Consider the following 114,567-nt stretch of genomic DNA (forward strand, 5'->3'; position numbering starts at 1 on the left):
ATGTTGTGTTTTGTGTCGGTGGGACATTCCCTCAAATCCAGTCCTCAGACGCGCAATTTGCCGCATTTGCCAACGCGTCTAGGATGCTTCGACGAGGAGGAAAGTTTGTCATCGAATGCCACAATCCGACAGCTGTGCAACAAATGGTCTCTGTGACTGCGGGTACCATGACGGTTCGATATCCGGCGTCGCAGACGGCTCTAGTTTGGTTTTCTACCATCGATGATAAAACGGGCATTTGGGATATTGAGGAGGTATGGATTGAGGGAACTGTTTCGACATGGCTTCGCGAAACGACTCTCCTGACAGCTGTCGAGACGTTGGACTCTTATGCCTCTCAATCGGAGATGAAGCGCGTGGACCTAACAGGTGCATTCGGTGAGTCCACGCCGTACTCTGAACAGTCAATGATGTATACCGCCACGTATGAGAAATGTTAGGGGTGCACGGCGTCGGTAAGATCACCGGTGTTGTCAGGTTATAGATATGAGTTTCTGGCAGAAGCAGTGGGAATTGACCTCCCGATCTGCGCTAACTCGTCGAGATGCATTTGGTCTCGTGTTGCTGGCGTCGATTATTGAAGCAAATTTTGGATCCAGGGTGATCTGGATATTTCTGATTTTCCTGCTAGTCCCTGAGTTCGCGTGGGCCCTCTCCGCCCTGACCGGCAAGGTTGGGCAGAGAGTGCTACTTGAGAGTCAGGTCGTCCTCTATCCGGTTTTACTTCTCGGCCTTGGTTTTACAGGAATCTTTGATTCGGCGGATGGTCTTTTGATATCTGCAGGAAGCGGCTGGCTCTTGAGAATCGCTATCCAAAGACTGGTGGCTAAAGATGTACTCGCGTTAGTTGTGAAAAGTGGCCAGAACTCGCCCTTGTAAAGGTGGTCGGAATCTAGGTTCATGTAGCACCAGAACTTATTTCAAAGTGCAGGGACAGCTTGCCGGTTTTGTGGCGAGTCCCGTTTTGCGAGCCTTGCAGGGTAGTGCTTGACCGAGTAGATCAAGCCTCGTAAAACAGTTAATCCCCAAACGCCTCAGTGATCGGCCGGAACTTTGACACCGTTTCGCCGAGTTCGTGTTCGGGATCCGATCCCGCAACGATTCCCCCGCCTGCGCTGGCGATGATCCTGCGCTGGCCGCCCTCGGCCTTTTCGACCTGCGCGCAGCGCAGCGCGATGACCCACTCGCCGTCGCCGTCAGCGTCGATCCAACCGACAGCGCCTGAGTAGCGGCCGCGGTCGAAGGGCTCGAGCTTATTGATTGCTGCGACCGCTGTGGCGGTCGGGGTGCCCGCGATGGCGGCGCTGGGATGGATCGCGTCGACGAGTTCGAGCGACGAGCTCTGCTCCTTGAGCGTCGCGCCGAGGTCGGTCGCGAGGTGCCACACGTTGGGCAGCTGGAGCGGGAAGGGCGCTTCGCTCGTGCGCAGTTCGTTGACGTGCGGAGAGAGCGCGGTCACCACACTCTGCACGGCGAAGGCGTGCTCGTGCTGCTCTTTGGCGCTCGTGAGCAGTTCGTCGCGGGCTTGCGCGTCGCGCTTGTCGGACTCCGGGTGTCGACCTCGTGTACCCGCGAGCACCCTTGCTGAGACCGCACCGTCGGTGGTGCGTATGAGGGTTTCGGGACTCGCGCCGATGAGGCCGTCGACGGCAAAGGTCCAGCAGTCGAGGTAGCGGTCGGCGAGGCGCTTGAGCGGTGTGCGCAGGTCCGCGTCGTCTGCAAGTGTGCCCGCGATCTGGCGGGCTAGCACGATCTTTTCGGCTTTGCCCTTGTCGATTGTTTCGGCGGCCTTGCGGACGCCTTCCAAGTATTTGGTGACCGTGTCTGGGGCCGCCTCGAAGGTTGTGGCGTGCCAGGGGTTTTGTGGCTTGGGGGTGGGGATCGCGGGCGCTTCATGGCTTGATGCTTCTGCGGCATGGGTCGAGTTTGTGATCTCGGTGATCTCCGTGATCCAGGCGGCCTCGCGGTGCTGTGCAACGAGGATCCGCGGCACGATCAGCACGCTTTCGACTTTGCTATGGTCGGCGAACGCGAAGGTACCGAGCGCGACCAGCCCGGTGCCGGGCATCTGCACGGGATCGTCGATCTGCGCGTTCTTGGCGATCGCGCGCCAGGTGTTGGCGGCTTCGGTGAAGCGGTCGGGGCTTGTGAAGGTGAGTCTCAGTGTTTCCCCGATGCCGACGCAACCGCGATCCCCGCGGAGCCACAGCAGCGGGTCGCTCGGATCGGCGAGTGCGACGAGATCCGGAGTGCCAGCGAGGGGTCTCGTGACCGCGCGAAGCAGGGGTACGACGGGATCGATTGGCACCCTCATAATCTAGCGGGTGGGGCTGGGCAGGGTTTGTGGGGGCTTGAGACCAGGATCGTAACTTTGGGAAATCGATTTAACCCTTGATCTAGTTGCTTCTGGGCCAAGGGGCTCCATTTGCAATTGTGGCTAAGAAAAGTTCAGCCCAGGATTCGATCTGGGAGTCTGATAATTGCCTTAGGCGGCATACCTTTTCACGCGGTCATGCCACGCTTTCAGCCACTGGACTTCTCGTTCGACTTCGTCGATTGTTGGTGGCACGTAGTTCTCGTCCGGTGCATTGTCATGCCGGGTCGCCCAACCCGAGATCTGCGTATAGGCCGCCTGATACTCGTCATGGTCAACTTGGCTAAATTTTGGCAAAATTTTTAATTTTGTTGGACGAACTTCATTTGAACCGCGATCGACCAGTTCGTTCACAATGTGAAGATTCACTGCTCGTTCCAGCGTTTGCGAGAGACGACCAGCCAGCGATCCAATCTGGTCGGCATACTGTTCTGAGGTCAACTCAGCTCGTTGCTTCCTCATTCGGGCTAGTTCAGACTCCAACCCATTAATGCGTTGCGGAATGTCACGGGCTGACCAAGGGAAATCATTGGTTATCAGTCCTGGCTGATCCTCGCCCACCCGTTGAATAGAACAGCTCTTAACTGCGACAGATTGCCGCTTCGCCGCCTTCCTCAATGCATGCACGAACGTGATTTCGTGAGTGAACACGACGACCTGACGTTGCTTAGCGAGTTCAATAAGACGCTCCGCAACTTTTGTCCGCCGCTCGGAATCCAACGAAGTGACCGGGTCATCAAAGATGACCCCAGAACGTGAGGCATCCAACTCGACCTCCGTGAGGAAGCCGGCCAAACCTAGTGCCGTTTGCTCCCCTCGCTAAGGACTACTTCAACAACCGCATCTTGTTTTGAGTCTAGCAAGCTCGGTTTATGCTCAAGGGCCGATTCTTTACCGCGACCCGTGTGGTTAAGCGTGACGCGACGGAGTCCTAGCTGCTCAGTTTCACTCCTGAAGAGATTCTGAACTTCTTGGGTTACGTATTTCTCAGTGAGTTCAACGCGTTTTTTTGTTATCGAGTTCGTTACAATTTGTCGGCGGGCGCTTTCAATCGCCCGGCGTTGGCGGAGTCGCTTAATCTCAATATCGATTGCTGCTCGTGCCTCGCTTAGTGCTTTCGAGTCTTGCAATTCAGCTACTGTTTTGCTGGTTCTTAGGAGGATCTCGGTGAATTCCTCAGCATCGATTTTCCCGGCGAGCTCTTTCAACTTCTGAGACTTCAGGGCGACTTCTTTGGTAATTGTTCCCAATATCGGGTCCGGTTCTGCCGTGTCCTCGTCATCGATCCATTTGATAGCAACTGTTGCGGTCTGCATTGAAGAATCTAGCCAGGCTAGCGTTTCTTGTATGTTTTCCCCTCCCTCCTTTAGTCGATTTATTGCGGAAGAAACCGAGGGAGGAAGGGTTTGGAGCCGATTGAGATGGTCCTTGACTGTCGAGAATGAGGCAGCAGCAGCGTCGGCTTCGCGAGAAATATGATCTGCTACGAATGCTTCGAACCGCTTGAGCCGGTCCGCCGCCTGTACAGACAACGGCTGCTGACACAACACACAAACCGCATCTTCTCCGGTGAAAGGAAAGGAGTGGTCCTGGTAAGCATCAGCAAGCGAGAATTCACGTGCGGCCTCCCAAAGCGCGCGCCATGCTTCTGAACCGACACACACAATGGATTCAGAGTCAAAAGATTGTGCCGAAGCGATTCGTGCTGCTTCGCGTAGCTGGTCGACTCGCTTTTTTTGGCCGATGAGAGCTTCCAGTGATTCTTGGTTCAGACTAGATTCGAGTTCTTTCGTATGTGTTTCGATAACTGACCAGTCACGTGAAAGCTCTGTGAGCCTGGACTTCTCTTTGTTTGGATCGCTACCTTTGAGTCGCGCTTCCTCTGTTAGAGATCTTGCCAATCTCGCGTCGTGCTCATCTCCAAGGGTTATGGCGGCAGACAGGGCTTCCGGGGTCGTATCTGCTGAAAGCGATTTCATAAACCGCGACGCGCTAGTGTCGGCATTGAGCAGCGGGAGTTGCGGTCGATCAGAATCATTGGCCAAGAGCCGGTCTTTGAATTCCGAAGCAAGTATTTCGCAAGCGGACGAGAGCTGGTCGAGGATTGTGAGAGCGGACGGCTGATAATTGATTTCGGACGCTTTAGTTACGTAGGCTTCGCCACAGTCTTCATCGTAAAAACGGAGGCGCGATAGATGGATACTTTTTTGATCCCCCAGACTCCAACTCATTGCCTTCGAGCCGACCGAATAACTGATGGTGGCGGTCTGAGGGATCATGCTTTCCGAGAAGACATTCCCTAAAAGTTGACCTGACTTGACCCGAGAAGTTACCGCCTCACGGATAAGGCGCGCGTAGCCGGATTTCCCACTAGCGTTGTTTCCGAAGATGATGGTGAGGCCGTTCGTGCCTATGGGTAGTATTTGGTCAGGCATTAAGGCGTTGATGCCAGCAACTTCGCTGACCTCAGAGAGTATGACGGAATCTCCCGAGGCTGTCGATCCAGGTATATCTGCTGCCAAAATATCGGGCATTGCTGTGTAGGTTCCGCCGACTAGCTGATCAGCTATTTCAATCACGTCGTCAGGAGAAAGTATCTCGTTCTTACAAAAGCGAGCGATAACATCTTTCTGCCAGTTTGGTCGAGTGGCTGCCCAAATTGCCAACTCATCGTTAAGTGCCATGCCCGGCTCTCCTCTGCTTGTCGATACCTAAATTTTTGAAATCTTCATTTTTGATGTAGATGATTTAACTAATCTCAAGGTTGGATTCTTCATTTTCTCTACAAGCTTGCAGCGCAACTATTATTGCCATGAATGACATCACTCATAAAAGTGCACAGTCTCCCGAATCTGATCCGCGAACTTATAGATCTCGTCGAGCGAATCAATAGGGTGCCGAGTCTCGACCTTCTCCGAGTCGAAGAGGCCGATGTAGCGCTGTGAAGTGTTGAACCAAAGCCGGGCGATAGGCCGACGATTGTTGTCGTCTAACAGCACACCGAAGTAACTCTTCGTATCGCGACTCGCGATGCGAGCCGGGGGAACTTCACTGCACGCGATCGCGCGGATGATCTGGAACCCTTCAATTTCCTCCAGGGTCGTATCGATGCCGTCACCGCGTTCGATGTTCTCGACAGAAGCCTCAGCCACGTGCTCACTTGCTTCAGATGAAGAGACAGAGGTGTTATCCGAGACCGGAGCCTGCCCTCCGAGCGCCGCCTTGAGTCGATCGTTAACCCGATCGCTAAGAAACTGCATAGTTGCCTTCGCGACGAGGCCAGAGAATTGATCCCGGACCTTCTGCGTGAATTGGCCCTCATAAACACGGGTCGTGAGGAACTTCACCCATTCAATGTCGGGCGATGCAAACTGCGCCGCGAGCACTCGCTTGAGTTCGCCCACGTATTTGAGTTCTTCGGCGGCGCTAATAATCGACTCGAGATCGAAGGCGTCTTTGCTGAGCTTCTTGAGTTCAGGCACAAGGGCCGAGTCCATGTCGGAAACCTGTACAACAAGGAATGGCTTCTCGTCCATCTTGTTTGGGGCGTCGAGGTCGGTGAAGAATTGATACTCGTCGCCATTGGTCAACACCGCAATGCGGGCATTCGCGACCGCGAAGTAGCGGAACAGTTGGGAAGCATGCTTGATGTTGAGAGGTGCTCCGATATGTTTGCACTCAATCAGGATCTGAACGTCTCCATCTTTCACGATGGCGTAGTCGACTTTTTCGCCCTTCTTGGTGCCTACATCGGCAGTAAATTCCGGCACGACCTCGCTGGGGTTGAACACGTCGTACCCCAGGATGAGGGAAATGAAGGGCATAACAAACGCGTTTTTGGTTGCCTCTTCAGTCTCGATCGAAGAGCGCTGCTGAGTGATCTTCGTTGCAAGACTGGCAATACGTTCAGCTGTTTCGGTTGGCATAGTGCTCCTTTGCGACGGTACGTACCTAAAACTGATCATAGCTTTTTAAGTGTGATGCGCTAATTCAAGATTTAACTTTTCGTTTTTCGACACCAAAAACGGAATGAGAAGTATAAGGTGGCGCGCTAGAACTCAAGGCCCGGCTTGACGCTTTGGGGCTTGCCTCGTTCCTTACGTGTTGCGCCCACCGTCCTTCATGCTTTTTAAGCGAAGTCGGGGTCTAAGGAAGGTCTTCATTGAGGCGGTTTGTTTGTGTATTGTCGCTTTTCTAAATGAGTGGCTCTTAACTCTTCTCGGCATGCGCAATTTTTGTTTCGCATAGGATGTGAAATGGATGTCTTTGTTTAGTGCTCAGCGAGGGAAACTATGATCGACCCGAGAAGCGAGATGGTGCTTACCAGGAGGCCGGGAGGTGGCCCACTTGAGGATAAGACTGGAGAAGTCGAAGAGTACGTTTACATGCATGCTGAGGGTAAGGTCCAAGTCAAATACCTTGGGAGGGCGAAACGGTACAGCTACAAGATGGAGAATTTTGCATCGTTGCAAGACCCAACTTGTTTGGCGCACGGCGTAGATATTTGGGTTGAGATCAGAGGAGAGATTTGGGGGAAGGGGTTACTGAAGTCTGGTACTTCCCTGGTCCGGAAGGCGACTATGTTCAGGTCTTTACTCGTCGTAACGACGTAGAGGCTCGTTATTCATACCCTGCTGAAGATGTTCGAGTCATTCAAGATGCGGCCAGTTCTGATTTTGGCCAGCCCTTACTTGCATATCTGCGAAGCATTGTAGCTGCGTTGCCGACAAAAGGCGGAAAGCCCGACCCACTGCAGTTTCCGTACGAAGGCCTCGACAAAGTGCATCCGGATAGCGTGCTTGGCAGACTGATCACTGGCGAACCGATCCTTGAAGAATCTGATGCAGCGGCCGTAACGCCAATTTATCCTTTTGGGTCCAACCTCAGCCAGCGAAGTGCTGTTAAGAATGCCCTTCGATACTCGGTCTCGGTCATCGACGGGCCACCCGGAACCGGCAAAACTCACACCATCGCAAATCTGGTGGGATCACTCATCGCCGAACCGGGGTTGAGCATCGGTGTTGTGTCCTTCAACAACGCTGCCGTTGATAACGTTCGTGACAAGCTGGCGGGTGGTGGATTCGGATTCGCACTTGCCAATTTAGGTCGCCGCGAAAAGCGGGACGAGTTCTTTGCGAATCAAGCTGCACGCAACGCAGAATTGCAGGCCTATCTCGGGGCTGCAACTGTAGACCGGCCGCAAATTGAGCAAATGCAACAGATCGAGCAAACGCTTAACGCGCATCAAAAGCAGGAGCGCGAACTTCAACGTCTACGTAGAGAACTCGAAGCCCTTCTGCTCGAACAGCGTCATTTTGAGCGAGTGATCGATGGCGAAGATCTCCCTGAGCTCGACGGTGTTGCCCTGCTGGAGCGCACTTCTGACCGCATTCTCGAGTTTCTTGCAGAGACCCAGTTTCCTCAGGAGGGAAATCGCCTGCGCAAATGGGTGAGACATTTGCGGTGGCTGATCAAGTTTGGCTCGCTTCGAGGGGTAGATATCGACAGCACAGACAGTGTCCTTCGCCTCTATCGCGCATACTATGAGCGTCGAAGCACAGAGCTGACTAATCAGATCGAGCACCTGGAAAAAGCATGTCGCGACGCAGATCTCAAGCAATTGATCAAGACGCAGGGTGAACTCTCAAAGGCCTACTTAAACGAGGGCCTACGTCGCCGTTACTTCGCGCGGGATACTCCAGAATACGACTCCCGTAACTACCGGCGAAAGATGCGTGAGTTCCTCACCGACTACCCCGTCGTCTTGAGCACCTGCCACTCGCTCCGTAACAGCCTCGATGAGGGGCGATTGCTCGACTATCTCGTTATTGACGAAGCTTCACAGCTCGACTTACCAACTGCGGCACTTGCTCTAGCGTCGTGTCGTCGTGTCGTAATTGTTGGTGATCTGCGGCAGATTCCTCACATTCCCAACGAGGACGCGGCTGCACAAGCGGGGGATGCCCCGCATCCAGCCTTCGACTATCTCGAGCACAACGTGCTGTCTTCGCTTATCGAATTTTACGGAGAGGCACTGCCCCGAACCGTGTTGCGCGAGCACTATCGTTGTGATCCCGCGATTATCGGTTTTTGCAATCAAAAGTTTTACGGGGGTGAGCTTATCTCCTACTCTAAAATTGGCACCTCGCAGGATGCGCTGGCTTTGAACCCGACCGCGCCAGGAAACCATATGCGCCAGTTTCGTTCGGGAGGTCGTATTAACCGCAGAGAGATTGAGCTAATTCAAGACGAGGTGATCCCCTATTTGCCCGCAAAATACTCGCGCGAAGACATCGGAGTGACGACTCCTTATCGGCGTCAGGCAAACGAACTTTCGGATTCCCTCAATGAAGATTCTGGCCCTATCGAAGCGGATACGGTGCACCGCTATCAGGGAAGAGAAAAGCCGGTCATCATCATGAGTACCGTTCTTGATGAGACAAGGCAGGGAAGGATCGGCACTAGATTCGTTGACGATCCGCACCTTGTTAACGTGGCGGTATCGAGAGCTGTAGAACGCTTCGTTTTAGTTACCAACAATGACCTATTGCCCAAGAGTCGGCACTTGCGAGATCTTGTTGGATACATCAGATATCAGAATCCCGAGCGGGAGTTGCCCGACAGCAAGGTGGTATCGGTATTCGACCTGCTCTACAGCAAACAATCTGAGAAGCTATCTGAACTTGCCAGACGAATTGGAGGGCCGAGCAAATTCAAATCGGAGAACATCATTTGGACTGTGCTGAAGGACATTCTGGAAGATGAAGCGTACCTAGGTCTCTCAGTTTCACCTCAAATTTTGCTTCAGACTGTCGTTCCACCCAGTGCAACACTGACGGCGGATCAGGCCGCCTACTTGAAGAATCGGGCTTCACTCGACTTTGTGGTCTACAACGGGGTGACTAAGACTCCATTGCTCGCAATCGAGGTGAACGGCTTTGCTTTCCACGACAACAAGCCAGAGCAACTTCGGCGAGATCAACTCAAAGCCGAGATATTGCAACAGTCGGGGATCCCGTTCCTCACTCTGCCAACTACAGGCAGCTCCGAGTATGAGCGCATTCGTGATGCGTTAGACGCGGCATTGGATACTGCGGTGCTGATACCAATGAGTGAAGAGTCCTAACCGCAATGACCCCCACAATCGCCTGGACAGAACTGCCAACCGGCAAGCGTGCCCTGGTGATGCTTGCATTCGTTGCCGGGGTGATCCTTCAAACATCGTTCTCTACCTGGGTTGTGCCAGGACCGGGCGGCGTCCCAGAACACCTCTTGCCAGCCATAGCCGCCTCAATACTCCTGTTCTCCTGCTTGGCACTACTTTTACTCCGGAGCCACCTCACCCTCCGATCAATCGTCCTCTCATCGATCATCGCAACACTCGTGTTCGCCGCCGCATACGCGCTGTTCTCTCAGCTCGCGAGCAGCGGACCCCAGGACCTCATCGGCTCGGCGCTAACTCGAATCCTTTACTACTCCATCGCGACCGGTGACATTGTTGTCGCCTTCTTCCTCTGCATGATCGTCGGCGTGGTCGTGCGGTTCCTCCACCTCAACCCCGAGCGCAAGTCACTCCGCTATCGATAGGCCACACCATCCCTCACCAAACAGAACGCCTCACCCTCAGCCCTATCAGTGCCGAAGAAGCGGCCCGCATCGTTGCGTGCTCGCCGATCCCCGAAGATAACTGGGCAAGCGACTATCCGTTGGAAGACGAAATCGATCCGCTCAGGGGCCTCATCAAGAGGACCAAAACGGGCTACGAACCACACCCCTTCACGATGTACCGGATCAGCGAGCGAGCAACTGGACAAGCCATTGGAGGTCTCGGGTTCTTTCGGCCGCCAGACGAACAAGGCCACGTCACAGTAGGCTTCGGCCTCGTCGAATCCGCCCGCCACAAGGGATACGCCACGGAAGCACTGCAAGCGGCCGTCGAAATTGCCAGAGCCGAAGGAGCATCCGCGATCCTCGCAGACACAACAACATCAAACACAGCCTCCCAAGGCGTCCTCAGAAAATCAGGACTCGAAGAAACCCACCGAGAGGGCGAATCGATCTATTACAGGCTGAATCTCAAGGGAACCAACCCGCTGAAGTGACCATCACTTCTAGTGAGCCAAGAAGTCAGCGAAAGAACACTGTCCGCTCCCGCTTCACGCAATCACACCGTCAACCCACCCCAAAACAGTCGCCCAGTGGCCGGCCGCTGGGTCAATCATGCCGAAGTGCTCTGCTCCTGCAATCTCGAGGTAGTCAGCCGAACGCCCGGCGGAAGTGGCCGATGCGACATACGCGCGGGAGTGTTCAACGGGAACTCGTTGATCCTGATCGCCGTGCACCACGAGTATTGGCGTCAGAAGCGGTAACTGGAGCGCGGGTGAGGCCTCGCGAACGACCTCCGGGATCTCAGCAGGTGAGGCACCGAAGAACTCTTGCACGGCACCCTCGCCCAGGTTCTCACGGTGAGTTCGTGCGATATCGGTCACCGGTGCGAGCGCCACAGTGGCATCGCTGATGCTCGAGGCGAGCAACACCAGCTGACCTCCCGCAGAGTGTCCGATAGCTACTATTCGGGTACCCGGTTGTTGCGCCCACTGGCTGCCGCGAACCTGCTGCAGTGCCGTGTGGATATCGTCAAGTATGTTGGGCCAGTCACCGCCGTTGCCGCTGCGACGATACTCAACGTTGGCAACGATCCAACCGTGCTGCACGAGATAGGTAGCTAACGGGATCATCTGTGAGCTGTCGTGTTGTTCTCGCCAGAAACCACCGTGCACCAAGACCGCAACGCTGCCATGAGACGTCGGGTCGACGGGGAAGAAGTAGTCGATTCGCTGTTGGTCACTGGGGCCGTAGGTTTCGGTGGTGGTGCTCATGTTCGACTCCTGCGTCTTCACTGGGCGGAATGTTCAGAGTTGCATAGTTCGCCTGGGCGGTCAAGAGACTGGTCAACCCCAGTCCCATGAAATAATCCACTTGTGCGCCTCATCACCCAGTCCCGAAAGCTGAGCGGGGTGCGCTACGACGTGCGCGGCCCCATCTTGCAAGAAGCCGAGCGGCTTGAGCGCGAGGGGCACGAGATCCTCAAGCTCAACATCGGCAACCCGGCGCCGTTCGGGTTCGAGGCACCCGCAGAAATCAGGGAAGCCGTAGCACGCGCGCTCAGCACAGCCCAGGGCTACAGCGACTCGCGAGGCATCCTGCAGGCTCGCGAAGCGGTCGCGCAATACTACGCGGCAAAAGGCATCACAGGCGTAACGCCAAACGACATAATGCTAGGCAACGGCGTCAGCGAACTCATCTCCCTCGTGCTGCAGGCCCTGGTCGACGACGGCGACGAGATCCTCGTCCCCTCACCCGACTACCCCCTCTGGACCGCGCAGGTCACCCTCTCCGGTGGCCGCGCCGTGCACTACCCCTGCGACGAATCGAACGGCTGGATGCCCGATCTCGACGCCATCGAAGCGCTCGTCACCCCACGAACCAAGGGCATCGTGCTGATCAACCCCAACAATCCGACGGGCGCGGTCTACTCGACAGACCTCGTCAGAGGCTTCGCGAGACTCGCCGAAAAGCACGGCCTCGTGCTGATGTCAGACGAGATCTACGAGAAGATCCTCTACGACGGCGCGACGCACGAGCACGCGGCAGCCCACACGAGGGACACGCTCTGCCTCACCTTCAGCGGGCTCTCGAAGGCGCAGCGGGTCGCGGGCTACCGCGCCGGCTGGCTCGCGATCTCGGGCAATCGCGACCGCGCGACCGACTTTCTCGAGGGTCTCACGCTGCTCGCCAACATGCGCATGTGCTCGAATGTGCCCGCGCAGCACGCGATCCCGGTCGCCCTCGCCGCGGTCACAAACGACGGTACAAATGACACCGGGATCGGCGAACTCTGTGCCCGGGCGGCAGGCTTCGCGAGCAGAGAGACGCTGCCCACCGGCTGCTCTCGGCGATCCCGGGCGTGAGTTGCGAGCTGCCAGGCGGTGCCATGTACCTGTTCCCGCGGCTGGATCCTGAGCAATATCCCATCGATGACGATCAAGCCTTCGTCATCGACCTGCTGCGCGCGACCCGGGTGCTGGTTACCAACGGCCGCGGCTTCAACCTCGCGACGCCGGATCACCTGCGCTTCGTCACGCTGCCGACCGTGCCAGTGCTCACCGAGGCGATTGGGCGGATCGCCGAATACCTCGACGGGGTGCGCGTCTCGTGAGCGTCAAGATTCTCGCCGTCGGCAAAAAACACGAGTCGTGGGTGACCGAGGGCATCGCGCGCTACGAAAAGCGCCTGCGCAAACCCTTCGACGTGAGCTGGCAGCTGCTGCCGCACTCCGCGCGCGAGGGTGATGCGGCCCGATCCGAAGAATCAGAGCGCATTCTCGCCAAGCTGGATCGCGGGGCCTTCGTTGTGCTGCTCGATGAGCGCGGGCGCAACGTCGATTCCCCCGCCCTTGCCGCGACGCTGCAGGGTGCGTTCGACGCTGGGCGCGCGGTTGTCGTCATTATTGGTGGGGCATACGGGGTTGAGGATCGCGTGCGCGATCGCGCCGATTTCGTGTGGAGCCTGTCGAAGCTCGTCTTTCCGCATCAGCTGGTGCGACTGATCCTCGCGGAGCAGTTGTACCGTGCACAGGAGATTTCTGGGGGCGCCCCTACCACCATGTGTGATCGCTGATCTGCCCAGCACCACACCCCCGTCAATGTCCGAGGGTCCCTATAACCTCACCTCATGAACCCGTTTCGACTCACTTCACGAGTGCAGGCGGCGCCCCGAGTGTCGCCGCAGGCGCAGATTCCCGCGAGCGAAGCGGTGGCCGTTCCCTGGCAGGTAGTGACCCGCTCGCGCTCGGGTGTCATTGAGGTGCAGCACTGTGGTTCGACGCCGCTGCACTCGGTGCGCTTCGCGCTCGCGGGAAGGGCATGCTCGGGCTGTCGCTACCGCGCACGGTGTACCCGGGGCAGCGTGTGCGGGTGGTGCTGCGGGGGTCACACGCGGAGGGCACGATGGCGGCCGCAGACGCGATGTTAATGATGCGCTGGTTCGAAGCAGACGGGACGGAGCTGTTATGGCCAATTGCGCTGTAATCGGGTCTCCGCGCGACACGCCGAGACATGCCTGGGGAGGAAAAATCTTCTGGGGTGATCCGCCTGTGGATAACCCCTCAGAGGGGCAGAACCGTGCCGAAAGTTGTCCCCAGGTCGGGGTCAAAAGTGGGGGATATCGAGTGGAAAACTACATCCATGTAACTACTGCATGTTGTGGTCGCCCCGGGTGTGGTTCACTATATGTAGTGCCTCAAGCGAGGTACGTGGGATTTTAGAGGAGGGCGTGAGATGGCCATCACGGTGTACACCAAGCCGTCATGTGTGCAGTGCACCGCGACGTACCGGGCGCTCGATAGCAAAGGCATCGAGTACAACGTACTCGACCTTTCAGAAGACGAGACGGCGTTGCAGAAGGTTAAGGAGCTCGGTTACCTCCAGGCTCCCGTCGTGGTTACCGAAGACGAGCACTGGTCGGGCTTCCGCCCCGACAAGATCTCGGAGCTCGCTAGCCGCCTCGCCGACTAACTCTCACTCAAAGCACTACGGGTGCTTGCCGCCACGAGGCGCGAGAGTCGGTGCGGCAGCAATAAGGCAGTACACGGAGCGAAGCCCGGCCCGCAGCCGATGCTCAGGCCTCGCGCCTTTGATCGGTTGCGGGCGTTCGGCGCACCCAGCGGGTGTGCGGAGAGGGGCAAACGTGATGCCAGACCTGGTCTACTTTTCTAGCGTGTCGGGGAACACCCGCCGCTTCGTAGAAAAGTTGGGGAGACCGGCACTCAGAATCCCGCTCTACGCGAGCGACGAGCCGCTCGTTGTGACTGAGCCCTTTGTGCTCCTGGTACCAACCTACGGGGTGGCCCGGCACTTCGAGCAGTGCCCAAACAAGTCATTCGCTTCTTGAACGACGAACGCAACCGCAAGCTCATCCGCGGGGTGATCGCAACCGGCAACACAAACTTCGGTGCTGCGTACGGCATCGCGGGCGACATCATCGCCCAAAAGTGCAAGGTACCGCACCTGTACCGCCTCGAACTCTTTGGAACACCGGACGACGTCACCGCCGTCCAAGAAGGATTGGAACAGTTTTGGAAACAACAGTGATGGAACCGGGGCTCGACTCCTCAAAGATCAGCGAGATGGACTTCCACTCGCTGAACGCGATGCTCAACCTGTACGACGCGAACGGCAAGATCCAGTTCGATAAGGATCGCGAGGCCGCGCGGCAGTACTTCTTGCAGCACGTCAACCAAAACATGGTGTTCTTCCACAACTTCGAAGAGCGCATGCGCTACCTCATCGACAACGAGTACTACGAGAAAGAACTACTCGACCAGTACCCAGAGAAGTTCGTTGAAGACCTCACCGACGAGGCCTACAAGATGAAGTTCCGCTTCCCGACCTTCCTCGGTGCGTTCAAGTTCTTCACCTCCTACGCCCTCAAGACGTTTGACGGCAAGCGCTACCTCGAGCGTTTCGAAGACCGTGTGGTGATGGTTGCCCTCGGTCTTGCGCAGGGCGATCAGGATCTCGCACGCGGGTTGACCCGCGAGATCATCTCGGGCCGGTTCCAGCCCGCAACGCCTACCTTCCTGAACCTCGGCAAGGCACAGCGCGGCGAGCTCGTCTCCTGCTTCCTGCTGCGCATCGAAGACAACATGGAGTCGATCTCACGCGGCATCAACTCCTCGCTGCAGCTCTCGAAGCGCGGCGGCGGTGTTGCCCTTTCGCTCTCGAACATTCGTGAGTCGGGCGCCCCGATCAAGAAGATCGAGAACCAGTCCTCGGGCATCATCCCCGTCATGAAGCTGCTCGAAGACAGCTTCAGCTACGCAAACCAGCTCGGTGCACGCCAGGGCGCGGGCGCGGTGTACCTCTCGGCGCACCACCCCGACATCATGCGCTTCCTCGATACCAAGCGCGAGAATGCAGACGAGAAGATCCGCATCAAGACCCTCTCGCTCGGCGTTGTCATCCCCGACATCACGTTTGATCTCGCTCGTAAGGGCGAAGACATGTACCTCTTCTCGCCGTACGACGTCGAAAAGGTCTACGGCGTTCCCTTCGGTGACATCTCCGTGACCGAGAAGTACCACGAGATGGTTGACGATGCGCGCATCAGCAAGACTAAGATCAACGCGCGTCACTTCTTCCAGACCATCGCCGAGCTGCAGTTTGAGTCGGGCTACCCCTACATCGTGTTCGAAGACACGGTGAACAAGGCGAACCCGATCAAGGGCCGCATCAACATGTCGAACCTCTGCTCCGAGATTCTCCAGGTCAACACCCCGACCACCTATAACGAAGATCTCAGCTACAAAGAGATCGGCAAAGACATCTCTTGCAACCTCGGCTCGATGAACATCGCGATGATGATGGACGGCGGCGACTTCGGCGGCAGCGTCGACCTCGCGATCCGCGCCCTCACCGCGGTCAGCGATATGAGCCACATCAGCTCGGTGCGCTCGATCGAAGACGGCAACGACAAGTCGCACGCCATCGGCCTCGGCCAGATGAACCTGCACGGTTACCTGGCTCGCGAGCGCGTGCACTACGGCAGCGAAGAGGGCATCGACTTCACGAACATCTACTTCTACACGGTGCTCTTCCACGCGATCCAGGCGTCAAACAAGATCGCCATCGAGCGCAAGGTCACCTTCGGGGCTTTGAAGATTCGCAGTATGCCTCCGGTGAATTCTTCAACAAGTACACCGACCAGGTGTGGGAGCCCGCCACCGCCCGCGTGCGCGAAATCTTTGCCGAAGCGGGCGTCGCGATCCCGACCCAGGAAGACTGGACTGCGCTGAAGGCAAGCGTCATGCAGCACGGCATCTACAACCAGAACCTGCAGGCCGTGCCGCCCACCGGTTCCATCTCGTACATCAACAACTCGACCTCGTCGATCCACCCGATCGCCTCCAAGATCGAGATTCGTAAAGAAGGCAAGCTCGGTCGTGTCTACTACCCGGCCCCCTTCCTCACGAACGACAACCTCGAGTACTACGAGGATGCGTACGAGATCGGCCCCGAGAAGATCATCGACACCTACGCGGCTGCAACCCAGCACGTTGATCAAGGCCTGTCGCTGACGCTGTTCTTCAAAGACACGGCAACCACTCGTGACATCAACAAGGCGCAGATCTACGCGTGGCGCAAGGGCATCAAGACGATCTACTACATCCGTCTGCGCCAGCTCGCGCTCGAGGGCACCGACATGGAAGAGTGCGTCAGCTGCATGCTGTAGTGCTCGCGCTCGCGGATCCTGAGTTCGCCGAGTGCGGCTCAGGATCCTCCCCCGTTTTAACTGACAAAGACTGAAGAAGGAAGCGATGAACTTCAAACTGGGTCACGCTGTGCAGGCGATCAACTGGAACCGCATCCAAGACGAAAAAGACCTTGAGGTGTGGAACCGCCTGGTCAACAACTTCTGGGTGCCCGAGAAGGTGCCGCTGTCGAACGACGTGCAGTCGTGGGCAACACTCACACCCGACGAGCAGCTGCTTACCATGCGCGTGTTCACCGGGCTGACCCTGCTCGACACGATCCAGGGCACTGTCGGTGCAGTCTCGCTGATTCCCGACGCGATCACACCCCACGAGGAGGCCGTGTACACCAACATCGCCTTCATGGAGTCGGTGCACGCAAAGAGCTACTCGTCGATCTTCTCGACGCTGTGCTCGACGACCGAGATCGACGACGCCTTCCGCTGGTCGATGGAGAACCCGAATCTGCAGAAGAAGGCGCAGATTATTGTCAACTACTACGAGGGCGACGATCCACTGAAGCGCAAGATCGCCTCGACTTTGCTCGAGTCGTTCCTCTTCTACTCGGGCTTCTACCTGCCGATGTACTGGTCGGCACACGCGAAGCTCACCAACACGGCCGACCTGATCCGCCTCATCATTCGTGACGAGGCCGTGCACGGCTACTACATCGGCTACAAGTTTCAGAAGGGCCTCGAAAACGAGACCGAGGAGCGCCGCCAAGAGCTCAAGGACTACACCTTTTCGCTGCTCTACGAGCTCTACGAGAACGAGGTGCTCTATACGCAGGATCTCTACGACAACGTTGGCTTGACCGAGGATGTCAAGAAGTTCCTGCACTACAACGCGAACAAGGCGCTGATGAACCTCGGCTACGAGCCGATGTTCCCGAAGGAGATGACCGACGTCAACCCGGCGATCCTCTCCTCGCTCTCGCCGAACGCTGACGAGAACCACGACTTCTTCTCGGGTTCGGGTTCGTCGTACGTCATCGGCAAGGCCGTCGCCACCGAGGACGAGGACTGGGACTTCTAGGCTTTCACCGGAAGGTCGACTCAAGCCCCGGGCCCGCGACTATTCGCGGTTCCGGGGCTTTTCTGGTTACTGGAGGGTGCCTGAGTGCTCACGCACCCTGTCTTGCCGAGTCCACCCGATAATTACGGTGAATATCGGGTGGACTCGGCAGTACGGGGTGCAGAGCAACCGAAGGCGGAACAAACCCCTTGCCGAACGGCATTGCCCCTAAGCTTGACTGGTGCAAAAATCCGCCGCGTCCACTCCGCTCATTGGGGTGGCGCTTGTCATCGCCTCGTGCCTGTCGCTTCCGTTCGGGGCGGCCGTGGCCGCTCAACTCTTTCCGGTACTCGGACCCTGGGGTGCGACCTCGATCCGTGTTGCGATAGCCGCGATCTTGCTCCTCCTCATTGTGCGACCGGCTCCGCTGCGGTGGACCCGCGATCAGTGGTTCGCCGCGGTGCTCTACGGCGTCACCTTGGCAGCCATGAACGGCTTCTTCTATGCCGCGATCGACCGAATCCCGCTCGGCCCCGCGGTCGCCATTGAGTTTCTCGGCCCACTGGCTCTCGCCGCGGCACTCACTCGAAAATTTGGTGATGCCGTCTGGGTTACCGTCGCCGTTCTTGGGGTCGCGGTGCTTGGAATTGATGGCCTGATCGGGGCCGAGCCGCTTGACCCGATAGGTGTACTGTTTGCGCTCATTGCTGCGGGTTGCTGGGCTGCCTACATTCGGATGAGTGCGCGAGTCGGGTCACTCATTCCGGGCAGCGGCGGGCTCGCAATGGGGTTGGTCGTTGCGGCGGTGCTGTTGATCCCGGTCGGAATCCCGGCCGTTGTTACGGTTGCGGTGGATCCCCAACTGCTCCTACTCGCCGTGATAACCGCAGTGCTCTCGTCAGTTATTCCCTACAGCTTCGAGCTCGCGGCGCTGCGACGTCTGCCGCAGCGTGTATTCGGTGTGCTGCTGAGTCTCGAGCCCGCGTTCGCGACGCTGGCCGGGTGGCTGATCTTGGGGCAGGTGGCCACACCTTTGCGGATGCTTGCCGTGGCACTGGTGATCGCGGCGAGCGTCGGGATCACACTCGGTGTGCGAGCGAAGCGCAACGAAAGCGGTGGCGAGGGCCATTCACCGCGCCAATACCGCTGCCGGACTGATCCGCAAATCAGTCGTTAGCCAGTCTGGCAGGCCCTGAGGGTCTCCTAACCCATTCCCAGCGCGGCCTTGATTCCATCCTCAATCAAGGACATTGCGGGGCGCGACAGACCAAGCAGGGCCCTCGTTGGTTCGTCAGCGTAAAGGGTCGTCAAACTGTCGCAACGCACCCATCCGCTCACGCACTCTCCGTCAGGGAGCGCGACAACTGAGGGCAGTTCAGCGAACTTGTTTGTGGTGGTGACTCTGACCGCGAGTGCCGAACCAAGCGCGCGGTTGCGGTTGTTGTTAGAGACCACAACCCAGGGTTTGGGTTCACCGCTCTCAAGATCTGCCACATAGACGCGGCCGCGTATGAGCTCTATCTCAATCAACAACCCGGTCTCGGCCTCGGCGCGTCAGGCGCTGGCGATTGGCCAGATTGCGCGCGGCTTCGGCTTCGGCTTCGTCTTCGCCCATCTGCTGATAAGCACGCTCGGCAAGCCGCTCCATCACGGCGCGGACGCCCTCTTCGAACACTGCACGCGCGATGGCCCCTTCGCTATCCGAATTGGTGTTGAGTTCTCGTTTGAACTCGGGAGAACTGCGGATGAGCGCAAGATCTTGGCTGTTGCGCTCGGTGAGTGGCATGGAAATGCGCCGTACGGTTCTCGAATCGGTTGTGATCATGCAGCAATTATTGCCGCAAGTTATGCAGCAATCAAGATCTCCGGAACTCCCACCAAACGCATAAAATCAGGTCATCGGAGATTCACGAGTGCACCCTTTGCCGACGAGCGGCCCCTTACCAACGCGCGAGTATGGGGGCCGCTCGTCGGCAAAGGGTGCACTCGTGGGGAGCCACACGGCCACACGGCCCAGGAATAAAGGAGTCGCGCATTCAGTCAGCCCCGCAGTCAAGCCCTCAACAGCCACGCCGCCACCCAACCTCGCTGACGGACACAGGAACCTACAGTTCAACCCCCGACCGCGCCACAATCACCGCAATCTGCACGCGGTTCTCAGTGCCCCACTTCACGTTGATGGCTCGCAGGCTCGACTTCACCGTTGATTCCGCAACAAAAAGCTGAGCGCCTATATCGCGGTCTGAAGCACCCGTCGCAATTGCGACCGCCACATCGCGCTCTCGCTCAGTCAGTAGGGCGAGCTGCGCCTCCGCATGTCGCTGGGCCGCGAGCGATGGGGAGCGCGACACCCAGTCACGCAGTTGACGGGCGCTGCGCGGAGAGAAGCTTGCCTCGCCGCGCGCAACGTGCCGGATCGCCCGTACAATCTCGTCGGGACCCTCGTCTTTCAGCAAGAACCCGTCGGCCCCCGCAAGGATCGCCTCGAGCACTGTGCCATCTTCGTCAAAGGCGGTCATCATGAGGAACGCGGGGTGCCGTGCGCAAACCCCTTTGCGGCTCGCACTGCGTCGATGCCGTTCATGCTGGGCATGCGCACGTCGATCAACACAACGTCTGGTCGCTGATCCCGAATGATGCGCGACACATCGAGGCCGCTCTCGCCCTCAGCTACGATCTGCAGATCCGCCGAGGCGGTCAGCAGGGCTTTGAACCCGGCTCGCACGAGCGCGTCATCGTCAATGATCGCGAGCCGAATGGTCGGTACGCCCTGAGGTGGGTTCGCAGGCTCTGCGGAGGCGTGATGCGCAGCAGTTTGTGTGAGGGGCACAATTCGAGTCTACGCGCTTGGTGGACTCGGTTCAGGATCGCCGGGAGTCCAAGGCAGCCAGCCATCAACGCGGAACCCGCCCTCGGGGCCAACTGCGCACTCAGACTGCCGCCGAGCTGCTGAGCCCGCTCACGCATGCCGATCAGGCCGTGACCCGGGGTCGTGGATGTTCCGGGCGAAGCGAGCGCGGGATCAACGAAGCCGGCAGAAGCGGCCGCCGATCCGCTGGCCATTGCCTCGGTGTGCACCTTGATATAGATGCCGTTCTCGGGACCACCCTGCACCGTCACCGAGAGTGGTGCACCGGGTGCGTGCTTGCGGGCGTTGGTGAGTGACTCCTGCACGATGCGGTAGGTTGCGTGGGCGATGGCTGGGTCGCAGAGGCTGAAATCGGAGAGGCTGATCCGGGAGCGGACGCTGTTGCCTGAGCGGTGGGCCTCTTCGATGAGTTCGTCGAGGTCGCCGAGCGAGTAGCGGTGCTGCCGTTGGCTTGCCTCGGGGTCGGGATCTCGCAGCTGCGCGACAACGTGCCGCAGATCCTCGATTGAATCGTGCACCGCCGACCTCACGACCCGAGCCGAGTCGAGCAGCTCAGGGTTCTCACCGGCCTGTGCTTCGAGCGCCCCCGCGTGCAGTGACACCGTGCTGAGTTTCGCGGCGATCGTATCGTGCAGTTCGCGTGCGACCTCTTGCCTGGCCGCCTGAGTCGACGCAGCGTCGCGCAGCTCTTGAGCCTCGTGTTCCGCCCGCGACTCGCCATTGCGCGCGCGATCCCTGTCGGAGAGTGTGCGTGAGATGAGGCCCCAGGTGATGAAAGGCCACATCCAAATAACGGTGCCGAGGGGCAGGATCCAGCCCGCGTTGGCGAACAGTTGCTTGGCGGTGGGTAGAGGATCTTGCTGCGAGAACACCGCGGCAACTGAGTGCTGGCCGAGCGAGAGATCCCACAGGCCACCCGCAACGGTTGCGGCTAGCACCAGTAGGGAAAGCTGGATAATGGTCGACCAGGTGCGTTGCTTAAAGACGGTTGCGAGCGCAACGAGCGCTGCGAATGGGGTGGCTGGCAGCAGGATCGCGGCGAAACTCGCGGCGATGACAATCGGCACCGCGAGCGTACGCCGCCAGATGAGCATCACGGACGCAGTGGCGAGCGCGAAGAAGCTCACAATCGAAAGGTAGAAGGGCAGGCGCTCGTTGCCGGCCATGCTCTGGTAAGACATGGGGGCGATCGCAAGGAAGACGCCTGTGGCCACGATCAAGACATTGAGCGTAATCGTGCCTGCGCGGGAGGCCCAGCTGCGCTTTTGCGCTGGGGGATGAGCAACGGTCATAGGGCAATCTTACGAAACCCTGGTGACGGGTGCGGCCTCCGAACGAACCGAATGTGCCAGCCAAAAATGACCGAACGATCCGAGCGATTGACCGATCGAGGGCTGTGCTGGGGAACCCCCACGGGGTGAACTAAGAGGGAGCGCGGAAGAACCGCGTCACCACCCCATCATTCTCTTCAGAAATGAGTACCCCATGTCGCAGCAGATGCCCCCGGAACAGCCCGGACAGATGCCGGTTTCCTCGCAGGCACCTCAGCAGTACGCGCAGCAGCCCCTCCTCCGCAGGTTCCGACGCCCGAGAAGAAACGATCCTGGTTCGCGCGGCACAAGGTGCTGACGGGCTTGGGCGGCGCACTCGTGCTCATCATTATCATTTCGGTCGCTGCGAGTGGCGGTAATGGCGGATCAGACGAAGCCGATGCTGCCGCCAAGACCTCCGAGACTTCGACGCAGGACTCCAAGAAGGCCGCTGAAGAACCAAAGAAGGAAGAATCGAAGCCTGCTGAAAAGGCGAAGCCCGGGATCGGCACCGCTGTACAGAGTGGTGACTTTGAGTTTACGGCGTTGGGTGTCGAAGAAGCGGGTACCACCGTCGGAAATAGCATCTCAAGCGCGACCGCACAGGGCCGTTTTGTGCGGGTCAACGTCAAAGTCTCAAACATTGGTGATGCATCCAAAATGTTCTTGATAAACGGTCTTGCGGTCATCGATGAGCAGGGGCGATCCTTCAGCGCTGACACGAGTGCGATGCTCTACAGCATCTCCAACCCGGACATCTTGAGTGCCGACACAATTAACCCGGGCAACGCGATTGAGGGTGGAGTCATCTTCGATATGCCTGCCGATGCTGTTCCTACAACGCTTCAGGTGAGCGATGGTGGGTTCTCGGGGTCGGAAGAGATCAGCCTCGTCGGTTAATAAACGTGTTGGTGGGGTCCGCGAGTGATTCCCTTGGGCCCCATCAACCCCCTCTCAGCACCCATCAGCTACGGTGGAGGCATGTCGCCGCGTCTTCTTTTTCGTACGTTCGCCACGGCCGAGGTTGTCACGTGGGCGGGATTGATCGCCGCACTGATCCTCCGTGGAACAGGCACCGCCGACCTGGTGAGTATCGCGGGTGGGGTGCACGGCTTCGTGTTTCTCGCCTACTGCGTCATCACGGTGTTTGTGTGGGTGAACGAGCGCTGGCGTACCTCGACCGGCATCCTTGGCCTCGCATCTTCGGTGATCCCGTTCGCGACCCTGCCATTCGAGTTGGTGGTCGATCATCGTGGTCTGCTCAGCAAAACTTGGCGCTTGGCACCGGGTCGCGACGAACCCCGCGGCTTTATCGAGAAGCTCCAAGCCTGGGTGCTGCGCCACCCGCTGCTGTCGGTCTTGATTCTTGTCGTGGGTGTGACGGTTGTCTTTGTGGTGCTGCTGTGGTTGGGTCCTCCAGTCCCGAAGCCATAGCGCACCGAGGGCCGGTACCCTCTAAGCATGCACATGAACGAAACGCGTGCCTGGAACCGCTTCTACGCGCCCGGCACGCCCATTGATATCGAGACCGTCACTGGCTCGCTGATCGATCTGCTCGACGAACGCTGCACGCAGTGGGCGGATCGCGACGCCATCGCCTTCTTCGGCGCGACCATCACTTACCGCTCACTCGCAGACCGTGTCGTGCGAGTAGCAAACGCCCTGCACAAGCTTGGGGTGAAAGCGGGGATCGCGTGGCGCTCATTATGCCCAACGCTCCCCAGCACGTGATTGCGTTCTATGCTGTGCTGCGACTCGGGGCCGTTGTTGTTGAACACAATCCGCTCTACACGCGCGATGAGCTTGAGGTGCAGTTTCGGGATCATGGCGCCACCGTCGTCATCGCGTGGAGCAAGGTCGTGGAGACCCTGCAGGGTATGCCTGCGGGGCTCGGCATCAACACGATCGTTTCCGTTGACGTCACCAAAGCCATGCCCTTCGGTACGCGCATGGCTTTACGCCTGCCCATTCAGAAAGCACGCGAGTCACGCGAGAAGCTGACGACAGCGACCACGGGAACAATTGCATTCGACAAACTGGAGCGCGAGGCCCCGATCCCGAGCAACCACCCCCGCCCCACCAAAGACGACATCGCCTGCCTGCAGTACACCTCGGGCACCACGGGGACGCCAAAGGGTGCGATCATCACACATGGCAACCTGTGGGCCAACGCCCGCCAGGGTGCCGCGTGGATGCCTGAGTTCACGCGCGGCGAGGGCAGCATCTATGGGTTGCTGCCCATGTTCCACGCGTTTGGGCTGCTGCTCTCTGTGATCTACTCGGTTGAGACGGGGTCGCGCGCGGTGCTGTTTCCGACCTTCGATCCCGAGCTCGTGTCGCAGGCCGCCAAGAAGTTCCCGCCGACGTTCGTGCCCGCGGTGCCGCCGATGTTCGACCGGCTCGCCCGTGTCGCTCGCGACGGACAGCTTGACCTGAAGGGTGTTGTCTACGCGATCTCGGGTGCGATGACGCTGACCCCCGCGGTCGTGAAGCGCTGGAGGATCTCGCGGGCAGCATGCTAAATGAGGGTATGGGCTCACCGAGACGAGTCCTGTGGCACTCGCGAACCCCTTCAGTGATGCGCGCAAGATCGGTGCCATCGGGCTGCCGTTCCCCTCGACCGATATTCGGGTGGTGGATCCCGAGGAACCCACCCGCGAGGTTGAGCTTGGTGAGGTGGGCGAACTGCTGATCAGTGGGCCACAGGTGTTCCAGGGGTACTGGAATCGTCCTGAAGACACCGCGGCAACGCTGCTTGAGGGCGGCTGGCTGCGCACGGGTGACCTTGTGGTGCAAGACGAAGACGGTTTTGTGACCGTCGTCGACCGCAAGAAGGAACTCATCATTACCGGTGGTTTCAACGTTTCGCCGAGCGAGGTTGAGCGCGTGGTGAACGGGGTGCCTGGTGTTGCGGAATCTGCCGTTGTCGGTATCCCCCGCGGCGGTGGTGCTGAGGTTGTGACAGTTGCGGTGATCTTGGAGCCTGGCGCGACGTTCGACGAAGCCGCGGCTCGCGAAGCCGCGCGTGAATATCTCGCCGAATACAAACGGCCCAGTACCTACCTGGTGTGGGAAGAACTGCCGAAGTCCCTCATTGGTAAGGTGCTGCGTCGTCGCGTGCGCGACACACTCCTCGCCGATCGCAAGGCTGTGCGCGCGGTCGAAGATGAGGAATAATCCACCCGCAGCCTCACCGCCGCGCAAACACGCGTTCGCCCCCGATCCAGGTTTCATCGACCCGGGCCTCGTGTAGTTTCTCGGGTGCCAGCTCGAAGATATTGCGGTCGAGGATCGCGAGATCCGCAAAGTACCCCGGCAGCAGTCGGCCCGTGCAATCGTCGAGGTGGTTCACGCGCGCCGTGCCCTGCGTATACGCGTCGAGTGCTTGCGCCACGGTGAGGCGCTGGCGTGGATCCCCGAGCGGCGGCCTATTGCCCGTCGCGGAGATATGGTTTGCAGAAACACGGTTCACTGCGACGTGGATCGCCTGCAGCGGGTCAGGGCTCGACACCGGCCAGTCACTGCCCGCGGCGAGGTGCGCCCCTGTCGTTGCCAGGTCACCGAATGGGTAGTGATGCTGTTCGGCATCGTCGGCAAGAAACGGCAGCGTCAACTCGTCGAGCTGATCCTCGTGGCACGCCCACAGCGCCTGCATGTTGGCAGTGGCTTCGAGCAACTCGAAGCGCTCAACATCCTCGGGACGTACGACCTGCAGGTGCGCCAGATGGTGGCGGTTGCCACGCTGGCCGTTGGTGGTGAGCGCGTGCTCCACGGCATTTAGCGCCTCGGTTACCGCACGGTCGCCGAGTGCGTGAAAATGCACCTGCATACCCGCGGCGTCGAGGGCGGCGACAAACTCGGCCATCTCTGCCGGGTCGAAGAACGTGATGCCGCGATTGTTGGTCGCGTGGCCACGGTGATCGAGGTAACAGTCGTGCATAGCCGCGGTGAAGCTCTCCGCTACCCCATCAACCATCACCTTGACAGACTCCAGCGAAAACTGGTGCGGATTATACGCTGCTGCAGCCTCGTCTCTTCGGGTGAGGATCGGGGCCAGCTGATCCCGACCCGCCTCTCGATCCCACCACTGCGCTCCGCGCACGCGCACCTTCAAGGTTCCCTCTTCGAGCGCGCGGCGGTACACCGGCACGGTGTCGGGGCTGCCCATGAATTCGCCGACCGCCGCGTCCTGCCATGCGGTGATGCCCTGGGTGATGAGGTGATCCTGTGCCGCGAGCAGACCCGCGTAGGCCTGTTCGGCAGTGGCGCGGGGGCGAACACCGTCAAAGAGTGTCATTGCTCCCTCGTGCAGGGTGCCCGCGGGGAAACCGCTGGGATCGCGCTCGATGCGGCCGTCTGCGGGGTCTGGGGTGTGTGTATTGAGGCCGGCCAGTTCTAGTGCCAGCGAGTTGACCCACGCGCTGTGGTGGTCGCGATTCTCAAGGAACACCGGACGGTCGGAGACGACCGCGTCGAGTGCCTGCCTTGTCGGCGTGCCACCAGGGAACGCGTCCATCGACCAGCCCGCCCCGAGGATCCAAGTGAGCTCGGGATGCGCTGCCGCGTACTGCCCGATCGCGTCGAGTGTCTCCTCGGCCGTGACACAGGCTGACAGGTCACAGCTCAGTAGCTCGATGCCGGCGATCACGGGGTGCACGTGCGCGTCTTGGAATCCCGGTACGACGAGGCGGCCGTTGAGGTCGACCCGTTCGCGTGCTTCCTTGGCGAGGGTGGCGACCTCGTTGGGATCAGTGGTGAGGATCTTGCCGTTCGCGATCGCGAGGCCACCCCTTGAGGGTGTGGTGTCCAGGCCTGTGTAGATCCAGCCGTTTTCGAACACGACATCTGCTTGCTGATCACTCTGCACGTGGCCTCCTCATTGAATGGTGCTTAGCCTAGCGGCCAGGGCCGCGCTCGGAATAGGACATCTGGGCAAGCTCGTTCGGTCGGCCCCTCGTTAGACTGAGGGCACCCTGCAGAACCGGAGATCGCATGACAGCAGCAGCCCCGCGGCGCACTCGCCTTGATCAGCGGATGATTGTCGACGCACTGCTTGAGCTCGCGCGCACCGAGCCCGGGGTTCGACCCACCTTTAAACGGCTCGGCGAGGCCCTCGGCGTCGACGCGACGGCCATGTACCGGCACTTTCGTAATAAAGACGAGTTGACGAGGGCGGCGCTCGACCGTCTTGCTGAGATGGCGGTGACTCATGCGCTCGCCGCCGAAGGGTCGTGGCGAGAGCGTCTCGAAGCGTATCTAGCCAGAGCCGCCGAGCTGAGCCTGGAGTATCCCTCGGTCGCCATTGAGGGTGCGGTGGTTGATCCGGTTGGTCCCGGTGATGTGTCCGCTGACGAGCTGATTCTTGGCCTGCTCAGTGAGGCTGGTCTTGGGGGCGACGCCCTAATCCGCGCCTATGCTGCCGTTTCTGGGTTTGCGGTTTCGCAGAACGCGGCGCTCGCGCACGAGGTCTTGCGAAACGGGGCCGCGGCCAGCGACGGTTCGACCCCTGGATCAGTACGTTCGGATCAGTGGATCTTTCTCGGTACCCGCTCGTTCGTGAGTATCGAGAGGCCCTGCTCGCGATCGACGGCCTCACGGTGTACCGCGCGGGAGTCGCCGCGATCCTCGATTCGATTGAGCGCTCTGTGCGACTTCCCGGCGAGTAAGCTAGAGCGATCAGTGGGCGTGGCCCAGTCGCGAGCGGAGGTGTGCCGGGTGTCAGCGGAGAGCGCGGAAAATGATGCGGGAGTTGACGCAACGGTCGAGTTGCTGCGCGAGATGATCCGCGAGGCGTGTGTCAACGAGGGCACAGAGACTTCCGGACAAGAGATTCGTAACGTGCGCGTGCTGCAGCGATTTCTCGCAGACGTTCCCGTGGAGATGCACGTGCTTGAGGCTGCACCAGGCAGAGCGTCTCTGATTGCGCGCGTGCGAGGCACCGATCCGACGGCGCCCGCCCTCGGATTGCTGGGGCACATCGACGTGGTGCCGGTTGATCCCGATGGGTGGACTCGCAACCCGTTCGGTGGCGACCTTATCGACGACGAGGTCTGGGGTCGCGGGGCAGTCGACATGCTCTACCTGACGGCGGCCTTTGCGACAGTGCTGCGCGAGGTCGCGCTTGCTCCCGAGAAACCGCGTGGTGATCTTGTGCTGCTTGCGGTTGCCGACGAAGAGGCCGGCGGTGATTACGGTCTGAAGTGGTTGCTGCAGCAGTACCCCGACATCGTTGAGGTTAGCGAAGTGCTCACAGAGTCCGGCGGCATGCGCATGGGTTCGCACGTGGCGATTGGTGTGGCCGAGAAGGGATCGGCGGGCCGTCTGTTGACTGTGCAGGGTAAACCGGGGCACGCGTCGATCCCCTATGGAGCCCGCAGTGCAGTGTTTGCTGTGGGTGAGATCCTGCAGCAGCTCTCGCAGGCCGTGCCGGCCGCAGAGCTTGGCGAGCTGTGGGATGCATTTGTCACGGCGCGCATCGACGATGCGGATCTGGCCGAGCGACTGCGCGACCCCGTGCGGCTCGACACCGCGATTGCTCATCTGGGTGGCATTGCGGGCTATGCGTATGCGGTGTCGCGCGTGACCATCTCGCCGACGGTATTGCGTGCAGGATCGGCGCACAACGTGATTCCGGGATCGGGATCTGTGCAACTCGACATACGCACCCTTCCTGGCACGAGCGACGATGACGTTGACGACCTGCTGCGGGCCGTGCTTGGGCCACTCGCCGACGAGACCCAGATCACGCACCTGCGCGGTTGGGACGCGACGGCTTCGAGCACCGAGACTCCGCTGTTCGCCGCGCTCGAGCGCGCCGTTGAGGCAGTCGCCGGTGCTCCCGTTGTGCCGATTATGGCGGCGGGAGGATCGGACGCGCGCTTCTTTCGCGAGATCGGTGTGCCCGCGTACGGTTTTGGGCTGCTGGGCCCCGCGTGGTCGTACGAGCGCTACCGCGAGGGAGTGCACGGGCACAACGAGAGGATCGACCTCACGTCGATCTCGCTGTCGCTCGCTGCACTGCGCCGCATTGTCGCCGAGCGGATCGGCGCGGCTGCCTAGGGACTACCCCTCGAAGATGTCGCCGAGAAACTCGAACGGGCTCTTCTTTTTCTTGCGGTAATCGCCCTGGCGTGAGTCGTAGCCGCGGTTGTCGCGTGAGTCGTAGCCGCGGCGGTCATCGCGTGGATCGTAACGACGGTCATCGTAGCGCGGCTGTTGCGTTTGCTGGCTGTACTGCTGCTGGGGCACCTGTGCTTGTGCCTGCGGGGCAGCTGGAGCGCTCGCGAGGTCGGATTCAGCCTTCGCGCGCTCAAGAATCTTGTCGAGCTCGCCGCGGTCGAGCCACACACCCCGGCACTGCGGGCAGTAGTCGATCTCGATCCCCTGGCGTTCACTCATGAGAAGGGTTGTTCCGTCAGTAGGGCAGTTCATGCTTCTAGGGTAGGGGAGCGGGGCTGATCCTGCCCGTCCTGCCAAGGACTCGCGGCGAATTCGAAGCTGTGGGTGGAATCCTATCTTTCGCCGTCAGGTAGGTGTATTCTTGGTGTATGGCACGCACAAACATTGATATTGATGACGCACTTGTCGCTGAGGTGATGAGTCGTTTTCAGGTGTCTACAAAGCGAGAGGCCGTAGATCTTGCGCTCCGACGGCTCGTGGGCGTTCCGCTGACGAAGGGATTTCTGCGTGACCTGCGCGGTATTGGTTGGGACGGAGACCTTGATGCCATACGCGACGTTCCCGTGAACGGGGCACACGATTGATCCTCGTTGATTCGTCGGTGTGGATCGAGTATCTGCGAGATTCTGACGATCCTGTTGTTGACCAGCTTGATCGTTTGCTCATGGAAGACGCCGACGTGAGAATCACTGAGCCGATCATCATGGAGTTGCTCGCGGGGGCAACGAATCCCCTGCTTGAATCGCGCATTTCGCAACTCACAAATGGTCTTCGGGTAATTCCCGTTGATGCCGCGCTTGACTACCGTTCCGCAGCGCAACTCTTTGTTGCTTCCCTGCAAAACGGACACCCCCTCAGAGGATTGAGTGACTGCCTCATTGCGGCGATTGCTATTCGTGGAGATGCAATGCTATTTCATCGAGATCGAGACTTCAGGTACATCGCTGAGGTAGCGCCGCTTCGTTTATACGAAGGGTGAAACCAGGATCAGGCCCACCCCACCACGAGCCGCGCTGCCTGCTCGGGCACGAGCGGGTCGACACCGGTCAGGTTCGCGAAGCGTCGCAGTCGGTTCGTGATGGTGTTGCGGTGGCAGTAGAGGGTCGCCGCCGTCTCGCCGATGTTGCCCGTTGTGAGGTAACTGCGCACCGCCTCTTCGAGGCGAGAGCGCTCGGCCTCACCGCAGCTTGTGAGCGCGGCGACCACGTCTGACAGGATCGGGTTGCCGATTTCAAGCAGGCAACGGCTCGCAAGTCGTGCCCAGCCACGAGACCAGGTCATCGCACCCTCTTCGTGTGGACCGAGAAGACGAGCGAGATCCCGAGCCGTCGCCGCAGACTGCCTTAGCCCCCGCAACCCCGATTCTGAAGTGAGGAGACCGATGCGCAGAGTCGTGAGACGCTGGCCGAGCTTTTCAAGGCGCGATCCCGGAAGGGGACGCAACCGAGAGAACACAATCAGGGTGTCACCGAGGTGGTGGGTGAACACTGTTGCTCCTGCGCGCTCTGCCTCCGATACAAACACACGCAACGCAGGAATGTCTTCGGAAACCGCCGCTGCAACAACGAGCGGTTCGGCGAGAGGCACCCCGAGCCCGTCCGCGATCACAGACAGGCGCTCGTCGGAGGGTTGCGCGTCTTGAAACAGTCCCGCGATCAACCCCTGCCTCACCGACGAGGCCTCGTCGTGCATGCGCTGCTGCTCGGCGACGTACGCGCGCTGGGTCTGCCCGGCGTATTCGTCAACGGTGCGAAGCACGATTCCTGTGTGACGCACGATGAGCTCGGCGTCTGAAGGACTCGCGACCCGTGTGAGTGCATCCCACAGAACAGTGAAGTCGAGTCGGATCGCGGTCATGAGCGACGTGACTGGGATGCCCGCGCGGGCGCGAGAGACGCCTACGTCGCTGGCGGCGGTTACGGTCTTGAGCTGCCCGCCAGCACCAAGACCCTCGACCAGCGCCTCGAATGAGAGTCGGCCGGTGCGACGTACCTCGGAGAGGGGACGGGTGGAGGATCGTAGTCGGGCACCGTGCCGATGAGGGAGAGGAACGTCTCCGTCAGCTCGTCCACGCTGAGCTGATCGAGCAGTTCTTGCCAGCGCTTGGCGTCCCCTGGGAGGGGCGAGCCGCTGAGGGGGAGTGGGTGATCCTGACTCATTTTGCCATTTTATGTGCAGATGCACTGTTTCATTGTCTAAAGCGGGTGAGTTTGATGCTTCAAAGCGTGCGTATTCCCTGCCATGCTCGAACGTAGACGCTCGACCTGTGTACTGGGCGTTGCCGATCCCCACCGCCCTCAACGGAGAGAGACATGAGCGAGCTCACACACACAACTTCGATCGAATACGACGCCACACAAGAACTCAGCGTGAAAGACGCCAACAAAGTCGCCCTGGGTGCCCTCATCGGCACCGCGCTTGAGTGGTACGACTTCTTTCTCTTCAGCGCCGCCGCCGCGCTGGTGTTCAACGTGCAGTTCTTCACGAGTGAAAACGCCACGGCGGCCGCGCTTGCGTCATTCGCAACCTTCGGCGTGGGCCTTGCGGCTCGCCCACTCGGCGGCATGATCTTCGGGCGTATGGGAGACCGTGTTGGGCGTCGCAAGGTGCTCATGATTACGATCGTGGGCATTGGCATCGTGACCGGTCTCATCGGCATGCTGCCAACTTACGCGGCAATCGGCATCGCAGCCCCGTGCTGCTGGTGCTGCTGCGTGTGCTGCAGGGCCTCTTTGTGGGTGGTGAGTGGTCGGGGGCGATGACCCTGGTTGTCGAGAACGCGCCACTGCACTTACGCGCACGCTACGCCGCGATCCCGCAGATTGGGTCGCCGATTGGCACGATCCTCTCTTCGGGCGGCTTCTTTGTGATGACGCTTATCTTCTCGCAGCAGAACTTCGATGCTTGGGGCTGGCGCATTCCGTTTTTGATCGCGCTGCCACTGCTGCTTATCGCCGTCTACATTCGGAGCAAGCTCGAGGAATCGCCCGTGTTCCGTCAGCTTGAAGAGTCGGGTGAGGTTGTGAAGAGCCCGCTGCTCGACACGTTCAAGTACAGCTGGCGTCAGATTATTGTCGGCATGGCAGCCGCGCTGCTGGGGGTTGGTGGCTTCTACCTCGTGACCGCGTTTTGCGTTTGGTACGGCGTCAACGTGCTCGGGTACCCGTCAACGCTGATGCTTCTGGGTAGCATGGTTGCGGCGGCGGTTGAGATTCCCGTGCTGATTTGGGGCGGTCGTCTCGGCTCGAAGTACGGTGCGAGCCGCGTGATTCTTTGGGGCGGGATCGCCTCCGCTTTAGTTGCGGTGCCAGCGTTTTTGATGCTGTCCTCGGGCATCCCCGCGCTTGTGGTTGTCGCTATGACGGTTGCGGTGGCTGCGCTGTCTCTGCCGTATGCAGCCTCGGGCACCGTGCTCACGGGCCTCTTCCCGGCAAAAACGCGCTACACCGGGGTTGGGCTCGCGCAAAACGTCGCTGGCATGCTCTCGGGTTTCATTCCGCTGCTCGCGACCGGGTTTGTTGCCTCGGCTGCCAATCACTGGTGGCCAGCCGCTGCGATGCTCGTGTTCCTATCGCTGTTCACCGCGGTTGCAGGATCGATCGCGCCGCGCCTGAGCGTGAAATTGCCCGGGTTTAAGCACTAATCACCTCATCCCACTTTCAGCGCACGACCATTTCTGGAGGAAATGAATTGAGCACCTCAACTGTTGCGAACACGGATGTTCCCAACGCGCGACTCGACCAATCCAAGATGAGAAAAATCGCGACGGCTAGTGTCATCGGCACTACCGTTGAGTGGTACGATCTGTTTCTGTTTGGAACAGCCTCTGCCCTTGTGTTTAACAGAGTCTTTTTCCCTGATCTGCCACCTGAAGTTGGTACGATCCTCTCGTTTCTAACATTTGCCGCAGCCTATGTGGCTCGCACACTCGGCGCGGTCCTTTTCGGCCACTTCGGTGACCGCATCGGACGAAAATCCATGCTGCTTGTGTCGCTGTTGACAATGGGAGCGGCGACACTCGGGATCGGCCTGATTCCCGATTTCAACACCATTGGGTTGGCGGCACCGTTCATTCTGCTGACGCTGCGCATTATTCAGGGGCTTGCTCTCGGGGGTGAGTGGGGAGGTGCCGTGCTGATGACGGTTGAGCACGCTCCTGCCGCCAAGCGTGGCTGGTACGGCTCACTCGTGCAGGTCGGGGTGCCTATCGGCACGTTGCTTGCAAATCTCGCCTTTCTCATTGTGACTGCGGCTGTGTCTGAGGAAGCACTTGTGTCGTGGGGCTGGCGGATCCCCTTCCTCGCTTCTGTGCTGCTCGTAGCAGTGGGCATCTACATTCGCCTCAATATCGAAGAAACACCGAGCTTTCATCAGGTGCGCGAACAGGGCGCGAAGGCGAAACTCCCCTTTGTATACCTGATGCGTCACTACTGGAAGCAGGTTTTGCTCGGTGGTATTGCGACGTTGTCTACTGGTTCAACCTTCACGCTGATGGTGGCGTCCGGAGTCAACTACGGAACGAGCGCGATTGGTCTCACCTCGAACCTGATGCTGTGGGTGGTTTTCGCTGCGTGCCTGATTGGGTTTGTGTGTATTCCGCTGTTTGGGCGGCTCTCAGATCGCGTGGGCCGCAAACCGGTGATCGCGGCGGGGATCATCGCCGAGGCACTGCTTGCCTTCCCGTTCTTCTGGCTGATGAACACCGGCAACGTGGCCGCGGTGCTTCTCGCCTACGCGATGATGATGGTCGCGTTCTCTGCAAACTACGGGCCGATTGCAACCTTCCTCGCCGAGTTGTTCGGCGCGAAGGTGCGCTACTCCGGTCTCTCTGTTGCGTACATGCTTTCGGGGTTGCTCGGTTCTGCGATCACCCCAGCAATTACCGTGTGGCTGCTGAATCTCACCGGCCAGAGCGATTCCATTGCCTGGTACATTCTCGGGGCGTCGCTGCTGTCGCTGATCGCGCTGTTTTTACTGACCGATAACCGACTGCGCAACATAGACCGTGTTGGAGCCACGACCTCGGTGGAGGTGCCCGCGTGATCCGGCGCCTTGCTGCGATTCCGGGGGGAACACCGCCGCTTGGTCCCTACTCACAGGCCGTCGTGGCAAACGGGTTCGTGTTCACGGCTGGGCAGGTGCCGTTAGAGGCGGATGGATCCAGCCCCAACACATTTGAGAACGAGGTCGCACGCTGTATCGAGAATCTGCGCGACACGCTTGAGGCAGCTGGGAGTGGGCTGGAGTGTGTGGTGAAAGTAAACGGGTACCTGAGTTCACCCGAGCAGCTTGAACCATACAATCGCGTGTATGCGCGATACTTTGCTGCGGCCCCTCCCGCGCGCACTACGGTGTGTGTATCGCTGTGGGGCGTCTCGATGGAACTCGACTGTGTCGCGACACTGCGAGATGAGGCAGCTGCTGAATCGCACGCTCGGCAGGTACGATCATGAGCATTTCTCGGGTCGAGATGTTGGAGGGACTGCGCAAAGTTGAATTGCCGACCCTTGGTCATGTTCTTGAGGAGGGGTTTTGTCACCCGCAATTGCGCCCCATGAATGGTGAGAACAGGCTGTTCGGGATCGCGCGTACCCTCGATTTGAGGGAGCCTGATGCAGTGGCTGTGAACCACGCCCTGCTTGCACTGCAACCCGGCGAAGTGATGGTGATTCGTGTGGGTGGTGGCCTGCACGCTCCTGTAGGTGCCGTGACGGCGGCTGTGGCCGTGGCTCAGGGCTGCGCCGGAATTGTTGTTGACGGCCCTGTGACCGATATCGCGGCGCTACGAGAAGTCGGGCAGCGGTTACCGGTGTTTGCGACGGGGCTGACTGCCCGTACGACGAAGCGGCTGGGCACACTCCCGCGCGGCGGGTGTGCTCACCAGGGTGAGATCGAGATTGCTGGCACGACGGTGCATCCTGGTGATTTGGTGCTTGGGGACGCGCACGGCGTACTGGTGATGTCAGCAGAGGGCCTCGACGCTGACATCTTGGATCAGGCTCTCGCATCAGATCGCGACGAACCCGAACTGATAGCCAAGATTCGGCGCGGCGTGCCGCTAGCCGACCTGCTTGTTGTGTGAAACGGCATTCTGAAGTAACCCCTAAACGCTTTGACTAGACCAGACGATAGAAGACGAGGAACCCACATGCCCCAGTCAGCCGGTCACCTGATCGTGCGCACGCTCGAAGCCCACGGTGTGAAACGGGTCTACGCCGTTCCCGGTGAGAGTTACCTCGACGTGCTCGACGGCCTGCACGACTCCGGAATCGAGACGGTTGTGTGCCGCCACGAGGGCGGGGCCGGGTTTATGGCGCTTGCCGAGGGGCGGCTTACTGGGCAACCCGGGGTCGCGATGGTGACTCGCGGACCGGGGGCCGCGAACGCCATGATCGCGGTGCACACGGCCTGGCAAGACGCGACGCCTCTGGTGTTGTTCGTTGGCCTCGTGCCGGTTGCGGATCGTGAGCGCGACGCGTTCCAGGAGTTCAGTCTGACCGGCTGGTTTGGGTCAACCGCGAAGCGCGTCATGACGATCGATGATGCTTCGCGTGCGGGTGAACTCGTCAACGAGGCACTGAGGATCGCAGCGAGTGGCCGCCCCGGGCCCGTTGTTGTGGGGTTGCCCGAAGACGTGCTGACGCACGCGACCGATGCGGCCGTGCTCGTGCCTTTTGCTGCTGCGCGGCCCATTCCCGCGGAATCGGAGGTTGCTTCGCTTGTGGATCGTCTCGCGCGAGCCCAGCGCCCCGCCTTTGTTGTCGGCGGCGACGGCTGGCAGAGCGGCTGTGGCCATGAGCTTGCATCGTTTGCGACGGCTGCCGGGATCCCCGTGTTTGCCGATTGGCGTGCCTACGACGCGGTGCCCCATGACGCTGCCAGCTGGGCTGGGTGGCTTGGCTACGGGCGGGCTAACGCCGTGGCCGCCGGGTACGCTGAGGCCGATCTATTGGTGTTTGTCGGTTGCACACGCTCCGATGTGCTCAGCGACGGCTACACGCTCGGGTTCGACACCGAAACCGTGCTGGTGCTCGCCGATCCGAACGCGGCCACTCACGCGGGGCGGATCGATCAGCAGGTGCTTGCGACGCCCGAGACATTCGTTGGTGCGCTAAGCGAGACCGATCCTGAAGCCGCGCGAGGTACACGCAGTGACGAGTGGGTGGCCGGGCGTCACTGCGCCCAGCAGCGGTTCGCGCGACACCGGGCCGACTCGTCGGTCGAAGCGGTCAGGACCGATAACGCTTCGGGTGAGACCGCCGAGACGGCCCCGAACAAAGACCTCGGCGTAGACCTCGGAACCGCCTTCGGCATACTCGACGACCGGCTCGGGGGCGAGGCGATCCTCACCTTCGGCGCGGGCAACGCCACCATCTGGGCGCACCGCTTCGTGCGGCACCTCACCCCGCGAGCCTCGTTGGTGCCCGCAATGGAGCGATGGGTCTCGCGGTTCCCGCCGCCGTCGCCGCATCTCTCGCGTTTCCAGAGCGGCGCTCGGTCGCGGTCTGCGGTGACGGCGACTTCTTGATGAACGGCCAAGAACTCGCGACCGCGTTTGCTCACGGCGGCGCACCCCTGGTGATTGTTGTCGACAACGGCATCTACGGCACGATCGTGCAGCACCAGGAGCGCGAGTACCCGGGTAGGCCCTCGGGCACCCGCATGGCGAATCCCAACTTCGCCGATTGGATGCGCTCCTTCGGCGGCCACGGCGAACACGTGGAGCGCACGGAGGACTTCGCCGCCGCGCTCGACCGGGCACTCGCCACAGAAACACCCGCGCTGATCCACGTTGTGATTGATTCTGCGGTGATGCCCCCGGCATCGAGTGAGGTGTAGCTATGAAACTCGACCTGATTGTGCGCGCGCGACAGATCCTGACGCTTGATCCCGCGAACCCGGTTGTGACCAGCATCGGCGTGATCGGCGACCGCATCGTCGGCTTCGACGCGGAACTCGACGGCTGCGAGGCCACCCGCGTTGAGGACTTCGGCGAGGCCACGGTCACGCCGGGCCTGATCGACGCCCACTGCCACACCGCTTGGTGGGGGCTCGGCCTCGCCGCGATCGACCTGAGTAAAGCGCAGGGGCTCGACGAACTCTACGCGCTGGTCGAAGCTGAGGCTCAGCGCCTGGCCGATGAGCCACACGCCTGGATACACGGCACCGGGTTTAACCAGGCACACCACGGCGGAGCTTTCCCCGATATTGCGCGCCTCGATGAGCTGACTGGCGACCGCCCGCTCTACCTGCGGCACACCTCGGGGCACGCTTCCATCACAAACACGGCGACTCTGCGGCTGGTCGGCGCGCTCGAACCCGGCTTTGAGAACCCCACGGGTGGCGTGGTTGTGCGTGATGATTCTGGCCGACCAACCGGACTCGTCGAAGAAGCCGCCCAGGGCCTTGTGCAGGCGCTGCTGCTGCCGTATGCGACCGACCGCCTGGTCGAGGCGCTGGAGGCCGCAACCTCACGCTACGCCGAACAGGGCATTACGAGTTTCTCCGAGGCTGGTGTTGGTGGCGGGTGGATCGGCCACAGCCCCGTTGAGGTCGCGGCTTACCAGGCGGCCGCCGAGCGCGGACGGCTGCACGCGCGAGCCCAGCTGATGCCCGCGCTCGACGCCCTCCACCCGCTGCGGGCGCACGCGGCCGATTTTCAGGGCGAGGGTTCGGGATCGGGCCTCGACCTCGGCATTCGTTACGGCTTTGGTGACGATCTGGTACGTTTTGGGCACGTCAAGGTGTTTCTGGACGGCTCGCTGCTCGGTGCGACGGCCGCCGTGACCGAAGATTTCTGCGGGCACCCGCGCAACACCGGCTACCTGCTCGATGAACCGGCGGTATACCGCAACCGTGTGCTGGGCGCCTATCGTGCCGGCTGGCCGCTCGCCCTCCACGCGATCGGAGACGCCGCGATTGACCTTGCGCTCGACCTGATTGAGGAGGCCCAGGAACGTTACGGGCGCATGAGCGCCCCCTGCCGCATCGAACACTTCGGCATCGCTCGGCCCGACCAGGTATCGCGCGCGGGCGCACTCGGCATCGCGGTGACCCCGCAGGCGGGGTTTATCGGGCCTATTGGCGATCAGATGGCCCAGATGGTCGGCTCGGAGCGTGCCGATTGGCTCTATCGCGGCCGATCCGTGATCGACGCGGGGATCGTGCTCGCTGGATCCTCGGACTTGCCCGTTGCCGACAACAACCTGCGCAGAGGCATGCAGGCCGCAGTCGACCGCAAGACCGACAGCGGTGCGGTGCTCACTGCTGGTGAGGCGATTACACGGGAGGAAGCGCTGCGTACCCACACCGAGTGGGCGGCACGAGCAACTGGCCAGCTTGCCGATAAGGGCACTCTGGAACGAGGCAAGCTGGCCGACCTCGCGGTATTTTCGGCGTCGCCGCTTGAGACAGAAAGCATTGCAGAACTCAGTATCGTTGCCACCGTGCTCGGCGGGCAGCTGAGCTACGACACCCGCGGAAGGGACTGACCATGACACAGCACGACGAGAGCTTCCTGGCCGACTGGCAGATACAGGGCACCTTCGGGGCCGTCGCTGGCACCCACGGAGTCGATCGCGAGGCCGCCACCGAAGCCGACGGTGAGCAGCGCCGCTGGTTTGCCGAGCTGCTCGAATCGCACGGCTTCACGGTGCAGCGCGATGCGATCGGCAACCAGTTTGGGTTACTCGAACTTGTGCCCGGCGCACCCTACGTGTTGACCGGATCACACCTGGACTCGCAACCCACCGCCGGTCGCTTCGACGGGGCCTACGGTGTGATGGCGTCGGCGTACGCCTGTTTCCGGGTTGCCGAAGAGCTGCGCGCCGATCCTGCCAGCGCCCGCTTCAACCTCGCGATAGTGAACTGGTTCAACGAGGAGGGATCCCGCTTCAAGCCCTCCATGATGGGCAGCGGGGTGTTCACCGGCAAGCTGGCGTTACAGGAAGCACTGGCAACCGAGGATCGCGACGGCGTGACCGTGGCGGAGGCGCTTGCTGCTCTTGGCGAGCGCGGTGACTTCGCGGGTCTTGAAGTTGCATCGTACGCCGAGATTCACGTGCAGCAGGGGCGCAGCATGGAGCAGGACGGTGTGACGATCGGCCTCGTTGACGCGACCTGGGCGGCGCACAAATTTGAGTTTAAGATCACCGGAGAGCAGGCGCACAGCGGATCAACGCTGATGTCGGACCGCCGCGACGCTCTGCTGGGGCTGCGCGACTCATCGTCGCCGTGCGCGAGCTCGTCAACGAATTTGAAGAGGGAATGTTGCACTCGGCCTGTGGAGAGATCGACGTCTACCCCAACTCTCCCGTGGTGGTTGCCAGCGAGGTGAAGCTGCTGCTCGACTTCCGCTCGCCGAGCGAAGAGGTGCTGCAGGCGGCGTACACCTCGCTCATGGCGACGGTCGAAAAGGTGCGGCGTGAGGATCGTGTCGGCATCGAGATTATTGCCGAGCACAGCTGGGGGCGAAGCCCCTACTCGGAACCCGGGGTCGAACTGTCTCGGGAGGTCGCCGAGCAACTGGGCCTTAGCAGCGACCGTGTGCTGACCGTTGCCGGCCACGACTCGACGAACATGAAGGACACGGTGCCGACGGTGATGCTCTTTGTGCCGAGCGTTGACGGAGTCTCGCACAACCTCAATGAGTTCACCCGCGAGGAAGACCTGATTGATGGTCTGCACCAACTGACCGGTGTCGTGCGTCGTCTGGCTCAGGGAGCGCTTGTTCACTAACCGAAGACAGCCGCCGGGTGCGTGAAGCGCCACCAGAAGTCGGGCTGTACGAGGTCAACCGTTGTCAGGATCTTTACCTGATCGTCTCCCGTGGGGGTCTTGATCTCGATTGAGCCGACGTGTGCGCCCGCCTTCTCTGCGCCGAACTCGCCCACCTCGATGCTGCGACTTGCAGCCTCACCCGGTAGCAGCACGGCCTTCGCTGAATCAGCTGCGACGAGGGGAATCTCGGTGCCGTCAACGGTGGTCGCGACGCCAACTCGGGAGTCTTTTTTGACCACCTCAATTTGCTGAGGTAGAGCCTCGATCGCCGCCAGCATGTCGCGCCCTGACTGCGCGCGATCCTCCTTTGAGGCCCGACCAAAAGTGACCGCGATCTTTACGAGAGGTCGCCCGAAGGCCTCGCCTTCTTGGGCCACGAGGTAGTTGAATCCGGCAGAGCTTGAGCGGCCCGTCTTCACGCCCAGGATGCCGGGCAGCTCAGTGAGAAGAGGGTTCGTGTTTTCGATCGTGCCGATGCCCCACGGCATGTCAGCCGATGGCATGCGAGTGAACTCGGCGATGGTTGGGTTCTGCAGAGCGAGGCGACCTATCTGAAGTATGTCTGCAACACTCGCGACGTTCGCTTCATCCATGCCCGTCGGCTCCACCAGGTTGACCGAGTCGAAGCCGTGACGCTGCTTCCAGTCGTTCACCGCGGCAACGAAGGTGTCGTTGTCGCCAAACACCGAGTAGGCGTATGCCGCCGCGTAGTCGTTGGCCGAGGGCAGAAAGATGAGGGTGAGCATTTGCCGCAGAGAGACCTCGGTGCCAACGGGAATCGGGTACGCGACTCCGTCGTCGGCAAGGTACCCCTGCTGCCTCGCGGCGTCGGCTTCGTTCCACACGTGGATCGGGCCGTCCGCTCCGGGCTCGAGTGGTTCCTTCTCTTGGCAAACCAGCACGGTAATTAACTTCGAGATGCTCGCGAGCGGATATGCCTGCGGATCGTTCGACCAGACCTCCTTCTGGTCGGCCCAGCCAACCGCCGTCGGCAGCGTCTGCGCGTCAACGACGGCCTGTGCCTCGGTTGCCTCGGGCCCAAAGCTCTCGTTGGCGCTCATCTCGAGTGTGACCTCGGGGCTAGGTAACGGAACACTTGCGACAGCAACTGTGTATCCCGCAACCAGAAGTACGAGTACAGAGAGGAGCACCAGTGTCGCACGCAGGCCTTTGTGCTTTGCGGGTGATGGTGCGGATGAAGAAAGAGGAGCAGTGGCGCTCGAATCCGGGAGAGTCACGGCTCCAGCCTAGGTGATTTACCTGTAGCGCCCATGAATCGGTGATTCACTTTGCACACTGAACAACGCCTGTGCCGTGCGAGGTTGGCCTGCCGCTGAACCGGGGATCAGGCACACTGTAAGAGGGGTCGTACAACGATTGCCCGATCCAGCTAGACCAGCGAAGATCTAACCCCGTCGCTCGTGAGGAGCCAAACTGATGACTGCGTTGATCGCGGGTTACGCCCGCACCCCGTTCACTAGGTTCACCGGACAGCTCGCGGGGCAGCCCGCGACCGTGCTCGGCGCGCACGCCGTAAAGGCGGCGCTGCAGCGCGCGGGAGTGGCTGCTGACCAGGTCGACGCGCTGGTCGCGGGCCAGGTGTTGCAGGGTGGGGCAGGGCAGAACCCGGCGCGGCAGACCGCGGTGGGAGCAGGCATTCCGCTCAATGTGCCCGCTATCACACTGAACGCCGTGTGCCTGTCGGGCACCGAGGCGGTCTCGCAGGCCGCGCGCCTCATCAACGCCGGCGAGGCCGAGATTGTGGTCGCCGTCGGGCAGGAATCGATGTCCCTCGCCCCCCACGTGATCCCGATGCGTGCCGGTACAAAGTATGGTGCCGCGCAGTTGATCGACACGGTGGACCACGACGGTCTTACCGACGCCTTCGAGCGCACCGCGATGGGCGCCCTCACCGAGGCAGGTAACTCCCCGCTCGGCATTACTCGCGAGCAGCAGGACGAGATCGCCGCCGCGTCTCACCAGCGTGCGGCAACGGCGGCCGAGTTCTTTGCGGGTGAGATCGAGCCGTTCACTGTCACCTCGCGCCGTGGCGAGACCGTTGTGTCTGCGGATGACGGGATCCGCGCAGACACCACGGTCGAGTCACTTTCGAAGCTGCGTCCCGCGTTCGCAAAAGACGGCACGATCACCGCAGGTAATGCCTCACAGATTACCGATGGTGCTGCTGCGCTCGTTATTGTGAGCGAGGCCGCCGCGACGAGGCTCGGGCTGAAGCCAATCGCCCGCATTGAGGCAACCGCGCTCGTAGCTGGCCCCGATGTGCACCTGCACTCGCAGCCCGCACGCGCGATTGCCGCGGCGCTCGCAAAGACCGAAGCGGAGGCTTCTGAGCTGGTCGCTATCGAGATCAACGAGGCGTTCGCCGCCGTCGGTGCGCAATCCACGCGAGAACTCGGCGTCGATCCTGAAATCGTCAACGTGCACGGCGGAGCGATTGCTCTCGGGCACCCCATTGGCGCCTCTGGGGCGCGTATCGTCGGCACCCTGGCCCGTCAGGTCGCAGAGCTTGGTCCGGGATCGCTCGGCGCCGTCGGCATTTGCGGCGGTGGGGGTCAGGGCAGCGCCGTGGTGCTGCGCGCACTGTAGTTCGGTGTGGGTGGGCCGTCAGTGGAGACGGACCCACCCACCAAACATCTACTGCAGAACCTCAACGACCTCGGCGAGTTCAATGAGGCGGCCGGTGTAGAACTCCGTGTCTTCGCGCACGTGCTGCTTCACATTGACGGCACGCAGGGCGCGGTTCATATCGACGAGGTCAACAAGTTCGTCGGACTCCATCGGGAAGATCCACTCGTAGCTGCCGAGGGCGTAGCCAGCGACGATGTTCGAGGTGACACCCTTAAACTCGCCCGCGCGTCCAGCTGCTCCATGACGAGTCGGCTGTGGTCGGCGGGGTCAATCAGATGCCAGCTTGTGGATCGCGCGACCGGGTGAAGTGCAAGCCACTGCTTAGGTTCGACACCACTGACAAAACCGGGAACCTGATCCTTGACGAACTCAGTCTCGCGTTGCACACCGACGGTGCTCCAGACTCGGATCAGCGGCTTCAGCAGTGAGGTTCGTCGCAGCAGACGAAGTGCCCACTGCAGGTCTTCGGCGTTTGGGCCGTGTAACCACAGCATCAGGTCAGCGTCGGCGCGCAAACCGCTGACGTCGTAGAGACCGCGCAAGGTAACGTTTTCGTCGCTCGTGAGTTCAAGGACGTCTTCGAACTCACGAACGACACCGGCAACATCGCGGCCGTCAAAGACGCTCGGATGTGAAGAGCTGACTCGAAAAACGGCGAACAGCGTGTACACGGGAGGAGTGCTGTCGTCAGTGTGTTTGGGGGCAGAGGGGAAAGTGATGGGCGTGTCGGGGATGCTCATATTTCACATCTTCCTCAGCTTCACATTTTCCTGCAACGGGTTGACGGCAGTCTCAAGTGAGGGCTACGATCCCGGGATTAGTCTCAGCTGGAGGCGCAGCGACCGCCAGAGCGGAGGCCTTGCAGTAGGGTGACTCAAATGAGCGGTGACGGCGTACTAGAGCGAGGACTCGCCCTGCTTGGCTGCTTTTCGGCTGACGAACCCGAGCTAACAGCGGCAGATCTGGCTGCGCGCACCGGCCTGGCCTCGTCGACCCTGCATCGGCTGATCGGTACCCTGCTTGCGAAGGGTTTGCTCGTTCGAACGCAGGGGCACTTCTACGCAGTGGGGGCGCGGCTGTGGGAACTCGGAGAGCTTTCACCCCTCTCGCTGCGTCTGCGTGAGCGCGCGATCCCGCACCTGATGCGACTGTACGAGGCGACCGGCGAGAACGTGCACCTGGGTGTACTTGACGGTGATCCTGAACGAGCCACGGTGCTGCACGTCAGCAGGGTGACCGGTCACCGTTCTATCCCCACCGTGAGTCGCGCTGGTGGTAGGGAACCGTTGCACGCGACCGGTGTGGGAAAGGCGCTCCTTGCCACCCGAGATGAGGAGTGGCTGCACAGGTATTTCTCGACGCCGCGCGAGCGGGAGACCGTTAACACCATCGTGGGGGAGCCGGAGCTTCGTGGAGACCTGCAGCGCACAAATGCCCGCGGCTACGCGCTGACGCGAGAAGAGATGACGCTGGGCAACATATCGGTGGCTGCGGCGCTCGCTCCCATTCAGGGACTGCCACCCGTTGCCCTTGGTGTGGTGGTGCATATTGATCGGGCCGACGAGCGTGTGCTCGCGAGAATGGTGCAGCAGACGGCGCGGGACATGTTTATTGCCGTGCGCGAGGCCTAGGCATCGCCTACTCCCACTGAGTGGGAATTCATGAGGGATTGCGGAGGCATCGCTGCCAACCTGTAGGTCTGCCCGATCTCGAAGGAGAGCCTCGATGACCCCTCAACCACGCCAGGCGGCGGCACCCGAATCGCTGCTTGCTTCGCCCGACCAGGTGTCGCAGTCGCAGATCAATGCTGAGACAGCTGCGTTGCACAGTGAGTACGCGCAGCGCGTTGCCGGCGGCGAGCAACTGCCCCGCACGATGCACAACTTTCCGCCGTACCGCTCGAGCTTGCTGCGGCACCCCACCAAAAACCTGAAGCTGGTGGATCCCGAAACCATCGAGCTGTGGTCACCCGCTTACGGGCAGCGCGACGTTGCAGCGATCGAGTCCGATCTCACGCTGCAGCACAGCGGTGAGCCGCTCGGCGAGCGCATCACGGTGACGGGCCGACTGCTCGACTCGTGGGGCCGCCCGCAGCGCAACCAGCTCATCGAGATCTGGCAGGCCAACTCTGCCGGGCGCTACATTCACCAGCGGGATCAGCACCCAGCACCGCTCGACCCGAACTTTACAGGCGCGGGTCGTGCTATCACCGATGACAACGGTGAGTACACCTTTACCTCGATCAAGCCGGGACCCTACCCCTGGAAAAATCACGTCAATGCCTGGCGGCCCGCCCACATTCACTTCTCGGTGTTTGGTCCGTCGTTCACACAGCGCATCGTGACCCAGATGTACTTCCCTGGCGATCCGCTGTTCCCGCTCGACCCGATCTACAACACGATTCGGGATCAGCGTGACCGCGACCGGCTCGTCGGTGTGTATGACCACGACCTGACGGTTCCCGAATTCTCGATGGGCTACCGCTTCGATATTGTGCTCGACGGACCCAACGCCACCTGGTTTGAGCCCGAAGAAGGGGATCACTAATGACAAAGCACACACTTGCTGGCGTGCCAGCGAAGACGCACGAGGCCACACCCGGCCAAACCGTTGGTCCGTTCTTCGCCTATGGCACGACGTTTCCGAAAAAGCACGAGGTTGCCTTTCCACACTCGCCCGGGGCCATCGTGCTGAGCGGAACGGTGTATGACGGCGCTGGCAACCCGATCCCTGACTCGATGATTGAGATCTTCGCGGCCGATTCCGACGGCAGCGTGTCACGGGCCCGCGGCACGTTCAAGCGCGATGATCACACCTTTACCGGCTTTGGTCGCGCATTCACGAGCGATGAGGGGCACTACGAATTCTGGACTCGCAACCCCGGGTCGGTTGACGGTGAGGCACCTTTCTTCGCCGCAATCGTCTACGCGCGAGGGCTGCCAGACAAACTTCACACCCGTATCTATCTGCCGGAGAACGACGAACTGCTGAGTGCAGATTCGCTGCTTTCCTCGCTCACGGCCGACGAGCGCGCTACGCTCGTTGCAACCCGAACGCCCGAGGGTTATCTCAGCCACGACATTTACCTGCAGGGTGAGAAAGAGACTGTGTTCCTTGCCTACTGACCCCGCTGTCTCAGACGCCGCATCGTTTACCGACTTCGGACTGCTCTCACCCGTATCGATTGGGCACGACTCCGAAGTCGGTGACGATGAGGTGCTGGGAGCGTTGGTCGCGGCTGAGGTGGCGCTTACTCGCGCCTGGGCGGCTGTCGGTGTTGCCCCGCAGGGCGCGGCCGATTCAGTTTCTGACGCCCTCGGATGGAAAGGTGTGGGGCGACCCTGCGTGCAGCACGGGGTGCCCCTTCAACGACTCGCGGGAGAGGCTGCGGCCGGGGGCAACCCTGTCATCCCGCTCGTGGGTGAGCTGCGTTCGCGTGTGCCCGAGGATGTTTGCGCATGGGTGCACCGCGGTGCAACAAGTCAAGACATGCTCGACTCGGCGCTCATGCTGATCGCCCAGCGCGCGGCGACCACAACTCTCGATGATTTGCGCGCGACCCAAGCAGCCCTCGTGCAGTTCGCCGCGAATCACCGCGACGAGGTTGCCGCCGCCCGAACACTGACCCAGCATGCCGTGCCAACAACACTTGGCCTGCGCGCGGCGGGCTGGGCGCGCGGAGTGGCGCGCGCGATCCTGCGCCTGGAAACAGCAACGAATGAGCTACCTGCGCAACTCGCGGGAGCGGGCGGCACCCTTGCTTCGTTTGTGCAGATTGCTGGGGAAGAGGCGGCTCGTCAGTTGCCCGTGGCTTTCGCAGCGGAGCTCGGCCTTGCCGCACCCGTCGCCCCTGGCACACGCAACGGTGGCCGGTTACCGAACTCGGTGACGCGCTGGCACAGGTGACCGACGCGCTTGGAGTGATCGCCGCAGACGTAGCCACCCTGAGTCGAACTGAGATTGGGGAGTTGGCTGAGGGAGAGGGCGGAGGATCCTCTGCGATGCCTCAGAAGCAGAACCCCGCTCGCTCGATCCTGATCCGCTCGGCTGCCCTGCGTGCCCCCCAGCTCGCCGCCACACTGCACACGGCCGCCGCGCTCGCCGTCGATGAACGCCCCGACGGCGCCTGGCACGCGGAGTGGCCGACGCTGCGCGAACTGCTGCGCCTTGCCCGCGGAGCGAGCACACACGCAAAGCAACTAGTCAGCGGCCTGCGCGTGAACGACGCCGCGGTGCAGCGCAACCTCGGGCTCAGCCGCGGGTTGATCGTTGCGGAGCGGTTGTCGCTGGTGCTTGGGCCAGTGCTTGGTGCGGATCGCGTGCGCCAGATTGTGGCTGCTGCTGGCGCGGGTGCCGACCTGGGCGAACTGTTGCTGGCCGAACCGGCAATCGCGCAGGCCGGCATTGACATCGCCGAGCTGCTTGACCCGGCAAAATACACCGGCCTCGCCGGGCGTTATGTCGATGATCTCGCTCAATAACACTTTTAGAATCCCGTTTACCTCTGATCCTGGAGACCCTGAATGACCGTTCCTGAAGTAACCTTCACCGTGCCAGTTGGCCCCGAGGGGCGACCACTCGTAGTGCTCGGTCACTCGCTCGGCACGGGCCCGCTCATCTGGGAGCGCGTTGTTCCCGTTCTGGCGGAGCATTACCGAGTGACTCTGCTGGCGCTGCCCGGCCACGACGCGGCCCCCGTGCCCAGCGAACCGTTCAGCATGGAGGAACTCGCGGCTGCGGTGGCGCGCGGGACACGCGACCTGGCAGACGGACCCGCACTGTATGCGGGTGTGTCGATCGGTGGGGCGCTCGGCCTGACGCTCGCACTGCACCACCCCGATGTGTTCGCCGGTGCGGCGATCATTGCCTCTGCCGCCTCACTCGGCAGTGCGGAACACTGGGAGGCACGTGCCGCGAAGGTGCGTGAGCAGTCGACATCTTCACTTGTGATTTCGTCGGCGCAGGCGTGGTTCGCCCCCGACTCGATCGCCAACGAGCCGGAGATGACCGGTCGCATCTTGCGGGTGCTGCAGGGTGTCTCCGACGAGGGGTACGCGCGCTGCGCCGAGGCGCTTGGAGGGTACGATCTGCGCAGCCGGCTGAGCGAGATCCGCGTCCCGATTCTTGCAATGGGGGCGAGTTCGACGGGGTTGCCCCTGAGGGTCGTCAGGACGAGATCGTTGCGGGTGTGCCGAATGCTCGCAAGGTGATCATTGAGGGTGCAGCGCACCAGCCGCCCGCTGAGCAGGCCGACGCTGTGAGCGCGGCACTGCTCGAGTTTTTTGGCGAGGTGGCAGCGTGAGCGGCGGTGTGGGTCTCAGCGATGCGGAACGCTACGAACGCGGCATGGTCGTGCGGCGCGAAGTGCTGTCTGACGCCCACGTGGATCGGGCAAACGAGTCGATCACAGAGTTCACTAGTGACTTTCAAGGCTTCATCACGCGCACGGCCTGGGGTGACATTTGGTCGCGACCGGGGTTGGATCGCCGCTCGCGCTCGGTTGCTGTGCTGACGGCCATGATTGCACTTGGCCACCACGACGAGTTTGAGATGCACGTGCGTGCCGCGAGGAGTAACGGACTGACGGTCGCTGAGATTAAGGAGGTGATTCTGCAAGCGGGTCTCTACTGCGGTGTTCCTGCGGCGAACACGGCCTTTAAGCTCGCGGAGCGAGTGCTGCGTGAACTTGGGGATGTGCGGTGAGGGTGTAGACTGCTTTCGTGTAGCGAAGAGTAGTTCGCTAAGCGAAAACTTGATCTCGTGATCGGAACCAACTCACGTACCAAAGGAGGCCACTCGTGATCGATAAGTCTGTGTCGTCCGCCGAAGCTGCGGTAGCAAGGATTCCTGACGGGGCAACGGTGATGATCGGGGGCTTCGGTCGTGCCGGCCAACCGATTGAGCTCATTGACGCGCTCATTGCTCAGGGTGCCGGTGATCTCACCATCGTGAACAACAACGCAGGCAACGGCGACACAGGTCTCGCCGCCCTGCTCGCGAAGCGGCGGGTCAAAAAGATCATCTGCTCGTTCCCGCGCCAGGCCGACTCATGGGTCTTCGACGGCCTTTACCGCGAGGGCGTGATCGAGCTCGAGCTTGTGCCGCAGGGCAACCTGGCCGAGCGCATCCGCGCTGCGGGCGCCGGTATCGGCGGGTTTTTCACGCCGACCGGTGTTGGCACACGGCTCGCTGAGGGGAAGGAGACCCGCGAAATCGACGGGCGCCAGTATGTGCTCGAGTACCCAATCAAGGCCGACTTCGCGCTGATTAGCGCGCGGGTCGCAGACCGCTGGGGCAACCTCGTGTACCGCGAAACGGCCCGCAACTTTGGTCCGATCATGGCCGCGGCCGCCACAACGACGATCGCTCAGGTCGACCACATTGTCGAACTGGGCGCGCTCGATCCCGAATCCGTAGTGACTCCTGGCATCTTCGTCGATCGCGTGGTCGCGGTTGGTGACCGCCGCTGGTTGAGCGGTGACGAGTTTGTTGGAGGGGTAGACATTGAAGGACAGCCCCTGACCGGAGAGGCGGAGGCGACACGATGACCACCAAAATTAGCAGGCAAGAACTCGCGGCTCGCATCGCCGCCGATATTCCCGAGGGTTCGATTGTGAACCTCGGGATCGGTGCGCCCACACTCGTGGCCGACGCGCTTCCGCGCGAGCGCGAGATTATTCTGCACACCGAAAACGGCATGCTCGGCATGGGCCCCGCCCCGAGCCGGGCCGTGTTGATCCCGATCTGATCAACGCGGGCAAACAGGCGGTCACCGCTTTGCCCGGTGCCGCTTACTTCCATCACGCTGACTCGTTTGGCATGATGCGCGGTGGTCACCTCGACGTGTGTGTGCTCGGGGCTTTTCAGGTCGCGGAGAACGGTGATCTCGCAAACTGGTCAACGGGTGCCGAGGGTGCGATTCCCGCGGTTGGCGGCGCAATGGATCTCGCGATCGGGGCCAAAAAGGTTTACGTGATGACCGACCTGCTCACAAAGCAGGGCGCGTCGAAACTCGTGACCGAGTGTAGCTATCCGCTCACGGGTGTCGGTTGCGTGTCGCGGGTCTACACTGATCACGCCGTCTTCGACGTCACCCCCGACGGGTTTGCGGTGCGCGAGCTGTTTGGCGACAACACCCTTGAAGAACTGCGAGAGCTCACCGGCTTGGCTCTGCTCGACGCGACGGCGATGGCACGATGAGCGGCACCTATATCTACGACGCTGTGCGCACCCCCTTCGGTCGTGCGGGCGGTGCCCTCTCCGGCGTGCGACCCGACGACCTCGCCGCGACGGTGATGCGGGCGACGGTTGAACGAGCCGGGGTAGACCCCGAGAGGATCGCGGACGTCATCTTTGGTGACGCAAACCAGGCCGGAGAAGACAACCGCAACGTGGCCCGCTTTGGTGCGCTACTCGCGGGCTTCCCCACGACCGTCACCGGTGTGACGGTCAATCGCCTGTGCGCCTCTTCTCTTGAGGCGGTGATCCAAGGGTCGCGCGCAATCGAAACGGGTGACGCCGAGGTGGTGTTGGCTGGCGGCGTTGAGTCCATGAGCCGCGCCCCCTTTGTTGTCGAGAAATCCGCCAAACCCTGGCCTGCGGTCGGCAATCAGACGATGTGGAACACCGCTATCGGGTGGCGCATGACGAACCGAGCACTGCCCGTACACTGGACCATCTCGAACGGAGAAGCGGCCGAAAAGACCGCACGAGAGTGGGGCATCTCGCGCGAGGCGCAGGATCAGTTTGCGGTGCGCTCGCACCGCCTCGCCGCAGAGGCGTGGGCGGCCGGGGTCTACGACTCCGAGATCGTGCAGGTTGCGGGTGCCGAGCTCGGGCGCGACGAGGGCATTCGCGAGAGCACAGTTGAAAAGCTTGCGGGCCTGAAGCCCCTCTTCGCCGCGGACGGCACCGTGACGGCGGGCAACGCCTCGTCGATTAACGATGGTGCCTCGGCGGTGTTGCTCGGTGCCGAGGGTGCGCTTCCGGGTGAACCCCTCGCGCGAATCGTAGGGCGGGCCGCGCACGGCGTCGATCCTGACTTCTTTCCCATCGCTCCCATCGAGGCCGCAAACAAGGCACTGGCGAAGGCGGGCAAAACCTGGGCCGATGTTGATCTGGTCGAGCTCAACGAAGCCTTTGCCTCACAGTCGCTTGCTTGCCTCGCGGGCTGGCCCGAACTCGACCCTGCAAAACTCAACATTCACGGCGGTGCCCTCGCGATGGGGCACCCGCTGGGGGCGTCTGGTGGGCGGATTATCGGCCACGCGGCGCACGAGCTCGCGCGGCGAGGTTCAGGGGTTGCGGTTGTTGCGATCTGCATCGGCGTCGGCCAGGGCCTCGCGGTGGTGCTCGAACGATAGAGTAAACCCATGGCTGAAGCAGTGGGTGAAGAGAGTGCTGGAGTCTTTGTGCAGTCGCTCGCCCGCGGTCTCACAGTCATTCGCTCGTTCGACGCTGAGAACCCCGAGTTGAGCCTCAGCGAGGTGGCGAGGCGTGCAGAGATCTCGCCCGCCGCTGCTCGCCGCTTTTTGCGAACCCTTGAGGCGCTCGGGTATGTGCGCAGTGACGGCAAGCGCTTTGCGCTCACACCGCGGGTACTTGAACTGGGCTTCAGTTACCTGTCCGCGCTGTCGCTACCCGAGATCATGCAGCCGCACCTCGAAAAGCTGTCTCGCGCTGTTGACGAGTCCGTTTCGGCCGCGGTGCTTGCCGGGAGTGAGATCGTCTATGTCGCGCGTGTTCCCACACGACGCATCATGTCGGTCGGCATCACGATCGGTACCCGGTTTCCGGCATATGCCACGAGCATGGGGCGTGTGCTGCTCGCGGAGCTGCCGGCCGCTGAGCTTGAGGTGATCCTCAAGGCCCGTGATTTGGACCCGCTTACCGAGCGCACTGTGGTCGACGCGGTGGTGCTCGCCGAAGAGTTGGCGCGCGTGCGCGTTCAGGGCTGGGCAATCGTTGACGGTGAACTTGAGGTCGGTTTACGCTCGGTGGCTGTGCCCGTGCGTGGGCGCGATGGTCGGGTTGCTGCCGCCGTCAATATTTCGATGAGCGTGAGTCGCGATTCGGTTGAGCGCCTGCGCGAGCACCACCTTCCGCTGCTGCGCGAGACGGCTGTGGCCATTGAGGCTGACCTGCGCCTGATCTAACGCCTCGTGCGTGCTGGACTGCCCGAGAGGTGGTCCGGTCGAGAGCGCCAAAAAGCGAAGCTGTGATATAACTATTAGACCAGTGTTCGCATTGCGAAAGTTATTCCGCTCAGCGAAGTATTGAGTTGCGGTGACAGCGCGACATTCCCCACCAGGTCACTCAAGCAAAGAGGCTTACATGAATCAGAGTACAAAGACGGCGCGTGGACTCAGCTGGCCGGTGGTGCTGTGCTGGATCACGATCATGCTGGATGGCTTCGACCTTGTCGTTCTCGGAACAGTCATTCCGACGCTGAATGGCACAGGAGAACTCGGTTTCAACCCGGCAGCCTCCACATTCGTTGCAACTATCGGACTCGTGGGAGTTGGGCTTGGCGCGATCCTCATTGGGCCCATCGCCGACAGCAGGGGCCGTCGCATGCCACTGCTCGTGTGTGTGGCGCTCTTTTCGGTCGCGACGCTGGCGATTGCGTGGTCGCCCAATGTTGCGATGTTCGGAACATTCCGCTTTATCGCGGGGCTAGGGCTCGGCGCGTGTTTGCCGACAGTGCTCGCATACATGAGCGAGTTCACTCCCGCCGAACGCAGCGGCAGGGGCACCACCCTGACCATGACCGGCTATCACGTCGGGGCAGTGCTCACGGCGCTGCTTGCGCTCGTGGTTATTCCTGACTGGCGCATGATGTTTGTGATCGGTGGGGTTGCTGGGCTCATCGTGCTCCCCATCATCGCGCTCAAGCTGCCCGAGTCGGAGTCGTTTTTGCTCGCTCGTGAGCGCGCTGCCGCCGGACACGAGGATCCGCCAGCCGCATCTACCGCAACGAAGACCCTGCTGCGCGGTCCCTACGCGCTCATTAGCATTGGTATCTGCGTCGCCTCGTTTATGGGCCTGCTGCTGGTGTACGGGCTCAATACCTGGTTGCCCGAGATTATGCGTAAGGCCGGCTACGACCTTGGCCAGGGACTCACGCTCTTGCTGCTACTGAATGTTGGCGCCGTCGTTGGTCTTATCCTTGCGGGCAGTCTTGCCGATCGCAACGGCACTAAAAAAATCACTCTGGTCTGGTTTGGTCTCGCCGCCGTGTTTCTTGCGGCGCTCAGTATCCGGCTCGACGGCATGCTGCTTGTCTACATTGCTGTCTTTATTGCCGGCGTCTTTGTCTTCTCGGCACAGGTGCTTGTGTACGCGTACGTGAGCCAGCTGTATCCGGTGCAGGCGAAGGGTACGGCCCTCGGCATGGCCGCCGGTGTTGGGCGAGCGGGTGCGATCAGCGGGCCGTTCATTCTTGGCACTCTGGTCACGGCCGGGATCGCTTACCCGTGGGGGTTCTACGCCTTTTCGGCTGACGCGGTGATTGCGGTGATCGCGATTGCGTTCCTACCGAAAAACTCTCTGGCTATCGAAGCGAAGTCGGAGGCGCCCGCGAAGGTGCGGCCAGAAACGCAAGAACCGGCGGAGTCCACGGTCTAGCGGACGCCGCCGGTTCGGCCCCTTGCTATAGAGATGTGGCGAGGGGCCAACCTGTGTAGGCCTCAGCGAGGTAGCGCTGACCGGCCTCGGAATCCACGATGGAGCGTAGCTCGCCGAGCTGTCGCAGCTGATCGAATTTGTTCGCCTCAGGTGAGAGGTGCAGCATGTTGGTCATCCACCACGAAAAGTGTTGCGCCTTCCAGATGCGCTTGAGGGCAGTCTCTGCGTAGGCGTCGAGTGGGCGCTCATCCCCGCGCAGCAAAAGCGCCTGCAGTGCCTGGTTGAGTAGCAGAACGTCGGCGACAGCGAGGTTCATGCCCTTTGCCCCGGTCGGGGGAACCGTGTGCGCCGCGTCACCCACGAGTGCGGTGCGGCCGCGGCGTAGCTCATGCGCCACGAAGCTGCGGAACCGGAGAACGTCACGTTGAAAGATGGGTCCCTCTTTGAGTGTGGTGCCTGGCACCCGTGCCTGGAGTGTGTCCCAGAGTTCTGCCTCGCTCATCGCGTTGACGTTGGTTTGTGGATCGCACTGGAAGTACATGCGCTGCACCGTGTCGGAGCGCTGGCTAATGAGGGCGAAGCCGTTGGGAGAGTTGCTGTATATAAGTTCGTCTGAACTTGGCGGGGCTTCGCACAGGACACCGAACCATGCGAATGGGTACTCCCGAAAGTAGTTGTTGCTTGATGGGCCCGTTATTGTCGGGCGAACAACGCTGCGCGAACCGTCGGCCCCCACAATAAAGTCAGCGACGATGTTGATTGCCACACCCTCCGCGTCCGTACCGACCAGACGCGGCGAATTGGAATCTGTGTCTTCGACGCGGTCGATGGTGACACCGAAGCGGAGATCCTGGCCCGCACCGAGCCGCGCAGCAATGAGGTCTTTGAGAACCTCATGCTGGGGGTACAGCCAGACACTGCGGCCGAGAAGGCCTGCAAAATCGACGCGATGGCTCTCGCCCGCAAAATGAAGTTCGATTCCGTCGTGCCGTTGCCCGACAGTGCGTGCGCGGCTGCCTGGGATTGAATCGAGCACCTCGACGGTGCCCTGCTCCAGGATGCCCGCGCGAATTGTCTGCTCGATCTCGGTTCGGCTGCGACTATCGACCACGATGGATTCGATGCCCGCTGCTGCAAGCAGGTGAGAGAGGAGGAGTCCGGCTGGACCCGCTCCGACAATGGCGACCGGAGTGCGTTCGGTGGTCATGTGAGATTCCTTCATCTTTGAGGGGATGGATGCTGAAATCATTGTGTCGGGAAACGCAATCAGAAACGGCTCTTTTCCCGTTCAATAGGAAAGCTTGCCTGCGTTCGATACGCTTTGAGGTCTGCCTCGATCAGCCACGCGGCGGCCTTCAGCGCGGCGACAGCTGGTTCGGTCGGAGTGGCTCTCGGCAGAACTACGGAGAGCGCGGCCACGACCGATCCTGACTCGCGGATCGGCACGGCCACGCCAGTAGACACCGCTTCGATTGCGCCGGGCGAAACGGCCACGCCCGTGCGGCGAACGCCGCTCAATAGACCTCTGAGGTGTTGCGGGTCGGTGACTGTGCTCGGGCCAACAGCACGCAGCGGCGTTGCAAGAACACGCTCGCGGAGTTCTGAATCGGCGTGCGCAAGCAGCACGATTCCCGACGAGGAGGCGTGCAGGGGGAGCCGACCGGCTACACGGGTGATGTTGGCCCCCGCGTTGGGGTGCGAGAGTCGCTCCAGAAACAGCGCTTCCTCTTGCTCGAGCACCGCAAGCTGCGTGTGCTCTCGAATTGTGGATTGCACTGTCTCCATGTGGGGCAGTGCAACTTGGCGTAGGCGCAGCGCGGTCGAGCCGCGAAGCGCAAGCTCCCAGAGCCGCATGCCGAGCCGAACCCGGTGCTCGTCGTCTCGTTCGAGCACCCCCGAGGCCACGAGATCGTCGACGAGTCGGTGCGCTGTTGACGAGGGCAACCCCGAGCGCCGACCTATCTCGCTAGCCGTTTGGGTGATGCGGTCTGCCGAGAAAGTGTCGAGTATTCGCACAACACGGTCGATGACCGAGTCTCCGCTCGCTGAGTTGGCCATGGGGATGCTTCCTGCTCGGGGGTCCAGTGCCTTCCCTAATTGCTCGGCACAGCAAGCCACGCCACAACAACATCACCGATCATGCGGCGCAGGTGATCGCGGCGCTCGGGGCCTGGAGATTGACGTCGAAGAGGTGGCCAAAGGTGTACTGGTTCGCGACCTGGAAGACGCAGTACGAGCTGATAAGCATGTGGACGTCGAGTGCGTCAACGTCCGCGCGGAAAACCCCACTCTCGCGGCCCCGCGCCAGAATGTTATCGAGGATCCCGAGTGCGGGTTTGCTTAGCTCCCGCAGAGAATCGATCTGCCGAATAAATCGCCCACGGTGAATGTTCTCGATGGCAATAAGCCGAATGAAATTGCTCTGAGACAGGTGGTGATCGTACGTGAGCTCTGCGAGTCGCCGGAGTGCCTCAACTGGCTCAAGATCCCCAACATCGAGTGCCTGCTCGGCCTCACGAATGCCGCGGTACGACTGCTCGAGCACCGCGAGATACAGCTGTTCTTTGCTGCCAAAGTAGTAGTAGATCATTCGCTTGGTGCTGCTACTGCGCCGTGCGATTTCGTCAACCCGTGTGCCGGAGTACCCCGACTCGGCGAAGACTGAGGTTGCCTCGGCAAGAAGCTCGGCTTTGGTTCGCTCCGCATCGCGCTGTTTCAACCTGGGTTCGTTCACATGGCTATCATTGCCCGTCGGATCGCTGCACCGCAAGCCGAACAGGTGCGTTCGCGGCACCGTAACCGTCATAGTCGCCAACGCGCTCTACGATCTCGAAGAAGACATCGCCGATCATGGGGGTGTAAAAGTGGATGAACGCGCCGCTCTCATCGCGGTCGTACAAGAGATCGAGTGCGCGTAGATCTGCGATCAGTTCGGGATCGAGTCCGAAGCGCGCGTCGAGGTCGTCGTAGTAGTTGGCTGGGATTGGTAAGAACGAGAGCCCACGACCCTTCGCCTGTCGAGCGGTGGCAATTGCATCGCTCACTCGCACGGCCACGTGTCGCGGTTGTAGTGGTGCGGTTGGGGGTGCGAGGTTCATCGCAAGCCGCACGGCGCCATCTGCCGTGCGCATGACCTGGCTGCGCACGAGCCCCCGTGGCCCGGGCAAATCCGCCGACGGCGCCGCATCGAGCGCGAGGGCACTCGTGTTGAAGAGCACCGCCTCGTCGAATTCCTGCCAGGGGTACGCGAGGTTAATGTGGTCGATTACTCCCTGCAGGTTGCCCTGGGCCGTGGGTGATTCTCCTCCCTGAAACTCAACGAGCCACGAGTCCGCCGCCGACTGTGAGTTCCAGTACACCCCTGTGCCATCGGGTGCGGAGACGGCGGGTAACGGGTATTCGCCCTCGTAGGTGCGCCTAAACGCGGGCGGTGCCCCGATTGCGAGCGCACGTTTCGCGGCGGCCGCGGCGTCCTCGACCACAAACCCGACGCCAGCTAGACGAGTGCCGGGGGCGCGGTGCTGCTCATTGAGGATCACGTGCGCGTCGCCGGCTCGCCACAGTCGCACGGGTTTGCTGCGATGGCCCCCGCCGAAGCTGAAGCCGAGTTTGTTCAGCAGATCCTCGACGGGCGCGAGGTCTTCACCCGCGATCTCAACGAAGTCAAAGGCTCGCGGTGGCTGCGGTACGGCGATCTGCAGATCTTCCCAGCCATTGCGCGCTGCGGTGCGGTCGCTGAGCCAGCGCAGCGACCGCAGTGCGTGTGCTGCGGTTCGCTGTACGTCGGTCTGTCGAAACGTGTCGTTGAACACCTCGAGGGAGAGTGGTCCCCGGTAGCCAGCAAGAAGCACGTGAGAAAGAAATCCAGTGAGGTCAAAGCTGCCTTCGCCAGGAAACAGTCGATGGTGCCGGCTCCACGACAGCACGTCCATGTCGAAAGCTGGCGCATCTGCGAGCTGTAGGAAAAAGAGCTTGTCGGGTTCGATGGCCTCGATGCCCGAGGGGTCGTGGCCGCGTGAGAGTACGTGAAAACTGTCGAGGCAGATGCCAAGATTGGCGCGATCGGCGAGTTCGACGATCCTCCATGCGTCGCGGTAATCGCTCACGTATTTGCCCCACGCGAGTGCCTCGTAGGCGATGCTGATGCCGTACTCTGCGGCCAGATCCGCGAGCCTGCCCAGCTGTTCTGCTGCGACCTCGGGCTCGGCGACGGTGGCCGTTGCGACGTTGCTGCACAGCAGCATCATGTTTGTGCCGAGTCGCTGCATCACCTCGAACTTCGCCCTGGCCCGCCGCAGGTTTTCAAGCAGAGTAAGCTCGTCAACTCCCTCGAAATCTCGAAACGGCTGGAAGAGATCGATCCTTAACCCGAGACGGGCACAGAGCGCCCTGATCTCTTCGGGGGATTCGTAGGCTGCGACGAGGTCGGAGTCCATGATTTCGACTCCGTCGAAGCCCGCTGCGGCGCAGGCGTGGAGTTTTTCTACGAGCCCGCCCGAGAGGCAAACGGTGGCGATTGAGGTGCGCATGCCGTTAATGTACCAAATGGTTAATAAACTGTCACGGGCGATTGTGGGCTGCGCTTGACAGTTTGGGTGGCAATACGCAGAATTAACTCACCGGTTAGTACATTAACTTTCGGGTGATTTGGACAAAGGGGTACTGTGACGCGAGAGCACGCTTATCTGTCGGGACTGGTGGGAACAGGCGTTACGCCGTCGCTCACACCCCTGTTGCACATGGCTGAGGGGCGTGCCCAGGGCCTACAGTACGTGTACCGCCCGATCGACCTGACTGCGCTCGAACTTGATCCCCAAGATCTTCGACAGGTGCTCAACTGGGCAGAGATGCTCGGGTTCGATGCGCTCAACATTACCCACCCATGCAAACGTGATGTCATTCAGTTTCTCGACGACGTTGATCCGGTTGCCAAAGCCCTTGGAGCGGTCAATACCGTGTTACTCACGGCGGAGGGCCGGATCGGCTACAACACTGACACGACCGGGTTTGAGCGCGCATTTCGCACGGGGCTGTCGGGTGCGGCAATCGATCACGTGGTGATGCTGGGGGCGGGTGGCGCAGGATCAGCCGTGGGAGACGCTCTGCTTCGCATCGGCGTTGCACACCTGACGATCATCGACCTCGATCGCGAGCGTGCAGACGATGTCGCGGTGAGTCTCGCTGGCCGCCACGCGGCAACGGTGCACAGCGGGGGATTCGACGATCTCGAGGTGGCGCTGTCGAGCAGCGAGGGGATCGTGCAGTGCACACCGATCGGTATGCATCACCACCCGGGTACCCCATTCGATGTTGCAATGCTGCGGCCCGAGCACTGGGTTGCCGACATCGTTTACCGACCCCTTGAGACAGAACTGCTGCGTGCAGCACGCGCCAAGGGCTGCCGCACCATGCACGGCGGGCTCATGGCGGTGGCTCAGGCAGCCGATACATTTCAGTTGGTCACCGGGCGCGATCCCGATCTTAAACGTATGCAAGCACACTTCCAAAGCCTCGTCGACGGCGACGAGGTAAACCCAGAAAGGTACCAGTAATGTCAGCCACCACAGCAGCCACCGAGGTGAAAAAGACCCCGGCGAAAGCGGCGCTCGCGAGCTTCATGGGGAGCGCGGTCGAGTATTACGATTTTTTCATCTTCGGAACCGCATCAGCGTTGATCTTCCCGCATATCTTCTTCCCCGACGGCGATCAAGCCTCACTCGTGATGTCGCTCGCCACCTTTGGCTTCGCCTACATCGCGCGCCCGGTTGGCGCGGTGATCCTGGGACACTACGGCGACAGGATCGGACGCCAGCGAGTTCTGATGTTCACACTGGTGCTCATGGGTATCGCAACCTTTGTAATTGGATGCCTGCCGACCTTCGGACAGATTGGCTGGTTCGCGCCTGCCCTCTTGGTGCTCTGTCGATTAATGCAGGGTCTTTCCGCAGCAGGCGAGCAAGCTGGCGCCTCCTCGATGACGCTCGAGCACGCGCCAGACAATCGGCGCTCGTTCTTCACATCCTGGACGCTGTCGGGTACGCAGGGTGGCCAGATTCTCGCGGCCATGGTCTTTTTGCCGGTCACGCTGCTTGCCGATGACAACCCGTTCAAATACGAATGGGCGTGGCGTTTTCCGTTCTGGTTGAGTGCCGTGGTGGTGCTCGTTACGTTCTACATTCGTAAGACACTGCACGAACCGCCCACCTTCCAGGAGGCCAAGGCCCAGGGCGACATCGCGAAGATCCCGCTTATCCCGCTCATGCGCGACCACTGGCGCGACGTGCTTCGCGTTATTTTGTGCGCGTTCATTGCCGCAGTGTCAACGGTATTTGGCAACCTTGCCATCGCTTACGGTGTAGTCGTTGGACTCCCGCAGAGCATGACCCTGTGGCTGGTCGTCGTTGCAAACATCGTTGCACTCGGTACGCAGCCGCTCTTCGCGATGCTCGCCGACAGGATCGGACGCAAGCCCGTGTTTATCTATGGTGCGATCTCGTCGGCGATCTTTATGCCCTTCTACATGCTGTCGATGTCGTCGGGCAGCGCGTTGCTGACATTTGGTCTCGCGATCCTCACCTTCTCGTGCGGATACGCGGCAGCAAACGCCGTCTGGCCGTCGTTCTATGGTGAGATGTTTAGCGCGCGAGTGCGGTTCTCTGGCCTGGCAATCGGCACCCAGATTGGCTTCCTGATGGCAGGCTTTGCGCCCTCAATCGTGGCAGCGCTTGGCGGAGTCCAAGATGGTGGATGGGTTGTCATCTCGGTCTTTACTGGCGTGATCTGCCTCATCGCTGCGCTTGCCGCCTTCACTGCGCGTGAGACCAAGGATGTGCCCACCAAAACCCTGGGCATCAAGATCGTAGCCTAACGAGCACAAGACGCTTGTGTTCGCGAGAGCTCACTTTTGCATGAAATCGCTGAGAGAAAACATGCAAAAGTGAGCTCTCGCTTGCATTCATTTGGGTCGAGCGGCCGTGTGGCTGACATGGCACTGGCTTCCTCTCCACGGTAAAACTGCGGCTAGCGTAAATAGTCTCCTTTCAGTAAACTTGAGTCATATTCACTCAAGTTTGCGACACAAGAGAGGATGCACATGCAGGCAAATTGGCAGCCCGCCCCCGAGGGTGGCGAGCAGAGCGCGCTTGAGCAGTTCGGCGTGAACCTCACCGAGGTTGCGCGATCCGGCAAGCTCGATCCGGTCATTGGCCGTGACTCCGAAATTCGACGTGTGAGCCAGGTGCTCACGCGCCGCACAAAAAACAACCCCGTGTTGATCGGTGAACCCGGCGTCGGTAAAACCGCCGTTGTCGAGGGGCTCGCGCAGCGAATCGTTGCGGGTGACGTCGCCGAGTCACTGAAAGACAAAGAGCTGATCTCGCTCGATATTTCTGCGCTGATCGCCGGTGCGAAGTATCGCGGCGAATTCGAGGAGCGCATGAAGGCGGTGCTTCAGGAGATTAAGGATTCTGACGGCAAGTTCATCACCTTCATCGATGAACTGCACACCCTGATGGGTGCTGGCGGTGGTGAGTCTTCGGTGGCGGCCTCGCAGATGCTGAAGCCGATGCTCGCGCGCGGCGAACTGCGGCTTATCGGCGCGACGACACTCGACGAGTACCGCGAGTACATCGAAAAAGACGCTGCGCTTGAGCGTCGCTTTCAGCAGGTTTACGTCGGTGAGCCGAGTGTTGAAGACACGGTGGCAATCCTGCGCGGACTGAAAGAGCGGTACGAAGCGCACCACAAAGTGACGATCGCCGACTCCGCCCTGGTGGCCGCCGCGGCGCTGTCTGACCGCTACATCACGGCGCGTCAGCTGCCCGACAAAGCGATCGACCTGATCGACGAGGCCGCTTCGCGGCTGCGCATGGAGATCGACTCGGCCCCGATGGAGATCGATGAGTTGCGGCGCGCGGTGGATCGGCTGAAGCTCGAAGAGCTCGCGCTGAAAAAAGAGAAAGACGACGCCTCGAAGCAGCGCCTCGCAAAGCTGCGCGAAGATCTGTCGGTGCGTCAGGTCGAACTTGACGTGCTTGAAGATCGGTGGGAGCGTGAGCGTGCCTCACTGAACCGGGTGGGTGAGCTTCGCGAGAAGCTCGACCAAATGCGCATTGATGCTGAGCGCGCGCAGCGCGAGGGCAACCTTGAGCGCGCCTCGAAACTGCTCTACGGTGAGATCCCGGTGATCGAAAAGCAACTGGCCGAGGCCGAGCGCGCTGAGCTGTCGGAAGAGATCGACGGAGAGCCGCGCATGGTCAATGACCAGGTAACCGACGAAGAGATCGCCAGTGTGGTCGCTGCCTGGACCGGCATCCCAGTCGGGCGACTGCTGCAGGGTGAGACCGAAAAACTGCTCGCCCTTGAGGGCGAGTTGGGCAAGCGCCTGGTCGGCCAGAGCGAGGCTGTTCGCGCGGTGTCTGACGCCGTGCGGCGCACTCGTGCAGGCATAGCGGACCCGAACCGGCCGACCGGTTCCTTCCTGTTTCTTGGCCCAACCGGTGTCGGCAAGACCGAGCTCGCGAAGGCGCTCGCCATGTTCTTATTTGACGACGAGCACGCCATGGTGCGCATCGACATGTCGGAGTATGGCGAGAAGCACTCTGTGTCGCGCCTCGTGGGTGCGCCCCCGGGCTATGTCGGCTACGAACAGGGTGGTCAGCTGACCGAGGCTGTGCGGCGGCGCCCGTACTCGGTGGTGCTGCTCGACGAGGTCGAAAAAGCGCACCCCGAGGTCTTCGATGTGCTGCTGCAGGTGCTCGACGATGGACGGTTGACGGACGGCCAGGGCCGCACGGTTGACTTCCGCAACGTGATCCTGATCCTCACCTCGAACCTTGGCAGCCAGTACCTCATTGACCCCGACTTGAGCTGGGCTGAGAAGGAGGGAGCCGTGCAAGAAACAGTGCGGCGTGCGTTCAAGCCCGAGTTCATTAACCGGCTCGACGAGATGGTCATCTTTCACCCGCTCTCAGAAGAGAACCTGGCACAGATTGTCGAGCTGTCGATCGACCGGCTGCAGTCACGGCTCGCGGATCGTCGCCTCACTGTTGGAGTCACCCCTGCATCACGCACCTGGCTCGCTTCGCGTGGTTATGACCCTATCTACGGTGCACGGCCGCTGCGCCGCCTCATGCAGCGCGAGATCGACGATCGGCTCGCTCGGGCGATCCTCTCGGGCGAGGTGCACGATGGTGACGCCGTGCGGGTTGATGTGGCGAGTGACGGTTCGGCGCTGACCCTTGAGGCCCTGCACGCCCCGAAACCGGGGTTCCCGGGTGACCCAGACGAGGTGATTGAGGCAGAGTTGCTTGACGAGTAGGTAGGCGGGGTGCTCCCTTGCGAGCGGGGATGCCCCAGCTCGCAAGGGAGCACCTGGGTTATCCTCGCTAGAAGATTCGGATCATGGGTGGTTTGTGAAATCCCACGTCCTTTGCACGGCAACGGGTTCACGGAACGCCTGACCCGGGTCTTTACCGCGTGTCCACTGAACGGGGTAAAGGCCCTTCCATCCTTGTAAAAGATCGGAACTCAAACCAGGCCAATTCACACTGCGGTTTTCGTCGCGTCGAACGCTACCAGCCAGCCGGGAATGTGGTTGCGGTGGCCCGTCCCTTCTCTTTGTTGATGCCGCCGAGGTCGGCCGGGTGCGGTACGCGGCACCGGTGCAAGTAGTTGTAGACCTGCACGGGATCGGTGCGAGCGACATCGCAGCCGAGATTACAGAGGGGTGGTGAGTTGCGGTGAGTAAAAACGACATGTGGGGTACTTGGGGTGTGGGATCGCACCCGCATCCACTTCGAACGCATTCCCAGCGCCCCAACTGACCGTGCCCTCTACCGCTTCGAGCGGTCATTGCCCGAGTTTGTCTGGAACGCTGCAGCGCTAGAAGGGAACACGTTCACCCTGCCTCAGGTGCAAATACTGCTTGATGGTGTCAGCGTTGGGGGTAAGCGAATTGAAGAGGCCGATCAGATCCTTGCCTTGCGGGCGGGCATCCAGTTCATGATGCTGCGGGTCCGTGAAGGAGCGTTCGAACTCAACAAAGCGGTCACCGACCAAGTGCATTCGCTGGTCGCGCGACATGAGGCCATCGCATCTGGTGTGTTTCGTGGCGAGGGTGTGGTTGATGGCGATGACCCCGGACCCTCGCGTACTTCTGCTCTGCAACGAGATCGCAGTTCTATTTTGACGGCAATAAACGCACAGCCCGCATCATGATGGTTGGTGAACTGATGCAACACGGTTACGAATCCGTGAGTGTGCCGTACGCGCGGCAGCTCGAGTTTAACGAGGCCCTAGACGTCTTGTTTCGCGCGGATGATGCAACCGAATTGATGGTGTTTCTCACCACTTGTGTGACGCGATAAACGTAATAGAAGTTCCGCGATTTCGCAGAGGTGTTAGCGTGCTTGATACCCACCGAAACAGAGGAGCGCACCATGACCGAAACCGCAACCCGTACCCAGATCGGCAGCACCGGCGTCGAAATCGCCCCGCTCACGCTGGGCGGCAACGTTTTCGGTTGGACTGCTGATCGCGCAGCCTCGTTTGATGTGCTCGACGCGTTTGTAGCGGGTGGTGGCGACTCTATCGATACCGCTGATGGGTACTCGCACTGGGTTCCGGGGCACACGGGCGGCGAGTCCGAGACGATTCTCGGAGAGTGGTTCACGGCGCGTGGCAATCGCGAAGAAGTGTTTCTTGCGACAAAAGTCTCGACGCATCCCTCGTTCGCTGGCCTTGCCGCCGCCAACGTGCATGCCGCGGCCGAGGCCTCGCTGAAGCGTCTGCAGACGGATCACATCGACCTCTACTACGCACACTTCGATGACGAGGAAACCCCTCTTGAGCAGACTGTCGAAGCGTTCTCGAAGCTCGTTGACGAGGGCAAAGTGCGGGCCATCGGTGTTTCAAACTACACGGCCGAGCGCATCGACGAGTGGTTCAGGATCGCGCGCGCCGGTGGCTTCCACCTTCCGGTTGCACTGCAGCCGCACTACAACCTGGTCGAGCGCGACTTCGAATCGAACGGGCTGCGCACCGTCGCGGAGCGCGAGGGGCTGGCCGTGTTCCCGTACTTCTCACTCGCTAAGGGGTTCTTGGCGGGCAAGTACCGTGAGACGAGCGATGTGAGTGTGGCGGGCGCGAGCCCCCGCGCCGGCCAGGCCGCGGAGTACCTCACCGAGCGTGGTCTTGGTGTGCTGGGCGGGCTTGACGAGGTTGCGGCGAACCACAATGTTCCCGTTGCCGCAGTTGCCCTCGCCTGGCTCCGCGATCAGCCGACAGTCGCTGCACCGATTGCGAGCGCCCGCTCGGCCGAGCAGCTTCCGGCGTTGCTTGACTCGCTGCGGGTCGAGCTGACCTCAGAAGAACTGGGCCTGTTGGCCCGCGCGTCGGCCTAGGCACCCGTTTTCGCGCCCGCGCAGGTGACCCGGTGTCGGTGCAGGCGGGCACTATCTCCGCTCGCAGGTGAGAGAATCGACGGGTGATTGAATCCCGCGACCCTGAACCCACCCCCGAACCGAGCGCCGAGCGAACGACCTTCGGAGTTGGCCCCTGGCCGGGTGGCCGAGAGGAGTGGCCAGAAGAGGATCATTTCGACCCCGAGCTGCTCGAACACGGCGACTCCCGCAACGTGATCAATCGCTATCGCTACTGGAAAATGGAAGCGATCGTCGCCGACCTCGACGAGCACCGCCATCAGTTTCACGTCGCCATCGAAAACTGGCAGCACGACATGAACATCGGGTCGATTGTGCGCAGCGCGAACGCCTTCGCCGCCGATACCGTCCACATTGTCGGACGCCGCCGCTGGAACAAGCGCGGCGCCATGGTCACCGACCGCTACCAGCATGTCGAGCACAGTGAAGATGTCGCCGCGCTCGCAGCTTGGGCCCGCGAAGAGGACATCCCAATTATCGCGATCGACAATGTGCCGGGGTGCGTTCCGATGGAGACCTTCGACTGGCCCGAGCGCTGCGTCATGCTGTTCGGTCAGGAAGGCCCGGGACTGACGGATGAGGCCGTCGCCTCAGCCGAGGCCGTTGTTGAAATCACGCAGTACGGCTCAACCCGCTCGATCAACGCCTCAGCCGCTGCCGCCGTTGCGATGTACAGCTGGGTGCAGCAGCACTCGCCGCTGCGCCCGCGCTAAAGGCTTTCTGGAGCGCCGGCCTGACCCAGACCCAGCGTCACCCCACCGAGAGCTCACTTTTACATGATTATCCGCGCAAAAATCATGTAAAAGTGAGCTCTCGGAGAAAGTCTGGGTTGGCCAGGCCGGCGTCAAAGTCCAACCCCTGACTGCGACAGTGAACGAGTCCTATGCCACGTCCTTACGCCACCGGAACAGCCAGCCGGCAAACACGGCAACAACGGCATATGCGAGCAGCACTGCGAGCCCCGTCCAGATGCCGAGTCCCTCGGAACTGGATGGCATCGTCGGGTCGAGTAAAGAGAGGTCGTTCATCACGCTCGCTCCGACAAAGGCATCGGTCGCCGCTCCGGGTAAAAACTTCGCGACCTGCGCGCTCCAATCCCAGAACTGTGCGCCAAGGCGCAGCACCGGCTCGAGAAACTGCGTGAAGACGAGCGCTATCACAATGGCAAAAGCCTGATTGCGTACCAGAATGCCCACTCCGAAACCAATGATCGCCCAGATAGCGATCGAGAACAGCACACGAAGCAAGAGCAGCCAGCTTTCGCTGCTGCCGAGCCTTGCATCACCACCGGTCGCCTGCAGAACCGGGGCACCCGCGCCTACCGCCCCCAACAGGCCAGTCAATCCGACCACAAGGCCGATCCCGAACAGCACGAGCGACTTGCTCGCGAGCACGACGCCGCGTTTTGGTTCGAGCATAAATGTGAGTCCGAGGGTGCGGTGACGAATCTCTCCGGTCGCCATTAGCGCACCGAACAACAGGGGATCACATAACCAAAGGTCGACACCGACGAGTAGACCATGTTTGCTGTCTGCTGGGCTGGCATATCGATGCCGCTGCCACCGAGCAACTCGCCCATGGAGCTGAACATGAAGGCGAAAAGTGCGCTCATCATGGCCGAGTACCCCGCGAGCACAATGGCGAGGATCCACCACAGTCTCGTCGACCGCACCTTACGAATTTCGGAAGACAGGCTCCGTGTCAGCCGACTCATGAGGCACCCCCTTCCGTTGCGGTTGAGGATTCGGCATCGTCACCCGAAGCACCGTGACTCGACGGACCAGAGGATCCATCACCCTCAATAAGCTCCAAGAAGCTCTGCTCAAGTTCGGTCTCTTCTACACTCAGGTGCGATAGCGGGATCGCGGTCGCGAGCGAAAGCTCGCCGATCTTTTCAGGCTCAAGCCCCACAACCCGCATGACGTTACCGCGCACGCCATGCACCCTTGCCCCCGCGAGCTCGAGTGCGCGAGCGAGCGCAGTCTGGTCGTTCGCGGAGACAAGAATGGTGCGCTCGCTGTTTCCTTGCTGCAGTTCGGCTAGGGTGCCCGCAAATGCGAGTTCACCCCGGCGAATCACGACAACGTCGTCGACCGTCTGCTGTACTTCGCTGAGCAGGTGGGAGGACAGCAGAACGGTCTTTCCCTCACTCGCGAGGCGTCTGAGAAAAGATCTGATCCAGTGAATGCCCTCGGGATCAAGGCCGTTGATTGGCTCGTCGAGCAGAAGCACGTCGGGGTCTCCGAGCAGTGCTGCGGCAAGCGCGAGCCGCTGCCGCATGCCGAGCGAGTAGCCACCGGTCTTGCGGTCTGCCGCGTCGCTGAGCCCAACGAGTTCGAGCTTTGCGGTGACCTCGGAAGCGGGCACCCCGATGGCGCGCCGCACGATGTCGAGGTGTGCACGGCCGGTGTGCGCCGCGTGGAAGTCTGCTGAGAGCGAGGCCCCGACGGTGAGTGCCGGGCGCGGAAGCTCGGTGTAGGGCGTGCCGCCGATGGTAGCCGAACCACTGTCGGGTCGCACGAGACCGAGCACCATTGACAGAGTTGTCGTTTTGCCCGAGCCATTCGGCCCGAGGAATCCGGTTACACGCCCCGGCTCGGCCGTGAAACTGAGGGATCGGACGGCTTGTACCCCACCGAATCGTTTCGACAGCCCGGTGACTTCGACTCTTCCCATGCCTGCTCTCCTGCTCTCACCGACCCCTTCGCTACAAGCTTGGCAGAATCACGAGCGAGACGGGGGAGGCGCGCTAGTGCCCGCCACCTGTGTATGCACCGAGCGACGCGAGTCGTTCCATGTGCTCGGGGAGTGCGAATCGCGGATCCACGGTCGTGTCGTCGCCCGCAACCAACTGCGCGGCCCACTCGCCGAGCTGCGGCGCAAACTTGAAGCCGTGGCCCGAGAGCCCCGTGAGTGTAACAACCCGCCCGCTCGCACTGCGGTCTACGACGGGCAAGCGATCCGGAGTGTACGCACAGTGGTGCACGCTCTGCCGTACGGGCTCGGGGTTGATCCCTCGAACAGTTCGGCCGCACGCTGCCCGATCTTGATCAGTTCTTCGCGCGTGTGCGACGTCGGCACCTCGGCGACATCGCGGAAGACAGGCCACTCGGGGTTTGTGCAGGCCTTAAACGCGTAGCCGTCGAAGCTGGGGGCACCGAAGAAGTGCACGGGACCCGCGTCGCGCAGGAACGCGGGGAAGCGGTCGGGGGCGAACGCGGCGGGATCGCGTGGCATGAACCAGGTGAGACCGAGTACCTGCAGCCGCAGCAGGTCGTTGAGCTCGGGGGAGAGGCGGGTCGACCATGATCCGGACGCCACGACAACTTTTCCCGCAAGCCACGATCCCTGTGTTGTGCGCACGACAACCCCATCGGCGCGCTCCTCGATGCCGATCACGGGGGTGTTGAAGAACAGCCTCGCACCGTTCGCCTCTGCGAGATCGAGGGCGCTCATAATCGCGACCTCGGGTCGTAGTCCGCCGCCGTGGGCGTCGAGCAAGCCGATGTCGCCGTCTTGAATGCGATGCTGCGGGTATTCCTTGCGCAGTTCACTGTCGCTGAGCACACGGTGGGGTAGATCGAACTCACGAACAGTGCCGAGAGCCGTGACAAGATCGGGGAACCCTTCGGGGGCAATGCTGAGCGCGCCAACCTCGTAGTAGATGTCGCGGCCAGACTCTGCCTCGAGTTCCCGCCATAGTTCGCGCGAGCGTTGGATCATGCGCACGTACGTGCCACCCTCGTGCACCGCGGTGCGGAACACTCGTGACTCACCAGCGTAGGAGCCGTGCGAGTGCACGCGCCCGTACTGCTCAATGCCAACGACACTGACACCCTCGCGTTTGCTCAGCTGCCACAGTGCCATCGCCCCAACGGCTCCGGCACCGATGACCAATACGTCTGTTTTCTGCAGGTCCATGCGTGTCTCTCTTCTTTGTGGTCTCGTCGTTTCGTGCGGCATTCTGGCAATCACGCCAATGCCGGCACATCCCACAGGTTGAGCTTTGTACCGATGCCGTCGCGCACCGCGTTGCGATACACCTTGGTTGCCCAGGCCACGTCTTCAACCGGCATGCCACCGACCGAGTAGATGAAGATCTCGTCGTCGCTTTTGCGTCCGGGGGTGACGCCGCGAATAATCTCGCCGATGTCTTCGAACTGCTCCGGTGTCATGCGGCCCTCGCGCACGCGATCAACTAGGTGGATGCCCCAGATGCCGACTGTCTCGTGCGCGGGCTCGGGCAGCTCTTCGGCCCACGCCTGGTAGATCTTGCGGGCGTCGGCGACGTGGCGGGAGCGCAGCGTCAGGCTCTCGTCGAGCGCGAGGTGAGCCGAGCAGCAGATGAACGCACCGGGCTTGACCCACTCGTCTTTCACGCGAGGGTAGTGCTCCGATCCCATGGGACTGGGCACGGCAATGCTCACGATGTCGGAGCCGCGCACGGCGGTCTCCATGTCGGCGACCTGCTTGATCGTGGTGATCTGCGGAAACCTCTCGCGCGCCCATGCGATGAAGGTGTCGACCCCTACCTGGCTGCGGCCAGCCACCTTGACGGTCGTGATCCCTGGCCGCACCGCCACGAATGATTCGAGTGAGGTGCGGTTCATGGGGCCCGGACCCACGATCCCGACTACCCGCGCATCTTCGCGGGCGAGGTAGCGCGCGCCGACGCCCGGGATCGCGCCCGTGCGGTACGCGCTCAGCAGGTTGGCCGACATGATCGCGAGGGGTGCGCCCGTGTCCTTGTCGCTGAGGGTGAACATGAGGATCGACCGCGGCAGTCCGTGCTTTTTGTTTTCAACGTTCGAGCCGTACCACTTGCAGCCGGTCACCTGGTAGTCGCCGCCGAGGTAGGCGGGCATCGCCATGAAGCGGCGATCTGGGCCGTCAACCGGCATGCCAGGAAAGAGTTCCTCTTCGGGAAAGAAGATCTGGGCGCCGTGGGAATTATTCTCCGTGCCGGCCATTCGGTAGTCGCCCGCGGCAAACAGGCCCAGCATCTCTGACATGGTGTCGACGCACTCGGCCATGTTGGTCACGCCAGCGCGAATCATGTCGGGCTCGCTGAGGTAAAGAAAGTCGATCTTGGTGTTTGACTGTGTTTTGTCTGACTGTGTTTCAACTGACACTGCGGTGTGTCCCTTCGTTGTGGAATGGGACACAGCCTAAAACTATCCATCTGGATAGTCAAGGTGCGATGAAAACACGTGACGGGTTTTTCCTGGCGTGTGAGCGCAGATCAACCTTGTGAGTGCTCAGAATGTTGATCTGTACTCACACCATGAGAGATACTCGACTCAATAAGCTGCCGCATGCGCTGTACGGCGGGCCCAACGTCTCCCGGAGCAACAAGCTGCTTGAATACAATGCCGTCGAGAGTGAACCAGATGAGATCAGTGAGGCCAGGATCCGAGACGCCCAGACGGGCAAGTTGGCTATGGATCGCTGCCCGATACGCCTCGTAGTGACGTTTGGCAAATGGCCGCAGTTCGGGGCGGCGGCGAGTTTCGAGCAGCAGCTCATACTGAAACGACTGAATGCCGCTTTCGCGCTCAGCAAGAGTCTCGATGCCCGCGGCGAACTCAGAAACGGTGAGTCCGCTCTCGAGCATGTTTGATCCGCGCAGGCTCTCGTCGATTGCGAGTTCCATCGCCTCGGCAATGAGTTGATCCCGAGTGCCGAAGTGGTGTCGCACGAGCCCGTGCGATACCCCAGCTTCTGCTGCGACCGCACGATACGTGAGCGCCCGCAGCCCTCCGCTGGCAACGACAACTATCGTGGCGCGCAGAAGCGCCGTCCGGCCCGATGCATCTCCCATGTCTCGAGCGTAGCGATCCCACGAGAGGCACCGCCACCACTATGTCCGATTTCCGCGTGCATGCTGTTCAGGATGACGCGAGAATAGACAACATGAACCCAGCATCCTCACCCGCAACGCTCGACTTCGATGCGTGTTATCGTGCCGCGTCGGGGCGAGACGCCCGCTGGGACGGAAGGGTGTACCTCGGAGTCACAAGCACTGGTATCTACTGCCGCCCATCGTGCCCCGCGCGCAAACCCCGCCCCGAGAATTGTCGCTTCTATTCGAGCGCAGCGGCGTGTGTGGCGGCCGGATTCAGGGCGTGTAAGCGCTGCCGCCCCGACGCCGTTCCGGGCACCCGTGACTGGGACGCGCGCGGTGATCTCGTAGCCCGAGCCGTGCGCCGTATTCGTGACGGTGCGGTTGACGCCGTCGGAGTGGCAGGCCTTGCCGACGAGCTCGCCGTGAGCGAGCGACATCTGCGGAGGATGCTCATCGAAGAAGTCGGGGCGAGCCCGCTGCAGCTCGCCCGTACCCGGCGTGCTCACGCGGCCCGTGCTCTGATCGAAGAGACCGAGTTATCCCTCACCGACATCGCGTTTGCCGCTGGCTTCGGCAGCGTGCGCCAGTTCGGTGACACGATGCGCGAGGAGTTTGGAGTCGCGCCGTCTGGCTTGCCGCGGCGTGGCTCGGGATCGCCTCAACGTCGCGCCCAGGATCCCGAGGGGCCGACCTCTGACGAGCGCCCGAAGCTCGCCCTGCGCTTGCGAACCCGAGCGCCGTTCGCCGCCGAAGAGATGCGAGCCTATCTCGCGGCGCACGCGATCCCGGGCCGCGACGAAATTGCGGCGGACGGCACATCCGCACACGCTATTGACGTGCCCGGGGGCACGGCCGTGGTGCGCATTGATTGGCACGATGTGCCGCAGGTCTCACAGCAGCTTGAGAGTGGTGCAGACGCGGTCGGGATCCCGGTCACGCTCACGCTGCCGAGTCTCGCCGACACGATGCCTGCGATTCAAGCGGTGCGCCGCCTGCTCGATCTTGACGCCGATCCTTCACAAGTAGCGGAGGCTTTCTCGGGAGATCCCGTGCTCGGCAACCTGCTGCAGCGTTGGCCTGGTCTGCGCCTGCCCGGTGCGCGGCACCCGCAAGAGTTTGCGCTTGGCACGGTGCTTGGACAGCAGGTTTCGCTCGCCGCCGCTCGCACCCTGCAGGGGCGTCTTGCCGCGGGCTTTGAGACCAAGGTTGCGTCAGGGGCTGGTGTGGCTGCCGGTTTCAAGGCCGCTCCCGATCCCGCGCTTGTTGCCGCGATCTCGGTCGACGATCTGCGCGAGCAACTCGGGCTCACGCGTGCACGCGCGGCGACGCTGAGCACACTCGCCTCTGCGTTGGCCAACGGCCTCGATCTTGGCGCCGGGGCAGACCGGGATCGCGCTCGCGCTGAACTGCTTGCACTTCGCGGGATTGGCCCGTGGACCGTTGAACTCGTGGCGATGCGGGCGCTTGGTGATCCCGATGCTTACCCCGCCGGTGACCTGATCTTGCGCCGCGCCCTCGGCGTGACGAGCGACCGTGAAGCCATTGCGCTGGCACAATCATGGCGCCCGTATCGCGGGTACGCCACCCAGTACCTCTGGTCTGACTTCTTGGAAGCGACCGCACGAAAGGAACAGAAATGAATGCTGCACCGCTCGCTTGGACCGTCGTTGAGGTTGTGGGGCACCCGTTTCACGCCATCTGGACCCCTGAGGACGGAGCGATCCGTGCGGGTGGGTTTGCGACTGAGGGGGATCCGAGTGCTACGAGCCTGATGACGCGGTTGGAGGTGCTGGATCCTGAGATTGCCTCGCGAGGTCTTGCCGCTGAGGCGACCTCAGACGGAGCTGTTCCCGACGCGCTGCGTGCCTATGCTGCCGGCGACATTACGGCCATCGACGTGCTGCCAGTTGCGCAGCCCGAGACCCCGTTCCGCGGAGATGTCTGGCGCGCTCTGCGTGAGGTTCCGGGTGGTGCCGCAGTGACCTACACGGAACTCGCGGCGCTCGCCGGGCGGCCCTCCGCGGTGCGCGCGGCGGCCTCGGGCTGCGCCAACAATCTGGTGGCGCTTGTGGTGCCGTGCCACAGGATCGTGCGCACCGACGGTGGGCTCGGTGGGTTTTTGTTTGGCACCGACATTAAGGAGGCCTTGCTGCGGCACGAGGGTGTGGTGCTGTAGGTGCGCCTCTGAACGAGAAAAAGAATTGGAGGGGATGACGGGAATCGAACCCGCGCTATCAGCTTGGGAAGCTGAAGTTCTACCATTGAACTACATCCCCGGGGTGGAATCATCGTGATTCCAACTCCACAACCCTAGCAGAAGTGCTGCGAAGCCGTGTCGCAAAAGCTACTGGCAGATCGCACCCTTCTCCAGCAGAGCTGTTTGATCTTCTGCCGACCAGGTCATATCCGGTGCGATCCCAGCATTCGCCGAGAGTGCTGCAATCTCGAAGCCGAGTGCCTTCACAAACGCGGCTCCCGCCGACGAGTTGTTTAGCGCCACGATCACGGTGTAGCCCGAATCTGGATCGTGGAAGGCTGTCGTTAGGGTGCCGGTTATGGCGCCAGCCCTACCGTAGAGTGGCCCCTGCTTTTCCATGCCGAATGCCCACAGGCGTTCGTTGGGGTCGGGCGTTGCAGGCTCTTCGCCGGCCTTCACTTTTTCGGTGGGAATGGTTTCTTTCGTGACCGCAGACATCTTCTCGCCACCAAACGTGCCGTCGAAGAAATGAGTGTAGAAGGTCTTGAGATCCGAGACAGTGGTGACCGTGCCGCCCGCTCCAGCCAGCATCGAGGTTGAGACCTTGGGTACCTTCACAACGTCGGCGTCGCACACGGGCTTGCCACCACTGGAGGGGTAGGTGAGCCCGGTCATCGCGGAATCCGAGAGCGTGTCGTCATCTGGATCAGGGAAATAGCTTGAGCCCATATCCGCCTTGTCGAACACGTGGTCGCTCAGCAACTGCTGCGTCTCTTCCCCGGTCTTCACGCGGAGCACACGTGAGAGCAGTACCGCGTTTGTGTCGGACTGACGGAAGGTCGGCTCAGCATCGGGTTTGGTCGGGGGTGTATCAACAAGACCCTGCGCGATGAGTTCCTGCTCTGGCCAAACGCGGGTCGGATTGTTCGTGAAGATGTCTGCAAAACCTGTTTTGAAGTCCGCAATACCAGAGGTCATCGTGCAGAGTTCGCCGTAGGTGACGCCATCGATGCCGACCTGTCGGGTCAGATCCTTCGAGATCTCGCGATCGAGAGCCGGTTTTCCGGAGCCAGCCATGTCCATGAGCAGAGCACACATCACCGGTTGCGCGGCCTGGGCTGCGCGGATCGGACTGTTGCCGCCGATCTTGTTGCTGCCATATCCGCGAACATATTCGGTGCCGTCATTGCCCCAGACGCCAATGATCGCCTCGGTTGACCCGCTCTGCTTCATTGCCGTTGCGATGGCATCGTCGATGCTTGAAGCGAGCGAACTATCGATCGTGTTGGCATCGACCGTAGGAGTGCTAGATCCGCTGCTAGTGCATGCGGAAAGACCGAGCGCCGCTACAGCGAGCACGCCAAGGGTCGCGAAGCGTGCGCGACGCGTGGACTTCGAAAACAACTCAACCGCCAATCTCTGCGGGGACACAGAACTGGCGAGAGTCTACTGTGTTCGGCTGTGAAAAAATGCCGGGGACGGGCTAAGTGAGGGGAACCTTACTAGACTGAGCGGGTGAGTAGATTTTCGGAGACCGTGATTGCCGCAGTTACAGGGCATATGAACGGAGACCACCCAGAAGATAATCTCTTGATCGCGCGCGCTTTCGGGCGGCCCGGCGCAACGGCCAGTACGATGATTGGCCTGAACGAAGAGGCTGGTATCTGGCGTGTTACCGACGCCGACGGCGAGAAAGTTCTCGCTGTCGCGTGGCCGAGCGGACCGATTTCAGAGCGCCCCGAGATCCGTCGTGAGGTTGTGGTTCTCTACAAGACTGCCTGCGAACGACTCGGGGTCACGCCGCGCGAGGAACACAAAACGGCCGCTGAGCACCCGCACGGCACGGCACTTCCGCAGGACGTCTCTGCAGATGAGAGCAAAGCCTTCTCGAAGGTTATTCGTGAGACCTCCTGGTCGGATCACTCCGACAGTGAGGGCGCAGGGTTCATGGACGACATCATCAAGGGTCGCGGCACGAAGCAAGACTACGTTGCCCTGGTCGCCCAGCACTTCTTTATGTACGAGGCCCTCGAGGCCGCGGCGGAGCAACTCGTCACTGACCCTGCCTTCGCAGAGTTTCACCCGGCGGCTCTCGTGCGCCTGGGTGCGGCGCAGGCCGACCTTGTGTACCTGATCGGTGATGACTGGCACGAGCGCATCGCGCCGACCCCAGCAACTGAGGCCTACGCAGCGCGCATTCGTGAGATCGCGGCTGAGAAGTGGCTCCCCGGCATCGTGGCGCACCACTACACGCGCTACCTTGGTGACCTCTCGGGTGGCCAGATGATCGCAAAGCTTGTTGCGAGGCAGCACGATCTCACTGATGGTGGCATCGAGTTCTACAACTTTGCTGAGCTTGGCTCGATTCCTGAGTTCAAGAACACGTACCGCGCCGGGCTTGATCGTCTTGGGGCGAACATGGACGAGACCGAACGCGAGCGCTTTCTCGAAGAGGTGCGGATCGCCTACGGTTTTAATACCGCGGTGTTCGTTGACCTGAGCCGCCAGAAGGCTGCCGCCTAACCGACCCCGTTTTCGGTCATGAAGCGCACCACGTTCGGGTCAACGATCACGTCGCGCGGCTGCAGCGGACGCCTCAGGTAGAGCCCGTCGAGTGAACGCACGCGGCTGAGCGCCACGTACGTCTGCCCGGCGCTGAACGCGCGCGGGCCGAGGTCAATCACGGCGGCGTCGTAGGTGTGCCCCTGCGACTTGTGCACGGTGACGGCCCAGGCGAGCCGCAGCGGAAACTGCTCGAACTCGGCCACGACTTCCTTCTCAAGTTTTTTGGTCTCGGCGTCGTAGCGGTAGCGGTACCGCTCCCAGGTGGTCGGTTCGACCTCAAATTCCTCGTCGGATCCGGCAATCTCCACCCACACGGTCCCGTCGACGCGAGACACCGTGCCGATGGTGCCGTTCACCCAGCGGCCGTCGGAGTCGTTGCGCAGAAACATCACCTGGGCACCCGGCTTGAGTTCAAGTACCTCGTCGGCGGGGTAGGTGTTTTCTCGAAACTCGCCATTGATCTCGGCGACCGCCTTGAGCGGTGTGCCCTTGATTTCGGCGAGGCGCTCGGCGTTGATCTTGTTCACCACGGCGTTGGTTGTGGCGAGAGTGATCACGTCGCGGGGCGCGGCTCGGGATCCGGCAGCGTTGAGCTCCTCCGCCTGATCCGCCTCGACAACCCCATGGCGCACAGCACCAAGGATCTGCTTGAAGCGATCGTCACGCTGTCGGTGAACCTCTGTGAGCTCGATAGCCGCGATGGGAGCGCTCGACCACACCTTCGCGTCAAAGAACCAGAGCGAACGATAGGTGTCGTGAAAATAGGCCCGCTCGTGCGGGTCTCGGGGTGGTACCGGGGGCAGCTGGTACGGATCCCCGAACATGATGATCTGCGCGCCACCAAACGGATCGTGTTTTTTGCCGCGGGCGATTCTGAGCGAGCGGTCAATCGCGTCCATAAGGTCAGCCGACACCATGGAGATCTCGTCGATAACCAGGGTATCGATTGATGCAAGCATCTTCTTCAGTTCGGCGGGCTGATCCAGATCTTGGTCGGCGATGACCCCGGTTGGCAGCCGCAGCAGCGAGTGGATGGTCTGGCCGCCAACGTTGAGCGCCGCGACGCCGGTCGGCGCGCACACGGCGATGATCTTGCTGGTGTTCCAGGCGAGGTGGTTCAGGATCGTCGACTTGCCCGTGCCCGCGCGACCCGTCACAAAAATGTGCTCGCGGGTGTGTTCGATGCGTTCGTAAACGGCGAGCTGTTCAGGGCTGAGGTCGGGGCGTGCCACTCGTCCAGCGTACTCTGAAGTGGGGGTGCGGGTTTGAAGCCCGCACCCCCACGAATCGCTAGCGGCGAGCGACTATGGCTCCCACCTGTTCAGGGAGTGCGGTAGTCGTTGGCAAGGCGGAAGATGAACGCGGCCATTGCCTCGCGTGACAGCTTGTCTTTCGGCCAGAACTCCTTGGTGCTGCCGACCTTGTTGCCGGTCGTCAGACCCTCGGCGTACATCCACGAGATCTCCTTGTAGAACGGCATCCCCTGCTTCATGTCTGCAAGTGGTGACGTTGCCGGGGCCGTAAAGTCTTTCGGGCTCTCGAGACGGTAGATAAACGCTGCCATCGCTTCGCGCGACAGTTCTTCCTTCGGGTGGAACTCAGGCTTGCCGCTCGACTGCCTGTATCCGGTTGAGAGTTTCTGCTCCCACATCCAAGCGATCTCTTTGTAGAACGTGTCCTTTGTGGTCACGTCCGCGAACGGTGACACCTTCGGTGCCCGGTAGCTCTTGTCGGCTTCCATGCGGAAGATAAACGCTGCCATCGCTTCCCGCGACAGCTTATCTTGCGGCTTGTACAGCGGCTTGCCTGCTGGCTGACGCCAACCGGTCGAGTAGCCCGTGAAGTTCATCCAGTCGATCTCTTTGTAGAACTTGTGCGAGACCGGAGTGTCACCAAAGACCGGTGTCTTACGAGCCTCGTAGACAGGCTTGGGAGTCGGCGGCTCTACTATCTGGGGCTCCACGTGCGTGGTCGGTGTGTGCACGATGTCGTAGTAGACGTCGGGGTTCGCTGCATCGGGGGTGATGCGGTAGGTGAACTCTTCGTTAGTCAGTACCGTGATGGGGACGACGCGGGTGAAGAGCACGTTGCCCTCGGCGTCTTTAGCGACGAGGGTTCTCGTCGTCCCGTCTGGTGAAACGACCCAGTCACCTCGCATCTTGGGGGTGTCGTCGAGGTTGTACATGGTGAAGGTGCCGTCGGTCTTGTAGTAGGCCCAGCCGACGAAGTTTGCGACGGCGGGGTCGGTCAGCGCGACCTCGTCACCGTTCTGGTTGACGGCGCCGGTGGTCTGCCACGGGGTCGAAGCGAGAACGGCGGAGGGAGACACGGTGCCGGGCTCGGTGTGCGTGGTGGGCGTGTGAATGATGTCGTAGTAGACGTCGGGGTTTGCAGCATCGGGGATGATCCGGTACGTGAACTCGGCGTCGGTGAGAACGGTGATCGGCACAACACGGGTGAAGAGTACGTTGCCGTTGGCGTCTTTTGCGACGAGGGTGCGGCTCGCACCGTCGGCAGAGACCGTCCAGTCACCCTGCATCTTGGGGGTGTCGTCGAGGTTGTACATCTTGAAGGTGCCGTCGGTCTTGTAGTAGGCCCAGCCGACGAAGTTTGAGACAGCGGGATCGGTCAGCGCGACCTCGTCACCGTTCTGGTTGACGGCACCGGTGGTTTCCCACGGTGTGGCAGCGAGAGTGTCCGACGGCGTAGCGGCCACTTGCGTGGGCGCGCTAGAAAAAGTGGTGGGCGTGTCGACGGCAAGTGCGCCGGCGGCGGGCAGAGCGCAGAGGGCGGCGGCTGCGAGCGCCGAAGTGACCATCAACGATCCGAGCTTGTGTGATTTGCGAACGGGCATACGTGCGAGTTCCTGTCTAGTCGGGGGTGTACATCTCGCCTCGAACTCGGTGTGCTGAGGCGATGACAACCACGCTACGGACGCGCAAAATAACTCACATCAATCATTCGGTTGAACCTGCTGAGCTGCGTCTTTGCCAGGCAAGACGCTCTTGAGGCGACGCTGTATCTCTGCGTGACCGCCGCGACACGCCCCTCGAGAGCTCACTTTTGCATGTTCTGTTGCGAAAAATCATGTAAAAATGCACTCTCGAGGGGCTAAAAGGGCGGGACCCGGGCAGCCCACCAGCCCTCAAATCCGAATCAACCCCTGCTTCACCGCCGCGGCCACGGCGGCCTGCCTGTTCTCGGTTCCCAGTTTGGTTGAGGCGTGGTGCAGATGGGTCTTTACTGTTGCCTCACTCACCACCAACTTGCGCGCGAGTTCGCGGTTCGAGAGGCCCTTCGCCGCGAGCGTCAGCACCTCAAGTTCTCGGCTTGTGAGCGTCTCCAACGGACGGTCTCCGCGCTGCCGTAGTCGCTCCGCAATGGCGCCCGGCATCGCTTCGCTGCCGAGCACCGCAGAACGAATCGCCTGGAAGAGGTCGGCTGGTCGGCTGTCTTTCACCAGGTACCCGGCTGCTCCTGCCTCTACCGCGCGCACAATATCCGCGTCCGAATCGTACGCGGTGAATATGAGCACCTTGACGGATTCATGGGTGCGCCGAATTGCAGAGGTCACCTCGATTCCACCGGGTTTATCGGGCCCTAGATCGAGGTCCACGAGTGCTACATCGACGGGCAGCGCAGCAAGTCGCGCCGAGACCTCTTCCAGCGACCCTGCCTCGGCAACCACCTCGAAGTCGGGCTGGGTGTCGAGCAGAGTTCGCACCCCGTGTCGAAGCACCGGGTGATCGTCAACGAGCAGTATTTTGACCATGGCTTACTCCTCTGCAACTCCCGTGAGCGGCACAATAGCGGCAACAACGGTGCCATGCCCCGGTTGGGATTCAACTGATAGCTCGCCGCCGAGGGTGCTGGCCCGCCAGCGCATAGCCCGGATCCCGAACCCACCAGCACCCTCTGCAACGGCTGAACTCTCGGAATCAAACCCAATCCCGTTGTCAGCGATATCTACCCCGATGGCATCGGGAAAGTAGTTTAGCGTCACACGCACAGTGGAGGCACCAGCGTGTTTCGAGATGTTGATCAGCGCCTCCCGGGTGATGCGCTGCAGGGCGTGACCGACGGCCGCGGTCACGGGTTGCGGTGATCCTGACACCGCAAACGTAGCGCCCGCCGCCTCGGCCTGCACCCGCAGTGTCTGGCTGAGCGAGACCGCGGCGTCGCGTGGTAGTTCAAGGCCGTGCAGCAGCTGTCGCGTCTCAACGAGCGCGTCGCGCAGCGCCTCGCGGGCCTCGGCGACGGCGCTGGAAGGACGCCCCTCGCTGAGCTCGTCTGATTCGAGCAGGATCAGCGCACCCGCGGTCCGCTGCACCACCGTGTCGTGAAGCTCGCTCGCGACGCGGCCCCGCTCGGCGAGAGCCCCGGCCTCACGCTCCGACTGCGCGAGTTGCGAGCGCGTCTCGACCAGCTCTGAAATGAGGCACTGCTGTGAGGCGAGCGCGCGGTCAAGGCTCGAGTAGGCGTAGGCGAGCACAAGGCCCCAAAGAAGGGGCCGAGAACGAGACCCAGATCCTGACCCGCGACATGAAAAACAGGCCGAGGCTGACCGCCACGACGACCGCAAACGAGAGAATAGCGGCAACCCGTCCGCTGAGCACGCGGTGCACGGCAAAGAATAGTGCGAAGGCGCACCAGCCAAATGAGGGAGCCAGCACCACGAGCGGCAGCCAGAACGCGGTCGCGAGCAGCAGGCCGAGGCCCTGGCGGGATCGCACAGAGGTGAGGCGGGGGCTCGCGGTGGGTTGGGGCTGCTGACGCCCGAGTACACCGACCGCGTAGCTGACTCCGGCACAAATGGCGAGGGCGAGGATCAGCGGACCGTTGCCGGTGAGCGGGTGATAAATGAAGTACCGAACGCCGCAAACGAGCAGCAGTACGCCGAAACCAATGTCGACCGCAAGATCCATCGCCCGCAGTAGGTCACGCCGCCTTGGCATATCGAGAGCGTCTGTGGTTCGTGTCACGCGATGGTCCTTAAGTCGAGCGGTAGCTCCTTACTCGACGGCCTTGAGGCTACTACACACAAATGATCTACGCGTCAGGGTTCCACGGTGGCAGCAGCACCTGCGTTGAGTTTTGCTCATTTATGGTGATGTAGCCTCCCTCGACACTCACTCCAAAGTGGTCGCCCGAGGCTGACCATTCGAACACGAGATCGCCGTTGAGATCGTAGACAAAAACTTTGGGAATCTCATACCCTCCGGGGTAGAGAAACATGGTGCCGTTTTTGCTCACCCCTTGCATGTCTGTACGCACATCTGAGGCCTGGTTGTAAGACGGGGGAGGATCGCTCGCGCGCTGTGAGCCGTCATAGAGCTCCGATTTTTTGTCGAGTTTGCCGTTCTGTGTATAAATTTCTGGCGATTCGCCCTGACGGAAAAACATCGCGGGAGTGCCCGAAGCATCGATAGCGAATACTCCCTCGCCCTTGATGTGATCGGCGGTAGAAAAGGTCACCCCAGCTTTTGGCGAGGGAGTTATACCAACGAATCCGGTGTGGTAATTCGGATCCTCGAATCGGTGTGTTTCGTTGCCTTCCAAGTCGTAGAAGACCTTGTCGTAGCCCCACCTTTCTCTTGACGCTCGAGCAGAGAGAAACCGTCGTTTGTCCAAGAAGGCCCACCGTCCTTGTAATCTATTGAGACAGTGTCGTCACTTGATCGTCCGTCAATGACGGTGAAGTCGCCCTTGCTATTCGAGTCGCTCATGCCGAGGTGTCCATCCTGGAGCACAACGACCGAGGTCGCGCCCCTTTTGCTCAAACTTCTCGTCCAGAGGATACGGTCCGCGCCCACTCCGATTACGCGTTCATCGTCCGCGAGAAAAACTGAAACACCATCAACCTCCGTGAGTTGTTTCAAGCGGAAGAGGCGGTCATCTGTAAGAGGTAACTCGCTCTTTAGCTCACCTGTGCTTGCGTCGGCGAGGTGCCATGTAGTGTCTTCTTTTAACGTAAATGTCTTTACGAGCACGGAGTCACCATAAACTGCGTCCTCGCCGCAATCCATGTCTGTGAGTTCCCAAACGATTCCGGCTCCGGTCGAGGGCACGAGCGAATGAGCTTGCACGCGACTTCTAAAACCGGGACCCCTGACCGCCTCGACAATTAAGTGGTCCTTGGTGATGCCGCACACCTGGTTAGTTGTGGAGTAAACGGCGTCGACCCCCTCAGCGTAGGCCTCGCTAAACCAACGCCCCGAATCGCCTATGGGCTTCAGGTTCTTACTTGTAATAGCCGATACTTCATCTGTTTCGCTTACAGCCGTGCAACCGGTAAGGGCGACACTCACTACGGTGAGGGTTGCAATGCAGGCGGATAACGTCCTTGCGAGGGTCAAGATTTAGCTCTCCATAATCTGGCGGCGCGCCACTATCGGCACCGCCCGAACGCGTATTCAACGCGATACCGAGGATAGCGAATGGATTTCCCGTGGCGAAGCTTTGGTGATGCCGTCAACAGTATCCCGGTACTGTGGAGATGACTATCGGCGAGCGCTCGATTCGAAGTTGGGAGTGCAAACAGCGTGGACGAAGCCTCAATGACAATCGGTGACCTGGTCGCGATCGAGACGCTGCGCACGCGTGTGCTTTCGGGCGCGAGCGGTGCCGACCGGCGAGTGTCGTGGGCGCACAGCTGTGAGCTCGAGGATCCCTGGCTGTGGGTCGGGTGTGACGAGTTGCTGATGACCGTTGGGTTTTGTGTGCCGAAGGACCCCGTGGGCCAGGTTCACTTTGTGCAGGAGCTTGTTGCGGCCGGGATCGCGGGCGCCACGATTGGTGGCCGCGACGAAGATCTGGTGCTGAGTGCCGAGATGCACGCCGAGGCCGATCGCCTCGGGTTTCCGCTGCTGCGCACCGAGCCCGCAGTGCCGTGGTCTGCGATATCTCAGCACGTTGCGGCGGCTGCGAGCAGCACTCAAACCTCTCACGTGTTAACTCTGGCACGACTGTACGAGGTTGCGGCGGCCGCGAGCAGCCCGCAAGATTTTGTCGACGAACTGGCACGGCTGTTGGATGTGCAGATCTCGGTCATCGACCGTGAGACTGGGTTGAGTCTGCTGTGTTCTGCGAGTCTTATCGTCGGTGAATTCGAAGAGGTAAGGATCCGCAGCCATCAGTTTTCCCAGCGTCACAGGGCGATCCTCGAGATCGGTGAGCGCGCACAAGAGGGCCTGAACTCTATGGTGCTGGTGCACCTGAAGCGGGTTATTGAGGTCGAGGTTGACCGTGCGCTGCTCGATGCAGAGGCCGACGTCACGGCGCAGGACCTCGCCCTGAAACACCTGCTCACCGACGGCGACAGCCGTGGCGCCGAGGCCGTGCTGGGTGAGGGGACGATTCACTCGGGATGCCGTCTGGTCGCGTTCTCTGAAGAGACGGTCGAGGGGGTGGCGCGGCTCGCATCGATTCGGGGGATCAGCGTACTCGTTGGTAGCGGGAGTGAACACGGGATCGCGCTTGTGCCGAGCGACGAACTCGACCGCTTGCGCGAACTGCTTCGAGAGCTTGGCATTGCCGCTGGAGTTTCTCATTCCATTGGCAGCTGGGGCGACTCCCGAGGAGCCGTTGTGGAGGCCGCGAGTGCGCTCGCTGACGCGCACGGTGTGGCGGGGGCATGGGCCGAGTTTGCTGCTGCTCGGGTGGGGCTTCTGGCTCGGAGCGAGCGGGAATCCCGTGAGATTGTTCGTGAGGTGCTTGGTCCGCTCTCCGAGGTCAGTGACCGGGCGGCAACACTCAGGGAGACGCTGTTCAGCTACCTTCGCAATGACCGCAGTTGGGCGCGAAGTTCCGCTGAGCTGGGAGTGCACCGACAGACTCTTGCCTACCGGCTGCGGCAGGCGGAGACCCTCACCGGAAGAAGCGCGTCGCGCAGCGAGGATATCTCGGCGCTGTGGATCGCCATGCAGGCTTGGGAACGGTTTGGTGCGGATCCTGACCTGGGGTGACCCCAGTCTCAGCTCTGCGGATAGATTCCGCCTCAACTTCATACTCCCGTACAGACGCGGACAGCAGTGCGGAGGCGTAGTCTCAATCCGACTGCGTGAGTAAAGGTGCACGCGCGGCTCGGAATCGAAATCTGAGGAGACGAACAGTGGTTGCTGGACCTCGAGTGAGCGACAATTTCATCAATGGCGAGGTGTCGTTCTGGGTACACGCGGAGGGGCGGCCGAAGCAGCGCCCAGGGTTGCCGGGCAATATCGAGGCGGACGTCGCGATTGTCGGAGCCGGGCTCACCGGGCTCTGGACCGCGTACTACCTTAAAGAAGCGAGACCCGACCTCAACGTTGTGGTGGTCGAACGCGAGTTCGCGGGCTTCGGGGCTTCAGGGCGCAACGGTGGTTGGATGAGCGCTAAGTCGCCGGGGCAGTTTCGGCGATACGCGAAGGCGGGCGGTCGCGACGCCGCGATCGCGATGGAACACGAGATGTTCGCCGCGGTGCGCGAGGGTGTTACCGTGGCGAAGGCAGAGGGCTTTGGGGAGCATGTGGTGCAAGACGGCCTGATCCACGTCGCCACTAACAACGCGCAGTGGGATCGGCTGCAGGGCACAATCGCGTCGCTGAAAGACCATGGTTGGGGACCCGACGACTACGAGGTGCTCTCGCCGACAATGCTCGATGAGCGAGTGCGGGTCGCCGACGTTCGTGGCGCGTACTGGAGCCCCCACTGCGCACGCATCAATCCCGCGGAGTTTACCTTCGGGCTCGCCGCTGCGGTTGAGCGCCGCGGCGTGACGATTTACGAGGGCACCACCGCAACCGCCATTAGCCCTCGTCGCGTCGAAACGAACCGCGGTGTCGTGAGTGCGGAGTATGTGGTGCAGGCGATTGAAGGGTACACACTCTCGCTCAAGGGTCAGTCCCGTCGCTTCTTGCCAATGAACAGCAGCATGGTGGTGACTGAGCGGCTGAGTGATGCCCAGATGGATGAGATCGGCTGGCACGGTGCCGAGCTGATGGGAGATGTTGCGCACAACTTCGCCTACATTCAGCACACGGCAGACAACCGCATCGCGCTCGGTGGCCGCGGAGTTCCCTACAACTTTGCTTCCAGCTTTGATCGGAGTGGACGCACCGCCGACGCAGCGATCGAGCAACTCGGCAACCGCCTAATCGAACTGTTCCCGGCACTCGACGGAGTGAAGCTGGAGCACAGCTGGTCAGGTGTGCTCGGGGTGCCGCGCGATTGGTGTGCGGGGGTCAACTTCGACCCGGCAACCGGGATCGCCGATGCCGGTGGGTACGTGGGTCACGGTGTGACCGGCACCAACGTTGCCGGGCGTACAATTCGGGATCTGATCCTCGGCGAAAAGACAGACCTCACCAGGCTGCCCTGGGTGGGACACACCTCGCGCAACTGGGAGATCGAGCCGCTGCGCTGGACCGCCGCGACGGCCCTCTACGCGGTCTACCGCTTCGCCGACCGTGAGGAATATCGCACGGGCACCGCTAAGACCCACGTCTCGGCAAAACTCGCCAACGTGATTAGTGGGCGCTAGCGCTGCCGTTAATGCGGTTCGGCTAGGGATCTGGCTGACCTAGCCGCTCGGCGGACCCATAAGGCGGTGAACCCAGCGAACCCAAGAAAAAGCACAATTGCGCAAATTAGAGGGGCTGTGCTGCTCAGGCTCTTTAGCTGATAACTCAGCAAGTAGCCGAGTGGCAAAGTGCCAAGAAACACTGCACCAACACCCGCTCCAATACTTGTTTCAAGAACTCCTCTGTGAGTTGAGCTATCGGACAAGTCTGTGTTGGGTGCAAAAATCTTTTTCCCGAGGTACGCACCTAGCGAGCTCGAAAGACCCGTGAGCAGGCTCACTATGAACGATGGGATGATCACTAGGTAAACAACCCAGAACATGGACCAGTTGGCATTCGGCCACGCAAAATACCAGAGGGCGACCCCTGAAAGTACTGGAACATTGATGAATATGGCGCTCCACAGCATCAGTGCGAGACCGAGCTTGCGCATTGACATATTTGTATAAGTCGCCACTATTGAACTGATTTCGATTGGTTTGAAATTCTTTGGGCTCAACATCCCACGTTGTCACAACAATGGAACGCACAGCAGCAAGTATTGCACTGCCGGTGGTTGCGCGTTAGAACACACCGCCACACAATGAGCCCGAGTATCAATCCGCGGCCAAATTCATACTCAAGGCCGTGTCCAAGCTGAGAAATTGCTGGTTACGCTGAGGCGAGCCAAGTGTCGGGATCCTCACCCCGGCAACCGCTGCCGCAAACGCCGGAACGTCGAAGGAGACTTTCATGAAGACTGCATTCATTAAGACCGCCACTGTGGTCGCAGCCAGTTCGCTACTGCTTGTCGGTTGCGCCGGCGATGCGAAACCCAGTGAACCCGTGACCCCAATCTCGAAGCCCGTTGCCGGGGAGGTGCCTGATGGGGTGCTGAAGGGTTACTCCGTCACGTATGCCGGTGATGGTGGCACAACTCAGGACGCGCAGATGTCGGCGTTTTTTACCCCGTTTGCTGAGACCTCGGGTGTGAAGTTCGAACAGGATTCCCCGCAGACACTCGCGAAGATCCAGTCCCAGGTCGAGTCAGGCAACATTCAATGGGACTTCATCTCATCGTTCGGTGACGCCATTGCACGTGAGTGTGGCACCCTCTTCGAGAAGCTCGATCTCTCGAAGCTCGACACCTCCAACGTGCCCGAGTCGCTGATGAGTGGCACCGAGTGTGGTGTCCCCTCGATCGTCTACGGCACAGTTCTCGCCTACGACGCCGACAAGTTTAAGGCCGATGCCCCGAAGAACTGGGCCGACTTCTTCGACGTGAAGAAGTTCCCAGGAACCCGCGCGCTCTACAGTGGTGACGGCAAGATCGACGGATCTACAGTGCAGGCGGCCGCGCTCGCCGCCGGCTGGAACCCGGACAGTGACAAGTGGTCGGTTGAGTGGGCCAACAAGGGTCTCGACAAGATCGATTCGATCAAAGACAACATCGTGTTCTATGGCACAGGTGCCCAGGCTCAGCAGATGCTGGAGTCGGGTGAAGCCGTTATGGGAGGCGTGTGGAGTGGTCGTGCGCTTGCCGCAGCCAAGAACGGTGCTCCGGTTGAGGTTGCGTGGGATCAGTGGGTATCGCTCGTTGACTACTTCGCGATCGTCAAGGGCACCAAAAACTCTGAAGAGGCCTACTACGCCATCAACTACGCACTCGGTGCGGATCAGCAGGCTGCCTGGGTCGAGGCCAGCGGTTACTCGCCGACCAACGTGAACGCAAAGCCCAAGGTCGACGACCTGACACAGAGCTACATCCTCACAACGCCTGAGCGGCAGAAGACCGGTGTTGATCTGGAGCTTGCCTTCTGGTCAGACACCGACACGATCACCCCGCTGCAGGATCGCTGGGCCGCGCTGGTTGCTGGCGCCTAAGTTTCTCGAGTGTGGGGTTCGAGCCTCGGGCCCCACACTCTTCCCTTCTGTTTTGAGAGAGTGTTGAGGTTATCAACATGGCAAGTGCGCCAGAAACTCGGCAGTTTTCGACACTGTCGACGCAGGCGATCAGGGTGAACGAGGCCGGATCCCCGAAGAAAAAGATGAAGCTCGGCAAGGGTGGGCCGCTGCTGCTTGCGCTGCTCCCGGCCCTCATCGTGCTGGGCATCTTCTACTTTTACCCGATGCTCACCGTGCTCGTTGCTGCATTCACGTACCCCGAGGTCGGGCTGCAGAACTTCGACTGGTTCTTCGGGCAGCCCGTGAACGTCGCGGTGCTTTCCCGAACCATCACCACGAGTTTTTGGGTGATGCTGGTTTGCCTCGTAATGGCATTTCCGTTCGCCTTTTTCATGACGATCGTGAAGCCCGCGACTCGAAACATGCTCATGCTCATCGTGCTGATCCCGTTCTGGACGAGTATGGTCGTGCGCACGTTTGCCTGGGTTGTGCTGCTGCAGGATTCCGGGCCGATCGGGCAGTTCATGAAACTGTTCGGGGTTGAGCAGCTTGGGATCATGCGCACTCCAACGGCGGTGCTCATCGGCATGGCTCAGGTGCTGCTGCCGTTTGTGGTGCTGCCGATGTACGCGACGATGTCGAAGATCGACACCCGCTTACTGACCGCCGCGCGCAGTCTCGGCGCAAGGCCGGCCAAGGCGTTTGTGTCGGTGTATCTGCCACTCGCGCTGCCGGGTGTCGCCTCTGGCGCTCTTCTCAGTTTTGTGATGGCGCTTGGGTTCTACATCACTCCTGCGATGCTCGGTAGTTCGCGCGATGCGTTCCTGTCGACGCTGATCCAGGGCCAGGTGCAGGGTCTCGCGCAGTGGGGGTACGGCGCAGTTATTGGATTCGTGCTGCTGTTTGTCACGCTGGTGATCCTCGGCCTCGCAGCCTGGATCGGCAAAAAGACCGGCGGGTCGGTGCAAGACATGGTGGGTGGGAGTAAAGCATGAACGAGATCAGGCCCCGTACAAAGTTTTTGCTGGGTGCAATCGCCACGATCGTTGCGATTTGGCTTGTTGCCCCGATGTTTATCGTGTTCCCGATCTCCTTCTCGGCAGACGCGAGTTTCCAGTTCCCGCCGCGTGAGTGGTCAACTGTTTGGTATGAGTCCTTCTTCACGAAGCCCGCTTGGACGCAGGCGCTCGGCAATTCCGCGCTGATCGGCTTGATTGTGGCGGTTGTTGCCACCTCACTCGGCACCATCGCCGCGATTGCCATCAACCGCTCGGAGAGCCGGTTTGCGGGATGGGCTTCAACCGCAATGTTGACTCCGATGATCGTGCCACCCATCATTGCGGGTGCGGGCATCTACACCTTCTTCTTGAAGGCTGGACTTGTCGGTACGATCTTCGGGTTTGTGATGGTGCACGTTGCCCTAGCGTTCCCACTTGTTGTGATCGCGGTGAATGCGAGCCTGTCGGGCTACGATCGCAGTCTCGAATTGGCTGCGGCGAGCCTTGGCGCTGGCCGTTTGAAGACATTCTTCACAGTGACCGTGCCTCTCATTGCTCCGGGTGTCGCGGCGGGTGCCGTGTTCGCCTTCGTCACGAGCTTCGACGAGGTGATTGTGTCTCAGTTCATGGTGTCGCCATCGCTGCAGACGCTGCCGATCATGATGTACTCAAGTGTCACGCGCACCACCGATCCCACGATCGCGGCGGCTGCTTCGCTGATTCTCGGTGCGATCATCCTCGCCTTTGTGCTCTTCCAGTTTGTCGTCACCCCGCTGGCGCGCCGCTCACGCAACCGCACGGCTGCTTAGCCCGACGAACACATTTCTTTAGACAGGAACCTTGAACATGACCGCAGAAACGATCCTCGACCTGAATGGTCTGTCGAAGATCTATGGTGAGGCCATCGCGCTGAACGAGATCGACCTTGAAGTAAAGGAAGGGGAGTTTCTCACCTTTCTTGGCCCGTCAGGATCAGGCAAGACCACCACACTCAACCTGATTGCTGGCTTCCTCGAGCCTTCTTCCGGCAGCATGATGCTGAACGGTACCCCGCTTGAGAAACTGCGCGCGCACGAGCGCAACCTCGGCGTGGTGTTTCAGCACTACGCGCTGTTCCCGCACATGACCGTCTCCGACAACGTCGCGTACCCGCTGAAGCAGCGCAAGATAGCAAAGGCCGAGCGCGAGCGTCTCGTGGCCGAGGCGCTCGAGATGGTGCGGCTGTCGCAGTACGCCGATCGGTTCCCGAAGCAGCTCTCGGGTGGACAACAGCAGCGAGTTGCCCTTGCACGGGCGGTTGTGTACCGCCCGCCGATCCTGCTCATGGATGAGCCGCTGGGTGCGCTCGACAAAAAACTGCGCGAGTGGTTGCAGCTTGAGTTGCGCCGCATTCACCGCGAGCTCGGTTCGACGTTTATCTACGTCACCCACGATCAAGAAGAAGCGCTGGTGCTGTCGGATCGCATCGCGGTCTTCAATGAGGGGCGGATCGAGCAGATCGGGTCTGCACACGAACTCTATGCTGCGCCGAAGACGCTCTTTGTGGCGAAGTTCATCGGTGAGTCCAGTGTGTTCAAGGGCACTATGGTCGACGGTATGGTGTCGGTGGGAGACCTGAAGGTGGCCGGGGTTGGCTCGGTTGGGATTGACCGCGGTGCAGTTGTTGTTCGCCCCGAAAAGCTTGAGGTCGCAGACGCCGCGGATCCCGTGCTCAGTGCCGAAGCCACGAACCGTGTGCCCGGCACGATCGAGGACATCGTGTTTTTGGGGTCGGCGGTCAAATACAACGTGACGACCGCGCTGGGCGAAGCGGTCGTGCGTGTCTCTGAAGAGCGGGCCCTCGACGCAAAGATCGGCGACGCGGTTGTGGTCGCCTGGCGCACAGCCGACGCGGTGATGCTTCCAGACGACGGTTCGTAGACGCCCGTCCACCCGCCCACCCACCCGCCCATCCTGATCCGGTGTAGCCATATTGCTAGTTGACCCCACGCCAACTAGCAATATGGCTACACCGGATTTCGCATTTCCCGGCCAAGTCGCTGAGTAAATGCTGAAAGTTGAGTCAAAGTGGCTCAAGTTTAGCGACTGTAACTTGACTTGGAACCGCGGGTTATTAAACTTGAGTGCATAAGGCTCAACCTGGGTTAGGAAACCAAACTCAGGTGTGGCTAAAGACTCGGCGCCAGAAGAGGTGCCGCCACACGCAACAGAAGGAGAATGTATGTCCCGTGCAGTAGGCATTGACCTCGGAACCACCAACTCAGTGGTCGCAGTACTTGAGGGCGGCGAGCCCGCAGTTATTGCAAACGCTGAGGGTTTCCGCACAACCCCCTCGATCGTCGCCTTCACCAAAGATGGCGAGGTGCTTGTTGGTGAGACCGCAAAGCGCCAGGCCGTTACGAACGTTGACCGCACGCTCGCCTCCGTAAAGCGCCACATGGGCACTGACTGGAAGACCGAAGAGATCGACGGCAAGCGCTACACCGCTCAGGAGATCAGCGCACGTACCCTCATGAAGCTGAAGCGTGACGCTGAGACTTACCTCGGTGACAAGGTTACCGATGCGGTTATCACAGTTCCCGCCTACTTCAACGACGCCGAGCGTCAGGCCACTAAGGAAGCCGGCGAGATTGCGGGCCTCAATGTGCTCCGCATCATCAATGAGCCGACCGCCGCGGCCCTCGCTTACGGTCTTGACAAAGGCAAGGAAGACGAGCTCATCCTGGTCTTCGACCTCGGTGGCGGCACCTTCGATGTGTCCCTGCTTGAGGTAGGCAAAGACGACGACTTCTCGACGATCCAGGTCCGCGCAACCGCCGGCGACAACCGCCTCGGTGGCGACGACTGGGATCAGCGTGTTGTTGACTGGCTGATCACGCAGTTCAAGAACTCAACCGGCGTCGATGTCTCGAAAGACAAGATTGCGCTGCAGCGTCTGAAGGAAGCCGCCGAGCAGGCGAAGAAGGAACTCTCGAACTCGATGAGCACCCAGATCCAGCTCCCGTACCTCTCGCTCACCGAGAACGGTCCGGCGAACCTTGACGAGACGCTCACCCGCGCTAAGTTCGAGGAACTCACCAAGGATCTGCTTGAGCGCACCCGCAAGCCCTTTGAAGATGTCATCAAAGAGGCGGGCGTCAATGTTTCCGAGATCGCACACGTTGTGCTCGTTGGTGGCTCGACGCGTATGCCCGCCGTCACGGAGCTCGTGAAGAAGCTGACCGGTGGCAAGGAGCCCAACAAGAGCGTCAACCCCGATGAGGTTGTAGCTGTTGGTGCCGCGCTGCAGGCTGGTGTGCTGAAGGGTGAGCGCAAAGACGTTCTGCTCATCGACGTCACTCCGCTTTCTCTCGGCATCGAGACCAAGGGTGGCATCATGACGAAGCTGATCGAGCGCAACACCGCGATCCCGACCAAGCGTTCCGAGACCTTTACTACGGCTGAAGACAACCAGCCGTCTGTGGCGATCCAGGTGTTCCAGGGTGAGCGCGAGTTCACCCGTGACAACAAGAACCTCGGAACCTTCGAGCTGACCGGTATTGCTCCGGCACCTCGCGGCATCCCACAGGTTGAGGTCACCTTCGACATCGATGCCAACGGCATCGTGCAGGTGTCCGCAAAAGACAAGGGCACCGGTAAAGAGCAGACCATCACCATCTCAGGTGGGTCGACGCTCTCTAAGGAAGACATCGAACGCATGGTGCGCGAGGCTGAAGAGCACGCTGCCGAAGATAAGAAGCGCCGCGAAGCTGCCGAGACCCGCAACAACGCTGAGCAACTCGCCTACTCGGTCGAGAAACTCATCAGCGAGAACGAAGACAAGCTGCCCGAAGACGTGAAGACTGAGGTGCAGGGTGACCTCGACTCGCTGAAGCAAGCACTCGCTGGCGAAGACGACGACGCTGTGAAGACCGCGGCTGACAAGCTGGGCGAGAGCCAGGGCAAACTCGGCGAAGCGATCTACGCGGCCGCCCAGGCCGAAGCACCCAACGCTGATGCCGCGGGTGAGAGCCAGAGCGAAGACGACGACGTCGTTGACGCTGAGGTTGTTGAAGACGATGAGTCTGACAATGCAGGGGAGCAGAAGTAACCATGTCGAACGAGGAACAGCGCACGCCAGGGGAAGACCCGATCGGTGACGAGGTTCCTGCGGCGGAGCCGGCGGCGAATGCCGCCGGCTCCGCGCCGCAAGACGGCCTCACCGTTGACGACATCTTGGGTGCAGAACAGAACGAAGACGCTCACGCGGCAGACCAGGCGGATGTGGCAGCCGCCCCATCAGGCGCTCCCGAGGACTTCTATCTCGAAGACCTGCGCCGTGTCACAGCGGAGTATGCGAACTACCGCAAGCGGACTGAGACTAATGCCTCGCTCGAGAAGCAGCGTCTCACGGCAGCTGTGGTGACTCCGCTGCTCACCGTGCTCGATGATTTTGATCGGGCCGAGGCCCACGGAGACCTCGAGGAGGGATCTGCCTTCGCTACGATCGCGCAGAAGGTGCGAGGTACACTTGAGCGCTTCGGGCTTGAGAGCTTCGGAGAAGTTGGGGAAGTCTTTGACCCGCAGGTTCACGAAGCGATCGCACAGGTGCCGGTTCCCGGCACCGAGCAACACACTGTTTTGGATGTAATTGAGCGGGGGTACCGGCTCGGTGATGTCGAGTTGCGCCCCGCCAAAGTAGCGGTGGCGGTGGGGGCAGATGGCTAGTCAAGATTGGCTTGAAAAGGACTTCTACCAGATCCTTGGGGTGTCGAAAGATGCCAGCGAGGCCGAGTTGAAGAAGACCTACCGCAAGCTCGCTCGGCAGCACCACCCCGACTCTAACGAGGGTAACCCCGCGGCCGAAGCGAAGTTTAAGGAGATCAGCGAGGCTTACTCGGTGCTTTCCGACAAGGACCAGCGCGCAGAGTACGACCAGATTCGTGCGATGCGCTCAGGTGGCGCCCGCTTCACGTCGGGTGGTGGTGGCAACCAGGGCTTCGAGGATGTCTTTGGTGGCATGTTTGGTGGCGGTGGGGGAGCCCGCGGTCAGCAGTACAGCTACCAGCAAGCTGGCGGGCAGAGTTTTGAAGATCTGTTCGGCATGTTTGGTGGTGGTGCTGGTGCTCCGCGCGGTCCGCAAAAGGGCCGTGACGTGCAGGCCTCCACGACCCTCGACTTCGAGACCGCGGTGAACGGCAAGACCGTCACACTGCAGTCGGAAGCCGGCACTGTCAAGGTGAAGATTCCCGCTGGTGTTTCTGACGGTCAGAAGATCAAGGTTCGCGGTAAGGGCGAAATGAGCCCAAACGGCGGACCTGCTGGCGACATCATCTTGACGGTGAGTGTGCGCAAGCACCCGGTGTTCGAGCGCGACGGACAAAACCTGCGGCTGAAACTGCCCGTCACCTTCTCTGAGGCTGCCCTGGGTGCAACGGTCGAGGTGCCGACACTCGGCGGTGATCCCGTGCGCCTCAAGGTGCAGCCTGGAACTCCGAGCGGCCGTGTGCTGCGTGTGAAGGGTCGCGGAGTGAAGAGCGCGAAGGGGCTCGGCGACCTACTCGCCGAGGTTCAGATTGTTGTTCCTTCGCATCTTTCGGATGAGGCTCGTGCTGCCCTTGAGGCGTTCCGCGAGGTTGAACCACAAGAAAACCCGCGCGAAGATCTGCTCGCGCGGGCGAAGAGTTAGGTAGGGAGCTCACACCATGTCGATGCCGCGAATGGATCGGTTCACGCCCGTCTTTGCGATCGCGGCGGCGGCTGAACTCGCTGGAATGCACCCGCAGACGCTGCGGCAGTACGACCGCATAGGGCTCGTATCGCCGCAGCGTACGCGGGGCAACACCCGCAGATACTCACTGCACGACGTCACCCAGCTGCGTGAGGTCGCGAGGCTTTCGGCTGAGGGCCTCAGCCTTGAAGGGATCAGGCGCGTATTGCAGCTTGAAGATAAGGTGCAGGCACTCGAAGAGCGTGTGCACCAACTTGAAAGGGCGCTCGCCGAGGAACGGCTCATGCGACCGGACCGCCGAGTCTTTGCTGCGGGCTCTGCGGGCGAGGTCGTAACGCTGCGTCGCGGCACCCGTGTTCGCCGAAACGCTGAGGTTGTTGTTTGGAAGCCTTAGACGGAGCCCGCAACGAAATCCCCGTCGAAGCAATCGAGGCACTGTTCTCAAAACTCTCACGGGATCCGGATCTTGACGCGCCAGAACTGCAGGCGCATGACTCGGCCGATTCGTTGCTGCTACAAACCGCAGCTGCACAATTGAGCACACTCAAAAACAGCGAACTCGTTGTGATCGGCGATCGGCACGGTGCCCTCACTCTCGGGGCGGCCTCGCTGTTCGGGGCGAGTGGTATCCGTACTCACCAAGACCCACTTCTTGGGGAGCGTGCGCTCGCGCGTAACGCAGAGCGCCTCGGTTTGGCCGACCGCTACACAAACCACCAGCTCGACGAGGGCTTGCTTGAGGGTGCACGTGTTGTGCTTATACAGCTTCCCCGTGGCCTCGACGCACTCGACGAGATTGCTCAGGCCATCGCAACCCACGCAGCGCCCGACGTGCATGTGTTCGCGGGTGGTCGTGTGAAGCACATGACTCGTGCCATGAACGAGGTGCTCGGACGATCATTCACCGATGTGAAAGCTGGCCTTGGGCGGCGAAAGGCGCGTGTATTGACCGCGAGCGGCCCACGCGCCGTCGAGGCCGTACATTTTCCGAGGTGGGCCGGCGATCCCGACCTCGTCTTTGAGCTTGCCGCCTTCGGGGCGACCTTCGGGGCCCAACACTCGATCACGGTAGCCGCCTGCTGATCTCGACGCTCATAACAGAAAAACCGCAGGCACGCCGCATAGTCGACCTCGGTTGCGGCAACGGAGTGCTTGGGGTCGCGGCTGCGCTCGCAAATCCCAGAGCAGAGGTGATCGCAACCGATCAGTCCTTCGCGGCGGTCGCCGCGACCCAACTCACTGCAGACCGCGCAGGGGTGACGGATCGTGTGACGGTTCACCGAGCCGACGGCACAGAAACAGTACCTGATGGGTGGGCAGAGCTGATCCTGTTGAATCCACCATTCCACTCTGGATCAACTGTTCACACAGGGGTCGCTCACAGGTTGATTCGATCCTGCGCCCGCGCGCTCGCACCGGGTGGAGAACTGCGGATCGTCTTCAATTCGAGCCTGGGCTATCGGTCCCTGGTAGAGCGCACCATCGGTCCAACGGAGCAACTCGCACGTGACCGGACCTTCACGGTGCTCGTCGCTCGATGTCGAGACTAACTGGTCTCGGCAAGGCTTGGAGCAATCTCCAGGCGCGCTGAATACACTGGTAATTGTTCGTAACCCTCTGAACGCTTCTTCGACCGAAGGACTCCCGCACACCGTGAGCACCACCGATCGCTCTGCGCCAATTCGAATCATGATTGGCTGCGACACCTTTTACCCCGATGTCAACGGGGCCGCCCGCTTTGCTGAGCGCCTCGCCGCAGGCCTCGTGAAGCGCGGCGAAGACGTGCACATTGTGGCACCTTCGAGGCGCCACAGTCAGACCGGTGCGTTCATCGAGACCATCGAGGGCGAGCAGATGACAGTGCATCGCTGGGCGAGCTGGCGCTGGTATCCCACGACTGGCTGCGCTTTGTGCTGCCGTGGCGGGCTCGGGGATACGCGCGAAAGCTGCTCGACCGTGTGCGCCCCGATGTTATTCACATTCAGTCACACATTGTTATCGGTCGTGCCCTCGCGATCGAGGGGCATAAGCGGGGGATCCGCATCATTGCGACCAACCACGTCATGCCAGAGAACGTGCTCGATTTCACGCTGCTGCCCGAGCGGGCTAAGCGCGTGTTTGTGCGCTGGGGTTGGGGTGCCGCCGACCGTGTGCTGCGTCTCGCAGCCGCCGTGACTACACCAACGCAGCGCGCGGCCGACTTCCTTGAGCGCAACACCCACCGTCGCAATGTGCGTCCCGTGAGCTGTGGTCTGCGCGCCTCCGACTACACTGCCGACCTCACCCCGCGCAGCCACAACACCATCGTGTTCGTGGGCCGGGTTACCCTTGAAAAAGGCATCGATACGATCTTGCGCGCCCTGACCCGCATCGATCCCTCGTACAACCTGACCTTCAAGATCGTGGGTGACGGGGATCAGCGAAAGAATCTCGAGAAGCTCGCGGCCGAGCTGGGGGTGAGGCAACAGGTGACCTTCACTGGTCGTGTGACCGACGAAGAGTTGCGCGCCTCGCTCACCGAAGCCAGCATGTTCGTGATCGCGTCAGTTGCTGAATTGCAGTCGATCGCCACGATGGAGGCCATGGCTTCTGGCCTGCCGATCCTCGCCGCCGACGCCATGGCGCTACCGCACCTTGTGCACGAGGGTGAGAACGGCTACCTCTTCCAACCTGCTAACGACCGCGAGCTCGCCGTGGCGATCAAGAAGGTGCTCGACCAGACACCCGAGGAACGCAAGCGCATGCAGCAGGCCTCACTCGAGGCGGTTAAGGTTCACGACATCGATCGCACTCTCGACACCTTCGAGGCGCTTTACCGCGATCAACCGATCGAGCGCTAGCATTGCACATCCTCATCGTCACAGATCAGCACGTTGATTCGCTCGGTGGGGTTCAAGTTGCGATCCGGCTACAGCGTAAGTTTCTTGAGCGTGCCGGCCACAGGGTATCGATTGCCGCGCCCACCTTGCATCGGCCGGGCTATGTCGCGGCGGTAGGGGATCGTGGGAACTACATCAACCTGCCCTCCAGGGCGATCACTAAGGATCGTGAGTACGGCATTAGCTGGCCAGGATCTCGCACCGATCGCGCGCTTTCCGCGGCGCTGAGCAAACTACCGCCGATTGATGTGATCCATATTCAGGGTGACTTCTGGGGTGCACTGATTGGGATCCGGGCCGCGAGGGGGTTGAATGTTCCTGTCGTGCTCACCATGCACAACAACGTTGACGAGGGCACACGCGCCGTCACACGGCTCGCACCCCTCGTGTTTGGGATACTTCGGGGTGGCGAGTTCTTGCGCTGGGGCGCTGCCGTGCCGGTGTCGACCGGTCGACCTATGGGGCTTGGCGCTACCTTGCCGAGCTCGCAACAGAGGCAACTGTGGTCACCGTACCCTCTCACCACTTCGCGGGCGAACTGCAGCGGCACAGGGTCATTGAGAGTGCGGTTGTGATCCCGAATGGCGTCGATGACGACATCGTCGAATCAGTGCGTTCCCGGGCGCGTAGCGCGCGCGAGCGACCGAAACTCGTCTGGCTCGGACGCATGAGCAAAGAAAAACGCGTGCTCGAGTTTATCGAGGCGATTGCAGAGTCAGGGATCAATGCTGACATTACTCTGCTCGGTGCCGGATTGCTGTTGCCGCGTGTGAACAAACGAATTAGAGAGCTTGGGCTACAAGCTCGGGTGAAAGTGCCTGGCTCTGTGAACTACGAGGATGCGCTTGCCGAAATTCACGATGCGGACGCCCTCGTGCAAGCATCCATCGGGTTTGAGACTCAGGGGCTCACCCCGTTTGAAGCGGCGGCTCTTGGCACGCCTACGATTTTCTGTGATCCGCAGATCGCGCAGCATGTTTCAGCTGACCCCGCATGGCAGGTCGCTGATGCAAGTGTTGCCGCTCTTGCCGATACGCTTCGCGAAGCAGTGAGTGATCTTAACTCGGAACATGGGGGGCTGAGAGTGTCTACGCAAGAAGCTCAGCGCTTTTTGCAGTCAGCGCAGACAGCAAAGATGGTAGCTCTCTACGAGCAGATTGGCAGATGAAGCTGAGGCGCGCTTAGAAACGCCAGACCACTGCGTCGAAGCCAGGTGGGGGCTTTGGAGTCCACTTCTCGTCCTTGTTCACGAGGCCGGATCCGCCGGGGTTGTTTGATTCGATGATGGTGAAGGTGCCGTCGTCGTGTACCTCAGTAATGAGTACCGTGTGGATTCCTGAGACCCATGAAGTGGGCGAAGCTGTGTACTCGTACTGAACGATGTCGCCGGGTTCCGCGTTTGCCAACGTCATGCGGGTAGCGCCGTCGTAGTTTGCGACGGGGTTGCCGCTGCCGTTCCAAGCGCCGCCGCCTGCTTTAATCCAACGCTGGGCCGACATAATGCACTCGCCGGGCTGGCTCCAGCCTGTGGGGCGGCTCGTGCCGACTTCACTTTCAGCCTGGGCGATCGTTGCTTTGACGTCAAAGTTGTGGGGGACGTTGGAGAGGGTCTCCATGTCGAGCACTGAGTCGATCGGCTCACCCGCGAGTGCGTTATTGGTGGTGTCGAGCGTCTGTGAAATAAGTGTTGCGGGCTGGATGGCCGCGGGAGCAGGGGCAAAGTTTTCAATCGGCTCTGCAGCGAAGGAAGGGGCTGCACCAAATGCGAAGGTTACCGAGGTAATCAGAGTGATTACGAAGGCCTTAGCGGGTACTCGCACGCGTTAATCTCCAGGGGTTGTCCAACAAAAAACGCGGGGGCTTGGCCCCTCGCGCCTTAACTAGTATGCGTTACCGTTCCGTTATTTTTCAAGTCCGAGATGGAATTTCTCAGGTTTGCCACAACTGTTTGTTGGAAATGCACGAAACCCCGGAAAGTCCCGGGGGTTTCGTTGTGGCGGAAGTAACAGGATTCGAACCTGCGAGGGCTTGCACCCTACACGCTTTCCAAGCGTGCTCCTTAGGCCACTCGGACATACTTCCGTCGACTATCTTACATGGTTGAGGGGAGTTCGCGACCACCACCATTTTTACAGCAACGAAGCACCTTGTTGACGGGTCTTTGCCAGTTCGACACTCTAGTTTCATAACTATGGCCGATCCCTACCTCACAGACGCAGTTCGTGCGAAGAGGATCGGGCGACCCGTTGCGCGATTTATGGCACGCTGGCGCAAGGTAATACGGCGCAGACCATGGCTAAATACCGCGTATAAGGTGGCCGTTACCGTGTTGGGTGCGCTGGTAATGGTGATTGGGTTGATCCTCGTGCCGCTTCCCGGACCTGGATGGTTGATTGTCTTTCTCGGGCTCACGATCCTGGGCACCGAGTTTCACTGGGCGCGCAGGCTGCTTGGGTGGCTGCGTCAAATACTCACGCGATTTTGGGAACGTTGGAACACCTGGCGCGAGGCCCGTCGCGCGCGAAAGGCGCAGGCCTAGAAACACGAAAAGCCCGAGCCGAAGCCCGGGCCTAACGGTCGTGAAACCTGCTGCTACTTAATCATCTGAATGTTGAAGATGAACGGCGGCTTTTCGCCACGGCGGAAGGACTCAGGAGCCTTAGCCGCTGCAATGATGTGGAAAATAAAAGGCACCAGAATCCCTGCCCAAATCAGAATAATGCTGATGACCGGTCCAACGTATGGAATGAACAGCAGAATGAAGCCCACGATGTACGCCGCAATGACCGTCCCGATCCGAAGCAGCGTGAAGTTCAGATTGTCGGCGTGGTACGCGCGAACCTGAGCATTGCCCTTGTCCTTCTCAATGAGGTAGAAGATGAGCGCCGGGATCCAGCTGAAGAACACGGATAGCCAGTAGTTCAGCGTGATGTTGCTGACGGGATCTGAAATGGGCGGCTGCGCGTAGCCACCCGGTGCAGGCGGAGGAGCGTAGCCACCCTGAGGCTGCTGAGGCGGCGTCTGGTATTGCGGTTGTTGCGGCGGAACCTGGTACTGAGGCTGCTGCGGAGCGGCGGGCTGTGCTGCTGGCGGTACGGGCGGGGCCGGTGGTGCCGGAGCTGCCGGTGGCACTGGTGGAACCGGTGGAATGTTGCTTGCGGGCTGGCCTCCAGTTGCCTGGCCGTCAGCACCTTCTGGTGGCAGCGTAGTCATGATCGTCTCCTTCGAGAAAACATTGTGTCCCTTGACGCTACCGCAGGTTTGCCAATAGAAACAGGGGCTAGCGCGGTGTTTTCTAATTCTTAGAACACGTCGGGACTTGGCGCGGAGGTGTGCAGAATCGAGACGTCTGCGTGGCGGTCAAAACGGTACCCGGTACCACGCACGGTGCGCACGATGTCTTGGTAGTGTGCAAGCTTTACGCGCAGGCGTCGCACATGCACGTCGATGGTGCGCTCGTTGGGAACCTCTTCGCCGTCCGCGCCGGTCCAGAGTGCGGTGATCAGTTCTTCGCGGCTGATGGTGCGCCCCTCACGAAGCACGAGGTACTGCAACAGCTCAAACTCGCGGAATGTCAGGGCGGCAGCGATGTTGTCGAGCAGCACGCGCTTGCGTGAGAGGTCGAGGATCACGCCGCTCGGAGCGCGATCTTCAGCTTCTTCGACGTGCTGCTTCTGGCGTGCGTGGGCTGCGGGGTCGCCGAGTGCCAGACGCACAACCTCAACGTCGCGGCCTCCCGTTCCTTCTGGAGCGAGTGCCACGGCCGCGTAGGTGTCGGCGGCGGGCGCGAGCTGAGCGACCAACTGCTTAATCTGTGTGACGATGGCGCCCAGCTTGGGGTCTCCGTCAGCGATCTTGTCGTCGGCGAGGCCTACGTAGAGGGCAAAGCCACGTACCTCGGTGCCCTCGGGTACTCGGCGCTCAGGTGCCGCAATGGTGGGAACCTCGGCGACGAGATCTGGGCGGGCGGCGCGGAGCGCTGCGCTGGTGGAAACGGTGCGGGTAGCGGGGGCGAGAGTGGTAGTCATGATGATGAAAGTCCTTGAGAGCTGATTCCGCGGGGAACGCGGAGATACGGCTGAGCCGTTCGAAAAGAAGTGCTGGCCAGAGATTTGGCCGGGAGAAAACGTGGAGCGTTGCTCGCACATAGCGCTTGACCCCCGATTGGGGAAACTGCGCGGGCTAATAATTCCCGTTACATGCACATTCGACAGCGCATGACACTCTGACCGGCCATCATCATGCCGGTGTTCCCAATGTTCACCTCGAGGGCGGACTGGGACGAATGGTGTCATACATAGGGGACAGTAAAGCAGCTAGGTAAACGTGTTGTCAAGCACGAGTGTGAAACCGCCTAGTGATCGATCGTTCCGTAGAGGCGATCTCCTGCGTCGCCGAGCCCCGGCACGATGTAGGCGTGCTCGTTGAGGCCCTCGTCGAGCGCCCCCAACACCAGCGTCACCTTGCGACCCTCGGCGGCCTTTTCAAGCACCTCAACACCCTCGGGTGTGCCCAGCACGCAGATGGCCGTGACATCGTCGGCTCCGCGGTCGAACAGGAACTTGATCGCTGCGGCCAGGGATCCGCCCGTTGCCAGCATCGGGTCGAGCACGAAGCACTGCCGACCCGAGAGATCGTCGGGAAGACGCTCGGCGTAGGTTGTCGGCTCGAGGGTCTCCTCGTCGCGCACCATGCCCAAGAAGCCCACCTCTGCGGTCGGCACCAGTTTCACCATGCCCTCGAGCATGCCGAGCCCCGCGCGCAGAATCGGCACGATCAGCGGAAGGGGATGGCTGAGGCGCACACCAGTGGTCGGGGCAACCGGTGTCTCGATTTCGTGTGGCTCAACACGCACCTCGCGGGTGGCTTCGTAGGCCAGCAGCGTCATCAGCTCTTCGATAAGAAGCCGGAACGTGGGCTGCGGCGTTTGTGCGTTTCGCAGCACGGTCAGCTTGTGGGTGATGAGGGGATGGTCTGCCACGAAAACACGCATGCGTCTAGTCTATTCTCGTGACCACCATTCCGCCGCTTCCCGCAGAACTCAGCGCGATGGATCTTGCGCTCGCAGAAGCGCGAGTCGCGGCAGAGGTCGGTGAGGTTCCGGTGGGGGCTGTGCTGCTCGGGCCCACTGGCGAGGTGCTCGGCACCGGTCGCAACGCGCGCGAGGCGGTTCCGGATCCCACGGCGCACGCCGAAGTGATAGCAATTCGGGAGGCCGCGTTAGCCACCGGGGACCGTATGCTGTCTGGTTGCACACTGGTCGTCACCCTCGAACCTTGCGTGATGTGCGCGGGTGTGATTCTCGCCGCCCGGGTGCCGCGCGTGGTGTTTGGTGCGTGGGACGCAAAAGCCGGAGCTGTCGGAAGCATCTACGATCTGCTGCGAGATGGCCGCCTGCCGCACCCTGTACCCGAGGTGGTTGCCGGCGTGCGGGCAGGCGAGTGCGCTGCTCTGCTGGAAGAATTTTTTGCGGAGCGCCGTTAGTCGCTCGACAGCATCACGATTGAGCTTGTTGTGGGCTGGGTCGCGTTGGGGTCTAGGTAGACGTCTGGCTCAAGGTAGATGACCTTGGCCGCGGGCACTGCCTCTCGGATACGCCGCTCGGCCACGTTGATGATTGCCGATACTTCAAGCATCGTGCAGGTTGGCTGCAGGCTGACCTTCGCGCCGACCATGAACTCGTCGGGGTCAAGGTAGAGGGTCTTTATGTGAATGATGCGGTCGGTGTCTTTTGTGCTCAGGATTGCCGCCTCGATCTTGGCGGTGTCTTCTTCGCTGGCCCCTCACCCACGAGCAGGCTCTTGACCTCCATGCCAACAACAAACGCGACCACAATCAGTAGCACACCAATCGCCACAGTTGAGATGCCGTCGAAGAGTCCGTTGCCGGTGAGCACGGTGAGACCCACGCCGATGAAGGCGATGACAAGGCCGAGCAGAGCGGCCACGTCTTCCATCAGCACAACAGGCAACTCGGGTGCCTTCGAACGCCGGATGAACTGGAACCAGCTCAGCGAGCCCTTGTGGGGTCTGCTCTCGTGAATCGCTGTGCGCAGAGAAAAACTCTCAAGCACAATCGCGATGGTCAGAATGAGGATGGGCAGCCACCACACTTCGAGCGCGTGAGGATCCTGAATCTTCGACACACCTTCATAGACTGAGAACACGCCGCCAACTGAGAACAGCACAACCGCAACGATGAAGGCATACACGTAGCGCACGCGCCCGTAGCCGAACGGGTGATCCTTGTCAGCCACCTTTTTCGCGCGTTTGCCGCCGAGTAACAGCAGAAGTTGGTTGCCGGAGTCTGCGACCGAGTGCACACCCTCCGCGAGCATCGACGAGGACCCCGAGAAGCCCCACGCGATGAACTTCGTGATCGCTATCCCCATGTTGGCAAGAAAAGCCGCAATGATCGCCTTGTTACCGCCAGACGCGCTCATGATCAATTGCCTCCCTGAGTCGCTACAACTCCTATGGTTCCACAGTCTACGGTGACTGGGCATGTGTTGTTGAGGACACCCTGGGGTGAGTTCAAAGGGGCAGGCTCGTAGACTGGGCGGGTGGGTGATACTTCAGCGCAGACCTCAGTCCTTCCTCGCACCGCCATGATCGGTGTTGGCTCCATGGGAGGGGCAATCCTGGCGGGGCTGCGGGCTCCCGGGGTGCACATCCCGAAGCCGATCAGCGTCACCACCAAATCGGCTCGCAGCGCGGCCGAGTTCTCCGGAGCCGCAGACGTTGTGGCGTACGCGAGCGAGACTGACCCCGAGGCGAACCGAGTGGCAGTCACGGGCGCGGGGCTCGTGATTCTCGCGGTGAAACCCTGGATGATTCTCGACGTCGCTCGCGAGATTGCCGACGCACTGGAGCCGGGTGCAATTGTGGTGAGTGTTGCCGCCGGAGTCACCTGCTCGAGCATTGAGGAGGTGCTCCCTGCGGGGACGGCCGTGGTGCGCGCGATGCCGAACACTCCCTCGCTCATCGGGCGTGGTGTGACCGGAATCGCCGGGGATCCGCCGCGAGCGAAGCAGACATCGACACCGTGCGCGCGCTCTTCGAAACGGTGGGCTCCGCCATTGTGGTGCGTGAGTCGCAGATCAACGACGTGGCGGCGGTTTCAGGATCGGGCCCCGCCTATCTGTTCCTCTACGTTGAAGAGATGACCGCCGCTGCAATGCGATTGGGGTTCGACGAGGATCAGGCGCGGTTGCTCGCGCAGGGGACCGTCACCGGCGCGGCCGAGCTCTTGGCGCGCAGCGACGAGGATCCCGCGCAGCTTCGCCGCAACGTGACGAGCCCAAAGGGCACCACCGAGCAGGCCGTTCTTGTGCTGCAGGATGCAAACTGGGGCGAGCTGTTCGACCGTGCGCTCGCCGCAAACGTGCGCCGCTCGGAAGAGCTCGCCGCGCAGTAGCGCAGTAGCGCAGTACATGTAGTGCAGGATCAGCCGATCGTGGCGAAGCGCTCCACGTCTGCAGCGGTGCCCGAGACGATGATGAGGTCGTGTGGCGAGACCACCGTGTCTTGGGTCGCGTGGGAGAACGGCTGTCCCGGTGCCTTCACGCCCACCACGGTGACCCGGTAGCGGGTGCGCACACCGCTCTCGGAGAGTGCTCGCCCGCGGATCGAGCGTGGCGGGTACATCTTCACAATGACGTAGTTGTCGTCGAACTGAATGAAGTCGAGCATGCTGCCGCTGAGCAGGTGTGCAACGCGCTCGCCCGCCTCGCGCTCGGGGTAAATGACGTGATTGACGCCGATCCGCTCGAGAATCTTGCCGTGTGAGGCAGAGATCGCCTTCGCCCAAATCTGAGGGATCCCGAGATCCACGAGATTTGCTGAGATGAGCACACTCGATTCGATGGACGAGCCCGTCGCGACAACCGCGATCTGAAACTCGTCTGCTCCGATTTGGCGGAGGGCCTCCATTGAGCTCGCATCGGCCTGCACCGCGTGGGTCACACGATCCGACCATTTCTGCACGAGGCCGGCGTCGGTATCGACCACCAGAACCTCACGATCCTGACGGTCAAGCTGACCGGCAGTTGACGCACCAAACCGCCCGAGTCCAATCACAATGACCGGGGCATCACTTCGAATATCAACCAACGATCGGCCTTTCTTCAGGGAGGCGGAACATACGAGAACGACTTGAGGCGGCCACGGCGGCAGCCAGGGTGACAGTGCCGACGCGACCTGCCCACATAGTGGCCGAGAGAATGTACTTGCCTGGATCGTCAACGGATTCAGACAGTCCGGTGGAGAGCCCGCATGTGCCGAAGGCTGAGATCACCTCGAACAGGGCGTGGTCGAGCGAGGCGCCGGTAATGTGCATGAGTGAGATGGTCGAAATCAGTACGATCGTGACACCCCAAATGAACACGGACACCGCGACGCGCAAGACCTCGTTGGGGATGCGGCGGTCGAAGGCCTGCATGTCTTGGTAGCCGCGGGCTTCTGCGTAGGCTGCGATGAACAGCACGGCCAGCGTGGTTACCTTGATGCCGCCAGCGGTCGACGCTGATCCACCACCCACAAACATAAGCATGTCTATGACCAGAAGTGTCGAGCCGTTCATTTGGTCTGGATCGACGATGCCGAGGCCACCAGAACGTGTCATGACCGACATGTAGCCAGAGTTGAAGAGCGTCTGCCCGACTCCCTGTGATCCCAGCGTGCTTGAGTTGTTCCACTCAAGCGCAGTAATCGCTATCCAGCCGAAGAACACCAGGATTACCGTTGTGGTCAGCGTAAGTTTTGTGTGCAGGCCGAGGCGCTTGTGTGTGCGCCAGCCGCGACCGATCACATAGCGGTAGAGCGCAAAGATGACTGGGAAGCCGATGGCGCCGAGAAATACGCCGATGGCGATGACGGTCAGCAGGTAGTAGTTGGTGAGAAAGGGCTCAAGCCCGCCAACGAGCGGCACGAAGCCGGTGTTGGTGAACGCTGAGGCCGCGAGGTAGAAACCGTTCCACAGGGCTGGCCAGAAATCGTAGCCCGCTGCGAGCAGCACCGGGGTAATGAGCATGGTCAGGATCAGCTCAATCACAATCAGGCTTAGTGCAACGGCGGCGAGCAGCCCGCCGATCTCACCGAGGCCAACGGCCTGGCTCTCTGAGACGCCCTTGCCCATGCGCATGGGGTTTGTGTCGCTGGCGGCCATAAGTTTCTGGCGCAGGCCGAGCCTACGGGTAACGGTCAGGCCGAGGATGCTCGCGAGGGTGAGCACGCCGATGCCACCGATCTGAATGCCGAGCAGGATCACCACTTCGCCAAAGAACGACCAGTGGGTGGCCATATCGAGTGTTGAAAGCCCCGTGACGCAGATCGCGGAGACCGCTGTGAAAAGCGAATCGGCAAGCGGCGTGACCTTGCCGTTGCTGCTGGAGATAGGGAGGGAGAGTAGCGCGGTCCACAGGAAGATCAGCGCTGTGAAGACCAGCAGCGCGAACCGAGGGGGAGAAGATTGGATCATCTTCGAGACCCACGACTTTTGTGCGAGCGGGGTAGAGCTACCGCGACTCGCTGCGAGCGCCCTCACGACTCCCTCTTTCCTGCTGCGGGTTGATCCCGAACTGTGCTGACCTTGTCATGCTACACACCAATGCCCGCTACCCTTAGGCTATGCCAGATATTTTCGGGGTCATCGCCGACGCTACGCGCCGCGACATCTTGCAGGCGCTGCTCGAGCGGCATCTGCAAGATGAAGAGATGAGTGTGTCTGAAATAGTGGGTCAGCTCGAGATTAGCCAACCCACCGTTTCGAAGCACTTGAAGGTGCTGCGTGAGGCAGAACTTGTGACCGTGCGCGAAGACGGACAGCACCGTTATTACTCGCTCGACCCCGAGCCGCTTGAGATGGTCGAGGATTTTGTGATCCCGTTTCTCTCCGCGGGGTTCGACACAGAGGTGACCGTCGAGTATCTCTCTGAAGACGGCGAGCGAGTTTCGGGGCCTGAATCTGAGGATTCTTTTGAAGACACCGGAGAAGTTCTTTCCGAAGAAGCCGCCGCCGCCGCCGAGCGGATCGGTCGCGCCGCCGCAAAGGCCGAGCATCGCGTGAAGGAGCTTGTCGCGCGCTTCCGCCTGCGCGATTAGTAGCTTTTCTGTGTTTGAGTTCGCGCTGAGCCTTGCTGACGAGTAATATGGGTGTCTTGTGGGCCACGTTCGGGCCCTAGAGACGTTGTGAGGTATCCGTGGGTTCAGTAATCAAGAAGCGCCGTAAGCGTATGTCGAAGAAGAAGCACCGTAAATTGCTTCGTAAGACGCGTCATCAGCGTCGCAACAAGAAGTAGTCAACGCGCCTTTGGGTGCGATTGATGTAAGGCATCGAACGATTGGGTTCGATGCCTTTCTTCGTTTACGAGTGGTTGCAGGGCCCTGAATGTTTCGCTGCTCGACGCCCTCGACCATAGGTTCACTGCCGACCAGTCGGGTGTCGCTGTAATAGGCTTGAGGATCATGGCCGCAGTCAGCATTACCCTCATCGGCAAGCCGGGTTGTCACCTTTGTGACGAAGCGCGCGAGGTTGTTGAGGGGGTTCGCGCGCAGTTGAGTGCGCAAGGGACCGTCACCGAGCTCGAAGAGTTCAATATTCTTGAAGACGAGCAGCTCGCGCGGCTCTACTCTGAGGAGATTCCGGTCGTTCGCATAAACGGCAAGCAGCACGCCATCTGGCGTGTGGATGCCGAAAAGCTTGAGCGTGCGATCCTGCGCGTGGCCCAATAGTGATTGCTAGGAGAATAAAATGACCGTACGGCACATTGTGACCTGGAAGCTCAGCGGCGAGTCAATTGCGGATCGCGATGCCCAAGCCGCCGAAATTATTGCTGTGCTCGAGCCGCTCAATGGGCGCATTGACGGCCTCCAGTCACTGAAGCTTTACCGCAACACCCTCAACCACGAGGCTAACTGGGACCTGACGCTTGAGAGCGTGCACGATGATGCCGAGGCGCTCGCGGTTTATGCAGCGCACCCCGAACACCTCGCCGCGGTCGAGATCGTTAAGCAGCGCACGGTCGGCCGTGCGTGTGTTGACTTCGTAGAGTAGCGCTAGCCCTTCTTTGTGAAGCCGCTCGCCTCAACCGTTGCGACTGTCTCTGCGAAGCTGACCTTTGAGCCTTTGGTGGACTCGTCAAATTCTGCGCCGGTCAGCTCGGCGATCTTCTTGAGATCGGCTTTTTTGTAGTCGACGGTCAAAATTTCGGTCGCGTCGGTGGCCGTGTAGTCGACCTTGTGGGTGAGCCCTTTGATGCCCTCGTAAGCTTCCATGACGGATGAGAATGTTTCTTTCGCTTCAGCTTCGTCTTTGAGCCCAGCTTTTTTGTAGTTGATGACGCTCTTGATCGACTGCATCGTGACGTCATCGCCCTCTGCGGTGATGGTCATTGTTGAGTCGATGCCGCCCTCTGACTTGGTGTAGGTCGCCTTTGTGCCGGATGATCCGCCGCTGCACGCCGTGAGTGGCAGAACGAATGCCGTGAGAAGCGCGACGAACGCTGCGAACTGCGCTGCTGGGCGGCGCTGGGTCATCTGAAACAAACGTTTCTCCTTCTCACCGAGTGGTAAAGCTTGCCCCAGTCTATGTGGAGAACTTGAGAACGCTCGGTGCCGGAGGGCATGGCATCCTCCGGCACCGAGCTCCACCCGGCAACCTACCCGCCAACCCCACTCAAGATTCCAACAGGCTTATACGCCCGATACCCGCGTTGAATCTCGATCTGATCGGCGAGGTGCTTCGCGTCGTGCCAGACACCCCAGATAAACGTCGATCCGCGGCGCGACTGCCAGGGTAACCCAAGAAGTAGACCCCGGGAACGGTAGACACCCCGCGCTGGTGCACCGGTCGCCCGCGATCATCAAACGTATCGACTTGTAGCCAGCTGTAGTCCACGTTGAATCCTGTAGCCCACACGATCGAGGTGATGCCGGCGGCGGCAAGATCCAACGACAGCAGGGGTCGGTCGCAGAAGTGGGGTACGCGCCGAGCAGGTGGGCCTCCGGTTCCTCAGGCAGATCGAGACCCTCGCGAGCAATATAGGCGTCGGCCTCTGCGAGCAGCGACAGATAGTTCTCGTCGCCCAGCCGAATGTTCTCCTTGAGATCGCTGCCGAATGCCATGACCCCGTTGGCAAAACTGTTCGCGCGCCCAACGAGCGTGATTCCGCTGTCGGCCAGATCGCGAAAATCAACTGTGTGACCCCCATTTGCGCCGCTGACCGCAATGGTCACGTGCTCGGCCCCCTCGGGTGGAGCGGCGGCATCCCACTTGCCAAGTACCCCCAGCCACCACACAAAGTTGCGGCCGCGGTAGCGCTGCGGTGGACGATCGTGAGGGCCAACGGCGAGCGTGACCTCGCGCCCCGCTTGACGAAGCTCTGCGGCAATCTGCACGCCGGACGATCCTGCACCAACCACGAGCACGCCACCCTCGGGCAACTGCTGCGGATTACGGTAACCGCTCGAGTGTAGCTGCGTGAGGCCGGTATCGGCGGGCACAATCGGTGGGATCGCGGGGAGCTGGAACGCGCCGGTCGCGGCGACAACGTAGCGGGCGTGGATCGAGCCAGCCGTGGTCTCGACTCGATACCCGGGCTCACCCTCGTGTTTGCGCACCGAGGTCACTTCCACTCCGCAGCGAATCGGCGCGCCAATCTGCTCTGCGTAGCGCTCGAAGTACTCCGCCACCTGCTCCTTTGGGGCAAACGCGTCGGGAGACCCATCAAACTCGAGGGAAGGGAAACGGTCGTGCCAGGCGGGTCCGTTGGCGACGAGCGAGTCCCAGCGCTCAGTGCGCCATCTCTCGGCAATACGGTCGCGCTCCAGCACAATGTGTGCGATGCCGCGCGCACCGAGGTGCTCACTCATGGCCACTCCAGCTTGGCCCCTCCGACAACGACGACCTCGGTGACTTCTGCCTCTTGGCTCGACATATCTCTTCTCCCTTGAATCGATGAATACTGGGTCGGTGAATGATTCCCAGCAAACAACAGTGGAGGGGTGCACCGCCAATATGCGTTCGTGACGCATTACATCAATTCAGCAGATGGAAGAACCAATTTCGATCTGTTTTAGAGTTTCTTTGAGGGCATAAGCACCTCCCGAACCGCCAACTCCGCCGCCCTCGCTCGCGCAGACCGGCGCACCTGCGTGAGGGAAGAAACTTCAACGCGTAGGCTCGGCACCGGATCGCTGATCTCGATGGTCACTGTGCGTGATCCGGCATAGGTCTCACTGATCTGCGGACGTTGGTTCAGGATCGAGTATCCCAGCCCCGTCGCAACCATGGAGCGCACGGTCTCGTAACTCGAGCTGCGATATCGCAGGTTCGGTTCGATCCCCGCCTCGCGCAATAATCCGAGAAAGTAGTCGCTGCTGCTGGGCAGATCAAGCAGCACAAACGGATCAGCGGCGAGTTTGGCGAGCGGAACCTGCTTGCGCCCGGCAAGTGGGTGCTTGGCGTGAACGATCACGTGCGGGCGAAACTCGCCAACGACGGTGTTGTCGATGCCCGCCTCGGATGAGAGGTCGTAGGTGATCGCGAGCTCGGCCCGGCCACCGCGCAGGGCAGCGAGGCACTCCTCATGATCCCCCTCGACCACCAGCACCTCAAGATCGGGGTGCTGAGTGCGCAGTCCGCCGAGCATTCGCGGTAGTAAAAACGGTGCCAGCGTTTTGAAGCAGGCGATGGTGATGCGCCCGTGCACCTCACTCTGATCGGTGCGGATGCTGTCGATGGTGTCGTTGAGCACCCCAAAGAGTCGTTGCGAGTCGTGCAGCAGGGTTGATCCGGCGGGGGTGAGAATCAGGCCCTTCGAGTGTTGGCGAATGAAGAGTGCAGCCCCGAGGGACTTTTCGAGCTGGGTGATCGCCGTCGAAACGGCTGACTGAGCGACGTGCAGTTCCATGCTCGCCGCGGTCATGTTGAGCGTTTTGGCGCACTCCGTGAAGTACGTGAGTTGCGTGAGCGTGATGGGGAATCGCTGAACCATTGGTGTCCTCCAGGGCAGACGGCGGTGTCTTGAACGGTGCCCCAGAGCCTAGCAAGAATCTGATTTCAAGATAAGCTCGGTAACTTTTGCCTATTTTACAGATCGGCTGGTGGTCCCAACAATGGACGTATTACGCGGCTCATGCCGACACCGCTCAACGAGGAGGAACCCGTGTCTGAACCGACCCACACCCGCCTGCGAACGTTCAACACCAAGGACACATATCCCGAGCAGAACCTTGACAACGATCTCTGCCAGGCGGTTGTCGCTAACGGGGTTGTGTACCTGCGCGGCCAGATCGGGCAAGATCTCGACACCCGTGAGTCGGTCGGCATCGGAGACGTGGTCGCCCAGACCGAGCGAGCGATGCAGAACATTCAGATGCTGCTTGAAGAAGCCGGCAGTCGGCTCGAAGACGTTGTGAAGGTGACGATCTACATTATTGATCCGCGCTACCGCGAAGACGTGTACCGAACGATGGGCAAGTATCTGCGCGGAGTGTTTCCTGTCTCAACCGGCATCGTGGTGCAGGCACTCGCACGCCCCGAGTGGCTCGTTGAGATCGACGCGACTGCTGTGCTGAGTTCGCCGGCCCCGGGCGAGGTAGCACTGTGACACTCTCACTCATCTTGCGCGACCCAGATACCGGAGAGTTTGGCTCGGTCATCGCCTCATCGTCGCCCGCCGTCGCCGCGCGCTGCCTGAATCTGGCCGACGGCGTCGGCGGGGCCAACTCGCAGAACGTGACGGATCCTCGGCTCGGTCCGTTGCTTCTCGAGACCCTGCGCGGTGGTGCCACAGCGCAACAGGCGCTCGCTGCTGTGGTGGGTGCCGCCGACCCCGCAACCATCGGCTACCGACAACTACTGGTGCTCGATAGTGCTGGTCGCGCCGCGGCGCACGCGGGGGATCACGCGCTTGGAGTTTTTGGTGCGGTCACGCGCGAGAACGCTGTTGCTGGCGGCAACATGCTGGCAAACCTCGATGTACTCGACGCGCTGGCCGATGCGGCGCTCGCTGGGACAGGGCGCATCGAAGAGCGTCTGCTCAGGGGGCTGCGGGCCGCCGTCGACGCGGGCGGCGAGGCCGGCCCAGTTCACTCCGCGGGGCTCGCCGTGGTTGCGAATGCTGGGTGGCGCGTCACTGATCTGCGAGTGGACTGGGCCGACTCGGATCCGGTCGCCGCCCTCGCTGAGCTGCTCGACGTGTGGTTGCCTCAGCGCGACGCTTACATAGATCGCGGTGTGAACCCGTGGCCGCGCCCTCGTACGGGGTGCCCGGCGATGAGTAAAAAAGATGTGAAGGGTCGCGCAGGGGCTCGCATCGCAGAGGTCTCTGGCGAGCTCATATCGCTGTCGAATCAACTGCACGCTGATCCTGAACCGGGTTGGCAAGAACACAGGTCGTCGGCCGCCGTTGCTGCGGTGCTTGCCACACACGGCTTCGAGATCGAACAACCGTACCTGGGTGTCGAGACGGCGTTTCGGGCGGTGTGGGCGCCCGCTGGCGCTGTTGGGTTTACTGTTGGTTTTTTAGCCGAGTACGACGCGCTGCCCGGGCTCGGCCACGCGTGCGGCCACAACCTCATCTCGGCGATGTCGGTGGGGGCCGCGCTCGCGGTTGCTGCTGTCGCCGATTCGCTGGGCGTCGCTGTTGAAGTGATCGGGACCCCTGCCGAAGAGGGTGGTGGTGGCAAGGTCGTGTTGCTGAATCGCGGGGCGTTCCAAAACTTGGATCTCGCGCTGATGGCACACCCCGCCCCCGTAGACGTGGCAGAGGCGCGGCCGTTTGCGGTGACTCACTGGCACGTGCAGTACGACGGTCAGGCGGCCCATGCCGCAGCCTACCCCGAGCGCGGCGTCAACGCGAATGATGCCTTTCTGGTGGCGCAGCTCGCGATTGCACTTCTGCGGCAGCAACTGCCCGCGGGGTGCGTGTACACGGCGTACAGACGCGCGGCGGTGAAGCGCCGAACGCGATCCCGGAGCGAACCGAGGGGCGCTGGTACGTGCGTGCCGAAACGACCGCACAGCTTCTGGAGCTTGAGCAGCGTGTGTTGAAGTGCTTCGAGGCGGGTGCGCTCGCGACCGGGGCAACCCTGACGGTGACTCCCGAGAGCGAGCGCTACGCCGAAATGCGCACTGACGAGGTCGCGCTCGACCACTATCGCGGCAACGCGGTGCTGCTCGGCCGCAATTTCGACGTCGATCCGGTCGCCGCCACCATGAATCGCGCCTCGACCGACATGGGCAACGTGTCGCAGGTGGTGAACGCGATCCACCCCTATATCGGTGTGGGCGGCGAGGCAAGCAACCACCAGCCCGGGTTTGCAGCCGCCTGTGTTGGCTCGACCGCCGAGCGCACACTGCTGGACGGTGCGACGGCGCTCGCCTGGACCGCCATTGACGTGGCTCTGGAACGCACACGCCTTCAATAGGCCACCCCAAATGTAAGGAGCACGTCAATGTCGACAGCAACCCCAAACCGCGAGATCGCCGATCTCATAGACCAGAAGAGCCTGCGCAAAAACGTAGTTGCGGGATCGATTGGTGTGCTCGTGCACTGGTTCGACTGGGCCGTGTACGCCTACCTCGCGGGCACGCTCGCCGCGGTCTTTTTTCCCGAGGAGAACCACACCGCGGGTCTGCTTGCCGCATTCGCGGTGTTTGCGGTGTCGTTCCTTGTGAGACCCATCGGCGCGATCATTTTTGGTCGGCTCGGGGATCGGCTGGGGCGTAAACAAACCCTCTCGCTCGTCATTCTGGCGATGGCGTTGGCGACCCTGGTGCTCGGCCTGCTGCCCAGTTACGACTCGATTGGTATCTGGGCGCCGATCATGCTCATCGCCACCCGCGTCGTGCAAGGCCTCGCAGCCGGCGGCGAGTTCGGCAGCGCCGCCGCGTTTCTGGGCGAGTTCTCGCCCGCAAAGCGCCGCGGGTTTGGTGTGAGCTGGCTTGAGTTCGGCAGCCTCCTTGGGTTTCTGCTCGCCTCGTTTGTCGTGTTCCTGCTGAACCAGGCGTTTACCGCAGACGAGATTACGGCGTGGGCATGGCGGATCCCGTTCCTGATTACCGTGCCACTCGGGTTTGTTGGCCTCTACATTCGCCGCAAGATCGAAGACACGCCAGAGTTCAAGCAGTTGCAAGAGCTTGAGACGGTATCGCACGCCCCGGTCAAGGAGGTGTTTCAGCGCAACTTCAAGCAGTTCATTCAGACCTGCGGCATGGAGATATTCATGAACGTCACGTTTTACGTGGTGCTTGTGTACCTATTCACCTATCAAGAGGTCTACATTGGCATCGACGCAGGTCGTGCGGCGCTGCTTTCGACGATGGCGTCGGCCTTTGGCCTGATCGTGGTGCCGCTCGCGGGCATCGCCTCGGACCGTTTCGGTCGCAAGCCCGTGCTGATGACCGCGGCTATTGCACAGGTCTTGCTTTCGATCCCGATGTTCGCCCTGATGTCGTCGGGTGAGGAGTGGGCCGCGTTTGTGTCCACGCTCGGTCTCGCTCTGATTCTCGCGATTGTGCTCGGCACCCACGCCGTGACGGTGGTCGAACTCTTTCCGACGCGCACTCGGCAGACCGGACTCTCGATCGCCTACGCCGTTACCGCGGCACTCTTTGCTGGCACCGCACCCTATGTGCTCACCTGGCTGATCGAAGCGACCGGCAACCACCTGGTGCCAGGGTTCTTCCTAGCCGTGGTGGGTGTCGTTGGTGTGGTGACGGTCATCAGTATTCCTGAAACTCGAGGCATCTCGCTGATCAAGGAACAGGATCTCGAAACCGCCACGGTAACGATTCCTACTGCGCTGCTTGATCCCGCGTCTGAAAACTCCCGCTAGCTCAACAATACGAAAGAGAAATCATGTCTAAAACTCTCGCCGATTGGCAGGCCGCCGCGGCCGCACTGCAATTCGACGGTCGTCCATTCATCGGGGAGCGCGTGTCGCCGCTCGCTCGGGCAACACCATCGAGAAGGTGAATCCGGCCACCGGTGCCGTCATCTCGCACGTGCACGACTGCGATTCAAACGATGTTGACGCTGCGGTCGCGGCGGCGCGTGCCGCCTACGAGTCGGGCGAGTGGTCGCGCGCTGGTGCTTCGTTTCGTCGAGAGCGGCTGCTGGAACTTGCCCGGTTGATCGAGGCGCGATCCGACGAGTTTGCGCTTTACGACACCCTCGATATGGGCAAACCCGTGCGAGAGTCCTCCACGATTGACGCCCCCGGATCCGCCGCCCTCTACCGTTTCTATGGAGAAGCGATTGAGAAGCAGGAGGATCTCATCCCGGTCACGCCACCCGGTTCGACCGCCCTCGTGACCCGTGAACCGCTCGGTGTGATTGGCGTGATTGTCGCGTGGAACTATCCACTTGAGATCGC

Annotated in this window: 107 protein-coding genes, 2 tRNA genes and 13 pseudogenes (2 of these 122 running past the window's edge); 76 read left to right on the top strand and 46 right to left on the bottom strand. The window is 61.1% G+C overall.

The genetic code is table 11. The features are described from left to right. Positions 1-440 carry the 3' portion of a class I SAM-dependent DNA methyltransferase gene (locus G7066_RS01630; RefSeq protein ID WP_166328540.1) on the top strand. It extends 355 nt beyond the left edge of the window, so only the last 440 of its 795 coding nucleotides appear in the window; the start codon falls outside the window, past its left edge; the stop codon is at positions 438-440. A 46-nt stretch (positions 441-486) separates the two neighbouring features. Beyond that, positions 487-879 carry a hypothetical protein gene (locus tag G7066_RS01635; RefSeq protein WP_166328542.1) on the top strand — a complete coding sequence of 131 codons (393 nt, stop codon included), beginning with the start codon at positions 487-489 and terminating at the stop codon, positions 877-879. 139 nt (positions 880-1,018) lie between these two features. On the opposite strand, the gene G7066_RS01640 is transcribed toward G7066_RS01635, so the two are convergent. The 4 genes from G7066_RS01640 to G7066_RS01655 form a co-directional block, all read right to left on the bottom strand. Continuing rightward, entirely contained in the window at positions 1,019-2,308 is a 1,290-nt protein-coding gene (locus tag G7066_RS01640) for an isochorismate synthase (RefSeq protein ID WP_425280746.1), read from the bottom strand. Positions 2,309-2,485: 177 nt separating this feature from the next. Next, complete coding sequence (locus tag G7066_RS01645; protein ID WP_205881499.1) at positions 2,486-3,142, bottom strand: hypothetical protein; 657 nt, start codon at positions 3,140-3,142, stop codon at positions 2,486-2,488. 29 nt (positions 3,143-3,171) lie between these two features. Further along, positions 3,172-5,058, bottom strand: a complete 1,887-nt coding sequence (locus tag G7066_RS01650; protein WP_166328545.1) for an AAA family ATPase — start codon at positions 5,056-5,058, stop codon at positions 3,172-3,174. A gap of 138 nt (positions 5,059-5,196) precedes the next feature. Continuing rightward, positions 5,197-6,300 carry a type I restriction endonuclease gene (locus G7066_RS01655; RefSeq protein ID WP_166328547.1) on the bottom strand — a complete coding sequence of 368 codons (1,104 nt, stop codon included), beginning with the start codon at positions 6,298-6,300 and terminating at the stop codon, positions 5,197-5,199. A 602-nt stretch (positions 6,301-6,902) separates the two neighbouring features. On the opposite strand from G7066_RS01655, the gene G7066_RS01660 reads away from it, so the two are divergent. From G7066_RS01660 to G7066_RS01670, 3 genes are read left to right on the top strand one after another with little or no spacing between them, the layout of a single operon-like run. Next, positions 6,903-9,500, top strand: coding sequence for an AAA domain-containing protein (locus G7066_RS01660; protein WP_166328549.1), 2,598 nt, complete (start codon positions 6,903-6,905; stop codon positions 9,498-9,500). 5 nt (positions 9,501-9,505) lie between these two features. Further along, on the top strand, positions 9,506-9,961 hold the full coding sequence (locus G7066_RS01665) for a hypothetical protein (protein WP_166328551.1): 456 nt from the start codon (positions 9,506-9,508) through the stop codon (positions 9,959-9,961). A gap of 8 nt (positions 9,962-9,969) precedes the next feature. Next, a complete protein-coding gene (locus G7066_RS01670) occupies positions 9,970-10,476 on the top strand; it encodes a GNAT family N-acetyltransferase (protein WP_280116284.1) in 507 nt (168 codons plus the stop codon). Positions 10,477-10,530: 54 nt separating this feature from the next. Here G7066_RS01670 and G7066_RS01675 read toward each other — a convergent pair whose 3' ends face one another. Then, positions 10,531-11,253, bottom strand: coding sequence for an alpha/beta hydrolase family protein (locus G7066_RS01675; RefSeq protein WP_166328553.1), 723 nt, complete (start codon positions 11,251-11,253; stop codon positions 10,531-10,533). Between the two features lie 102 nt (positions 11,254-11,355). Between G7066_RS01675 and G7066_RS01680 the strand changes: the two are divergent. The 8 genes and pseudogenes from G7066_RS01680 (at position 11,356) to G7066_RS01715 (ending at position 18,876) form a co-directional block, all read left to right on the top strand. Then, positions 11,356-12,593: pseudogene (locus G7066_RS01680) on the top strand (pyridoxal phosphate-dependent aminotransferase). After that, positions 12,590-13,047 (top strand): annotated as a pseudogene (gene rlmH / locus G7066_RS01685) (23S rRNA (pseudouridine(1915)-N(3))-methyltransferase RlmH). Before G7066_RS01680 ends, rlmH begins: the two co-directional pseudogenes overlap by 4 nt. Positions 13,048-13,299: 252 nt before the next feature. Next, positions 13,300-13,464, top strand: coding sequence for a hypothetical protein (locus tag G7066_RS01690; RefSeq protein WP_166328555.1), 165 nt, complete (start codon positions 13,300-13,302; stop codon positions 13,462-13,464). A 249-nt stretch (positions 13,465-13,713) separates the two neighbouring features. Then, positions 13,714-13,950 carry a glutaredoxin-like protein NrdH gene (gene nrdH, locus G7066_RS01695; protein WP_166328557.1) on the top strand — a complete coding sequence of 79 codons (237 nt, stop codon included), beginning with the start codon at positions 13,714-13,716 and terminating at the stop codon, positions 13,948-13,950. Positions 13,951-14,125: 175 nt separating this feature from the next. Next, positions 14,126-14,526, top strand: a pseudogene (nrdI, locus tag G7066_RS01700) (class Ib ribonucleoside-diphosphate reductase assembly flavoprotein NrdI). Continuing rightward, positions 14,526-16,666: pseudogene (gene nrdE, locus G7066_RS01705) on the top strand (class 1b ribonucleoside-diphosphate reductase subunit alpha). Before nrdI ends, nrdE begins: the two co-directional pseudogenes overlap by 1 nt. Positions 16,667-16,751: 85 nt before the next feature. Then, positions 16,752-17,720, top strand: coding sequence for a class 1b ribonucleoside-diphosphate reductase subunit beta (gene nrdF / locus G7066_RS01710; RefSeq protein ID WP_166328559.1), 969 nt, complete (start codon positions 16,752-16,754; stop codon positions 17,718-17,720). A 220-nt stretch (positions 17,721-17,940) separates the two neighbouring features. After that, positions 17,941-18,876: an EamA family transporter gene (locus G7066_RS01715; protein WP_244303154.1), complete on the top strand. Its 936-nt coding sequence runs from the start codon at positions 17,941-17,943 to the stop codon at positions 18,874-18,876. A 26-nt stretch (positions 18,877-18,902) separates the two neighbouring features. Here the strand turns inward: G7066_RS01715 and G7066_RS01720 are convergent, their stop codons facing one another. From G7066_RS01720 to G7066_RS01740, 5 genes are all read right to left on the bottom strand, one after another. Then, on the bottom strand, positions 18,903-19,229 hold the full coding sequence (locus G7066_RS01720) for a type II toxin-antitoxin system PemK/MazF family toxin (protein WP_166328561.1): 327 nt from the start codon (positions 19,227-19,229) through the stop codon (positions 18,903-18,905). Then, positions 19,222-19,524 carry a hypothetical protein gene (locus G7066_RS01725; protein ID WP_166328563.1) on the bottom strand — a complete coding sequence of 101 codons (303 nt, stop codon included), beginning with the start codon at positions 19,522-19,524 and terminating at the stop codon, positions 19,222-19,224. Before G7066_RS01725 ends, G7066_RS01720 begins: the two co-directional genes overlap by 8 nt. 280 nt (positions 19,525-19,804) lie before the next feature. Then, complete coding sequence (locus G7066_RS01730) at positions 19,805-20,221, bottom strand: LuxR C-terminal-related transcriptional regulator (protein WP_166328565.1); 417 nt, start codon at positions 20,219-20,221, stop codon at positions 19,805-19,807. Then, positions 20,218-20,424 (bottom strand): response regulator, encoded by a 207-nt coding sequence (locus tag G7066_RS01735; protein WP_166328567.1) that lies wholly within the window; start codon positions 20,422-20,424, stop codon positions 20,218-20,220. Before G7066_RS01735 ends, G7066_RS01730 begins: the two co-directional genes overlap by 4 nt. Next, positions 20,397-21,860 (bottom strand): sensor histidine kinase, encoded by a 1,464-nt coding sequence (locus tag G7066_RS01740; RefSeq protein ID WP_166328569.1) that lies wholly within the window; start codon positions 21,858-21,860, stop codon positions 20,397-20,399. Before G7066_RS01740 ends, G7066_RS01735 begins: the two co-directional genes overlap by 28 nt. Positions 21,861-22,202: 342 nt before the next feature. Between G7066_RS01740 and G7066_RS01745 the strand changes: the two genes are divergently transcribed. The 3 genes and pseudogenes from G7066_RS01745 (at position 22,203) to G7066_RS17685 (ending at position 25,055) form a co-directional block, all read left to right on the top strand. Next, positions 22,203-22,778: a DUF4352 domain-containing protein gene (locus G7066_RS01745; protein WP_166328571.1), complete on the top strand. Its 576-nt coding sequence runs from the start codon at positions 22,203-22,205 to the stop codon at positions 22,776-22,778. 81 nt (positions 22,779-22,859) lie between these two features. Continuing rightward, positions 22,860-23,312 (top strand): DUF3817 domain-containing protein, encoded by a 453-nt coding sequence (locus G7066_RS01750; RefSeq protein ID WP_166328573.1) that lies wholly within the window; start codon positions 22,860-22,862, stop codon positions 23,310-23,312. A gap of 27 nt (positions 23,313-23,339) precedes the next feature. After that, a pseudogene (locus tag G7066_RS17685) lies at positions 23,340-25,055 on the top strand (AMP-binding protein). A gap of 13 nt (positions 25,056-25,068) precedes the next feature. On the opposite strand, the gene G7066_RS01760 reads toward G7066_RS17685, so the two are convergent. After that, positions 25,069-26,745 carry an amidohydrolase gene (locus G7066_RS01760; RefSeq protein WP_244303155.1) on the bottom strand — a complete coding sequence of 559 codons (1,677 nt, stop codon included), beginning with the start codon at positions 26,743-26,745 and terminating at the stop codon, positions 25,069-25,071. A 125-nt stretch (positions 26,746-26,870) separates the two neighbouring features. Between G7066_RS01760 and G7066_RS15490 the strand changes: the two genes are divergently transcribed. Beyond that, positions 26,871-28,937: a M20/M25/M40 family metallo-hydrolase gene (locus G7066_RS15490; protein ID WP_244303158.1), complete on the top strand. Its 2,067-nt coding sequence runs from the start codon at positions 26,871-26,873 to the stop codon at positions 28,935-28,937. A gap of 3 nt (positions 28,938-28,940) precedes the next feature. Here G7066_RS15490 and G7066_RS01775 read toward each other — a convergent pair whose 3' ends face one another. After that, complete coding sequence (locus G7066_RS01775; protein WP_166328575.1) at positions 28,941-29,309, bottom strand: TFIIB-type zinc ribbon-containing protein; 369 nt, start codon at positions 29,307-29,309, stop codon at positions 28,941-28,943. A gap of 116 nt (positions 29,310-29,425) precedes the next feature. Between G7066_RS01775 and G7066_RS01780 the strand changes: the two genes are divergently transcribed. Both G7066_RS01780 and vapC read left to right on the top strand, forming a co-directional pair. Next, positions 29,426-29,641: a type II toxin-antitoxin system VapB family antitoxin gene (locus G7066_RS01780; RefSeq protein ID WP_166328577.1), complete on the top strand. Its 216-nt coding sequence runs from the start codon at positions 29,426-29,428 to the stop codon at positions 29,639-29,641. Then, positions 29,638-30,036, top strand: coding sequence for a type II toxin-antitoxin system VapC family toxin (gene vapC, locus G7066_RS01785; protein ID WP_166328579.1), 399 nt, complete (start codon positions 29,638-29,640; stop codon positions 30,034-30,036). Before G7066_RS01780 ends, vapC begins: the two co-directional genes overlap by 4 nt. 8 nt (positions 30,037-30,044) lie before the next feature. On the opposite strand, the gene G7066_RS01790 is transcribed toward vapC, so the two are convergent. Both G7066_RS01790 and G7066_RS15495 read right to left on the bottom strand, forming a co-directional pair. Further along, a complete protein-coding gene (locus G7066_RS01790; RefSeq protein ID WP_482793360.1) occupies positions 30,045-31,016 on the bottom strand; it encodes a PucR family transcriptional regulator in 972 nt (323 codons plus the stop codon). Continuing rightward, on the bottom strand, positions 30,974-31,216 hold the full coding sequence (locus tag G7066_RS15495) for a hypothetical protein (protein WP_244303162.1): 243 nt from the start codon (positions 31,214-31,216) through the stop codon (positions 30,974-30,976). The genes G7066_RS01790 and G7066_RS15495 overlap by 43 nt, the downstream gene beginning before the upstream one ends. 153 nt (positions 31,217-31,369) lie before the next feature. Between G7066_RS15495 and G7066_RS01795 the strand changes: the two are divergent. From G7066_RS01795 to G7066_RS01825, 7 genes and pseudogenes are all read left to right on the top strand, one after another. Continuing rightward, a pseudogene (locus G7066_RS01795) lies at positions 31,370-32,700 on the top strand (MFS transporter). Between the two features lie 47 nt (positions 32,701-32,747). After that, positions 32,748-34,100, top strand: coding sequence for an MFS transporter (locus tag G7066_RS01800; RefSeq protein ID WP_244303164.1), 1,353 nt, complete (start codon positions 32,748-32,750; stop codon positions 34,098-34,100). After that, a complete protein-coding gene (locus G7066_RS01805; RefSeq protein WP_205881500.1) occupies positions 34,097-34,510 on the top strand; it encodes a RidA family protein in 414 nt (137 codons plus the stop codon). Before G7066_RS01800 ends, G7066_RS01805 begins: the two co-directional genes overlap by 4 nt. Then, positions 34,507-35,139, top strand: coding sequence for an RraA family protein (locus tag G7066_RS01810; RefSeq protein WP_244303166.1), 633 nt, complete (start codon positions 34,507-34,509; stop codon positions 35,137-35,139). Before G7066_RS01805 ends, G7066_RS01810 begins: the two co-directional genes overlap by 4 nt. Before the next feature lie 66 nt (positions 35,140-35,205). Beyond that, positions 35,206-36,896 (top strand): annotated as a pseudogene (locus tag G7066_RS01815) (thiamine pyrophosphate-dependent enzyme). 2 nt (positions 36,897-36,898) lie between these two features. Continuing rightward, positions 36,899-38,548: an amidohydrolase gene (locus tag G7066_RS01820; protein ID WP_166328581.1), complete on the top strand. Its 1,650-nt coding sequence runs from the start codon at positions 36,899-36,901 to the stop codon at positions 38,546-38,548. Positions 38,549-38,550: 2 nt separating this feature from the next. Next, a pseudogene (locus G7066_RS01825) lies at positions 38,551-39,794 on the top strand (M20 family metallo-hydrolase). On the opposite strand, the gene G7066_RS01830 reads toward G7066_RS01825, so the two are convergent. Then, on the bottom strand, positions 39,791-41,074 hold the full coding sequence (locus G7066_RS01830; RefSeq protein WP_166328583.1) for a D-alanyl-D-alanine carboxypeptidase family protein: 1,284 nt from the start codon (positions 41,072-41,074) through the stop codon (positions 39,791-39,793). The pseudogene G7066_RS01825 and the gene G7066_RS01830 sit on opposite strands and share 4 nt — an antisense overlap. A 199-nt stretch (positions 41,075-41,273) precedes the next feature. Here G7066_RS01830 and G7066_RS01835 point away from each other — a divergent pair, with 199 nt between their 5' ends. After that, positions 41,274-42,443, top strand: coding sequence for an acetyl-CoA C-acyltransferase (locus tag G7066_RS01835; RefSeq protein ID WP_166328585.1), 1,170 nt, complete (start codon positions 41,274-41,276; stop codon positions 42,441-42,443). A gap of 48 nt (positions 42,444-42,491) precedes the next feature. On the opposite strand, the pseudogene G7066_RS01845 reads toward G7066_RS01835, so the two are convergent. Beyond that, positions 42,492-43,225 (bottom strand): annotated as a pseudogene (locus G7066_RS01845) (chlorite dismutase family protein). 138 nt (positions 43,226-43,363) lie between these two features. Between G7066_RS01845 and G7066_RS01850 the strand changes: the two are divergent. From G7066_RS01850 to G7066_RS01900, 12 genes and pseudogenes are all read left to right on the top strand, one after another. Further along, entirely contained in the window at positions 43,364-44,116 is a 753-nt protein-coding gene (locus G7066_RS01850; RefSeq protein WP_166328591.1) for an IclR family transcriptional regulator, read from the top strand. Between the two features lie 94 nt (positions 44,117-44,210). Then, entirely contained in the window at positions 44,211-45,032 is an 822-nt protein-coding gene (gene pcaH / locus G7066_RS01855) for a protocatechuate 3,4-dioxygenase subunit beta (protein ID WP_166328593.1), read from the top strand. Next, positions 45,032-45,610 (top strand): protocatechuate 3,4-dioxygenase subunit alpha, encoded by a 579-nt coding sequence (gene pcaG / locus G7066_RS01860; protein WP_166328595.1) that lies wholly within the window; start codon positions 45,032-45,034, stop codon positions 45,608-45,610. The genes pcaH and pcaG overlap by 1 nt, the downstream gene beginning before the upstream one ends. After that, positions 45,600-46,391 (top strand): lyase family protein, encoded by a 792-nt coding sequence (locus tag G7066_RS16760; protein WP_280116185.1) that lies wholly within the window; start codon positions 45,600-45,602, stop codon positions 46,389-46,391. The genes pcaG and G7066_RS16760 overlap by 11 nt, the downstream gene beginning before the upstream one ends. Beyond that, complete coding sequence (locus G7066_RS16765; protein ID WP_280116186.1) at positions 46,388-46,966, top strand: lyase family protein; 579 nt, start codon at positions 46,388-46,390, stop codon at positions 46,964-46,966. Before G7066_RS16760 ends, G7066_RS16765 begins: the two co-directional genes overlap by 4 nt. A 42-nt stretch (positions 46,967-47,008) precedes the next feature. Continuing rightward, positions 47,009-47,695 carry an alpha/beta fold hydrolase gene (locus G7066_RS01870; protein ID WP_244303167.1) on the top strand — a complete coding sequence of 229 codons (687 nt, stop codon included), beginning with the start codon at positions 47,009-47,011 and terminating at the stop codon, positions 47,693-47,695. An 88-nt stretch (positions 47,696-47,783) separates the two neighbouring features. After that, positions 47,784-48,188, top strand: a complete 405-nt coding sequence (pcaC, locus tag G7066_RS01875; RefSeq protein ID WP_280116187.1) for a 4-carboxymuconolactone decarboxylase — start codon at positions 47,784-47,786, stop codon at positions 48,186-48,188. A 95-nt stretch (positions 48,189-48,283) separates the two neighbouring features. Next, on the top strand, positions 48,284-49,033 hold the full coding sequence (locus G7066_RS01880) for a 3-oxoacid CoA-transferase subunit A (protein WP_166328597.1): 750 nt from the start codon (positions 48,284-48,286) through the stop codon (positions 49,031-49,033). Further along, positions 49,030-49,685: pseudogene (locus tag G7066_RS01885) on the top strand (3-oxoacid CoA-transferase subunit B). The gene G7066_RS01880 and the pseudogene G7066_RS01885 overlap by 4 nt, the downstream one beginning before the upstream one ends. Then, the gene (locus tag G7066_RS01890) at positions 49,682-50,848 is read left to right on the top strand and encodes a thiolase family protein (RefSeq protein ID WP_166328599.1); all 1,167 of its coding nucleotides are present in this window, start codon (positions 49,682-49,684) and stop codon (positions 50,846-50,848) included. The pseudogene G7066_RS01885 and the gene G7066_RS01890 overlap by 4 nt, the downstream one beginning before the upstream one ends. A 9-nt stretch (positions 50,849-50,857) precedes the next feature. After that, a complete protein-coding gene (locus G7066_RS01895; protein WP_166328601.1) occupies positions 50,858-51,640 on the top strand; it encodes an IclR family transcriptional regulator domain-containing protein in 783 nt (260 codons plus the stop codon). Between the two features lie 178 nt (positions 51,641-51,818). Beyond that, positions 51,819-53,111 (top strand): MFS transporter, encoded by a 1,293-nt coding sequence (locus G7066_RS01900; protein WP_166328603.1) that lies wholly within the window; start codon positions 51,819-51,821, stop codon positions 53,109-53,111. A 25-nt stretch (positions 53,112-53,136) separates the two neighbouring features. Here the strand turns inward: G7066_RS01900 and G7066_RS01905 are convergent, their stop codons facing one another. From G7066_RS01905 to G7066_RS01920, 4 genes are all read right to left on the bottom strand, one after another. Continuing rightward, entirely contained in the window at positions 53,137-54,318 is a 1,182-nt protein-coding gene (locus G7066_RS01905) for a 4-hydroxybenzoate 3-monooxygenase (RefSeq protein WP_166328605.1), read from the bottom strand. Between the two features lie 59 nt (positions 54,319-54,377). After that, positions 54,378-55,169, bottom strand: coding sequence for an IclR family transcriptional regulator (locus G7066_RS01910; RefSeq protein ID WP_166328607.1), 792 nt, complete (start codon positions 55,167-55,169; stop codon positions 54,378-54,380). A gap of 79 nt (positions 55,170-55,248) precedes the next feature. Further along, on the bottom strand, positions 55,249-55,845 hold the full coding sequence (locus tag G7066_RS01915) for a TetR/AcrR family transcriptional regulator (protein ID WP_244303168.1): 597 nt from the start codon (positions 55,843-55,845) through the stop codon (positions 55,249-55,251). Between the two features lie 7 nt (positions 55,846-55,852). Continuing rightward, the gene (locus tag G7066_RS01920; RefSeq protein ID WP_166328609.1) at positions 55,853-57,640 is read right to left on the bottom strand and encodes a bifunctional sugar phosphate isomerase/epimerase/4-hydroxyphenylpyruvate dioxygenase family protein; all 1,788 of its coding nucleotides are present in this window, start codon (positions 57,638-57,640) and stop codon (positions 55,853-55,855) included. Between the two features lie 135 nt (positions 57,641-57,775). On the opposite strand from G7066_RS01920, the gene G7066_RS01925 reads away from it, so the two are divergent. The 6 genes from G7066_RS01925 (at position 57,776) to G7066_RS01950 (ending at position 65,265) form a co-directional block, all read left to right on the top strand. Further along, on the top strand, positions 57,776-58,663 hold the full coding sequence (locus G7066_RS01925) for a shikimate dehydrogenase (protein WP_166328611.1): 888 nt from the start codon (positions 57,776-57,778) through the stop codon (positions 58,661-58,663). Further along, positions 58,663-59,979: an MFS transporter gene (locus G7066_RS01930; protein WP_166328613.1), complete on the top strand. Its 1,317-nt coding sequence runs from the start codon at positions 58,663-58,665 to the stop codon at positions 59,977-59,979. The genes G7066_RS01925 and G7066_RS01930 overlap by 1 nt, the downstream gene beginning before the upstream one ends. 225 nt (positions 59,980-60,204) lie before the next feature. After that, positions 60,205-62,430, top strand: coding sequence for an ATP-dependent Clp protease ATP-binding subunit (locus tag G7066_RS01935; RefSeq protein ID WP_166328615.1), 2,226 nt, complete (start codon positions 60,205-60,207; stop codon positions 62,428-62,430). A 452-nt stretch (positions 62,431-62,882) separates the two neighbouring features. Next, positions 62,883-63,329 (top strand): Fic family protein, encoded by a 447-nt coding sequence (locus G7066_RS01940; RefSeq protein WP_166328639.1) that lies wholly within the window; start codon positions 62,883-62,885, stop codon positions 63,327-63,329. Between the two features lie 221 nt (positions 63,330-63,550). Next, the gene (locus tag G7066_RS01945; protein ID WP_166328641.1) at positions 63,551-64,513 is read left to right on the top strand and encodes an aldo/keto reductase; all 963 of its coding nucleotides are present in this window, start codon (positions 63,551-63,553) and stop codon (positions 64,511-64,513) included. 86 nt (positions 64,514-64,599) lie between these two features. Beyond that, positions 64,600-65,265 carry a TrmH family RNA methyltransferase gene (locus tag G7066_RS01950; protein WP_166331858.1) on the top strand — a complete coding sequence of 222 codons (666 nt, stop codon included), beginning with the start codon at positions 64,600-64,602 and terminating at the stop codon, positions 65,263-65,265. Positions 65,266-65,433: 168 nt separating this feature from the next. On the opposite strand, the gene G7066_RS01955 is transcribed toward G7066_RS01950, so the two are convergent. The 6 genes and pseudogenes from G7066_RS01955 to G7066_RS01975 form a co-directional block, all read right to left on the bottom strand. Continuing rightward, on the bottom strand, positions 65,434-66,015 hold the full coding sequence (locus G7066_RS01955) for a hypothetical protein (protein WP_244303171.1): 582 nt from the start codon (positions 66,013-66,015) through the stop codon (positions 65,434-65,436). Next, positions 66,015-66,266 carry a hypothetical protein gene (locus tag G7066_RS15500; RefSeq protein WP_244303173.1) on the bottom strand — a complete coding sequence of 84 codons (252 nt, stop codon included), beginning with the start codon at positions 66,264-66,266 and terminating at the stop codon, positions 66,015-66,017. The genes G7066_RS01955 and G7066_RS15500 overlap by 1 nt, the downstream gene beginning before the upstream one ends. Further along, entirely contained in the window at positions 66,263-67,228 is a 966-nt protein-coding gene (locus tag G7066_RS01960) for an ABC transporter ATP-binding protein (protein WP_166328643.1), read from the bottom strand. Before G7066_RS01960 ends, G7066_RS15500 begins: the two co-directional genes overlap by 4 nt. A 73-nt stretch (positions 67,229-67,301) precedes the next feature. After that, positions 67,302-68,515: pseudogene (gene solA / locus G7066_RS01965) on the bottom strand (N-methyl-L-tryptophan oxidase). Between the two features lie 8 nt (positions 68,516-68,523). Further along, entirely contained in the window at positions 68,524-69,684 is a 1,161-nt protein-coding gene (locus G7066_RS01970) for an ornithine cyclodeaminase family protein (protein ID WP_244303178.1), read from the bottom strand. A gap of 110 nt (positions 69,685-69,794) precedes the next feature. Beyond that, positions 69,795-70,373: a TetR/AcrR family transcriptional regulator gene (locus tag G7066_RS01975; RefSeq protein ID WP_166328647.1), complete on the bottom strand. Its 579-nt coding sequence runs from the start codon at positions 70,371-70,373 to the stop codon at positions 69,795-69,797. A gap of 92 nt (positions 70,374-70,465) precedes the next feature. On the opposite strand from G7066_RS01975, the gene G7066_RS01980 reads away from it, so the two are divergent. Together G7066_RS01980 and G7066_RS01985 are read left to right on the top strand one after the other, a co-directional pair. After that, positions 70,466-72,037, top strand: coding sequence for a DNA-3-methyladenine glycosylase 2 family protein (locus G7066_RS01980; protein WP_166328649.1), 1,572 nt, complete (start codon positions 70,466-70,468; stop codon positions 72,035-72,037). Further along, a complete protein-coding gene (locus G7066_RS01985) occupies positions 72,034-72,573 on the top strand; it encodes a methylated-DNA--[protein]-cysteine S-methyltransferase (protein ID WP_166328651.1) in 540 nt (179 codons plus the stop codon). Before G7066_RS01980 ends, G7066_RS01985 begins: the two co-directional genes overlap by 4 nt. 26 nt (positions 72,574-72,599) lie before the next feature. On the opposite strand, the gene G7066_RS01990 is transcribed toward G7066_RS01985, so the two are convergent. Together G7066_RS01990 and G7066_RS01995 are read right to left on the bottom strand one after the other, a co-directional pair. Beyond that, positions 72,600-72,673: transfer RNA gene (locus G7066_RS01990), tRNA-Gly, on the bottom strand. 68 nt (positions 72,674-72,741) lie between these two features. After that, entirely contained in the window at positions 72,742-74,025 is a 1,284-nt protein-coding gene (locus G7066_RS01995; RefSeq protein ID WP_244303180.1) for a serine hydrolase domain-containing protein, read from the bottom strand. A gap of 84 nt (positions 74,026-74,109) precedes the next feature. Between G7066_RS01995 and G7066_RS16770 the strand changes: the two genes are divergently transcribed. Beyond that, complete coding sequence (locus G7066_RS16770) at positions 74,110-75,117, top strand: biliverdin-producing heme oxygenase (RefSeq protein WP_280116188.1); 1,008 nt, start codon at positions 74,110-74,112, stop codon at positions 75,115-75,117. Here the strand turns inward: G7066_RS16770 and G7066_RS02005 are convergent. From G7066_RS02005 to G7066_RS02035, 7 genes are all read right to left on the bottom strand, one after another. Next, positions 75,114-76,391: an ATP-dependent DNA helicase gene (locus G7066_RS02005; protein WP_166328653.1), complete on the bottom strand. Its 1,278-nt coding sequence runs from the start codon at positions 76,389-76,391 to the stop codon at positions 75,114-75,116. The genes G7066_RS16770 and G7066_RS02005 overlap by 4 nt on opposite strands. 89 nt (positions 76,392-76,480) lie before the next feature. Continuing rightward, on the bottom strand, positions 76,481-78,013 hold the full coding sequence (locus G7066_RS02010) for a DUF4822 domain-containing protein (RefSeq protein ID WP_166328655.1): 1,533 nt from the start codon (positions 78,011-78,013) through the stop codon (positions 76,481-76,483). 291 nt (positions 78,014-78,304) lie between these two features. Next, on the bottom strand, positions 78,305-78,931 hold the full coding sequence (locus G7066_RS02015; protein ID WP_166328657.1) for a response regulator: 627 nt from the start codon (positions 78,929-78,931) through the stop codon (positions 78,305-78,307). 3 nt (positions 78,932-78,934) lie between these two features. Next, positions 78,935-79,651, bottom strand: a complete 717-nt coding sequence (locus G7066_RS02020) for a sensor histidine kinase (RefSeq protein ID WP_166328659.1) — start codon at positions 79,649-79,651, stop codon at positions 78,935-78,937. Beyond that, positions 79,623-80,141, bottom strand: a complete 519-nt coding sequence (locus G7066_RS02025) for a hypothetical protein (RefSeq protein WP_166328661.1) — start codon at positions 80,139-80,141, stop codon at positions 79,623-79,625. The genes G7066_RS02020 and G7066_RS02025 overlap by 29 nt, the downstream gene beginning before the upstream one ends. Before the next feature lie 67 nt (positions 80,142-80,208). Then, entirely contained in the window at positions 80,209-80,634 is a 426-nt protein-coding gene (locus G7066_RS02030; RefSeq protein ID WP_166328663.1) for a hypothetical protein, read from the bottom strand. Between the two features lie 20 nt (positions 80,635-80,654). Further along, the gene (locus tag G7066_RS02035) at positions 80,655-81,467 is read right to left on the bottom strand and encodes a hypothetical protein (RefSeq protein WP_166328665.1); all 813 of its coding nucleotides are present in this window, start codon (positions 81,465-81,467) and stop codon (positions 80,655-80,657) included. Between the two features lie 249 nt (positions 81,468-81,716). Here G7066_RS02035 and G7066_RS02040 point away from each other — a divergent pair, with 249 nt between their 5' ends. The 15 genes and pseudogenes from G7066_RS02040 to G7066_RS15520 all read left to right on the top strand — a co-directional run bounded on the left by G7066_RS02040 (position 81,717) and on the right by G7066_RS15520 (position 97,355). Further along, positions 81,717-83,123 carry a PucR family transcriptional regulator gene (locus G7066_RS02040; protein ID WP_166328667.1) on the top strand — a complete coding sequence of 469 codons (1,407 nt, stop codon included), beginning with the start codon at positions 81,717-81,719 and terminating at the stop codon, positions 83,121-83,123. 146 nt (positions 83,124-83,269) lie between these two features. Then, the gene (locus G7066_RS02045) at positions 83,270-84,676 is read left to right on the top strand and encodes an NAD(P)/FAD-dependent oxidoreductase (RefSeq protein WP_244303182.1); all 1,407 of its coding nucleotides are present in this window, start codon (positions 83,270-83,272) and stop codon (positions 84,674-84,676) included. Between the two features lie 772 nt (positions 84,677-85,448). Beyond that, positions 85,449-86,579 carry an ABC transporter substrate-binding protein gene (locus tag G7066_RS02050; RefSeq protein ID WP_166328669.1) on the top strand — a complete coding sequence of 377 codons (1,131 nt, stop codon included), beginning with the start codon at positions 85,449-85,451 and terminating at the stop codon, positions 86,577-86,579. 77 nt (positions 86,580-86,656) lie between these two features. Beyond that, the gene (locus G7066_RS02055; RefSeq protein WP_205881501.1) at positions 86,657-87,595 is read left to right on the top strand and encodes an ABC transporter permease; all 939 of its coding nucleotides are present in this window, start codon (positions 86,657-86,659) and stop codon (positions 87,593-87,595) included. Then, entirely contained in the window at positions 87,592-88,407 is an 816-nt protein-coding gene (locus G7066_RS02060) for an ABC transporter permease (RefSeq protein ID WP_166328671.1), read from the top strand. The genes G7066_RS02055 and G7066_RS02060 overlap by 4 nt, the downstream gene beginning before the upstream one ends. A gap of 37 nt (positions 88,408-88,444) precedes the next feature. Beyond that, on the top strand, positions 88,445-89,518 hold the full coding sequence (locus G7066_RS02065) for an ABC transporter ATP-binding protein (protein ID WP_166328673.1): 1,074 nt from the start codon (positions 88,445-88,447) through the stop codon (positions 89,516-89,518). Positions 89,519-89,819: 301 nt separating this feature from the next. Continuing rightward, complete coding sequence (gene dnaK, locus G7066_RS02070; protein WP_166328675.1) at positions 89,820-91,688, top strand: molecular chaperone DnaK; 1,869 nt, start codon at positions 89,820-89,822, stop codon at positions 91,686-91,688. A gap of 2 nt (positions 91,689-91,690) precedes the next feature. Next, entirely contained in the window at positions 91,691-92,305 is a 615-nt protein-coding gene (locus G7066_RS02075) for a nucleotide exchange factor GrpE (protein WP_166328677.1), read from the top strand. After that, a complete protein-coding gene (locus tag G7066_RS02080; protein WP_166328679.1) occupies positions 92,298-93,266 on the top strand; it encodes a DnaJ C-terminal domain-containing protein in 969 nt (322 codons plus the stop codon). The genes G7066_RS02075 and G7066_RS02080 overlap by 8 nt, the downstream gene beginning before the upstream one ends. A 31-nt stretch (positions 93,267-93,297) precedes the next feature. After that, a complete protein-coding gene (locus G7066_RS02085) occupies positions 93,298-93,702 on the top strand; it encodes a heat shock protein transcriptional repressor HspR (RefSeq protein ID WP_166331863.1) in 405 nt (134 codons plus the stop codon). Next, positions 93,690-94,391 carry a hypothetical protein gene (locus G7066_RS17240; RefSeq protein ID WP_341873834.1) on the top strand — a complete coding sequence of 234 codons (702 nt, stop codon included), beginning with the start codon at positions 93,690-93,692 and terminating at the stop codon, positions 94,389-94,391. The genes G7066_RS02085 and G7066_RS17240 overlap by 13 nt, the downstream gene beginning before the upstream one ends. Before the next feature lie 11 nt (positions 94,392-94,402). Beyond that, positions 94,403-94,858 carry a class I SAM-dependent methyltransferase gene (locus G7066_RS17245; RefSeq protein ID WP_341873901.1) on the top strand — a complete coding sequence of 152 codons (456 nt, stop codon included), beginning with the start codon at positions 94,403-94,405 and terminating at the stop codon, positions 94,856-94,858. A 139-nt stretch (positions 94,859-94,997) separates the two neighbouring features. Next, positions 94,998-96,148, top strand: a pseudogene (locus tag G7066_RS02095) (glycosyltransferase). Between the two features lie 2 nt (positions 96,149-96,150). Continuing rightward, entirely contained in the window at positions 96,151-96,762 is a 612-nt protein-coding gene (locus G7066_RS15515; protein WP_244303186.1) for a glycosyltransferase, read from the top strand. Beyond that, positions 96,690-97,355 carry a glycosyltransferase family 4 protein gene (locus G7066_RS15520; protein ID WP_244303188.1) on the top strand — a complete coding sequence of 222 codons (666 nt, stop codon included), beginning with the start codon at positions 96,690-96,692 and terminating at the stop codon, positions 97,353-97,355. The genes G7066_RS15515 and G7066_RS15520 overlap by 73 nt, the downstream gene beginning before the upstream one ends. A gap of 13 nt (positions 97,356-97,368) precedes the next feature. Here the strand turns inward: G7066_RS15520 and G7066_RS02105 are convergent, their stop codons facing one another. Next, positions 97,369-98,007, bottom strand: a complete 639-nt coding sequence (locus G7066_RS02105; protein WP_166328681.1) for a CHAP domain-containing protein — start codon at positions 98,005-98,007, stop codon at positions 97,369-97,371. Between the two features lie 174 nt (positions 98,008-98,181). Continuing rightward, positions 98,182-98,269 (bottom strand) — tRNA-Ser (locus tag G7066_RS02110). Positions 98,270-98,378: 109 nt separating this feature from the next. On the opposite strand from G7066_RS02110, the gene G7066_RS02115 reads away from it, so the two are divergent. Further along, on the top strand, positions 98,379-98,726 hold the full coding sequence (locus tag G7066_RS02115; protein ID WP_244303190.1) for a TIGR02611 family protein: 348 nt from the start codon (positions 98,379-98,381) through the stop codon (positions 98,724-98,726). 53 nt (positions 98,727-98,779) lie between these two features. Here G7066_RS02115 and G7066_RS02120 read toward each other — a convergent pair whose 3' ends face one another. The 3 genes from G7066_RS02120 to upp all read right to left on the bottom strand — a co-directional run bounded on the left by G7066_RS02120 (position 98,780) and on the right by upp (position 101,180). Further along, complete coding sequence (locus G7066_RS02120) at positions 98,780-99,400, bottom strand: DUF4870 domain-containing protein (protein WP_166328683.1); 621 nt, start codon at positions 99,398-99,400, stop codon at positions 98,780-98,782. An 89-nt stretch (positions 99,401-99,489) separates the two neighbouring features. Next, positions 99,490-100,215 (bottom strand): winged helix-turn-helix domain-containing protein, encoded by a 726-nt coding sequence (locus G7066_RS02125; protein WP_166328685.1) that lies wholly within the window; start codon positions 100,213-100,215, stop codon positions 99,490-99,492. Between the two features lie 326 nt (positions 100,216-100,541). Continuing rightward, entirely contained in the window at positions 100,542-101,180 is a 639-nt protein-coding gene (gene upp, locus G7066_RS02130) for a uracil phosphoribosyltransferase (RefSeq protein ID WP_166328687.1), read from the bottom strand. Positions 101,181-101,236: 56 nt separating this feature from the next. Here upp and G7066_RS02135 point away from each other — a divergent pair, with 56 nt between their 5' ends. Then, entirely contained in the window at positions 101,237-101,671 is a 435-nt protein-coding gene (locus G7066_RS02135; protein ID WP_166331865.1) for a nucleoside deaminase, read from the top strand. On the opposite strand, the pseudogene G7066_RS02140 reads toward G7066_RS02135, so the two are convergent. Next, positions 101,668-102,629, bottom strand: a pseudogene (locus G7066_RS02140) (cation diffusion facilitator family transporter). The gene G7066_RS02135 and the pseudogene G7066_RS02140 overlap by 4 nt on opposite strands. A gap of 120 nt (positions 102,630-102,749) precedes the next feature. Here G7066_RS02140 and G7066_RS17250 point away from each other — a divergent pair. Together G7066_RS17250 and G7066_RS17255 are read left to right on the top strand one after the other, a co-directional pair. Continuing rightward, the gene (locus G7066_RS17250; protein WP_341873835.1) at positions 102,750-103,352 is read left to right on the top strand and encodes a pyrroline-5-carboxylate reductase family protein; all 603 of its coding nucleotides are present in this window, start codon (positions 102,750-102,752) and stop codon (positions 103,350-103,352) included. Beyond that, positions 103,295-103,603 carry a pyrroline-5-carboxylate reductase family protein gene (locus G7066_RS17255; protein WP_341873836.1) on the top strand — a complete coding sequence of 103 codons (309 nt, stop codon included), beginning with the start codon at positions 103,295-103,297 and terminating at the stop codon, positions 103,601-103,603. The genes G7066_RS17250 and G7066_RS17255 overlap by 58 nt, the downstream gene beginning before the upstream one ends. A gap of 29 nt (positions 103,604-103,632) precedes the next feature. Here the strand turns inward: G7066_RS17255 and G7066_RS02150 are convergent, their stop codons facing one another. Together G7066_RS02150 and G7066_RS02155 are read right to left on the bottom strand one after the other, a co-directional pair. Further along, positions 103,633-104,298 (bottom strand): potassium channel family protein, encoded by a 666-nt coding sequence (locus tag G7066_RS02150; RefSeq protein WP_166328689.1) that lies wholly within the window; start codon positions 104,296-104,298, stop codon positions 103,633-103,635. Continuing rightward, entirely contained in the window at positions 104,291-105,664 is a 1,374-nt protein-coding gene (locus tag G7066_RS02155; protein WP_166331866.1) for a TrkH family potassium uptake protein, read from the bottom strand. Before G7066_RS02155 ends, G7066_RS02150 begins: the two co-directional genes overlap by 8 nt. A 149-nt stretch (positions 105,665-105,813) precedes the next feature. Between G7066_RS02155 and G7066_RS02160 the strand changes: the two genes are divergently transcribed. The 4 genes from G7066_RS02160 (at position 105,814) to G7066_RS02175 (ending at position 107,239) form a co-directional block, all read left to right on the top strand. Then, entirely contained in the window at positions 105,814-106,287 is a 474-nt protein-coding gene (locus G7066_RS02160; RefSeq protein ID WP_166328691.1) for an ArsR/SmtB family transcription factor, read from the top strand. Positions 106,288-106,385: 98 nt separating this feature from the next. Further along, positions 106,386-106,484 carry a 30S ribosomal protein bS22 gene (locus G7066_RS02165; protein WP_005504750.1) on the top strand — a complete coding sequence of 33 codons (99 nt, stop codon included), beginning with the start codon at positions 106,386-106,388 and terminating at the stop codon, positions 106,482-106,484. Between the two features lie 166 nt (positions 106,485-106,650). Beyond that, positions 106,651-106,917, top strand: a complete 267-nt coding sequence (locus G7066_RS02170) for a glutaredoxin family protein (protein ID WP_166328693.1) — start codon at positions 106,651-106,653, stop codon at positions 106,915-106,917. Positions 106,918-106,936: 19 nt separating this feature from the next. After that, on the top strand, positions 106,937-107,239 hold the full coding sequence (locus tag G7066_RS02175) for a Dabb family protein (RefSeq protein WP_166328695.1): 303 nt from the start codon (positions 106,937-106,939) through the stop codon (positions 107,237-107,239). A gap of 2 nt (positions 107,240-107,241) precedes the next feature. Here the strand turns inward: G7066_RS02175 and G7066_RS02180 are convergent, their stop codons facing one another. From G7066_RS02180 to G7066_RS02190, 3 genes are all read right to left on the bottom strand, one after another. Then, complete coding sequence (locus G7066_RS02180) at positions 107,242-107,721, bottom strand: DUF1307 domain-containing protein (RefSeq protein ID WP_244303434.1); 480 nt, start codon at positions 107,719-107,721, stop codon at positions 107,242-107,244. 156 nt (positions 107,722-107,877) lie between these two features. Further along, entirely contained in the window at positions 107,878-109,056 is a 1,179-nt protein-coding gene (locus G7066_RS02185; protein WP_244303193.1) for a flavin-containing monooxygenase, read from the bottom strand. A 203-nt stretch (positions 109,057-109,259) separates the two neighbouring features. Next, on the bottom strand, positions 109,260-110,180 hold the full coding sequence (locus G7066_RS02190) for a LysR substrate-binding domain-containing protein (protein ID WP_166328698.1): 921 nt from the start codon (positions 110,178-110,180) through the stop codon (positions 109,260-109,262). A gap of 171 nt (positions 110,181-110,351) precedes the next feature. On the opposite strand from G7066_RS02190, the gene G7066_RS02195 reads away from it, so the two are divergent. The 5 genes from G7066_RS02195 to G7066_RS02215 all read left to right on the top strand — a co-directional run. Then, positions 110,352-110,795 carry a RidA family protein gene (locus tag G7066_RS02195; protein ID WP_244303195.1) on the top strand — a complete coding sequence of 148 codons (444 nt, stop codon included), beginning with the start codon at positions 110,352-110,354 and terminating at the stop codon, positions 110,793-110,795. Beyond that, positions 110,792-112,240, top strand: a complete 1,449-nt coding sequence (locus G7066_RS17260; protein ID WP_341873837.1) for a M20/M25/M40 family metallo-hydrolase — start codon at positions 110,792-110,794, stop codon at positions 112,238-112,240. The genes G7066_RS02195 and G7066_RS17260 overlap by 4 nt, the downstream gene beginning before the upstream one ends. Further along, positions 112,189-112,617: a zinc-binding metallopeptidase family protein gene (locus G7066_RS17265; protein WP_341873838.1), complete on the top strand. Its 429-nt coding sequence runs from the start codon at positions 112,189-112,191 to the stop codon at positions 112,615-112,617. The genes G7066_RS17260 and G7066_RS17265 overlap by 52 nt, the downstream gene beginning before the upstream one ends. Positions 112,618-112,644: 27 nt before the next feature. After that, on the top strand, positions 112,645-114,027 hold the full coding sequence (locus G7066_RS02210) for an MFS transporter (protein ID WP_166328702.1): 1,383 nt from the start codon (positions 112,645-112,647) through the stop codon (positions 114,025-114,027). Positions 114,028-114,163: 136 nt separating this feature from the next. Then, on the top strand, positions 114,164-114,567 hold the 5' end (the start) of the coding sequence (locus tag G7066_RS02215) for an aldehyde dehydrogenase family protein (RefSeq protein WP_341873839.1). 973 nt of this gene lie beyond the right edge of the window; 404 of the gene's 1,377 nt are visible here — the first part of the coding sequence; it begins with the start codon at positions 114,164-114,166; its stop codon lies beyond the right edge, outside the window.

Origin of the sequence: Leucobacter coleopterorum (assembly GCF_011382985.1) — a bacterium.
Lineage (GTDB): Bacteria > Actinomycetota > Actinomycetes > Actinomycetales > Microbacteriaceae > Leucobacter > Leucobacter coleopterorum.

Bases quoted from the DNA above. Each gene is read 5' to 3' on its own strand.
- G7066_RS02060 (WP_166328671.1), top strand. From the start codon at position 87,592: ATGAACGAGATCAGGCCCCGTACAAAGTTTTTGCTGGGTGCAATCGCC.
- G7066_RS02085 (WP_166331863.1), top strand. From the start codon at position 93,298: ATGGATCGGTTCACGCCCGTCTTTGCGATCGCGGCGGCGGCTGAACTC.
- G7066_RS01725 (WP_166328563.1), bottom strand. From the start codon at position 19,524: ATGATCACAACCGATTCGAGAACCGTACGGCGCATTTCCATGCCACTC.
- upp (WP_166328687.1), bottom strand. From the start codon at position 101,180: ATGCGTGTTTTCGTGGCAGACCATCCCCTCATCACCCACAAGCTGACC.
- G7066_RS02210 (WP_166328702.1), top strand. From the start codon at position 112,645: ATGTCGACAGCAACCCCAAACCGCGAGATCGCCGATCTCATAGACCAG.
- G7066_RS01650 (WP_166328545.1), bottom strand. From the start codon at position 5,058: ATGGCACTTAACGATGAGTTGGCAATTTGGGCAGCCACTCGACCAAAC.
- G7066_RS02180 (WP_244303434.1), bottom strand. From the start codon at position 107,721: ATGACCCAGCGCCGCCCAGCAGCGCAGTTCGCAGCGTTCGTCGCGCTT.
- G7066_RS02010 (WP_166328655.1), bottom strand. From the start codon at position 78,013: ATGCCCGTTCGCAAATCACACAAGCTCGGATCGTTGATGGTCACTTCG.
- G7066_RS02120 (WP_166328683.1), bottom strand. From the start codon at position 99,400: ATGACTACGCTGCCACCAGAAGGTGCTGACGGCCAGGCAACTGGAGGC.
- G7066_RS02115 (WP_244303190.1), top strand. From the start codon at position 98,379: ATGGCCGATCCCTACCTCACAGACGCAGTTCGTGCGAAGAGGATCGGG.
- G7066_RS01850 (WP_166328591.1), top strand. From the start codon at position 43,364: ATGAGCGGTGACGGCGTACTAGAGCGAGGACTCGCCCTGCTTGGCTGC.
- G7066_RS02185 (WP_244303193.1), bottom strand. From the start codon at position 109,056: ATGAGTGAGCACCTCGGTGCGCGCGGCATCGCACACATTGTGCTGGAG.
- G7066_RS15500 (WP_244303173.1), bottom strand. From the start codon at position 66,266: ATGAGTCGGCTGACACGGAGCCTGTCTTCCGAAATTCGTAAGGTGCGG.
- G7066_RS01775 (WP_166328575.1), bottom strand. From the start codon at position 29,309: ATGAACTGCCCTACTGACGGAACAACCCTTCTCATGAGTGAACGCCAG.
- G7066_RS01655 (WP_166328547.1), bottom strand. From the start codon at position 6,300: ATGCCAACCGAAACAGCTGAACGTATTGCCAGTCTTGCAACGAAGATC.
- G7066_RS02015 (WP_166328657.1), bottom strand. From the start codon at position 78,931: ATGGTCAAAATACTGCTCGTTGACGATCACCCGGTGCTTCGACACGGG.
- G7066_RS01980 (WP_166328649.1), top strand. From the start codon at position 70,466: ATGAACCCAGCATCCTCACCCGCAACGCTCGACTTCGATGCGTGTTAT.
- G7066_RS01900 (WP_166328603.1), top strand. From the start codon at position 51,819: ATGAATCAGAGTACAAAGACGGCGCGTGGACTCAGCTGGCCGGTGGTG.
- G7066_RS01960 (WP_166328643.1), bottom strand. From the start codon at position 67,228: ATGGGAAGAGTCGAAGTCACCGGGCTGTCGAAACGATTCGGTGGGGTA.
- G7066_RS02135 (WP_166331865.1), top strand. From the start codon at position 101,237: ATGGATCTTGCGCTCGCAGAAGCGCGAGTCGCGGCAGAGGTCGGTGAG.
- G7066_RS01675 (WP_166328553.1), bottom strand. From the start codon at position 11,253: ATGAGCACCACCACCGAAACCTACGGCCCCAGTGACCAACAGCGAATC.
- G7066_RS01750 (WP_166328573.1), top strand. From the start codon at position 22,860: ATGTCGCCGCGTCTTCTTTTTCGTACGTTCGCCACGGCCGAGGTTGTC.
- G7066_RS01930 (WP_166328613.1), top strand. From the start codon at position 58,663: ATGTCAGCCACCACAGCAGCCACCGAGGTGAAAAAGACCCCGGCGAAA.
- pcaH (WP_166328593.1), top strand. From the start codon at position 44,211: ATGACCCCTCAACCACGCCAGGCGGCGGCACCCGAATCGCTGCTTGCT.
- dnaK (WP_166328675.1), top strand. From the start codon at position 89,820: ATGTCCCGTGCAGTAGGCATTGACCTCGGAACCACCAACTCAGTGGTC.
- G7066_RS01890 (WP_166328599.1), top strand. From the start codon at position 49,682: ATGAGCGGCACCTATATCTACGACGCTGTGCGCACCCCCTTCGGTCGT.
- G7066_RS15490 (WP_244303158.1), top strand. From the start codon at position 26,871: ATGACAGCAGCAGCCCCGCGGCGCACTCGCCTTGATCAGCGGATGATT.
- G7066_RS01870 (WP_244303167.1), top strand. From the start codon at position 47,009: ATGACCGTTCCTGAAGTAACCTTCACCGTGCCAGTTGGCCCCGAGGGG.
- G7066_RS02040 (WP_166328667.1), top strand. From the start codon at position 81,717: ATGACAATCGGTGACCTGGTCGCGATCGAGACGCTGCGCACGCGTGTG.
- nrdH (WP_166328557.1), top strand. From the start codon at position 13,714: ATGGCCATCACGGTGTACACCAAGCCGTCATGTGTGCAGTGCACCGCG.
- G7066_RS01835 (WP_166328585.1), top strand. From the start codon at position 41,274: ATGACTGCGTTGATCGCGGGTTACGCCCGCACCCCGTTCACTAGGTTC.
- G7066_RS01665 (WP_166328551.1), top strand. From the start codon at position 9,506: ATGACCCCCACAATCGCCTGGACAGAACTGCCAACCGGCAAGCGTGCC.
- G7066_RS01635 (WP_166328542.1), top strand. From the start codon at position 487: ATGAGTTTCTGGCAGAAGCAGTGGGAATTGACCTCCCGATCTGCGCTA.
- G7066_RS02075 (WP_166328677.1), top strand. From the start codon at position 91,691: ATGTCGAACGAGGAACAGCGCACGCCAGGGGAAGACCCGATCGGTGAC.
- G7066_RS01820 (WP_166328581.1), top strand. From the start codon at position 36,899: ATGAAACTCGACCTGATTGTGCGCGCGCGACAGATCCTGACGCTTGAT.
- G7066_RS02050 (WP_166328669.1), top strand. From the start codon at position 85,449: ATGAAGACTGCATTCATTAAGACCGCCACTGTGGTCGCAGCCAGTTCG.
- G7066_RS02190 (WP_166328698.1), bottom strand. From the start codon at position 110,180: ATGGTTCAGCGATTCCCCATCACGCTCACGCAACTCACGTACTTCACG.
- G7066_RS02160 (WP_166328691.1), top strand. From the start codon at position 105,814: ATGCCAGATATTTTCGGGGTCATCGCCGACGCTACGCGCCGCGACATC.
- G7066_RS02055 (WP_205881501.1), top strand. From the start codon at position 86,657: ATGGCAAGTGCGCCAGAAACTCGGCAGTTTTCGACACTGTCGACGCAG.
- G7066_RS01810 (WP_244303166.1), top strand. From the start codon at position 34,507: ATGAGCATTTCTCGGGTCGAGATGTTGGAGGGACTGCGCAAAGTTGAA.
- G7066_RS01895 (WP_166328601.1), top strand. From the start codon at position 50,858: ATGGCTGAAGCAGTGGGTGAAGAGAGTGCTGGAGTCTTTGTGCAGTCG.
- G7066_RS01975 (WP_166328647.1), bottom strand. From the start codon at position 70,373: ATGGGAGATGCATCGGGCCGGACGGCGCTTCTGCGCGCCACGATAGTT.
- G7066_RS01955 (WP_244303171.1), bottom strand. From the start codon at position 66,015: ATGGCGACCGGAGAGATTCGTCACCGCACCCTCGGACTCACATTTATG.
- G7066_RS02170 (WP_166328693.1), top strand. From the start codon at position 106,651: ATGGCCGCAGTCAGCATTACCCTCATCGGCAAGCCGGGTTGTCACCTT.
- G7066_RS02175 (WP_166328695.1), top strand. From the start codon at position 106,937: ATGACCGTACGGCACATTGTGACCTGGAAGCTCAGCGGCGAGTCAATT.
- G7066_RS02080 (WP_166328679.1), top strand. From the start codon at position 92,298: ATGGCTAGTCAAGATTGGCTTGAAAAGGACTTCTACCAGATCCTTGGG.
- G7066_RS01985 (WP_166328651.1), top strand. From the start codon at position 72,034: ATGAATGCTGCACCGCTCGCTTGGACCGTCGTTGAGGTTGTGGGGCAC.
- G7066_RS02155 (WP_166331866.1), bottom strand. From the start codon at position 105,664: ATGATCCAATCTTCTCCCCCTCGGTTCGCGCTGCTGGTCTTCACAGCG.
- G7066_RS01905 (WP_166328605.1), bottom strand. From the start codon at position 54,318: ATGACCACCGAACGCACTCCGGTCGCCATTGTCGGAGCGGGTCCAGCC.
- G7066_RS02125 (WP_166328685.1), bottom strand. From the start codon at position 100,215: ATGACTACCACTCTCGCCCCCGCTACCCGCACCGTTTCCACCAGCGCA.
- G7066_RS01780 (WP_166328577.1), top strand. From the start codon at position 29,426: ATGGCACGCACAAACATTGATATTGATGACGCACTTGTCGCTGAGGTG.
- G7066_RS01945 (WP_166328641.1), top strand. From the start codon at position 63,551: ATGACCGAAACCGCAACCCGTACCCAGATCGGCAGCACCGGCGTCGAA.
- G7066_RS01920 (WP_166328609.1), bottom strand. From the start codon at position 57,640: ATGCGCACCTCAATCGCCACCGTTTGCCTCTCGGGCGGGCTCGTAGAA.
- G7066_RS15495 (WP_244303162.1), bottom strand. From the start codon at position 31,216: ATGAGTCAGGATCACCCACTCCCCCTCAGCGGCTCGCCCCTCCCAGGG.
- G7066_RS02065 (WP_166328673.1), top strand. From the start codon at position 88,445: ATGACCGCAGAAACGATCCTCGACCTGAATGGTCTGTCGAAGATCTAT.
- G7066_RS01910 (WP_166328607.1), bottom strand. From the start codon at position 55,169: ATGGCCAACTCAGCGAGCGGAGACTCGGTCATCGACCGTGTTGTGCGA.
- nrdF (WP_166328559.1), top strand. From the start codon at position 16,752: ATGAACTTCAAACTGGGTCACGCTGTGCAGGCGATCAACTGGAACCGC.
- pcaG (WP_166328595.1), top strand. From the start codon at position 45,032: ATGACAAAGCACACACTTGCTGGCGTGCCAGCGAAGACGCACGAGGCC.
- G7066_RS01690 (WP_166328555.1), top strand. From the start codon at position 13,300: ATGCTCGGGCTGTCGCTACCGCGCACGGTGTACCCGGGGCAGCGTGTG.
- G7066_RS01730 (WP_166328565.1), bottom strand. From the start codon at position 20,221: ATGATGACCGCCTTTGACGAAGATGGCACAGTGCTCGAGGCGATCCTT.
- G7066_RS01935 (WP_166328615.1), top strand. From the start codon at position 60,205: ATGCAGGCAAATTGGCAGCCCGCCCCCGAGGGTGGCGAGCAGAGCGCG.
- G7066_RS01740 (WP_166328569.1), bottom strand. From the start codon at position 21,860: ATGACCGTTGCTCATCCCCCAGCGCAAAAGCGCAGCTGGGCCTCCCGC.